This is a genomic window from Pseudomonas xantholysinigenes, from assembly GCF_014268885.2.
GTDB lineage: Bacteria > Pseudomonadota > Gammaproteobacteria > Pseudomonadales > Pseudomonadaceae > Aquipseudomonas > Aquipseudomonas xantholysinigenes.
Genome location: NZ_CP077095.1, coordinates 4,757,427 through 4,845,000 on the forward strand (window position 1 = coordinate 4,757,427; position 87,574 = coordinate 4,845,000).

General features: G+C 64.6%; 71 protein-coding genes, 2 rRNA genes and 2 pseudogenes (2 of these 75 only partly in view). 37 read left to right on the plus strand and 38 right to left on the minus strand.

The genetic code is table 11. From position 1 onward, the window contains the following. Positions 1 to 329, minus strand: partial view of a Lon protease family protein gene (locus HU772_RS21270; protein WP_186661737.1) — the 5' portion only. Its footprint begins 2,110 nt before the window's first position; only the first 329 of its 2,439 coding nucleotides appear in the window; it begins with the start codon at positions 327 to 329; its stop codon lies off the left edge, out of view. A 254-nt stretch (positions 330 to 583) separates the two neighbouring features. On the opposite strand from HU772_RS21270, the gene HU772_RS21275 reads away from it, so the two are divergent. The 4 genes from HU772_RS21275 to HU772_RS21290 all read left to right on the plus strand — a co-directional run bounded on the left by HU772_RS21275 (position 584) and on the right by HU772_RS21290 (position 4,245). Beyond that, the gene (locus HU772_RS21275; RefSeq protein WP_186661738.1) at positions 584 to 1,072 is read left to right on the plus strand and encodes a DUF3015 domain-containing protein; all 489 of its coding nucleotides are present in this window, start codon (positions 584 to 586) and stop codon (positions 1,070 to 1,072) included. Positions 1,073 to 1,148: 76 nt separating this feature from the next. Further along, entirely contained in the window at positions 1,149 to 3,002 is a 1,854-nt protein-coding gene (locus HU772_RS21280) for an Lnb N-terminal periplasmic domain-containing protein (RefSeq protein ID WP_186661739.1), read from the plus strand. A gap of 268 nt (positions 3,003 to 3,270) precedes the next feature. Beyond that, positions 3,271 to 3,627, plus strand: a complete 357-nt coding sequence (locus HU772_RS21285) for a hypothetical protein (protein ID WP_186661749.1) — start codon at positions 3,271 to 3,273, stop codon at positions 3,625 to 3,627. A gap of 69 nt (positions 3,628 to 3,696) precedes the next feature. Beyond that, complete coding sequence (locus tag HU772_RS21290; protein WP_186661740.1) at positions 3,697 to 4,245, plus strand: GreA/GreB family elongation factor; 549 nt, start codon at positions 3,697 to 3,699, stop codon at positions 4,243 to 4,245. Between the two features lie 45 nt (positions 4,246 to 4,290). Here the strand turns inward: HU772_RS21290 and gdhA are convergent, their stop codons facing one another. The 3 genes from gdhA to HU772_RS21305 form a co-directional block, all read right to left on the minus strand. Then, entirely contained in the window at positions 4,291 to 5,631 is a 1,341-nt protein-coding gene (gene gdhA / locus HU772_RS21295) for an NADP-specific glutamate dehydrogenase (protein ID WP_186661742.1), read from the minus strand. A 309-nt stretch (positions 5,632 to 5,940) separates the two neighbouring features. Then, entirely contained in the window at positions 5,941 to 7,608 is a 1,668-nt protein-coding gene (ettA, locus tag HU772_RS21300) for an energy-dependent translational throttle protein EttA (protein WP_028691353.1), read from the minus strand. A 266-nt stretch (positions 7,609 to 7,874) separates the two neighbouring features. Further along, positions 7,875 to 8,264 carry a hypothetical protein gene (locus tag HU772_RS21305; RefSeq protein ID WP_186661744.1) on the minus strand — a complete coding sequence of 130 codons (390 nt, stop codon included), beginning with the start codon at positions 8,262 to 8,264 and terminating at the stop codon, positions 7,875 to 7,877. 250 nt (positions 8,265 to 8,514) lie between these two features. On the opposite strand from HU772_RS21305, the gene HU772_RS21310 reads away from it, so the two are divergent. The 4 genes from HU772_RS21310 to HU772_RS21325 all read left to right on the plus strand — a co-directional run bounded on the left by HU772_RS21310 (position 8,515) and on the right by HU772_RS21325 (position 16,598). Continuing rightward, positions 8,515 to 12,345 carry a sensor domain-containing protein gene (locus tag HU772_RS21310; protein WP_186661745.1) on the plus strand — a complete coding sequence of 1,277 codons (3,831 nt, stop codon included), beginning with the start codon at positions 8,515 to 8,517 and terminating at the stop codon, positions 12,343 to 12,345. A 366-nt stretch (positions 12,346 to 12,711) separates the two neighbouring features. Continuing rightward, positions 12,712 to 13,683, plus strand: coding sequence for an IS110 family RNA-guided transposase (locus tag HU772_RS21315; protein ID WP_217858722.1), 972 nt, complete (start codon positions 12,712 to 12,714; stop codon positions 13,681 to 13,683). Between the two features lie 191 nt (positions 13,684 to 13,874). After that, positions 13,875 to 15,128, plus strand: coding sequence for a serine hydroxymethyltransferase (glyA, locus tag HU772_RS21320; protein WP_186661362.1), 1,254 nt, complete (start codon positions 13,875 to 13,877; stop codon positions 15,126 to 15,128). A gap of 312 nt (positions 15,129 to 15,440) precedes the next feature. Next, positions 15,441 to 16,598 carry an MFS transporter gene (locus HU772_RS21325; protein ID WP_186661360.1) on the plus strand — a complete coding sequence of 386 codons (1,158 nt, stop codon included), beginning with the start codon at positions 15,441 to 15,443 and terminating at the stop codon, positions 16,596 to 16,598. A 409-nt stretch (positions 16,599 to 17,007) separates the two neighbouring features. On the opposite strand, the gene yjiA is transcribed toward HU772_RS21325, so the two are convergent. The 3 genes from yjiA to HU772_RS21340 all read right to left on the minus strand — a co-directional run bounded on the left by yjiA (position 17,008) and on the right by HU772_RS21340 (position 20,473). Continuing rightward, positions 17,008 to 18,000 carry a GTPase gene (gene yjiA, locus HU772_RS21330; RefSeq protein ID WP_186661358.1) on the minus strand — a complete coding sequence of 331 codons (993 nt, stop codon included), beginning with the start codon at positions 17,998 to 18,000 and terminating at the stop codon, positions 17,008 to 17,010. A gap of 195 nt (positions 18,001 to 18,195) precedes the next feature. Then, on the minus strand, positions 18,196 to 18,393 hold the full coding sequence (locus tag HU772_RS21335) for a YbdD/YjiX family protein (RefSeq protein WP_145188604.1): 198 nt from the start codon (positions 18,391 to 18,393) through the stop codon (positions 18,196 to 18,198). A 13-nt stretch (positions 18,394 to 18,406) separates the two neighbouring features. Continuing rightward, the gene (locus HU772_RS21340) at positions 18,407 to 20,473 is read right to left on the minus strand and encodes a carbon starvation CstA family protein (RefSeq protein ID WP_186661356.1); all 2,067 of its coding nucleotides are present in this window, start codon (positions 20,471 to 20,473) and stop codon (positions 18,407 to 18,409) included. Between the two features lie 164 nt (positions 20,474 to 20,637). Between HU772_RS21340 and HU772_RS21345 the strand changes: the two genes are divergently transcribed. Both HU772_RS21345 and HU772_RS21350 read left to right on the plus strand, forming a co-directional pair. Further along, positions 20,638 to 21,006 (plus strand): PilZ domain-containing protein, encoded by a 369-nt coding sequence (locus HU772_RS21345; RefSeq protein ID WP_186661354.1) that lies wholly within the window; start codon positions 20,638 to 20,640, stop codon positions 21,004 to 21,006. Positions 21,007 to 21,266: 260 nt separating this feature from the next. Next, positions 21,267 to 22,784 carry a nucleobase:cation symporter-2 family protein gene (locus HU772_RS21350; RefSeq protein WP_186661352.1) on the plus strand — a complete coding sequence of 506 codons (1,518 nt, stop codon included), beginning with the start codon at positions 21,267 to 21,269 and terminating at the stop codon, positions 22,782 to 22,784. Positions 22,785 to 22,919: 135 nt separating this feature from the next. Here the strand turns inward: HU772_RS21350 and HU772_RS21355 are convergent, their stop codons facing one another. From HU772_RS21355 to HU772_RS25360, 8 genes are all read right to left on the minus strand, one after another. Beyond that, positions 22,920 to 24,248, minus strand: coding sequence for a TolC family outer membrane protein (locus HU772_RS21355; RefSeq protein ID WP_437182407.1), 1,329 nt, complete (start codon positions 24,246 to 24,248; stop codon positions 22,920 to 22,922). Positions 24,249 to 24,253: 5 nt separating this feature from the next. After that, a complete protein-coding gene (locus HU772_RS21360; protein WP_186661348.1) occupies positions 24,254 to 25,597 on the minus strand; it encodes an HlyD family type I secretion periplasmic adaptor subunit in 1,344 nt (447 codons plus the stop codon). Between the two features lies 1 nt (position 25,598). Beyond that, positions 25,599 to 27,341 carry a type I secretion system permease/ATPase gene (locus tag HU772_RS21365; RefSeq protein WP_186661346.1) on the minus strand — a complete coding sequence of 581 codons (1,743 nt, stop codon included), beginning with the start codon at positions 27,339 to 27,341 and terminating at the stop codon, positions 25,599 to 25,601. A gap of 162 nt (positions 27,342 to 27,503) precedes the next feature. Next, positions 27,504 to 28,121, minus strand: a complete 618-nt coding sequence (locus HU772_RS21370) for a heme acquisition protein HasA (RefSeq protein WP_186661345.1) — start codon at positions 28,119 to 28,121, stop codon at positions 27,504 to 27,506. A gap of 83 nt (positions 28,122 to 28,204) precedes the next feature. After that, positions 28,205 to 30,871, minus strand: a complete 2,667-nt coding sequence (locus tag HU772_RS21375) for a TonB-dependent receptor (protein ID WP_225923167.1) — start codon at positions 30,869 to 30,871, stop codon at positions 28,205 to 28,207. 204 nt (positions 30,872 to 31,075) lie between these two features. Further along, on the minus strand, positions 31,076 to 32,065 hold the full coding sequence (locus tag HU772_RS21380; protein ID WP_186661341.1) for a FecR family protein: 990 nt from the start codon (positions 32,063 to 32,065) through the stop codon (positions 31,076 to 31,078). 68 nt (positions 32,066 to 32,133) lie between these two features. Continuing rightward, complete coding sequence (locus tag HU772_RS21385; protein ID WP_186661339.1) at positions 32,134 to 32,637, minus strand: RNA polymerase sigma factor; 504 nt, start codon at positions 32,635 to 32,637, stop codon at positions 32,134 to 32,136. Between the two features lie 70 nt (positions 32,638 to 32,707). Beyond that, complete coding sequence (locus HU772_RS25360) at positions 32,708 to 33,625, minus strand: hypothetical protein (RefSeq protein WP_437182408.1); 918 nt, start codon at positions 33,623 to 33,625, stop codon at positions 32,708 to 32,710. Positions 33,626 to 33,893: 268 nt separating this feature from the next. On the opposite strand from HU772_RS25360, the gene HU772_RS25365 reads away from it, so the two are divergent. After that, on the plus strand, positions 33,894 to 34,040 hold the full coding sequence (locus HU772_RS25365; RefSeq protein ID WP_437182409.1) for a hypothetical protein: 147 nt from the start codon (positions 33,894 to 33,896) through the stop codon (positions 34,038 to 34,040). Positions 34,041 to 34,295: 255 nt separating this feature from the next. Here HU772_RS25365 and radA read toward each other — a convergent pair whose 3' ends face one another. Then, entirely contained in the window at positions 34,296 to 35,663 is a 1,368-nt protein-coding gene (radA, locus tag HU772_RS21395; protein ID WP_166891229.1) for a DNA repair protein RadA, read from the minus strand. Positions 35,664 to 35,840: 177 nt separating this feature from the next. Between radA and mscL the strand changes: the two genes are divergently transcribed. Beyond that, on the plus strand, positions 35,841 to 36,251 hold the full coding sequence (mscL, locus tag HU772_RS21400) for a large-conductance mechanosensitive channel protein MscL (RefSeq protein WP_186661335.1): 411 nt from the start codon (positions 35,841 to 35,843) through the stop codon (positions 36,249 to 36,251). Between the two features lie 87 nt (positions 36,252 to 36,338). Here the strand turns inward: mscL and HU772_RS21405 are convergent, their stop codons facing one another. Continuing rightward, positions 36,339 to 37,115, minus strand: coding sequence for a ferredoxin--NADP reductase (locus tag HU772_RS21405; protein ID WP_186661333.1), 777 nt, complete (start codon positions 37,113 to 37,115; stop codon positions 36,339 to 36,341). Between the two features lie 213 nt (positions 37,116 to 37,328). On the opposite strand from HU772_RS21405, the gene HU772_RS21410 reads away from it, so the two are divergent. Together HU772_RS21410 and HU772_RS21415 are read left to right on the plus strand one after the other, a co-directional pair. Then, complete coding sequence (locus HU772_RS21410; RefSeq protein WP_186661331.1) at positions 37,329 to 38,081, plus strand: autoinducer binding domain-containing protein; 753 nt, start codon at positions 37,329 to 37,331, stop codon at positions 38,079 to 38,081. A gap of 63 nt (positions 38,082 to 38,144) precedes the next feature. Then, a complete protein-coding gene (locus HU772_RS21415) occupies positions 38,145 to 39,269 on the plus strand; it encodes a methyltransferase (RefSeq protein ID WP_186661329.1) in 1,125 nt (374 codons plus the stop codon). A gap of 254 nt (positions 39,270 to 39,523) precedes the next feature. On the opposite strand, the gene HU772_RS21420 is transcribed toward HU772_RS21415, so the two are convergent. Genes HU772_RS21420 through HU772_RS21430 form a run of 3 tightly spaced genes read right to left on the minus strand, consistent with a single transcriptional unit; the run spans position 39,524 to position 42,122 of the window. Then, complete coding sequence (locus HU772_RS21420) at positions 39,524 to 39,664, minus strand: DUF2474 domain-containing protein (protein WP_134691593.1); 141 nt, start codon at positions 39,662 to 39,664, stop codon at positions 39,524 to 39,526. Positions 39,665 to 39,676: 12 nt separating this feature from the next. Next, positions 39,677 to 40,684 carry a cytochrome d ubiquinol oxidase subunit II gene (gene cydB, locus HU772_RS21425; protein ID WP_186661327.1) on the minus strand — a complete coding sequence of 336 codons (1,008 nt, stop codon included), beginning with the start codon at positions 40,682 to 40,684 and terminating at the stop codon, positions 39,677 to 39,679. Between the two features lies 1 nt (position 40,685). Next, on the minus strand, positions 40,686 to 42,122 hold the full coding sequence (locus HU772_RS21430) for a cytochrome ubiquinol oxidase subunit I (RefSeq protein ID WP_186661325.1): 1,437 nt from the start codon (positions 42,120 to 42,122) through the stop codon (positions 40,686 to 40,688). Positions 42,123 to 42,463: 341 nt separating this feature from the next. Between HU772_RS21430 and HU772_RS21435 the strand changes: the two genes are divergently transcribed. The 5 genes from HU772_RS21435 to HU772_RS21455 all read left to right on the plus strand — a co-directional run bounded on the left by HU772_RS21435 (position 42,464) and on the right by HU772_RS21455 (position 47,838). After that, complete coding sequence (locus tag HU772_RS21435; RefSeq protein WP_186661324.1) at positions 42,464 to 43,684, plus strand: MFS transporter; 1,221 nt, start codon at positions 42,464 to 42,466, stop codon at positions 43,682 to 43,684. A 274-nt stretch (positions 43,685 to 43,958) separates the two neighbouring features. Beyond that, positions 43,959 to 45,254, plus strand: coding sequence for an NCS2 family permease (locus HU772_RS21440; protein WP_186661322.1), 1,296 nt, complete (start codon positions 43,959 to 43,961; stop codon positions 45,252 to 45,254). Continuing rightward, positions 45,251 to 46,336: a tRNA (uridine(54)-C5)-methyltransferase TrmA gene (gene trmA / locus HU772_RS21445; RefSeq protein ID WP_186661320.1), complete on the plus strand. Its 1,086-nt coding sequence runs from the start codon at positions 45,251 to 45,253 to the stop codon at positions 46,334 to 46,336. The genes HU772_RS21440 and trmA overlap by 4 nt, the downstream gene beginning before the upstream one ends. A 55-nt stretch (positions 46,337 to 46,391) precedes the next feature. Further along, positions 46,392 to 47,294, plus strand: coding sequence for a LysR family transcriptional regulator (locus tag HU772_RS21450; protein ID WP_186661319.1), 903 nt, complete (start codon positions 46,392 to 46,394; stop codon positions 47,292 to 47,294). A 106-nt stretch (positions 47,295 to 47,400) separates the two neighbouring features. Then, positions 47,401 to 47,838: a cupin domain-containing protein gene (locus HU772_RS21455; protein ID WP_186661317.1), complete on the plus strand. Its 438-nt coding sequence runs from the start codon at positions 47,401 to 47,403 to the stop codon at positions 47,836 to 47,838. A 59-nt stretch (positions 47,839 to 47,897) separates the two neighbouring features. Here HU772_RS21455 and pcaG read toward each other — a convergent pair whose 3' ends face one another. Further along, on the minus strand, positions 47,898 to 48,503 hold the full coding sequence (gene pcaG / locus HU772_RS21460) for a protocatechuate 3,4-dioxygenase subunit alpha (RefSeq protein WP_186661315.1): 606 nt from the start codon (positions 48,501 to 48,503) through the stop codon (positions 47,898 to 47,900). 11 nt (positions 48,504 to 48,514) lie between these two features. Then, the gene (gene pcaH / locus HU772_RS21465) at positions 48,515 to 49,234 is read right to left on the minus strand and encodes a protocatechuate 3,4-dioxygenase subunit beta (protein ID WP_186661313.1); all 720 of its coding nucleotides are present in this window, start codon (positions 49,232 to 49,234) and stop codon (positions 48,515 to 48,517) included. A 199-nt stretch (positions 49,235 to 49,433) separates the two neighbouring features. Between pcaH and ypfJ the strand changes: the two genes are divergently transcribed. The 3 genes and pseudogenes from ypfJ to HU772_RS25375 form a co-directional block, all read left to right on the plus strand. After that, entirely contained in the window at positions 49,434 to 50,324 is an 891-nt protein-coding gene (ypfJ, locus tag HU772_RS21470) for a KPN_02809 family neutral zinc metallopeptidase (protein ID WP_186661311.1), read from the plus strand. Positions 50,325 to 50,712: 388 nt separating this feature from the next. Beyond that, a pseudogene (locus HU772_RS25370) lies at positions 50,713 to 51,594 on the plus strand (methyl-accepting chemotaxis protein); the annotation flags it as partial. Between the two features lie 198 nt (positions 51,595 to 51,792). Further along, positions 51,793 to 52,374 (plus strand): annotated as a pseudogene (locus tag HU772_RS25375) (methyl-accepting chemotaxis protein); the annotation flags it as partial. A gap of 316 nt (positions 52,375 to 52,690) precedes the next feature. Here the strand turns inward: HU772_RS25375 and ggt are convergent. From ggt to mdaB, 3 genes are all read right to left on the minus strand, one after another. Beyond that, a complete protein-coding gene (gene ggt, locus HU772_RS21480) occupies positions 52,691 to 54,358 on the minus strand; it encodes a gamma-glutamyltransferase (protein ID WP_186661307.1) in 1,668 nt (555 codons plus the stop codon). A gap of 118 nt (positions 54,359 to 54,476) precedes the next feature. Then, positions 54,477 to 55,373: a LysR family transcriptional regulator gene (locus tag HU772_RS21485; RefSeq protein ID WP_186661305.1), complete on the minus strand. Its 897-nt coding sequence runs from the start codon at positions 55,371 to 55,373 to the stop codon at positions 54,477 to 54,479. A gap of 100 nt (positions 55,374 to 55,473) precedes the next feature. Further along, positions 55,474 to 56,064 (minus strand): NADPH:quinone oxidoreductase MdaB, encoded by a 591-nt coding sequence (gene mdaB / locus HU772_RS21490; RefSeq protein ID WP_186661304.1) that lies wholly within the window; start codon positions 56,062 to 56,064, stop codon positions 55,474 to 55,476. A gap of 161 nt (positions 56,065 to 56,225) precedes the next feature. On the opposite strand from mdaB, the gene HU772_RS21495 reads away from it, so the two are divergent. Continuing rightward, complete coding sequence (locus HU772_RS21495; protein ID WP_186661302.1) at positions 56,226 to 56,540, plus strand: putative quinol monooxygenase; 315 nt, start codon at positions 56,226 to 56,228, stop codon at positions 56,538 to 56,540. On the opposite strand, the gene HU772_RS21500 is transcribed toward HU772_RS21495, so the two are convergent. Beyond that, positions 56,530 to 57,294, minus strand: a complete 765-nt coding sequence (locus tag HU772_RS21500; RefSeq protein ID WP_186661300.1) for a sulfite exporter TauE/SafE family protein — start codon at positions 57,292 to 57,294, stop codon at positions 56,530 to 56,532. The genes HU772_RS21495 and HU772_RS21500 overlap by 11 nt on opposite strands. Before the next feature lie 77 nt (positions 57,295 to 57,371). Between HU772_RS21500 and HU772_RS21505 the strand changes: the two genes are divergently transcribed. The 3 genes from HU772_RS21505 to HU772_RS21515 all read left to right on the plus strand — a co-directional run bounded on the left by HU772_RS21505 (position 57,372) and on the right by HU772_RS21515 (position 60,000). Beyond that, positions 57,372 to 58,256 carry a LysR family transcriptional regulator gene (locus tag HU772_RS21505; RefSeq protein WP_186661298.1) on the plus strand — a complete coding sequence of 295 codons (885 nt, stop codon included), beginning with the start codon at positions 57,372 to 57,374 and terminating at the stop codon, positions 58,254 to 58,256. 171 nt (positions 58,257 to 58,427) lie between these two features. Then, positions 58,428 to 59,003, plus strand: a complete 576-nt coding sequence (locus HU772_RS21510; RefSeq protein WP_186661365.1) for a LysE family translocator — start codon at positions 58,428 to 58,430, stop codon at positions 59,001 to 59,003. Between the two features lie 10 nt (positions 59,004 to 59,013). After that, a complete protein-coding gene (locus HU772_RS21515) occupies positions 59,014 to 60,000 on the plus strand; it encodes a quinone oxidoreductase family protein (RefSeq protein ID WP_186661296.1) in 987 nt (328 codons plus the stop codon). A 12-nt stretch (positions 60,001 to 60,012) separates the two neighbouring features. Here the strand turns inward: HU772_RS21515 and HU772_RS21520 are convergent, their stop codons facing one another. Next, entirely contained in the window at positions 60,013 to 60,894 is an 882-nt protein-coding gene (locus tag HU772_RS21520) for a LysR family transcriptional regulator (RefSeq protein WP_186661294.1), read from the minus strand. A gap of 216 nt (positions 60,895 to 61,110) precedes the next feature. Here HU772_RS21520 and HU772_RS21525 point away from each other — a divergent pair, with 216 nt between their 5' ends. The 3 genes from HU772_RS21525 (at position 61,111) to HU772_RS21535 (ending at position 63,987) form a co-directional block, all read left to right on the plus strand. Continuing rightward, positions 61,111 to 62,274, plus strand: coding sequence for a fatty acid desaturase family protein (locus HU772_RS21525; RefSeq protein WP_217858733.1), 1,164 nt, complete (start codon positions 61,111 to 61,113; stop codon positions 62,272 to 62,274). Positions 62,275 to 62,339: 65 nt separating this feature from the next. Beyond that, the gene (locus tag HU772_RS21530; protein ID WP_186661290.1) at positions 62,340 to 62,723 is read left to right on the plus strand and encodes a hypothetical protein; all 384 of its coding nucleotides are present in this window, start codon (positions 62,340 to 62,342) and stop codon (positions 62,721 to 62,723) included. A 58-nt stretch (positions 62,724 to 62,781) separates the two neighbouring features. Continuing rightward, on the plus strand, positions 62,782 to 63,987 hold the full coding sequence (locus HU772_RS21535) for a methylaspartate mutase (RefSeq protein WP_186661288.1): 1,206 nt from the start codon (positions 62,782 to 62,784) through the stop codon (positions 63,985 to 63,987). A gap of 26 nt (positions 63,988 to 64,013) precedes the next feature. Here HU772_RS21535 and HU772_RS21540 read toward each other — a convergent pair whose 3' ends face one another. After that, a complete protein-coding gene (locus HU772_RS21540) occupies positions 64,014 to 64,421 on the minus strand; it encodes a type II toxin-antitoxin system HicB family antitoxin (RefSeq protein WP_186661286.1) in 408 nt (135 codons plus the stop codon). Between the two features lie 269 nt (positions 64,422 to 64,690). On the opposite strand from HU772_RS21540, the gene HU772_RS21545 reads away from it, so the two are divergent. From HU772_RS21545 to HU772_RS21575, 7 genes are all read left to right on the plus strand, one after another. Then, the gene (locus HU772_RS21545) at positions 64,691 to 65,296 is read left to right on the plus strand and encodes a CDP-alcohol phosphatidyltransferase family protein (protein ID WP_186661364.1); all 606 of its coding nucleotides are present in this window, start codon (positions 64,691 to 64,693) and stop codon (positions 65,294 to 65,296) included. Positions 65,297 to 65,325: 29 nt separating this feature from the next. Beyond that, positions 65,326 to 67,080, plus strand: coding sequence for a bifunctional alpha/beta hydrolase/class I SAM-dependent methyltransferase (locus HU772_RS21550; RefSeq protein WP_186661284.1), 1,755 nt, complete (start codon positions 65,326 to 65,328; stop codon positions 67,078 to 67,080). After that, positions 67,080 to 68,384, plus strand: coding sequence for a phosphatase PAP2/dual specificity phosphatase family protein (locus HU772_RS21555; RefSeq protein WP_186661282.1), 1,305 nt, complete (start codon positions 67,080 to 67,082; stop codon positions 68,382 to 68,384). The genes HU772_RS21550 and HU772_RS21555 overlap by 1 nt, the downstream gene beginning before the upstream one ends. Beyond that, the gene (locus HU772_RS21560) at positions 68,381 to 68,800 is read left to right on the plus strand and encodes a hypothetical protein (protein WP_186661281.1); all 420 of its coding nucleotides are present in this window, start codon (positions 68,381 to 68,383) and stop codon (positions 68,798 to 68,800) included. The genes HU772_RS21555 and HU772_RS21560 overlap by 4 nt, the downstream gene beginning before the upstream one ends. 10 nt (positions 68,801 to 68,810) lie before the next feature. Then, complete coding sequence (locus HU772_RS21565) at positions 68,811 to 69,434, plus strand: lysophospholipid acyltransferase family protein (RefSeq protein ID WP_186661279.1); 624 nt, start codon at positions 68,811 to 68,813, stop codon at positions 69,432 to 69,434. A 1-nt stretch (position 69,435) separates the two neighbouring features. Beyond that, positions 69,436 to 70,368, plus strand: a complete 933-nt coding sequence (locus HU772_RS21570) for a phosphatidate cytidylyltransferase (protein ID WP_186661277.1) — start codon at positions 69,436 to 69,438, stop codon at positions 70,366 to 70,368. A gap of 96 nt (positions 70,369 to 70,464) precedes the next feature. Next, on the plus strand, positions 70,465 to 70,809 hold the full coding sequence (locus tag HU772_RS21575) for a cupin domain-containing protein (RefSeq protein ID WP_023631693.1): 345 nt from the start codon (positions 70,465 to 70,467) through the stop codon (positions 70,807 to 70,809). Between the two features lie 320 nt (positions 70,810 to 71,129). On the opposite strand, the gene mmsB is transcribed toward HU772_RS21575, so the two are convergent. Continuing rightward, on the minus strand, positions 71,130 to 72,020 hold the full coding sequence (gene mmsB / locus HU772_RS21580) for a 3-hydroxyisobutyrate dehydrogenase (RefSeq protein ID WP_186661275.1): 891 nt from the start codon (positions 72,018 to 72,020) through the stop codon (positions 71,130 to 71,132). A gap of 9 nt (positions 72,021 to 72,029) precedes the next feature. Next, complete coding sequence (locus tag HU772_RS21585; RefSeq protein WP_186661273.1) at positions 72,030 to 73,556, minus strand: CoA-acylating methylmalonate-semialdehyde dehydrogenase; 1,527 nt, start codon at positions 73,554 to 73,556, stop codon at positions 72,030 to 72,032. Between the two features lie 133 nt (positions 73,557 to 73,689). On the opposite strand from HU772_RS21585, the gene HU772_RS21590 reads away from it, so the two are divergent. Further along, entirely contained in the window at positions 73,690 to 74,640 is a 951-nt protein-coding gene (locus HU772_RS21590) for a LysR family transcriptional regulator (RefSeq protein ID WP_186661271.1), read from the plus strand. A gap of 375 nt (positions 74,641 to 75,015) precedes the next feature. Here HU772_RS21590 and yfiB read toward each other — a convergent pair whose 3' ends face one another. From yfiB to HU772_RS21630, 8 genes are all read right to left on the minus strand, one after another. Next, the gene (yfiB, locus tag HU772_RS21595) at positions 75,016 to 75,507 is read right to left on the minus strand and encodes an outer membrane lipoprotein YfiB (RefSeq protein ID WP_186661269.1); all 492 of its coding nucleotides are present in this window, start codon (positions 75,505 to 75,507) and stop codon (positions 75,016 to 75,018) included. Positions 75,508 to 75,510: 3 nt separating this feature from the next. Next, on the minus strand, positions 75,511 to 76,782 hold the full coding sequence (dgcN, locus tag HU772_RS21600; RefSeq protein WP_186661267.1) for a diguanylate cyclase DgcN/YfiN: 1,272 nt from the start codon (positions 76,780 to 76,782) through the stop codon (positions 75,511 to 75,513). Then, positions 76,779 to 77,354: a regulatory sequestration protein YfiR gene (gene yfiR / locus HU772_RS21605; RefSeq protein ID WP_186661265.1), complete on the minus strand. Its 576-nt coding sequence runs from the start codon at positions 77,352 to 77,354 to the stop codon at positions 76,779 to 76,781. Before yfiR ends, dgcN begins: the two co-directional genes overlap by 4 nt. Positions 77,355 to 77,423: 69 nt before the next feature. Next, on the minus strand, positions 77,424 to 79,499 hold the full coding sequence (recD, locus tag HU772_RS21610) for an exodeoxyribonuclease V subunit alpha (RefSeq protein WP_186661263.1): 2,076 nt from the start codon (positions 79,497 to 79,499) through the stop codon (positions 77,424 to 77,426). Beyond that, a complete protein-coding gene (gene recB / locus HU772_RS21615) occupies positions 79,496 to 83,167 on the minus strand; it encodes an exodeoxyribonuclease V subunit beta (protein WP_186661261.1) in 3,672 nt (1,223 codons plus the stop codon). Before recB ends, recD begins: the two co-directional genes overlap by 4 nt. Further along, entirely contained in the window at positions 83,164 to 86,646 is a 3,483-nt protein-coding gene (gene recC / locus HU772_RS21620; RefSeq protein WP_186661259.1) for an exodeoxyribonuclease V subunit gamma, read from the minus strand. The genes recB and recC overlap by 4 nt, the downstream gene beginning before the upstream one ends. 156 nt (positions 86,647 to 86,802) lie before the next feature. Continuing rightward, positions 86,803 to 86,918 (minus strand): 5S ribosomal RNA (gene rrf / locus HU772_RS21625). A gap of 133 nt (positions 86,919 to 87,051) precedes the next feature. Next, a 23S ribosomal RNA gene (locus HU772_RS21630) occupies positions 87,052 to 87,574 on the minus strand; it runs 2,370 nt beyond the window's last position.

Below are 87,574 nucleotides of genomic sequence, written 5' to 3' on the forward strand. Positions count from 1 at the left end.
AGCTCCAGGGCGCGGGGCTCGCGAGAGTCCTCGAAGTTGTTGACGTACAGCCAGTCGGCCGGGGTCTGCTGGCGCTTGCCTTCAGCCTTGAGGTAGCGCTTGACGAACGAGAAACGGCCCGTGCCGGGCTCGCCCATCACGTACACGTTGTAACCGGGGCGCGGCATGGCCACGCCGAACTGCAGGGCCTCGACGGCACGCTCCTGGCCCAGGACACCACGAAACGGCTCCAGATCGTCGGTAGTGGAGAAAGCGAACTGCTCGGGGGAGAAACGCCGGGTCAGGGCTTCGGGCGCGAGACGCAGGCGCGAGGCGACAGGATCGGGCATTGGGTTTCCTTACTTCGGCGGGGCGGATGAAAGGCATTCTGGCGCTGCCAGCGCGTAGCGGCAAGGCTGCGCGAGACTTTATGTCACAGCCCAAGCCTTGCATTCGCGCAAGCAATTTTTCGCAATAAACAACGCAACCTTTGGATCGTGCCTAAACTCCAAGCTGCGCGGGGGGATGCAAATCCTCCTGTCCTGGCAACCGCGTTGCCAGAACCCTGACCATTGGTACGTCACTTGAGAAAGAGAACAACGCTATGAAACGGATTCTTCTGGGTACTCTGTTCGCCGCTGTCTCGATCAACGCCATGGCCGAGTCGCCAGGCGGCCCGAACTGCGGCTGGGGCAACCTGCTGTTCGAGGGCCAGCGCGGCACCCCGGCGCACTTCCTGGCTTCCACCACCAACGGCACCTCCGGCAACGCAACCTTCGGCATGACCTCGGGCACCAACGGCTGCTCGACCAAGGCCGCGCTCACCTATGGCGGCAAATCCTGGTTCGCCATGAACGGCATGATGAACGAGCTCTCCGAAGACATGGCCCAGGGCCAGGGCGAAGCTCTGACCACCTATGCCGTGGTCCTCGGCGTGGCCCCTGAAGACCGCGCGCACTTCGCCGCCGTCACCCACGAGCATTTCCAGCAGATCTTCAGCAGCGCCGACGTGACTGCCGAGACTGTCCACAGCAACACCCTGGCCGTGCTCAAGGCCGACCCGCAACTGGCCAAGTACGCCACCGAGGCTTGAGTCGCACGCCTCCCGCCCCGGTTGCGGGGCGGGTTCGGCGCTTTCTTCCGGCATCATCAGGATGTAGTTGCCCGACATGCTCAAACGCCTTTCGCCCCTGGCGCTCCTGCTCAGCGCCTCGCTCCATGCCGCACCGCAGATCGACCCGGCCCGGGTCCAGCAATTGGCGGCCACGCCCTACTGGATCGCCCTCGGCCACTACGAGACCGCCAAGCTCGGAGGCTGGCGCAGCTATGTCGATGACCCGCGCTTCTTCCTGGCCGCGGACGGCGCCCATCATCCCGACCAGGAACTGCAAGCCACGGTCGCTGCCCTGTACGCCCCGGCCAGCCTGGGCGACAAGCATGCACAATGCGTATTCCCGGCGCGTACCCGCTGGCTGCGCGAGCAACTGGCGCTCACGGACCTGCCGCGCCCGGACTGCCAGGAATTCACCACCTGGTACCAGTCGATCGACCCGCACAGCGCCGCGCTGATATTCCCGGCCGCCTACCTCAACAGCCCATCGTCGATGTTCGGCCACACCCTGCTGCGCATCGACCAGTCCAGCACCCAGCGCAACGACACCACGCTGCTGAGCTACGCGATCAACTTCGGCGCCTACATCGAAGGCAGCGACAACAGCATCCTCTATGCCTGGAAAGGCCTGATGGGCGGCTATCCCGGGCTGTTCGCGATGATGCCCTACCAGGAAAAACTGTCCGAATACCGCAGCCTGGAAAACCGCGACCTGTGGGAGTACCAGCTTGACCTGACCCCGGAAGAGACCGGGCGCATGGTCGAGCACGTGTGGGAACTCAAGCAGATCAAGTTCGACTACTTCTTCTTCGACGAAAACTGCTCCTACCGCCTGTTGGAGCTGCTGCAGGTGGCGCGCCCGAGCCTGGACCTGACCTCGCAGTTTGCGCTGACCGCGATCCCCACCGACACGGTCAAGGCGGTGAAACAGTCCGGCCTGGTCGCCGATGTGCGCTACCGACCGTCCCGCGAACGCGAGCTCCTGGCCCGCGCCGAGCCGCTGGACCATGGGGAAAAACAGCAGGTGCTGGCCATCAGCAGCGATACCGCCTACCTGCAGGACCCAGCCTTCACCGCCCTGCCCCGCGAACGCCAGGCCCTGGTGCAGGACGCCGCCTACCGCCTGGAGCGCTACCGGGCCAACGGCCAGGAACGCGACCCGGCCCAAGCCGGGCGCAGCTATGAACTGCTCAGGGCGATCAACCGCAACCCGCCGCCGCCGTTGCAGATCGAGCGCCCCGGCCTGCCGGAGGACGGCCACCAGTCGCGCACCTGGCAACTGGGCGTGGGCACCCGCGAGGACCGCGCCTACGCCGAGTACGGCCTGCGCATGGCCTACCACGACCTCAATGACAACCTGTATGGATTCCCCCTTGGCGCGCAGATCGAGATCCTTCAGCTCAAGCTGCGCCAGTACGAAGGCAACGACTGGCAGGTGCAGCGCCTGGACCTGGCGACCATTCGCTCGCTGACCCCGCGCAACGCGTTGCTCAAGCCCTGGTCGTGGCAGGTGGCCGGCGGCCTGGAGCGGGTGCCGGGCAAGCACGACGACGAGGTGCTGGTCAGCCATGTCAACGGCGGTGCCGGCGGCACCTGGCAACTGGGCGACGACCTGCTGGGCTTTGCCCTCGGCACGGTGCGGGTCGAGCATCACAACGACTTCGCCGAGTTCATCTCGCCCGCGGCCGGGTTCAATGGCGGGCTGCTGTGGCGCAACCCGCTGGGCAACCTGACGTTGGAGGCCAAGGGCGACTACTTCACCAATGGCGAGGTGCGCCGCAGTGTCAGCCTGAACCAGCAATGGGAGATCAGCCGGGACCTGGGGCTGCGCTTGAGCGCATCGCGGCAGTTCAGTCATCTGGCCACGGCGCAGAACGAGGTGATGCTGGAGCTGAAGTGGTATCAGTATTGAGGCCCGTGGGTCGCGATGCGGCCCTGATTCGCGGGTAAACCCGCTCCCACAGGTATTGTGCATCTCTCAAGCACAGCGCTACCCCTGTGGGAGCGGCTTCAGCCGCGATCACCGGCGCAGCCGGTGCCAGGCACCGCGTCGCCCGGTTTGCCAGCAAGGCCGACTCCTACAACGCGAATTGCCTGCGCAATCCTTCAACAGCGTTTTGACATCGCGCCAACAATTGCCCACCTAGACTTCGCGGTATCACTCCGAGGGTCTTGTGGCTATGTGGCGGTATGGGTTGGGCTTGTGTGTCGCGTTGCTGCTGGGGGGGTGTGAGAGCACCCATGAACAGATGCTCAACCAGGGCTATCCCCCCGCCTACGCCGACGGTTTCCAGGACGGTTGCAGCAGCGGCCGCCAGGCCGCCGGTTTGATGGCCGGCGACTTTCGCAAGGACGTCCCGCGTTACCTGCACAACCGTCAGTACGAAAGTGGCTGGGACGACGGTTTTCGCCAGTGCCACGCCATGCAGTCCAACGAGGACCTGCGCGAATACCGCGAGCGCTACTGGGACGAGCGCGACCGCCAGTGGCAACAGGAAAAAGACCGCGACGCCGCCCGTGCCTACCGGCGCAATTGACGTCGCAAACGGACAACCATTGCAACCCCGTATCTGCCACCATGGTCTCCTGCACAAGGAGACCCCGCCATGAGCCGAGCATTCGTCAACGAAGACCAGGCCGCCGCCCAGGCCGACCAACCGGTGGAGCGACGGGTCAGCGACCAGCCCAACTATGTCACTGCCGCGGGCCTTGTCCAGCTACAGCAACGGCTGGCTGCGCTCAATGCGCTACGCAGCGAGTTGCAGAGCCAAGGTGAGCGCGCCGACCAGCAACGGCTGGCCGATACCGAACGCGATCTGCGCTACTTCAGCGCCCGGGTGCAGAGCGCGCAGTTGGTGCCTGCGGCCAGCTCCACGGAGAACGTGCAGATTGGCAGCCAGGTGCGGTTTGTCGATGAGGATGGCCGGGAGCATCAGGTGCAACTGGTGGGCGAGGACCAGGCCGACGCGCTGCAGGGTTTGATCAACTGGGGCTCGCCACTGGGGCGAGCGCTGCTGGGCGCCGGGCCTGGGGATGAAGTGCTGTGGCGAAGGCCGGCAGGGGATCAGATGATCGAGGTGATCGCAATCGAGGGTGAGCAGCAAGAAGTGGCTGCCCCCTTCGCGGGTAAACCCGCTCCCACAGGAGAGCGGTGATCCCTGTGGGAGCGGGTTTACCCGCGAAGAGGCAGGACCGGATGTTTAGACCACGCCCTGGGCCAGCATGGCATCGGCAACCTTGACGAAACCGGCAATATTGGCGCCCTTGACGTAATTGATACGGCCATCGGCCTCTTCGCCGTAATGCACACAGGCATGGTGAATCGACTGCATGATGTTGTGCAGCTTGCTGTCCACCTCGCCGGCGGTCCACAGCAGACGCATGGCGTTCTGCGACATCTCCAGCCCCGAAACCGCCACGCCACCGGCGTTGGACGCCTTGCCCGGCGCATAGAGAATGCCGGCCTCGATGAAGATATCCACAGCCTCCAGGGTGGTCGGCATGTTGGCGCCTTCGGCGACGCAGATGCAGCCGTTACGCAGCAAGGTCCGGGCATCCTCGGCATTCAATTCGTTCTGGGTGGCGCACGGCAGGGCGATGTCGCAAGGCAGCGACCACGGCGTCTGGCCCTGGCGGAACTCCAGGCCGAATTGCCCGGCCAGCTCGCTGATGCGGCCACGCTTGACGTTCTTCAATGCCATCAACGCTTCCCACTGGGTATCGTTGAGGCCAGCCTCACAGAACAGGGTGCCTTCGGAGTCGGACAGCGAAATCACCTTGCCGCCCAGGTCCATGACCTTGCGCGCGGCGTACTGGGCGACGTTGCCGGAGCCCGAGATGGCCACGCGACGGCCGTCGATACGCTGGTCCTGGCGCTTGAGCATCTCTTCGGCGAAATACACGCAACCGTAGCCGGTGGCCTCCGGGCGAATCAGGCTGCCGCCATAGGTCATGCCCTTGCCGGTCAGCACCGAGGTGAACTGGTTGGCCAGGCGCTTGTACTGGCCAAACAGGAAGCCAATCTCGCGGGCACCGACGCCGATGTCACCGGCCGGCACATCGAGGTCGGCGCCGATGTGGCGGTACAGCTCGCTCATGAACGCCTGGCAGAAACGCATCACCTCGGCGTCGCTCTTGCCCTTCGGGTCGAAGTCCGAGCCGCCCTTGCCGCCGCCCATGGGCAGCGAGGTCAGGGAGTTCTTGAACACCTGCTCGAAGGCCAGGAACTTGAGCACGCCCAGGTTCACCGACGGATGGAAACGCAGGCCGCCCTTGTATGGGCCGATGGCGCTGCTCATCTGGATGCGGTAGCCGCGGTTGACCTGGACCTTGCCCTGGTCATCGACCCACGACACGCGGAACAGCACCGCGCGCTCGGGTTCGACCATACGTTCGAGGATACCGGCTTGGAGGTAGTGAGGGTTTTGTTCGAGGAACGGCCACAGACTGCGCAGCACTTCTTCCACGGCCTGGTGGAATTCGGGCTGGGCCGGGTCGCGCTGTTGCAGGCGGGCCAGGAAGGCGTCGACAGATTCGATCATGGTAGACATCTCACCAAGAGGGGATTGTTTTTGGTTTTTTCAGGAATGTACCAAGAACCAATCGCACTGGAACAGGGCGAAATGTCGTTTTTATGAAATTAATTGGTGCGTTTTCTATAACTGTATACAAAATACGAATCATGCCGCCTGCTTCGCGGGCAAGCCCGCTCCCACAGGGATTCCAGTGATTTTCCAGTCTGTGAAGAGCCTGTGGGAGCGGGCTTACCCGCGAAAAAGCCACCACTCATTTATGCCCAGGCACAAAAATGGGGCCCCTGAGGGCCCCATCCTTGTGCAACCAAAACCAGCTTACTGGGCCAGCTTCTTGTGACGCACACGGTGCGGCTGGGCAGCGGCATCGCCCAGGCGCTTCTTGCGGTCGGCTTCGTACTCGGTGTAGTTGCCCTCGAAGAACACCACGCTCGAGTCGTCTTCGTACGCCAGGATGTGAGTGGCCACGCGGTCCAGGAACCAACGGTCGTGGGAAATCACGATGGCGGCGCCCGGGAAGTCCAGCAAGGCCTCTTCCAGGGAACGCAGGGTTTCGACGTCGAGGTCGTTGGACGGTTCGTCGAGCAGCAGGACGTTGCCGCCCTCTTTCAGGGTCAGGGCCAGGTGCAGACGACCACGCTCACCGCCGGAGAGGTCCTTGACGAACTTCTGCTGGTCGCCGCCCTTGAAGTTGAAGCGGCCGACGTAGGTGCGCGATGGGATCTCGTAGCTGCCGATGCGGATCTGGTCGGAACCGTCGGAGATCTGCTGGAACACGGTCTTGCTGCCGTCCAGGTCCTCGCGGCTCTGGTCGACGCAGGCCAGCTGCACGGTTTCGCCGATCTCAATGCTGCCCGAGTCCGGTTGCTCCTTGCCCATCAGCATGCGGAACAGGGTCGACTTACCGGCGCCGTTGCCGCCGATCACGCCGACGATGGCGCCTTTGGGCATGGCGAACGACAGGTTGTCGATCAGCACGCGGTCGCCGTAGCCCTTGGTGACGTTCTTGAACTCGATGACCTTGTCGCCCAGGCGCGGACCGGCCGGGATGTAGATCTCGTTGGTCTCGCTGCGCTTCTGGAACTCCTGCGACTGCATCTCTTCGAAACGCTGCAGACGGGCCTTGGATTTGGACTGGCGGGCTTTCGCGCCTTTGCGCACCCACTCCAGTTCCTCTTTCATGGCCTTCTCGTGGGCGCTCTGCTGCTTGGATTCCTGGGCCAGACGCTCCGACTTGGCTTCCAGCCAGCCCGAGTAGTTGCCTTCGTACGGAATGCCCGCGCCGCGGTCCAGTTCGAGGATCCAGCCGGCAACGTTGTCGAGGAAGTAACGGTCGTGGGTGATCGCCACCACGGTGCCCGGGAAGTCGTGGAGGAAGCGCTCCAGCCAGGCCACCGAGTCGGCGTCCAGGTGGTTGGTCGGTTCGTCCAGCAGCAGCATGTCGGGGGCCGACAGCAGCAGGCGGCACAGCGCCACACGGCGCTTCTCGCCACCGGACAGGTGCTCGATCTTCGCGTCCCAGGCCGGCAGGCGCAGGGCGTCGGCGGCGACGTCCAGCTGGCGCTCCAGGTTGTGACCGTCGGCAGCCTGCAGGATGGCCTCGAGCTTGGCCTGCTCGGCGGCCAGCTTGTCGAAGTCGGCGTCCGGGTCGGCGTAGGCGGCGTAGACCTCGTCCAGGCGGGCCTGGGCGTCCTTGATCACGCTGACCGCTTCCTCGACCACTTCACGCACGGTCTTGGTTGGGTCCAGCTGCGGCTCCTGGGGCAGGTAGCCGACATTGATGTCGGGCATCGGACGGGCTTCGCCGTCGAATTCCTTGTCGACGCCCGCCATGATCCGCAGCAGGGTCGATTTACCCGCGCCGTTCAGGCCCAGCACGCCGATCTTGGCGCCGGGGAAGAACGACAGGGAAATATTCTTGAGAATTTCCCGCTTCGGCGGCACGACCTTGCTCAGCCGATGCATGGTGTAGACGTATTGAGCCAAAACCAAGCCCTCTAAATTAGATAGGTAAAGACACGCGCCCCGGCATGGGCCAGGGGGATGTAGTTACGGGGTGTCGTTGAACAAAGTGGGCCATTCTACGCCAACCTGCGTTGTTGCACAGGGTGGCCGAGCGAGTGAGGCGCCTTGGCGCGTCCACCTGTCGCGGTCCCTTCGCGGGCAAGCCCGCTCCCACAGGGTCTGCGAACAGAACACTACCTGTGGGGGCGGGCTTGCCCGCTAAGGGCCCGACAACGGCCTTGCAGGAATCAGACGTGCGCTTGCTTGGCCTTGCCACGCGGCAGGCGGCAACGGTCAGATTGCTCGGCCAGGCGCGCGGCCCAGGCGGCCTTGACGCTGAAGCCGGCGCTGCGGGCGGGCTTGCCGGCCGGCTTGCTGACGGCCTTGGCAGGCGCGGTGGCAGGCTTGGCGGCGGGTTGCGCGGCAACCTGGGCAACCGGCGCGGCGGCGGCCTTGGCCGACTTGCGCAGCTCGGCCAGCGACGGCGCCTTGTTGGCGCTGGCGGCCGCGTCCGGCTTGGCCAGCGAACGCTGGCAGGTCTTGCAGGATACGTCCTCGGCCACGGCAGTGCTGACCAGGGTCTGACTGCTGCGCCCACAGGCGGAATCGAGGCCATTGGTGGAATAGTGGGTAACCAAAACCGTACATCTCCGTTGCGTTGACTATTGAAGCGGGCGGCATTCTCGCACAGCTGACAGGGACTTGCCGAACCGGCATGACCGGCTGCAGGTCGGCCAACGGACACGCGGACTGGCACTTTGCCATGTTTGAAGGCATGCTAGTCGGCTGGCATGTGCCACCTTATAGTGCGCCGGACCACGGCACGCCCCGTGCATGTGCCACGACCTTAGCCCCCTGCCATCGCCAGCCCTATCGCAGGACCAACGCTTGACCAATCTCACGCAATCGCCCCTTTCGCGTCCTGCCGCAACCTCGGCCGGCAGCCACCTGCGTGGCTCGCTCAAGGGGGCGTTGGCCCTGCTCGCCCTGGTTTTGCTGGGGTTGCTGCTGTGGCAACTGTTCGCGCAGTTCCGCCATACCCAGGCCGACCTGCGCGAACAGAGCCTGGCGACCAGCGCCGAACTGGCGGATCACCTGAACCTGAACATGGCGCTCAAGTCGCAACAGGCGCTGAACCTGGTCCAGCCATACGTCAAACCTCCGACGCCTGCCGCCCTGCCGTCGCTGCTCGCCACGCTACAGGCGCGCCTGCCGGCCCTGCGCGCCATGGCCTGGCTGGATGCCGACGGCGAGGTGCGCAACGACTCCCAGACCGGCACGCCGGACCGTCAGCAGATTGACGAGCTCTTGCAACTGAACCAGGGCCGCGCCTACTTCTACAGCAACGCGCCCGACAACCAGCAGGTCTACCTGCTGCTGCGCCAACCGGCCGAACAGGACCGCGGCTACTGGCTGCTGCGCCTGGCACCGGAGTACTACCGGGAACTGACCGTGCACCTGGACAGCCCGACTCATCCGCTGTGGCTGCTGGAAAACAGCCGCAGTGACCAGGTGATCGAACGCCATGGCCACAAGCACACCAGCGGCGAGCCGCTGCAAAGCGTGATGCTGGCGTTCCTCGACAACAGCACCTGGCAATTGCGCGGCCTGTTCGATGCGGGCCAGGCCCGCGACCGTTTGCTGCCGGCCTTGATCGGCAAGTGCGTGCTGGTGCTGTTCTGCGCCCTGCTGCCAGTGCTGGCGCTGATCAACATGCGCCGGCGCCAGCGCGCCCTGCAGGAAGACCGCCGACGCTACCAGGAAATCTTCGAAGGCACCGGCGTCGCCCTGTGCGTGCTCGACCTCTCCAGCCTGCCCGGGCAGCTCGACCGCTACCACCTGCGCAATCGCGCCGCGCTCAAGCAGAGCCTGGCGCTGGACGGCAACCTGCGCCGCACCTTGCTGCAAGAGCTGAAGATCACCGAGATCAACCAGGTGGCGCGCCAGTTGCTCAACGTCGAGTGCCACGAAGGCGCCTGGCAACGCCTGATCGACGGCAGCGGCGATGGCCGCGACAGCGTCGGCATGCAATTGATCGACGCGCTGATCGAACAGCGCCAGCAGCTCGAACTGGAAGTGCGCCTGCCAGCACCGCTGGGCGGCGAGCTGCACCTGTGGCTGATGGTGCGCCTGCCGCAGCAGCGCCGCGATTTCCAGGCGGTGATCCTGAGCATCAGCGACATCACCAGCCGCAAGCAGGTGGAGCTGTCGCTGCTCGAGCGCGAGGGCTTCTGGTCCGACGTGGTGCGGACCGTGCCCGACCAGCTCTACGTGCAGGACGTGAACAGCCAGCGGATGATCTTCAGTAACCGCCACCTGGGCCAGACCCTCGGCTACGACCGCGCCGAACTGGCCCAGATGGGCGAGCGCTTCTGGGAAATGCTCCTGCACCCCGACGATGCCGAGCACTACCGCGCCCTGCGCCAGCAGCAGCGCGAGACCAGCTACGGCGCATCGCTGCACTGTCAACTGCGCTTCCGCCACCGTGATGGCGGCTGGCGCTGCTACGAGATCCGCGAGCAGGTGCTGAGCCGCGGCGCCGACGACCAGGTCAGCCGCATCATCGGCGTGGGCAAGGACGTCACCGTGCAGATCGAGGCCAGCCAATCGCTGCGCGACAGCGAACAGCGTTACCGCATGCTCGCCGAAAGCATCAGCGACGTGATCTTCTCCACCGACAGCCAGCTGCAGCTCAACTATGTCAGCCCCTCGGTACATGCCGTGCTGGGCTACCAGGCCGACTGGATCTTCGCCAACGGCTGGCAGTCGATCATTGCCAACCCCGGCCAGCTGACCGGCGTCTACAGCCTGCTCGAACGGGTCAGCAAGGCCCTGGGCGACCCTGCCCAGCTGGCCCAGTTGCGCGATACCCTGCCCACCCAGCTGTTCCTGTTCGACTGCCTGCGCGCCGATGGCCGCAAGATCCCCATCGAACTGCGCCTGGTACTGGTATGGGACGAACACGCGCACTTCGAAGGCGTGCTCGGCGTCGGCCGCGACATCAGCCAGCAACGCCGCGCCGAAAAAGACCTGCGCATGGCGGCGACGGTGTTCGAGCACTCCACCTCGGCCATCCTCATCACCGACCCGGCCGGCTATATCGTCCAGGCCAACGAGGCCTTCAGCCGGGTCAGCGGCTACGCGGTGGCCGAAGTGCTCGACCAGCTGCCCGGCATGCTCACCGTCGAGCAGCAGCAGAACGCCCACCTGGGCTATGTGCTCAAGCAGCTCAACCAGCGCGGCAGCTGGGAGGGCGAGGTGTGGCTCAAGCGCCGCAACGGCGAGCACTATCCGGCCTGGGTCGGCATCACCGCCGTGCTCGACGACGAAGGCGACCTGGCCAGCTATGTGTGCTTCTTCACCGACATCAGCGAGCGCAAGGCCAGCGAACAGCGCATTCACCGCCTGGCCTACTACGACGCCCTGACCCACCTGCCCAACCGCACGCTGTTCCAGGACCGGCTGTACACCGCCCTGCAACAGGCCGAACGGCACAAGGCCTGGGTGGTGCTGATGTTCCTCGACCTTGACCGATTCAAGCCGATCAACGACTCCCTCGGCCACGCCGCGGGCGACCGCATGCTCAAGGACATGGCCGAACGCCTGCTGGCCTGCGTCGACGAAGACGACACCGTGGCACGCATGGGCGGCGACGAATTCACCCTGCTGCTGCAACCGCGGGCCACCCGTGAACAGGCGTTGAACCGCGCCATCCACGTGGCCGAGAGCATCCTCGGCGGGCTGGTGACCCCGTTCGTGCTGGAGAACCGCGAGTTCTTCGTCACCGCCAGTATCGGCATCGCCCTCAGCCCGCAGGATGGCAGCGAACTCAGCCAGCTGATGAAGAATGCCGACACGGCGATGTACCACGCCAAGGAGCGCGGCAAGAACAACTTCCAGTTCTACCAGGCGGACATGAACGCCAGCGCCCTGGAACGCCTGGAGCTGGAGAGCGACCTGCGCCATGCCCTGGAGCAGAACGAGTTCACCCTCTACTACCAGCCGCAGTTCAGCGGCGACGGCAAGCGCCTGACCGGCGCCGAGGCCCTGCTGCGCTGGCGCCACCCGACCCGCGGCCTGGTGCCGCCGGGCGACTTCATCCCGGTGATCGAGGAGCTCGGCCTGGTGGTGGATGTCGGCGACTGGGTGCTGCGCGAGGCCTGCCGCCAACTCAAGGCCTGGCACAAGGAGAAGGTGCGGGTGCCGAAGGTGTCGGTGAACATCTCCGCCCGGCAGTTCTCCGATGGCCAGCTGGGCACGCGCATCGCCACCATCCTGGAAGAGACCGGCCTGCCACCGGCGTGCCTGGAGCTGGAGCTGACCGAAAGCATCCTGATGCGCGAGGTCAACGAGGCCATGCAGATCCTCGACAGCCTGAAGAACCTGGGCTTGAGCATTGCGGTCGACGACTTCGGTACCGGCTACTCGTCGCTCAACTACCTCAAGCAGTTCCCCATCGACGTGCTCAAGATCGACCGCACCTTCGTCGACGGCCTGCCCGAGGGCGAGCAGGACGCGCAGATCGCCCGGGCGATCATCGCCATGGCCCACAGCCTCAACCTGGCGGTGATCGCCGAGGGCGTGGAAACCCACGAGCAGCTGGAGTTCCTGCGCGAGCATGGTTGCGACGAAGTGCAGGGTTACCTGTTCGGCCGGCCGATGCCGGCCAACCAGTTCGAGGCGCAGTTCAGCAACGAGACGTTGTTCATGTTTCAGTGAGCGTGCTGCCACACGGTCCTTGTAGGAGCCAGCCCTTTCAAGGTGTTGAGAATTGGCGTCCGACTTAGACTTGCCGGGGTCGCTTTGCGACCCATTCCGACCGGTCCGACGCCTCGGCAAGGCCGCTCCTTGTATCTCGACTTTCGCCTCCCTAGAGGCGAAAGTTCTCGACTGATCATCGAGGGAAGGCCTTGAAGCAGAGCCGCTCCAAGGGCATCAAGCCCGCACTGTAGATAACGCTCTGGTCTTCCAACCCCACTCGACGAGTTCGAACGGTATCTAGTGCCCGCCCCCGGCGTGAGCACGCATTAACAAGGTTGAACTGAGTGTAGGGTGATCGACTTTCGTAGTTTGAAGGAGGAGATCATGTCCGTCTTTGTTGGCGTTGATGTCGCCAAAAAATCTTTCGACATTGCCATCCCGCTCCCCAATGGCAAGATGCGCACCAAAGCCAAGCTGTCCAATGATCCTGGAGGGTTCAGGCAGTTTAGCGACTGGCTTGAGCGCCATGCTGAACCAGGCGCCTGGATTGTTATGGAGGCTACAGGCATCTATCACGAAGCGCTGGCCGAGCACTGTCACAACCAAGGTTATCGGGTGTGCATTCTGAACCCGGCGGTGATTGCGAAATTCGCTGACGTGGAGCTTCGGCGCGTCAAAACAGATAAGGCTGACGCCAAAGTCATTGCTGCCTATGGCCAACAAAAGGCTGTCTCGCTTCGCCAGTGGGAGCCTGAGCCCCCTGCGCAGCGCCGCTTGCGTGCTCTGGTGCGGCGACTGGACGACCTCAAGGAAATGCGCCAGATGGAGCAGAATCGTTTGGATGTCGCACTAGATGCGGTACAGCAGTCGATTCAAGACGTAATCGGGCACATCAACGAAGAGCTGGAAAAGACCAGGAAGGCCATCGAGCAGACGATCGATGATGATCCAGACCTGCGCAAGCGACGTGAGCTGATTACCTCGATTGATGGTTTGGGTGACACCACTGCTACGTTGCTGCTCGCCGAACTGGGCGATCCACTGAAATACCAAAGCCCTTCTGCGATTGTCGCGTTTTCAGGCTTAAACCCAGTGGTGCAGCAATCGGGAGAGTTCATAGGTAAGAGCACTATTTCGCGTACAGGCGCCTCAAGGCTGCGTGCAGGCTTGTGGATGTCAGGCACTGTCTCAATCAGACATAACCCTGTTGTGAAGGAACTGGCAGAGCGGTTGAGCAGCCGGCACAAAGCTTACAAACAGATCGTCTGCGCGGCGATGCGCAAGCTGCTGCACCTGGTTTACGGGGTGGTGAAGTCGGGGATACCGTTTGACCCCAAAATCCCTCTTGCGGGGTGAGGGTCAAGACGGTATCTACAGGGGCACGGCGCAGCGCTGGAAAACGGACCCCGGAGTCAACTCCAGCCCAGACACGGCGCGGGTTGCAACATGAGCCCCATTGGTCCGCGACTTGATGCCACTTCATATGCCAGCGGCGAATCAATCGGTTAGAATGCCCACCCAATTCAGCCCGATCCTTGAGGACCGCCATGTTCAGCCGTGATTTGACCATTGCCAAGTACGACGCCGAGCTCTTCGAAGCCATGCAGCAAGAAGCTCTGCGCCAGGAAGAGCATATCGAGCTGATCGCTTCGGAAAACTACACTAGCCCCGCTGTCATGGAAGCCCAGGGTTCGGTACTGACCAACAAGTACGCCGAAGGCTATCCAGGCAAGCGCTACTACGGTGGCTGCGAGTACGTCGACGTCGTCGAGCAACTGGCCATCGACCGCGCCAAGGAACTGTTCGGCGCCGACTACGCCAACGTCCAGCCGCACGCCGGCTCCCAGGCCAACGCCGCCGTCTACCTGGCCCTTCTGTCGGCCGGTGACACCATCCTGGGCATGAGCCTGGCCCACGGCGGTCACCTGACCCACGGCGCCAGCGTGTCGTCCTCGGGCAAGCTGTACAACGCCATCCAGTACGGCATCGACGCCAACGGCCTGATCGACTACGACGAAGTCGAAGCCCTGGCCCTGGAACACAAGCCGAAGATGATCGTCGCCGGCTTCTCCGCCTACTCGCAGGTGCTGGACTTCGCCCGCTTCCGCGCCATCGCCGACAAGGTCGGTGCCTACCTGTTCGTCGACATGGCCCACGTGGCTGGCCTGGTCGCCGCTGGCGTGTACCCGAACCCGGTGCCGTTCGCCGACGTGGTCACCACCACCACCCACAAGACCCTGCGTGGTCCACGTGGCGGCCTGATCCTGGCCCGTGCCAACGCCGACATCGAGAAGAAGCTCAACTCCGCGGTCTTCCCGGGCGCCCAGGGCGGCCCGCTGGAGCACGTCATCGCCGCCAAGGCGATTTGCTTCAAGGAAGCGCTGCAGCCTGAGTTCAAGGCCTACCAGCAACAAGTGGTGAAGAACGCCCAGGCCATGGCCGAAGTGTTCATCGAGCGTGGTTTCGACGTCGTTTCCGGCGGCACCCAGAACCACCTGTTCCTGCTGTCGCTGATCAAGCAGGAAATCTCCGGTAAGGACGCCGACGCCGCCCTGGGCAAGGCCTTCATCACCGTCAACAAGAACTCGGTCCCGAACGACCCACGTTCGCCGTTCGTCACCTCGGGCCTGCGTTTCGGCACCCCAGCCGTCACCACCCGAGGCTTCAAGGAAGCCGAGTGCCGCGAACTGGCTGGCTGGATCTGCGACATCCTGGCCGACCTGAACAACGAAGCGGTGATCGACGCCGTGCGTGAGAAGGTCAAGGCCATCTGCAAGAAGCTGCCGGTGTACGGCAACTGATTGGCAGACGCCTGATGTGAAAAAGCCCGGCCATGTGCCGGGCTTTTTTGTGCCTTGTGTTCTGGACGCATACAGGCGCTACAAAACCTTGAACGAGTGTGTTTAATCCTCCGCGATACTCCAAGGTATCCCTGACACTCCTCCCGGAAAATTACCTCGGCCAAAGTACCTGACTTCGGACATACCGAGGCTTTCCTGCAATGCACACTGTTCGCTCCAAACCATTGCAGGAAGTGTTTGACGTGGCAGTCACGCGAAATCGATACACCAATACAACAACCCTGCTAACGCCGACTTACTGAACACTCAGCCATGACCAGTCGGCGAATTCTCTACTTCAGTTGCTTAGCCGTACTGTTGTGCCAGTCGGGTATAACCTTCTATCTACCCATGCTCCCGGCCATTGCGGACGACCTGAATGCAACAGATGAGTTCGCCGCACTTAGTTTGAGCCTGTTTCTCGTAGGAATGGGGGCATGCGTAATGCTGTGGGGTCGGTTGGGAGCCACTCTCGGTTCAAGCCGAATACTGACCTGGACACTACTCCTCTACGGCTGCTGCACCTTTCTGCTAGCAGTATCACCCGTTGCCTGGGTATTTCTTGTTCTACGCCTGCTTCAGGGAGCCCTGGCGGGCGGTATATCAGTTGCGGCTCGTGCTTTGCTGGTCGAGCAGTATGATGGCAAGGATCTGACGCGAGCCTATAGCAGCCTTTCACTTTGCTTCGTACTTTCCCTCGGCGCCTCTCAGTTTATCGGGGCGATGATTGCTACACTGACAAACTGGCGAATAGCTATGCTGCTCGTCGCGATACCCTGTGTACTAATGGCAACACTGAAGGGCTGGAATATCGCAGCTCAGCACATAGTCGTTCCGCGCCGAACAGGTGAGCGCACCAGCCTCCATAAACTCATTGTGCAACCGCGTTTTATTCTACCCGTGCTTGTTGGAGGTTTTGGGTACTCCATCATCGTCGTATTTAGCAGTGCCGCGCCCTTGCTTCTCCAGCAGTCATTCAATTGGTCCATGTGGGAATATGGGCTGTTGGGATGGCCAATCAGCATTGCTTATCTAATCGGTACTCGCCTGGCAAGCACCTTTGCAACCGGTTACAACGAAGCAAGGATGCTTCGATTTTCTAGTGCTTCGCTGTTATTTAGCGCACTCATCATGCTTATTGCATCATCCCTGTTGAAAAATTCGGCTTATGCGATCTGGCTCCCCTATTGCCTGATGCTTGTAGCTCAGGGAGTGGCATACCCGGTGAGCCTGTCACTGGCAAGCAGGCAGTCAACAGGAGCTGCTTCTCCCGCCATGGCACTGATTGCGCTTGTTCACCAACTACTGGCTGCCCTGACGAACTTGATATCCAGCTCCGTGGGTATGAGCCCAACCATGTTGGTTATGATGTGCGCTGGATTGGCATCACTCGCCTGGTTGGCGACTCGCTCTAAAAAAATGCTGCCATAAGGCGCAGACCTTTCAAGGTATTCACCGCTAAGATTCCTGCGCCTATGAGATCGAGCGCCGCCCGCGCGGCGCATCGCGACGCAAGGCCGCTCCTACATTTGTTGCAACGTGCCGAACCTGTCAGGCCATGGTTGCCCGCCTTGGTACCTGTCTTGAGACAGGTGAGGCGCCAGTGGTTGCCCACACTGGAACCGCGTCGTACCAACAAGGCGGACCAAGGTAATGGCACAGGATTGACTGGCCCGAAACAGATGTAGGAGCGGCCTTGCGTCGCGATGCGCCGCGCGGGCGGCGCTCGATCTGATAGGCGCTGCAAGGGCTGTGGCGAACACTTGGCAGCCCTCACTCGGTCAATAGCCTCGCGCAACAAAGACCTTGAAAGGGCTGGCCATAATGCGGCATTAGCCAGTCAGATACTTCTGACTCCCTCGCAACTCAACGCCTCAAACCCTGTCCGAATCTCCTCCTCCGGCAGCTCATCAGCGATGAACACCATCACGCTTTCCCGCGTCTCGCCGTCCTGCCACTCGGCATCCCAGTCGAACCCGTACAGCTTCAGCACCCCCTGAAACACCAGCCGGCGCTCTTCACCGGCAATGTTCAATACCCCCTTGTAGCGCAGCAATTGCTTGCCGTGCTCTTCCAGCAGCTCGTTCATGAAGTCGCTGAGGCGATCGATATCCAACGGCGTTTCGGTGCGCAGCACCAGCGTCGAGATACGGTCGGGGGTCGCGGGCTTGAGCAGCGGGCGCAAGGCGGGCTTCAGGCTGATGCCAAGCTCCGGGTTGAGGTTGAAGCCGCGCACATCGAGCAGCTCGGCCAGATCGATGCGACCGTGCTCGACCACGCGGATCGCCGCACGGCCATTGATGCGTGCCAGGCGCTCACGCAGCGCTTCGACGACTTCAGGCTCGGCCAGGTCGGTCTTGCTCAACAGCAAGCGGTCGGCAAAGCCCACCTGGGCCTGGGCGATGGCCTGGGTCAGGTGCAGCTCGGCGTGCACGGCATCGACCAGGGTGATGATGCCGTCGAGGATATAGCGCTCGCGCAGCTCTTCGTCGATGAAAAAGGTCTGTGCCACCGGGGCTGGGTCGGCCAGGCCGGTGCATTCGATCACCAGGCGGTCGAAGGCGATTTCGCCGGCGTCGAGGCGTTCAAGCAACAAGTACAGCGCGCGGGTCAGGTCGCCATGGATGCTGCAGCACACGCAGCCGTTGGCCAGGGTCATGACCTGCACCGGCTCATCACCCAGCAGCTGGCTGTCGATGCCGGCTTCGCTGAACTCGTTCTCGATCACGGCGATTTTCAGGCCGTGCTCGGCCTTGAGCATGTGCTTGAGCAGGGTGGTCTTGCCGGCGCCAAGAAAGCCGGTCAGCACGGTAACGGGAATCGGCGTTTGCACGCGGAAATCTCCTGAATCCGGGAATGATTGCGGGGGCCACTGTGGGAACGGACTTGCCCGCGAATGGGGTATTGAATTCACCGACGCATTCGCGGGCAAGCCCGCTCCCACAGGGTCCTGGTAAATCGGAAGGTGATGTGGCAGTCAGGGGGAGACCATTCGCCTGGCTCCCCCCGATCTACACATGAAGCGGGATCAACAACACTTGGGCCCGGACTTGCCGCCGTATCGTGCTTCCTGACGCTCGCGGAAGAACTCCTCGTACGTCATCACCGGCTTGTCCGGGTGCTTGTTGCTCATGTGCTCGACATAGTTGTCGTAGTCGGGCATGCCGACCATCAGGCGGGCTGCCTGCCCCAGGTACTTACCCAGTCGACCCAGGTCGTTGAACATCACGGCATTCCTCTCAAGCGTCAGGCAGGGCCTGGAATGGGGTTTCCTTGTCGCTGCGCTCCTTGCGACCCAAGGCGGCGTAGCCGACCTTGATGGCGAAGAACAACACGCTGAACACCACCACCAGGAACAGGATGGTCAGCCCGGCGTTGGTATAGGCGTTGAAGATCACGTGCTGCATCTGGCCGATGTCCTTGGCCGGGGCCAGTACCTGGCCGGCGTCCAGCGCGGTGCTGTACTTCTTGGCCAGGGCCAGGAAGCCAACCGCCGGGTTCGGGTCGAACAGCTTGATCAGGCCGGCGGCCGTGGTGCAGATCAACAGCCACACGGCCGGCACCAGGGTGACCCAGATGTAGCGCTCGCGCTTCATCTTGATCAGCACCACGGTGCCGAGCATCAGGGCGATACCGGCCAGCATCTGGTTGGAGATGCCGAACAGCGGCCACAGGGTGTTGATGCCGCCCAGTGGGTCGATCACGCCTTGATACAGCAGATAGCCCCACAGCGCCACGCAACCGGCGGTGCCGACCAGGTTGGCAGTCCACGACTCGGTACGCTTGAGCGCCGGCACGAAGCTGCCCAGCAGGTCCTGGAGCATGAAGCGCCCGGCTCGGGTACCGGCGTCCACCGCCGTCAGGATGAACAGCGCCTCGAACAGAATGGCGAAGTGGTACCAGAACGCCATGGTGTTCTCGCCCGGCAGCACCTGGTGGAGGATCTGCGCGATCCCCACCGCCAGGGTCGGCGCGCCACCGGCGCGGGCCAGGATGGTGTGCTCGCCGATGTCACGGGCAGTGGCCTCGAGCTGCTCCGGGGTGATCATGAAGCCCCAGCTGCTGACCGTCTGCGCCACCGAAACGACGTCGGCACCGACCACCGCGGCCGGGCTGTTCATCGCGAAGTACACGCCCGGCTCGATCACCGAGGCGGCGACCATGGCCATGATGGCGACGAACGACTCCATCAGCATGCCGCCGTAGCCGATGTAGCGAGCGTTGGTTTCGTTGTCCAGCAGCTTGGGCGTGGTCCCCGAGGAGATCAGCGCGTGGAAGCCGGACACCGCGCCACAGGCGATGGTGATGAACAGGAACGGGAACAGGGTGCCCTTCCACACCGGACCGGTGCCGTCGGTGAACTGGGTCAGCGCCGGCATTTTCAGCTCGGGGGCGATGATCAGGATGCCGATGGCAAGGCCGACGATGGTGCCGATCTTGAGGAAGGTCGACAGGTAGTCACGCGGCGCCAGCACCAGCCACACCGGCAGCACCGCGGCGACGAAGCCGTAGCCCACCAGCATCCAGGTGATCTGCACGCCGGTGAAGGTGAACGCCGGGCCCCACACCGGATCCGCGGCGATCTGGCCCCCCAGCCAGATCGACAGCAGCAGCAGGACCACGCCGATGATCGAGATCTCACCGATGCGGCCCGGGCGGATGTAGCGCATGTACACGCCCATGAACATCGCGATCGGGATGGTCGCCATCACCGTGAACATGCCCCATGGGCTCTCGGCCAGGGCCTTGACCACGATCAGCGCCAGCACCGCGAGGATGATGATCATGATCAGGAAGCAGCCGAACAGGGCGATGGTGCCAGGGATGCGGCCCATTTCCTCGCGGACCATGTCGCCCAGCGAGCGGCCGTTGCGGCGGGTGGACAGGAACAGGACCATGAAGTCCTGCACCGCGCCGGCCAGCACCACGCCGGCGATCAGCCATAGCGTGCCGGGCAGGTAGCCCATTTGCGCGGCGAGCACCGGGCCCACGAGGGGACCTGCGCCGGCAATGGCGGCGAAGTGATGGCCGAAGAGGATGTGCTTGTTGGTCGGGACGTAGTCCAGGCCATCGTTGTTGAGTACCGCGGGCGTGGCCCGGCGGGGATCGAGCTGCATCACCTTGGTGGCGATGAACAGGCTGTAGTAACGGTAGGCAACCAGGTAGATGGCCACTGCCGCGACCACGATCCACAAGGCGTTGATCGCCTCGCCGCGACGCAGGGCAACCACACCCAGCGCGCAAGCCCCTATGACTGCCAGCGCCAGCCACGGAATGTGGCGTAGCAGGCTATTATTGTTGTTCATGGTTTACTTCCAGCTGGTGGATTGGAAAAGACCGCCCATCGAGTCTAGGGCGTGTCATCGCGCATTGCCACACTTGCTTTGGTCTAGAGCCTCTGCGGCCAGATTGCGGTACCTGATGCACCTACCCAACTAACTATAGTCAGGGTGTCACCCGGAGAACTGCCATGAGCGACCACGACGAACGCCGCCGTTTCCAGCGCATCGCCTTCGATGCTCCCACCGAACTACGCCAAGGGCAACGACGCTGGCCGGTCACCCTGCTCGACCTTTCACTCAAGGGGCTGCTGATCGAACGACCCGAACCGTGGGACGCCGACCTGACCCAGGATTTCGAGGCGATCATCCACCTCAACGACAGGACGACACGGGTCCAGATGCAGGTCGAACTGCGTCACGAAGAGCCGACCCGCCTGGGCTTCATCTGCCTGTACATCGATATCGATTCGATGTCGCACCTGCACCGTCTTGTGGAACTGAACCTGGCCGACAGCACCGAAATGATGCGCGAGCTGCGCGAACTCATCGAAGATTGATATCTCTTAGCCTGCTAACAATCTAGCCGCGATGGCTTTCCTGTCCGGCTAGACAGCTTTCCCCCGCTTTCAGGCCCTCTTGTACACATCCCTCTAGGACAGTCTCTACCACGTTGGAACGCAACGTGCATCCGGGTTACGTGCACCTTGGAGGCACCCTTGCCGACGCTACGATCAAAACTTTGTATACAATTCTTGTGGCAATGTTTTGTAGGACTTGTCTACAGTAGCGCCACAACAATAAACAGAGAGCCTGCTCCATGACCACGTCCCCCAGCACGTCTCCCGCCCCGCGCCCCGAGGACGAGAACCTCGGCCTTGGCGCCAACCTGGCCTACGGGCTGCAGCATGTCCTGACCATGTATGGAGGGATCGTCGCCGTACCGCTGATTCTCGGCCAGGCCGCCGGCCTGGCCCCGGCGGAAATCGGCCTGCTGATCGCCGCCTCGTTGTTCGCCGGTGGGCTGGCGACGTTGCTGCAGACCCTTGGGCTGCCGTTCTTCGGTTGCCAGCTGCCCTTGGTCCAGGGCGTATCCTTCGCGGGCGTGGCGACCATGGGTGCGATTCTCGGGAGCCAGGGTGGCGGTGGCCTGCCGGCGGTGCTGGGCGCGGTCATGGCGGCCTCGTTGATCGGCTTCCTGATTACCCCGGTGTTCTCGCGTATCACCAAGTTCTTCCCGCCCTTGGTGACGGGTATCGTCATCACCACCATCGGCCTCACCCTGATGCCCGTTGCCGCGCGCTGGGTGATGGGTGGCAACAGTGCATCGCCCGAGTTCGGCAGCATGGCCAACATCGGCCTGGCGGCGCTGACCTTCGCCATCGTCCTGCTGCTGAGCAAGCTGGGCAGCGCGAGCATTTCGCGCCTGTCGATCCTGCTGGCGATGGTTGCCGGCACGCTGATCGCCTGGGCGCTGGGCATGGCCGACTTCAGCAAGGTCACCGAAGGCCCGATCTTCGCCTTCCCCACCCCGTTCCACTTCGGCATGCCGACCTTCCACATCGCCGCCATCCTGTCGATGTGCATCGTGATCATGGTGACGCTGGTGGAGACCTCGGCGGACATCCTCGCGGTGGGTGAGATCATCGACACCAAGGTCGACTCCAAGCGCCTGGGCAATGGCCTGCGCGCCGACATGGCGTCGAGCATCCTGGCACCGATCTTCGGCTCATTCACCCAGAGCGCCTTCGCCCAGAACGTCGGCCTGGTGGCCGTGACCGGGGTGAAGAGCCGCTATGTCGTGGCCACCGGCGGCGTGATCCTGGTTGTGCTCGGCCTGTTGCCGATCATGGGCCGGGTGATCGCGGCAGTCCCGACCCCGGTGCTCGGGGGCGCCGGTATCGTGCTGTTTGGCACCGTGGCCGCCAGCGGCATCCGCACCCTGTCGAAAGTCAGCTACAAGAACAACGTCAACCTGATCATCGTCGCGGCCTCGCTGGGCTTCGGCATGATCCCGATCGCGGCGCCGAACTTCTACCACAGCTTCCCGAGCTGGTTCGAAACCATCTTCCACTCCGGCATCAGCTCCGCGGCGATCATGGCGATCGTGCTGAACCTGATGTTCAACCACTTCACCACCGGCAACTCGGAAAACCAGTCGGTGTTCGCCGCGGCCTACGAGCGCACCATCCAGTACTCGGACATCTCCGCCCTGCGCGATGGCGACTACTTCAAGGACGGCAAGCTGTTCGACGCCGAGGGCAACGAAGTACCGGTGCTCGAACTCGACGAGCATGGCAACGAGGCCCCCAGGCGCAAGGCCGTGGCCGAACACTGATCGCTGACCAGGACGGTCATCGAGGGGAGCCGACGCGCATCGTCGGCTCCCTTTTTTCATTTCCAGGCCCGCAGCCCGCTGGCTTGGCTTCCACAGGGCCAGTGGTGGTTGGTTCCCTGGCCACGGCTGAAGGCGCTACAAGTGCGCAACGAAGTACCGGTTCAACACATTCAGATCTCCCACCTCCAGCACCCCCGCCAGATACCGCAGTTGCAACCATGCCCGCAGGTATTCGTGCCGCGCCTGGGCCAGGTCGCGCCGGGCGCCGAACAACTGCTGCTCGGCATCCAGCACATCCAGGTTGACCCGCTCGCCGCCCTCGACGCTCTTGCGCGTGGCTTGCACCAACGCCGCCGCGGCCTTCACGGCCAGGTCGTAGGCGCGGATCTTGGCAGTGCCGCTTGCGCACAGGTTGAACTGCCGGCGCAACTGGTTGACCGTGTCGCGCAACTGCGCATCCAGCTCGAAACCCGCCGCATCGCGCTGCGCCCGGGCCTGGCGCACCGCCGCCGCAACGCCGCCGCCGGCAAACAGTGGCACGGTCAATTGCAGGCCGATGCTGTCGGTGTCATAGCGCTGGTTGTAGCTGCTTTCGGAGCTGGAACTGGATATTCCCTTGCTCGCATAGGCACTCAAGGATGGTAGGTGACCGGCCCGCTGGCGTTCGATGTTCTGTTCGGCGACCGTGAGCCCAAGACGTTGACTGGCCAGTTCGGCGTTGTGCGCGACGGCCAGGTCGCGCCAGGGCTCGAAACGGGCAGGCGCCAATGGCTGAATGTGGAAATCACTGACCATGGGCGCAAGGTCCTCGACCGTCACCGCCTCGCCGATGATCGCCTGCAACGCGCGCAGCGCCGCGTCGAGGTTGTCGCCGGCCTCGATCTCCTGGGCCTGGGCCAGCTCGTAGCGGGCACGGGTTTCCAGCACATCGGTGCGGGTGCCCTCGCCACCTTTGAGCCGCCGCGCGTTGAGGGTCAGCTGTTCGGCATAGGTTCGTCGCTGGGCCTGGGCCAGGGCGATCTGCTCGTTGGCGAACAGCGCTGCGCTGTAGGCACCGAACAGCCGCACCATCAGTTCCTGGCCGCGCCCGCGAAAGCGCTCGTCGGCCAGGGCTGCCTGGGCCAGGCCACTGCGGTACTGGCTCCAGGCGGCATAGTCGAACAGGGGCTGCTGCAGGGTCAGGGTCGAGGTGTAGCTGCGGTAGTCACGCTGGGTGGTGACATCGCCGAACTGGCTGCGCTGAGTGACCTCGGAATCGTTGCGCGCACGGTTGTAGCGGTACGACAGGTTCGGCAGCAGCCCAGCCCGGCCGATCGCCAGGTGCTCGACCCCAGCCAGGCGCTCGGCTGCCGCCGCCTTGAACGTCGGGTCGTTGCGCAAGGCCAGGGCATAGGCATCGCCAAGGTCCAGGGCCATGACCGGCCCACTCAAGCCCAGCAACAGGGCAACGACAGGCAAACGCATCGACATCATTCCTCCGCCAGGGCCACATGCATGCGGTCGACCAACGGCTTGAACAGGTAGTTGAGCAGCGAGCGCTCGCCGGTACGTACAAAGGCCTCGACCGGCATGCCAGGGCGGATATCAAGCCCGGCGAGCTGGCGCTGGCCGGCTTCGCTGACCTTGATCCGCACCTGGTAATAAGCCTGCTGGGTCTTCTCGTCGAGCAGTCGGTCAGCCGACACCAGCGTCACCTCCCCTGGCACCCGTGGCGTGGTGCTCTGGTTGAAGGCGACGAACAGCAGCTCGACCGGCAGCCCGGGCCTGAGCCGGTCCACCAGCTCCACCGGCGCGCGGGCGTCGACCAGCAACGGCGCCTCGGCCGGGACGATCTCCATCAGTTGCTGGCCACGACCGATCACGCCACCGTTGGTGAACACGCTCAGGCCCACCACCGTGCCGGCCACCGGCGCGCGGACCTGGGTATGGGCCAGTTCGAAATCGGCGCTGCGCAGGCGGTTGTCCAGATCTTCGGCGCTGGCCTGCAACTCGCTCAACTGCTGACGCACATCGTTCTGGAATTCCTGGCGACGTTGGCTGGCCCGCAGTTTCAGTTCCTGGATCTGGCGCCGGGTGCGGCCGATCGCGCCCAGGTCCTCGGCGATCGCACCATTGACCTGGGCCAGCAGGCGCTCGCTGTCGAGCAGACGGTTACGCGGGATGTAGCCGTCCCGGGCCAACTCACGCAGCCCGCCGAGCTGTTCGTCAAGGGCCTCGCGCTGGGCCTGCTTGCTGGCCAACGTACCCTGCAGGCCCTGCAGCGAAGCCGCGGCTCCGGCCATGCTCTCGTCGAGGCCGGCCAGTTCCATCTGCAACGCCTGCCGACGGCTGGACAGCAACTGCCGCTGGGCCTCGAGGGCCGTGGCCACCCAAGGCGTGGCGGCTTGCTCACGCAGTGCCGGCGGAAAGTCGATCTGCGCCTGGCCGTCCCGCTCGGCCAGCAAGCGCGCCTCCCCCGCCCTGGCATTGACGTACTGCACGCGCAACGAGCCTTGCTGGGCCTGGGCCTGGGTAGCATCCAGGCGCAGCAGCACCTGGCCGGCGTCGACCCGGTCGCCGTCACGCACCAACAACTGCTCGATTACCCCGCCGGCAGGATGCTGCACCGCTTGGCGGCTACCGGCCACCACCACGTTGCCACTGACCGGCACGCCTTTGTCCAACGGCGCCAGGGCGCCCCACAGCAAAAAGCCGCCAAAGCCGGCGAGTACCAGCCAGCGCCCGGCCCGTGCCGGGCCCCGGGCATCGTCACGCAGGGGATGGACGTTCCGCGCCGTGGCCGGTGCAGGTGAAAACAACGGATGCACGCTCATGTCAGGATCTCTGGCTACCTTGGTTGAAGCTGTAACTGACGCTGCCGCGCGCTGGCGCGACGGCCGGGCGTGCGGCAGCTTGCAGCACCCGGGCGGTCGGCCCGAAGTTGTGCATCTGCCCGCCCTGCAGTACCAGCAGCTTGTCCAGCCCCACCAGCAGGCTCGACTTGTGGCTGATCATCACCACCGTGCGCGCCTGCGCCTTCAACGCCGCCAGCGCCGCGAGCAAGGCGCGCTCGCCGGCCTCGTCGAGGTTCGAGTTGGGCTCATCCAGCACTATCAGGGCCGGCAGCCCATACAGTGCGCGGGCCAGGCCGATGCGCTGGCGCTGCCCGCCCGACAGGCCGGCACCACCCTCGCCCAGCACCGTCTCGTAGCCTTGGGGCAACTGCACAATCAGCTCGTGCACCCCGGCCAGTTGCGCCGCCGCCACCACCTGGTCAGGGTCCAGCGGGCCCAGGCGGGCGATGTTCTCGGCAATGCTGCCGGCGAACAGCTGGACATCCTGGGGCAGGTAGCCGATATGCCGGCCCAACTGTTGCCGGTCCCACTGGGCCAGCGCCGCGCCGTCCAGGCAGACCTTGCCCGCCGCCGGGCTGGCGGCGCCCACCAGCAGGCGCGCGAGGGTGCTCTTGCCAGAGCCGGAAGCACCGATCAAGCCCAGCGACTCGCCGGCCGCCAGGTCAAAACCGATACCACTCAGGCACAGTCGCTCACCTCCGGGCACCCGCCCTGCCAATTGCTCGACCCGTACCTGCCCGCGCGGCGTCGGCAACGGCATGCCAGCGGCCTGCGGCGGGTAGGCCCGCAACAACGCATCCACCCGCGCATAGGCTTGGCGCGCGGCGCCCCACTGGCGCCACACCGCGATCAGCTGGTCGATCGGTGCCAGCACGCGGGCCATGAGGATCGAACCGGCAATCATCATGCCCGGGGTGATCAGGTGCTCCAGCGCCAGCCAGGCGCCAAGCCCCAGCACCAGTGACTGCAAGGCCAGGCGTACCGCCTTGGACAGCGCCGTGACAGCGGCCATGCGTTCGCTGCCCAGGTTCTGCAAGGCCAGAAAGCCCTGCTGCAAAACGCTCCAGCGCTGCCGCACCACCCCGAGCATGCCCATGGCGGCGATCGCCTCGGCGTTGCGCAGGTTGCCCGCTGCCTGCTGCATGGCCTGTTGCGACAACTGCCCGGCCTCGGCGAACGGGCCCTGGGTCAGGCGTTCGTTGAGCCATGCCAGGCCGGCCAGCAACACCGCGCCCACCAGCGCCAGCAAGCCCAGCCAGGGGCTGAACAGGGAAATCACCAACAGATAGAGCGGAAACCACGGCGCATCGAAGAAGGCAAATAGCACCTGCCCGGTGGCGAACTGGCGCAAGCTGGTGAGGTCGGCCAACACCTGTTGCGCGCCGTCCCGGTGCCCGGCCAGGCTCGCCTGGCTGGCGGCCTCGAACACCCGCGGCGCCAGGCGCAGGTCCAGGCGAGTGCCCAGGCGGATCAGCACTTGGCTGCGCAGCCACTCCAGCGCGCCCATGAAGGCGAACAGGCCCAGCACCATCAGGCTGAGCATCAGCAGGGTCATCTCGTTGCCCGATGACAGTACCCGGTCGTAGACCTGCAGCATGTACAGCGCCGGCGCCAGCATCAACAGGTTGATCACGGCGGTGAACAGGGCGACGTTGCCCAGCCCGCCACGGCAATCGAGCAGGGCCTGGCGCAATTCGCCGGTGGCTTTGCGGGGTGTTTTCATCGATGGCCTCGACAAGCGGGGCGAGCGCGCCATTGACCCGACGGCGCTCGCCTCGCAGAATTCGCTGGCACCACGGCCTGGGCCCGGCAAGACACGGGCCGTGATGCGAACACAGCGGCCAATGGCGGAGCGATCTGCCATTGGCCTTTTTCATGCCTGGCTTCAGGCGGCCAGGGCCAGGTCCTCGGGCAGCGCCTGCACGCCTACAGCCTCGGCCGAGGCGACGCTGGCGGCAGCACCACTCAAGGCGGCGGCGACCACATCGAAGGTGTCGTTGGTCGACACGCCATAGCTGGCCAGCAGGTTGTCCAGCACGCCCTCCAGGGCCGACGTGTTGCCTTGCATCAGACCGTAGATCACGCCCTGCACTTCGTTGCCGGCACGGCCTGCGCCCTGCGCGGCATCCAGGTCCAGGCCATTGAAGCTGACCACATAGTTGCCCAGGGTGAAATCACTGCCGCTGCCGCCGCCCAGCACTTCGCCCAGCGAGACGTTGTCCAGCGAGCCCCACAGGTAGTGGTTGAGGTTGTCGCCTGGCGCCTTGGACGGGTCGAACACATAGTGCAGGCCGTTGGCGCTGTCGCTGTCGGCGATGAAGGCGTAGTCCGAGCTGTTGCGGCCGTGGGTGGCGTACTGGTCGCCGTCGAAGGTGCCGTTGCTGAAGCCGCCGGTGTTGCTGTAGCCGTGGCCGGCGGTGACGAAGCCGGCGCTCCAGAAGGCCAGGTAGTCGTCGATGGTCGAGCTGGCGAAGGCGGCATCGTAGTTGACGGAAAGGGTCATGACAGTTCCTCGTTGTTGCACAGTGATGACGAAGGCGTGTTCAGGTGCCTTCGCGTCGCCCGGAATGGGCAAACCCGGTTGGATCAGAAGCGGTACTCGAGCATGCCGCTCAAGGTGCGGCCACGGGCCAGCGACAGGTTGTTGCCGTCGCCCATGGCCACGAAATAGGCCTCGTCGGTGGCGTTCTCCAGCGACAGGGCCAGGTTCAGGCTGGGGGTCATCCAGTAGCTGGCATAGAGGTCGTAGACCGTGTATTGCGGCCACTGGGCCTGGTCGATCTGGTTGTAGGTGTGGCTCTTGAGGTTTTCGCCGTTGCCTTCGCTGTAGCGCACGCGCATGCCCACATCCAGGGTGCGCTCGAGCAGGCGCATGCCCAGGGTCAGGGCGCCACGGTCGGCGGGCATGTACGAGGCGTTGCCCATGATGTCGCCGCAGCTGACGATGTTGTTGGTGTCGCTAGCGCCCTCGGCGCGTGAGACCCGCACCGGCAGCATGATGATGCGGCTGCCCACCCGCACCGGGCGCATCACCGTACCGGCGCTGACCAGGCGCTGGGCGCCACCCATGTAGAACTGGTTGGAGCAGAATTCATTGCTGCCGATCATGTGGGTGTAGCTGAGCTGGCCGTAGTAGGCGCCGGCGTCGTAGTCCAGGCTGTACTCCACCCCACGAAAGCGCGTGGTTTCCAGGTTGTTCTGGTAGGCCGAACGCCCCAGGGCAATACCCGCCACGCTGCTGCCGGGCAGCGAGACGTTGGTGTCGAGGAACGAGAAGTTGTCGATGCGTGTGTCGAAGTAGGCGACCTTGGCGCCGAAGCGGTCGCCGTCGCGCAGCAGCGACTCCTTGAAGATGTTCAACCCCAGCTCCCAGTTGTGCGACTCCTCGGCCTTGAGGAACGGATTGGGGTAGACCATCTCGGCACTGCCGCCGGCATGCGGGCGGCCGCTCATGAACACTTCGGTCACCGCCGGCGGACGCCAGCCACGGCCCCAGCGGGTGTACAGCTGCAGCCACTCAGGCCCGGGCTTGACGGCGATACCGAAGGTCGGCGAGAAACGCCCCTCCTCGGTGTCTTCGTCGAAAATCATGTGGGTCTGCTGGCGAGTGAGGCCAACTTCGGTGACCCCTTCGGGGTACATCCAGGTGGTGACACCGGTCTTGCCACTCAAGCGGTAACGGTCATAGCGCAGGCCGGCATCCAGGGTCAGCCAGTCGGCATGCTCGTAGGTGAGGTTGCCGAACAGGCTGGCCATCACCCGCTTGCCCTTGGGGTTGGCGCCCTGCACATACGGCAGCGACTCCACTTCGTTGGCCGCGGCGATACGCTCGGTGCTGGGGCGAAAGCTGTCCTGGAACAGCTCGGTGCCATAGTTGAAGCTCAGCGTATCGGCCTGGCCCAGGTGCCAGCGCGAGGTGTTCTGCACCTGCAGGCCCCAGGTGTCGGTCTGGAAGCGGTCGCTGTAGGCCTCGACGCGGTTGCCGGTGCCGGCGCTGGCCAGGTTGTCGGCGTTCCAACGGTCCTGGCGGGTGGTGACGAAGTACAGCTTGGCCTTGAAGTCGACCAGGTCGTTGTCCGGGGTGAAGCTGTAGTCGAGCGCGGCATTCCTGGCGTTGATGTCGTTGGTGCCGGTGACCCGGTAGTAGTAGCGGTTGCTGCTGCTGTCGTTGTAGGTCCAGGCGTCCTTGCTGTCGGTGTCGGTCTCGAAATAGCTGAACTGCAGGCGCTGGTCGTCGGCCAGGTTCAGGCCAAGCTTGAACAGCTGCGAGCGGGTCACGCTGTCCATCGCGCCCACTTCGCCATGCAGCCAGCTTTTCCAGGCCTCGCGGTTCTCCAGCTTGCCGCGGATCTGCGTGCCGAGGTTGTCGGCGTTCTGCGTGCCGCTGCGGTAGTTGCCGAAATGCCGTTCGCTGTGGCCGATCAGGATGTCACCAGCCTGGTTGCCGACGGCGAACAGCGCGCTGCCATTGAAGTAGGTGCCATTACCCAGCTCGCCGATGCCGTGGCCGGCACGCAGGCGGCCACCGATTTCTTTGCCCGGGCCGAGCAGGTCACGGGCCTCGACCGTGTTGAAACTGGCGATGCCGCCGATCACCCCGGCGCCGCCCATGCCGGCCGAGGTGCCTTTGTCGATCTCGACGCCCTGGATGAACTCCGGGTCGATGAACATCACGCCGTTGCGCTGCTGGTGGCCATTGACGTTGAAGTTCTGGCGCATGCCATCGATGTTCATGTTGACCCGACCATAGTCCTGCACGCCGCGGATGTTCACCGACAGCCCGGGGTCACGCTGGTTGACGGCGGTGTACACGCCCGCCGTCTGCTCCAACAGGTCGGCGGCGTGCCGTGGGGCGCGCTGCTCGATCTGTTCGCGGGTGATCACGCTGACCGCACGCGGCGCCTGGTAGACCCAGTCACCCTCGCGCTGCGAGTCGACATGGGTGGTGTCCAGTTCCAGCGCCTGGTCCGCCTCGCCGACGCGCTCCAGGCCCACCTGGTCGGCGGCGCTGAAGCGGTAGCGTACCGGCGTGCCACGCAACAGCTGGCGCAGCCCCTCCTCGACCGCATGGCTGCCCCGCAGCCCGTCACTGCGCAGCCCCGCCAGCTTGCGGCTGTCGAAGAACACCTGCACCCCGGATTGCTCGGCATAGGCCAGCACGGCACTGTCGAGCGCCTGGGCCGGGATATCGAAGCGGATCAGTTGGCGGTTGCTGCCCTGTGGCTCGGCAGCCTGGGCCATGCCGATCGCCATTGGCAGGGCACAACTGCCCAGGGCCAGGCCACCGACCAGGGCAAGGTGCCGAAGGGGACGCAAAGGTTGTTGTCGTGGCGTGCTCACTGCGATTGCTCGTCCGTTGTTGGCGTTTTCTAGTAATGAAAATCAATCTCAACAATCAGACGAGCAACACGGAAAAAGTCAGTAAGCAAAAGCGAAAGTTTTTTTACCCCGGCGTTTTCAGTAGATCAGTGCCAGCCCCGGCAGCTCGACCAGGCGAGCCTTGAGCTCATTGCCGAGGACCGCCGGCACGCTGTCGAGGTTGTCCAGACGGAACACGCCGCTGACCTGGCGCTGCGCCAGCTGCCCGCTGGCGACCACGATACGCCCTGGGCGGTACTGGTTGAGCCGCGCGACCACCTCGCCCAGCGGCTGGCGCTCGAACACCAGCACACCGCGCTGCCAGTCGGTGGCACGCCGCAGGTCATGCTGCGGCCAGGGGCGCAGCCCCGTGCGCTGGTCGTAGCGCAGGCTGTCGCCTTCTTCGAGCTCCTGGCTGGCCTGGCCTTGTCGCGGGGGTGTTTGCAGCTCGACCGCCACGCGGTGCTCGAGCATGCCGACCCAACCGCCCTCGCCCGCCGCCCCGACCACGAAACGAGTACCCAGCGCGCGGCTGGTGGCGCCGGCGTACTCGACCACGAACGGGCGTGCCTCCGCAGCCGTGACTGGCGCGGCGGTGAAGATCGCCTCGCCGGACAGCAAACGCACACGCCGCTCCTGGGCGTCGAAAGCCAGCTGGATCGCGCTGCCGCTGTCCAGATCGACTCGGCTGCCATCGGGCAAGGTCACCTGGCGGACCTCGCCGGCGACGGTACGGTAGTCCGCCTGCCAACCCAACCATGCCTGGGGTCCCCACTGCACCGCCAATACCGCCAGCAGCAGCGCGGCGGCACTGGCCAGGCCGCGCCGAAAGCGCGGACGACGGTGCCTGGGCGTGGCCAGGGCACGGGGTGCCAGCGCCCGGGAGGGCGCGGCGGCGGGCAAATCCGCCAACTGCCCAAGGTCGGCCCAGGTCGCCTGGGCCAAGGCATAGGCCCGGGCATGCCGCGGATCACGGTCGCACCACTGCGCCAACGCTTGCTGCTGCGCCGGGCTCAAGGGGCCGGCGCACTCCCGCACCACCCACTCGGCGGCCTGCTCGCGGATGGCTTGCTCGTTCTGGCTGCTCACAGGGTTCTCTCGCGATCTGGTTATGTCTGGGCTGACGTCTGAAGCGGCATTTGTCAGTAAACCGTCGGTCATTCCGTTTCCTGCAGGCACTGCATCACATAGGCCAGGGCCTTGGCCAGGTGCTTCTGCACAGAGCTGTCGGAGATTCCCAGGTGACGGGCGACCTCGGCGTGGGTCATGCCTTCCAGGCGGTTGAGCCGGAACACCTGGCGGGTGCGCTCGGGCAACTCGCCAAGGATCGCCTGCAAGCGCCGCAGGTGCTGCTCGCGGGCGGCGTGCTCGTCAACCCCGGGACAGTCCTCGACAATGCCCTCCAGGGCTTCATGGGGGACCAGGTCGGTCTTGCGCCGCTGCTGCTGGCGCAGGTGATCCACCATCAGGTTGTGCGCGGTGCGGTACAGATAAGCCTGGGCGTTGTCGATCGGTTCGGCACGCTGCTGCTCGGCCAGGCGCACGAAGCTGTCCTGCACCAGGTCGGCGGCCAGCTGCGGGTCGCGCACCTTGCGCGAGAGCAGGCCCTGAAGGTTTTTCGCGTGCTTGAGAAACAGCCGCTTGAGGTCTAACTCCGCCACACGCACTCCATGGGGTGGTCGCAAGGTGGCGGTATGCTACTTGTTGTTGAGAATCACTTGCAAGAAGACACTAAGGGGCAGGTACCGCCTGGTCGCTCGCCCGGTAGGCAAAGACCTCTGGTCCCGACAAGGTCACGCGTACCACCGGCGCAAAGCGTCCGGTGGATCTGTAGAAGTCCCTCTGGATATTCCTCGCCGGTTCAAGGCCAGGAGCGCTGGTGTAGAAAAATGCCTCCAGCGGCAGGTTGTATGCGTTTTGCGTCCAGGTCTTGATCACCACCTCGTTCTGCTGCCAACGGACATTTTCCTGCTCGGGGTTTTCCCGCGCCTGCAAACTCAAGCCGAAGCCCGCCTTGTCAGGGCCGAAACTGCACTGATGGTCATAACGCGCCTCGACCGGAGGGTACTGCGTGAAGCTGCTGCGCCATTGCGCCACGCTGGTGATGTCCCGCAGCGCGCAATGGCCGCTGCCGGCGTAGCCCTTGTTTTCTCCGCAGCCGTTGCCGGTCCGCGTCGCGGTACCGCCGTCATAGGGGTAGGCGCACAGCACTTCGAGCGGGAGCAACGGTGCGGTCCAGCGCTTGCCTTCGGTAAGAATCAGGCCGTGGCTCCGGTTTTCCTGAAGTTTCACGGTCTTCAGGTCGCGGCGGATATAGCTGAACGAAACACCACCGAGCTTTTGCGCACCAGGGCTCGGGTTCCAGGCACGAAATGCCGGCGAATAATCGACCACGCGAATGAACACCCCGTTGCATTGGTAGTCCGCCTGGTCGCCCGGACAGGGCGCGGTGTCCTGAAAGCGCGCATTCAGGCCCTGGACCACCTGAGGCCCTGCCATCTGGACGCGGGTCAAGGCGGAGGTCACGCTGACATTCAATGGCCTGGATACGACCAGCGCCCCGGCACCGCCGATCTTGTAGCTGTAGGTCAGCGTGATCGAGCGCCCGATGTTCTCCAGCACCCAGGCGCGGGGCACGATGAAGGTCAATGGCCCTGCGCCGGTCACGGTCTGGATCGAGGTGTCACGCGTGCTGGCACCAGCCAGGCGCACGCCAACCGTGTCACCCGCCGCCATGTCCGCGAACAGCACCTTCACCGTGACGCTGTCGCCAAAGGACTCGGCCTCCAGCGTGCCATCGACCGCCTCCACGACCGCGAATTGCTCAGGTTGTGTGCTGCCGATGCGCACCGGCAATGCAGTAGAGGTGAGCAACGCGCCAGCCCCCTTGACCTTGTGGCTATAGGTGAAGGTGACCGTGCGCCCCAGGTTTTCGCGTAGCCATGCACGGGGCACGTTGAAGCTCAGCACGCCCGGCGTGGCCACGGTCTGGATGACCGTGTCGCGCGTGGCCACCCCGGCCAGCCTGACCCCCACCGTGTCCCGCGTGCCCATGCCGGTGTAGAACACCTTCAGCGTCGCATCGCCGGTGAACTGCTGCAGATCCAGCTCGCTGCCAGCGGCCTGTTGCAAGGCAAACACCGGCTGCCCGGGCAATGGATTGGCGACTGCCACAACCGACAGCAGCATCAGTGCCAGTACGACAAACGCAGACGCGCGCATGCCTGCATCCTCTTGGACATCAGCGAAGGTGCCCAGCGTCGCAGAGCAAGCAAAAAAGCAAAACTGACAGAAATACCAGGGGTGCTGATGCCCGGCGTTATTCGAACAAGGCGTCCAATGCCTGCTCCAGGCGGGTCACGGCAATCACCTGCAAGCCAGCCGGGGCCTCCTTCGGCGCATTGCCCTTGGGCACGATGGCGCGCTTGAAGCCATGCTTGGCAGCCTCCTTCAGCCGCTCCTGGCCGCTGGGCACCGGGCGCACCTCGCCCGACAGGCCGATCTCGCCGAACACCAGCAGGCCATGGGCCAGCGGGCGGTTGCGCAGGCTCGACATCACCGCCGCCAGCAAGGCCAGGTCCGAGGCGGTCTCGAGTACCTTGACCCCACCGACGACATTGAGGAACACGTCCTGGTCATGGGTGGGAATGCCACCGTGGCGGTGCAACACCGCCAGCAACATGGCCAGGCGGTTCTGGTCCAGGCCCAGGGTGACCCGCCGCGGGTTGGCCAGGTGGCTGTCATCGACCAGCGCCTGGACCTCCACCAGCATCGGCCGGGTGCCTTCCCAAGTGGCCATGACCACGCTGCCGGGCACCTCTTCCTGGGTGCGGTTGAGGAAGATCGCCGACGGGTTGGAGACTTCCTTCAAGCCGCGGTCGGTCATGCCGAACACCCCCAGTTCGTTGACCGCGCCAAAGCGGTTCTTCACCGCTCGCAACAGGCGCAGGCGGCCATCGGACTCGCCCTCGAAATACAGCACGGTGTCGACCATGTGCTCGAGCACGCGCGGGCCGGCCAGCGAGCCTTCCTTGGTGACATGGCCAACCAGGAAGATCGCCGTGCCGCTCTGCTTGGCATAGCGCACCAGCAACGCGGTGCTCTCGCGCACCTGGGCCACGCCGCCCGGTGCCGATTGCAGTTGCTCGGTGAAGATGGTCTGGATCGAGTCGATCACCATGACCCGTGGCTTTTCCTGGCGGGCGGTGGCGATGATGGTCTCGATGCAGGTTTCGGTCATGACCTTGAGCTGGTCCTGCGGCAGGCCCAGGCGTCGTGAGCGCATGGCCACCTGCTGCTGCGACTCCTCGCCGGTGACGTACAACGCGGGCATGTGCACGGCGATGTTGCACAGTGTCTGCAGCAGGATGGTCGACTTGCCGATGCCCGGGTCGCCGCCAATCAGCACCACCGAGCCATCCACCAGGCCACCCCCGAGCACCCGGTCGAGCTCGGTGCTGCTGGTGGTGAAGCGCGGGATTTCCTCGACGCTGACCTCGGCCAGGGTCTTGATCTGCGCCTGCTGCCCGGTCCAGCCGGTACGCCCGCTGGGCGCCGCGGCGCCGCCGCTTTCGATCATGGTCTCGACCAGGGTGTTCCAGGCCCCGCACTCGCCGCACTGGCCGGCCCACTTGGGGAAGGTCGCGCCGCACTCGGTGCAGCCATACAAACGCTTGGCCTTGGCCATGGGCGGGTCTCCTGGAAAAAACCGCCATGATAGCCGAACGCGGACGTGTCCCGGAGCCGTTGCGAAGCGACAAAACTATTCGTTCTAACTGCAGTCTGTAGCTGCGAACGTCACGCATGAAGCGTTTTAGTGGCTTACACTGCGTTTACCTCTCCATTCGTAACAAAGGAATACAGCATGGGCATGCTCAGTGAATTCAAGGCCTTCGCGGTCAAGGGAAATGTCGTCGACATGGCGGTGGGTATCATCATTGGCGCGGCGTTCGGCAAGATCGTCTCGTCGTTCGTCGGCGACGTGATCATGCCCCCCATCGGCCTGCTGATCGGCGGCGTCGATTTCAGTGACCTGGCGATCACGCTCAAGGCGGCCGAAGGCGATGTGCCTGCCGTGGTCATGGCCTATGGCAAGTTCATCCAGACCATCCTTGACTTCATCATCGTCGCCTTCGCCATCTTCATGGGCGTCAAGGTGATCAACCGCCTCAAGCGCGAAGAGGCCGTGGCACCGACCGCGCCGCCAGTGCCAAGCGCTGAAGAAACCCTGCTGACCGAGATCCGCGACCTGCTCAAGGCGCAGAATCAGAAGTGAAGCTGCAAGCTGCAAGCTGCAAGCTGCAAGCTGCAAGTAGAGCAGGCTACCTCTGAACTGCTTCAACTTGCAGCTTGAGGCTTGCAGCTACCAGTAGTTTTCCACCGCGACCTGCCCCGGGCGCTTGCTCAGGCTCAACTGCAGGTCGCGCGCCTTGAGCACCTTGCGGGTCTCGTCGATCATGTCCGGGTTGCCGCACAGCATGATCCGCGAATGCTCCGGCGACAGCGCAAGCCCTGCCGTTCGCTCCAGTTCGCCGTTCTCGATCAGCGTGGTAATTCGCGCGTTCAGCGCCCCGGGGTGTTGCTCGCGGGTCACCACCGGGATGAACTGCAACTTGCCAGCGAACTCTGCCAGGTAATCACGTTGCTCTAACCCGGCGATCTCCTCGACGTACGCCAACTCCTTGGCCTCGCGCACCGAGTACACCAGCTTGATAGTGTCGAAACGCTCCCAGGCTTCGAAGTCCTGGAGGATCGACATAAATGGCGCAATGCCAGTGCCGGTGGCCAGCAGCCACAGGTCACGCCCACCGACAAAGCGATCAAGGGTCAGGTAGCCGAAGGCCTGGCGGTCGATCAGCAGGCTGTCGCCCGCGCCAAGTCGGCTCAACTCACTGGTGAATTCACCGCCTGGGACTACGATGGAGAAGAAATCCAGGTACTCGTCATGGGGCGCGCTGACCATAGAGTACGCGCGCCAGGCCACGCTGCCGTCGGCCTTGGTCACTCCCAGCCGGGCAAACTGCCCGGCCCGGAACCGAAACCCCGCATCGCGCGTTACCCGCAGGGAAAACAGATTGGCGGTCAGCGGCTGGACATCGAGCAGAGTCTGGCGGGTGAATTTGTCGGCGCTGGCGGTCATGTCGGGCTCCAGAAATCAGATGGGCCCAGTGTCGCGCAAAGCGCCCTGGATAAACACCATCGGATTGTAGGGCCTCAGCAAGGACGGACAAAAAGTCACGATGACGGCACAGCAGCTATAGCGAAAAAACCAGCACAGGATGAGGAGATTTCCTACACTTCGTCCCGTAGATTGGGACATTGGATCCAGGACGGGTTAAAGGGAGCTTCATCGATGCCGATGCCAAGGTGGGAGCCTGAACAGATCGAACAGTTGCTGGCCCAGAGCGAGCCCCAACAGCTGATGCTGCATGCCCAGCCGTTGGTCGGCGCACTCGGCATGGACGCGCTCTGCGTCACCGTGCGCCTGCACGTGGCCGCCCATGAACCCCTGGTCCATCACCACAGCAGTGTTTCAGCCGCCTGGGACAAACGCTACGTCGCCGAACATTTCATCAACATAGATCCAACAGTCGCAAAATGCCATCAAAGTTGCATGCCTCAGCCCTGGGATGACGACCTGTTCAATGAAGCCACGCACCTGCGTGAAGTCGCAGCTGAACACGGCATCGACTTCGCCCATGGCTGGAGCCAGTCGGTGCATGACCATCGGCACAACTCGACGGTGCTGAACGTGTTTCGCCGCCAACGCCGGGTGGACATCAGTGAGCTCTACGAGAATGGCGCAAGGGTGATGTGGCTGTGCCATACCCTGCACAATGCACTGTGCAAGCACCACCTGGCCAAACTCTCCTCGACGCCTGCGCCCAACCTGAGCCTGCGTGAACTGCAGGTGATCCAGAAGTACGACGAACTCACAAGCGCCAAACTGGTGGCCAAGGCGCTGTCGATGTCGCTCAGCACGGTCAACTTCCACATGGGCAATGTCAGGAGAAAGACCGGCGCCAAAACCACCATGAGCGCGCTCAATTACCTGCGCTACCACGGTCTGCTGGAGCAACCCCCACGATCCGGCAAAGGCCTGTAGAATTCTCGCCCCTCAAGCCCGTCGCGCACCGCGCCGGGGAGATTCGCAGCTGAGCCCCATGTCATGCCCCTGTTCAACAGCCCTTTCGCCGACCTAGACCTGATCCGCCAGCCGGAACAGGCCAACGATCCGTTGCTGGCCTTCGATGCCGCCGACCAGTACCTGCTCGAACACCTGGCAACCCAGAAGCCCGAGACCCACTGTCGCGTGCTGGTGCTCAACGACAGTTTCGGCGCCCTGGCCGCCAGCCTGGCCGGTCAACTGGAAGTCATCAGCAGCGGCGATTCGCACCTGGCGCGCATGGCCCTGGAAAAAAACCTGGCAGGTAACGGCAAGCCGTTCGACGCCGTGCCGTTCGTGCCCGCCCATGAAACCTGGCAAGGTCCGTTCGACCGGGTGCTGGTACGCGTGCCCAAGACCCTGGCTTTGCTCGAGGAACAACTGATCCGCCTGCAAGGTCACCTGGCACCCGGCGCCCAGGTAATTGCCGGGGCGATGATCAAGCACCTGCCGCGTGCCGCGGGCGATTTGCTGGAGAAATACATCGGCCCGGTGCAGGCCTCGCTGGCGCAGAAAAAAGCCCGCCTACTGACCGCCACCGTCGGTGATCGCCCACTGGCCCGCTCGCCCTACCCCAGCCACTACCGCCTGGACTCGCCGGCCCTGGAGCTGATCAACCACGCCAATGTGTTTTGCCGTGAAGGCCTGGACATCGGTACCCGCGCCTTCCTGCCGCATTTGCCGCGCGACCTGGCAGGCGCCCGGGTGGCCGACCTGGGCTGCGGCAACGGCGTGCTGGCGATCGCCAGCGCACTGGCCAACCCGGATGCCCACTACACCCTGGTGGACGAGTCGTACATGGCGGTGCAGTCGGCACGGGAAAACTGGCAGGCGGCACTGGGCGCGCGCGCGGTCGAGATTCGCGCGGCCGATGGCCTGGCCGGGCAGGCGAAGCAATCACTGGATGTGGTGCTGTGCAATCCGCCGTTCCACCAGCAGCAGGTGGTCGGCGATTTTTTGGCCTGGCGCATGTTCCAGCAGGCCCGGGAGGCACTGGAAGTAGGTGGGGCGCTGTATATCGTCGGCAACCGCCACCTGGGCTACCACAGCAAGCTGGCGCGGTTGTTCCGCGGTGTCGAGCAGGTCGCGGCGACACCGAAGTTCGTGGTGTTGAAAGCCCGCAAATAATCGAGGCCGCCGTGGGAGCAACTACCGTGCTCCAATTTCAGAAGCTTGCGCGATCCCTGTGGGAGCGGGTTTACCCGCGAACACGGGCGAAGCCCGTGCCAGCCACCGCGTCGCCTGCTTCGCGGCGGTGCGGTGGTCCGACAAACCCACTCCCACAGGTGCCAAGCTAGATTGCACCATGCAGGCAAGCCAGTTGCTCCCACAGGAGGCGTGCCAGATTGAGGCGATGGGCTGCGCAAGCAGCCCCCGGCATCTCAATGGGTGCTCAGCCCTGCCGCGCTCATGAACATGCGCATCCCATAGGCGACAATGCCCAGCGCCACGACACTCAGCCCCCAGATCAGCACCAGCCAGCCCAGGCGCTGCCACAACGGCTTCTTCTGTTCCACAGTCATCGCACGGCGCTCCTAGTGGTAGCCATCTTCATGGGTCACCTTGCCACGGAACACGTAGTAGCTCCAGAAGGTGTAGCCCAGGATGAAGGGCAGGATGAACAGCGTGCCCACCAGCATGAAGCCCTGGCTCTGCGGCGGCGCCGCGGCGTCCCAGATGCTGATCGACGGCGGGATGATATTCGGCCACAGGCTGATGCCCAACCCGCTGTAGCCGAGGAAGATCAGCACCAGGGTCAGCAGGAACGGCGTGTAATGGGCGTTGCGCTGCACCGCCCGGAGCAAGCCGTAGAAGGTCACCAGCACCAGGACCGGCACCGGCATGAACCAGACTAGGTTGGGCATGCTGAACCAACGCTCGGCGATCTGCGGGTAGGCGATCGGTGTCCACAGGCTGACGATACCGATCACGGCCAGCAGCACCAGTGCCAAAGGTCGCGCCACATCGTGCATCTTCTGCTGTAGCGGCCCTTCAGTCTTCATGATCAGCCAGGTGCAGCCCAGCAAGGTGTAGGCTACGATCAGGCCCAAGCCGGAGAACACCGTGAACGGCGTCAGCCAGTCCAGAGTGCCACCAGCATACTTGCGGTCCACCACCTTGAAGCCCTCGATGAACGCGCCCAGCGCCACGCCCTGGAAGAACGTCGCCACCAACGAGCCCCAGATGAAGGCTTTGTCCCAGATATGCCGTTTGTGCGGTCGGGCCTTGAAGCGGAACTCGAAGGCCACGCCGCGGAAGATCAACCCCACCAGCATCAGGATCAGCGGCAGGTACAGCGCCTCCAGCACCACCGAATAGGCCAGCGGGAAAGCGCCGAACAAAGCCGCGCCACCCAGCACCAGCCAGGTTTCGTTGCCGTCCCATACCGGGGCGACGGTGTTCATCATCACATCACGGTCACGCTCATCCTTGACGAAGGGGAAAAGCATGCCGATGCCCAGGTCGAAACCATCCATCACCACGTACATCATGACGCCGAAGATGATGATCACGGCCCAGATCAGCGGAAGATCGATACCCATCTCAGTTCCCCTTGTTCAGGCTGGCGGAGTCGGCCTCATGGCCGTCATCGGCGGCGGACAACGGCCGCGCCGGCGTGCGTTGCTGGCCAGGGCCACCTGGATTGTGCTCATCGCCCTCGCCGGTCTTCGGCCCCTTGCGCACCAGGCGCATCATGTAGCCGATGCCGGTACCGAACAGGGCGAAGTAGACCACCACGAACATCACCAGGGTGAAGCCGAGCTGGGTGTAGCTGTGATTGGACACGCCATCGGCGGTGCGCATCAGCCCGTAGACCACCCACGGCTGGCGCCCGACTTCGGTGGTGAACCAGCCGGCAAGGATGGCGATCAGGCCTGATGGCCCCATCCACAGGGTCAGGTAGAGGAATGGCCGCGAGCTGTAGAGGGTGCCGCGCTTGCGCAGCCACAGGCTCCACAGGCCAACGAGGATCATCAGCATGCCTAGCCCGACCATGATCCGGAACGACCAGAACACGATGGTCGAGTTGGGACGGTCTTCAGGCGGGAACTCCTTCATCGCCGGGACCTGCTTGTCCAGGCTGTGGGTGAGGATCAAGCTGCCCAGAGCCGGGATCTCGACCTTGAAACGGGTGGTCTCGGCCTGCATGTCGGGGAGGCCGAACAGGATCAGCGGGGTCGGCTCGCCGGGCTTGTTTTCCCAGTGGCCTTCGATGGCAGCGATCTTCACCGGCTGGTGCTTCAAGGTGTTGAGGCCGTGGAAGTCACCGATCACTGCCTGGATCGGCGCCACCACCAAGGCCATCCACATGGCCATCGACAGCATCTTGCGCACGGCCGGGTTGTCACGTCCGCGCAGCAGGTGCCAGGCCGCGGAAGCACCAACGAAGAACGCCGTGGCGACGAACGCCGCGGTGGCCATGTGCATCAGGCGGTAGGGGAACGAGGGGTTGAAGATCACCGCCAGCCAGTCCACCGGGATCACCCGGCCATCGACGATCTCGTAGCCCTGAGGCGTCTGCATCCAGCTGTTGGAGGCGAGGATCCAGAAGGTCGAGACCAAGGTGCCGAGCGCCACCATGCAGGTGGCGAAGAAGTGCAGGCCACGGCCGACCCGGTTCCAGCCGAACAGCATCACGCCGAGGAAACCGGCCTCCAGGAAGAATGCGGTCAGGACCTCATAGGTCAGCAGGGGGCCGGTAATCGAGCCGGCAAAGTCGGAGAACTGGCTCCAGTTGGTACCGAACTGGTAGGCCATCACCAGGCCGGAAACCACGCCCATGCCGAAATTGACGGCGAAGATCTTCGACCAGAAGTGGTAGAGGTCACGGTAGGTGCTGTCGTGGGTCTTCAGCCAAAGGCCTTCGAGGACCGCCAGGTAGCTCGCCAGGCCAATGGTGATGGCCGGGAACAGGATGTGAAAGGACACGGTAAAGGCAAACTGGATTCGGGCGAGCTCCAGGGCTTCCAATCCGAACATGGTGCTTCCTCTTCAGGTAATCCGGCGACCGGGCACATGACCATGTCGCCCACTGCCCCCACGGGTATCGAGTGCGCCGCGTTGGAATTGTTCTGTTCGATCGCAGGGATTCCGGCCCGAGGGCCGATCGTTGCATCTGGAAGCATTGACCCAGATCAACGACTGTTTGGAAGCATAGTCCTGAATGACCCATCCAGATGTGTGGTTGATTGCCGCGTGACCGGTTGCCTCACCCTCTTTACCTGGGGCTGGAACGCTGACCAACGGCGCTTTCAGCAACCAATTGTTACAAACAGATGATAAGCTGCTGCCCCCTCTAGCTCCGAGGTTGCAGGCCCACGATGTCCGATCCAGCCCCGCAATTGCTGCGTCATCACCGCCCCTTCGTCGCGTTCTGGATGGCCCGGGTGTTCACCGCCAGCGGCTTCCAGATGCTCACCGTGGCCATTGGCTGGCACCTCTACCAGTTGACCGGCAATGTCCTCGATCTGGGCCTGGTCGGCCTGGTCGAGTTCGCCCCCCGCGTACTGTTCATGCTGCACACCGGCCACGTCGCCGACCGCTACGACCGGCGCAAGGTCGCGGCCCTCTGCCAGACCCTGCAAGCATTGATCGCCCTGGCGCTGGCCCTGGGCAGCGCCAGCGGCCATGTCACCCGCGAACTGATCTTCGTCCTGGCCTTCCTGCTCGGTAGCGCCCGTTCGTTCGAGATGCCGGCCACCCAGGCCCTGTTACCCAACGTGGTGCCACCAGGGCTGTTTCCACGGGCCGTGGCGGCATCCGCCTCGGCGTCACAGGCGGCGACCATCGTTGCCCCGGCCATTGGCGGCTTCCTCTATGCCTTTGGCAGCACCTGGGTGTATGGGCCGACCGTGGTCCTGTACGTGATTGCCTGCGTGCTCACCTTGGGCCTGGACGCCCGCCAGCAGCTCCCGCAGCGTGGCCGCGCCAGCCTCGATTCGCTGCTGGCCGGGATCCGCTTCATTCGCAGCCGCCCGGATATCCTCGGCGCCATCTCGTTGGACCTGTTCGCCGTGCTGCTGGGCGGCGCCACCGCCCTGTTGCCGGTATTCGCCAAGGACATCCTGCTCACCGGCGCCTGGGGGCTCGGCCTGCTGCGTTCGGCGCCCGCCGTCGGGGCACTGCTGATGTCGCTGTGGCTGGCGCGTTTCCCGGTGGAACGCAAGGTGGGGCTGACCATGTTCACCGCGGTCGGGGTATTCGGCGTGGCGACCATCGCGTTCGGCCTCTCGACCTCGTTCTGGTTCTCCCTGGCGGTGCTGGTGGTGCTGGGCGCGGCGGACATGATCAGCATGGTCATCCGCAGCGCCTTCGTGCAGTTGGAAACGCCGGACGAGATGCGCGGCCGGGTGAGTGCGGTGAACGGGCTGTTCATCGGCGCCTCCAACCAGCTCGGCGAGTTCGAGTCGGGCGTCACCGCGCACTGGTTTGGCACAGTGCCAGCGGTGGTGCTCGGCGGCGTGGGCACGCTGGTGGTGACTGGGGTGTGGATGAAACTGTTCCCGACGCTGGCCCATCGAGACCGAATGCACAACGGCTGAAACCTTCCTACGACGCTTCGCGGGTAAACCCGCTCCCACAGGGATCGCGCCGCCCCAGGGCCCGGTGCAATACCTGTGGGAGCGGGTTTACCGGCGAAGAAGCCGGTACAGGCAAAAGCAGACCTGCTCCCCAACGGCCATAGGCCCCCGCCATCCATGCTGGTATGATGCGCGGCTTTTTTCCGCCCCACGCAAAACCACGGCATCCGGTACGGTCTGTGCTTTGCTGATGGGGTCGATACATTCACGGCGCGAGGGCGCCCTGGGAGCAGGCATGCTGGAAAGGCTGTTTCAACTAAAAGCACACAACACCAACGTGCGCACCGAGATTCTCGCGGGCGTCACCACCTTCCTGGCCATGGCCTACATCCTGTTCGTCAACCCGAGCATTCTCGGCGAGACCGGCATGGACAAGGGCGCGATCTTCGTCGCCACCTGCCTGGCCGCGGCCATCGGCTCGGTGACCATGGGCATCATCGCCAACTACCCGATCGCCCTGGCGCCGGGCATGGGCCTGAACGCCTTCTTCACCTACACCGTGGTCCTGCACATGGGCCACACCTGGCAGGTGGCGCTGGGCGCGGTGTTCCTCTCCGCGGTGCTGTTCTTCCTGCTGTCGATCTTCCGCATCCGCGAATGGATCGTGAACAGCATCCCGCTGCCGCTACGCTCGGCCATTGCCGCCGGCATCGGCCTGTTCCTGGCGTTGATCGCCCTGCACAACGCGGGGATCGTCGTCGATAACCCGGCTACCCTGGTGGGCCTGGGCGACCTCAGCAAACCGGCGCCGATCCTCGCCACCCTGGGCTTCTTCCTGATCGTCGCCCTCGAGTCGCTGAAAGTTCGTGGCGCCGTGCTGATCGGTATCCTGGCGGTGACCGTGGCGGCGATCGCACTGGGTGTCACGCCCTTCGCCGGCGTGGTCTCGATGCCGCCTTCGCTGGCACCGACCTTCCTGCAGCTGGATATCGCCGGCGCCCTGGACGTCGGCCTGATCAGCGTGATCTTCGCCTTCCTGTTCGTCGACCTGTTCGACAACTCCGGCACCCTGATCGGCGTGGCCAAGCGCGCCGGCCTGATGGGCAAGGACGGCCACATGCCGAAGATGGGCCGCGCCCTGATCGCCGACAGCACCGCGGCCATGGCCGGTTCGCTGCTGGGCACCTCGACCACCACCAGCTACATCGAGTCGGCGGCCGGCGTCAGTGCCGGGGGCCGTACCGGCCTCACCGCCATCGTGGTCGCCATCCTGTTCCTGCTGGCGCTGTTCTTCGCCCCGCTGGCCGGCAGCGTGCCGGCCTTCGCCACCGCTCCGGCGCTGCTGTTCGTCGCCGTGCTGATGGCCTCGGGCCTGGCCGAGATCAACTGGGACGACGTCACCGAAGCCGCGCCGGTGGTGGTCACCGCCCTGGCCATGCCGCTGACCTATTCGATTGCCAACGGCATCGCCTTCGGCTTCATCGCCTGGACCGCCATCAAGCTGATTTCCGGTCGTCGCCATGACCTGAACCCGGCGCTGGTGATCCTGTCCATCCTGTTCGTCATCAAACTCGGCTGGTTCCCCGCATGAGTGCTGTCTTCGATCCCTCGCAATACGACGCGCAACTGGCGGCCAAGGCCGCCCGCCTGCGCGAGCTGCTGGCGCCGTTCGGCGCCCCAGAGCCGTCGGTGTTCGACTCGCCGCGCGAACACTACCGTCTGCGCGCGGAGTTTCGCCTGTGGCGCGAGGACGGCCAGCGCCACTACGCGATGTTCGCCCCGGGCGAGAAGCACAAGGCGATCCTGATCGACGACTTTCCCATTGCCAGCCAGCGCATCAATGAACTGATGCCACGCCTGAAGGCCGCCTGGCAGGGCAACGAGGCGCTGAACAACCGCCTGTTCCAGGTCGAGTTCCTCACCACCCTGGCCGGCGATGCGATGATCACCCTGTGCTACCACCGTCCCCTGGACGAGGCCTGGGAGGCCGCCGCGCAGCAGTTGGCTCGCGAGCTGAAGGTCAGCGTGATTGGCCGCTCGAAGGGCAAGCGCGTGGTGATCGGTCGCGACTACGCGGTGGAAAAACTCGACATTGCCGGCCGCACCTTCAGCTATCGCCAACCCGAAGGTGCCTTCACCCAGCCCAACGGCGCGGTGAACCAGAAGATGCTCGGCTGGGCCGTCGAGGCCATGGGCGAGCGAACCGACGACCTGCTGGAGCTGTACTGCGGCAACGGCAACTTCACCTTGCCGCTGGCCACCCGCGCGCGCCAGGTGCTGGCCACCGAGATCAGCAAGACCTCGGTCAACGCCGCGCTGCACAACCTGGACGAAAACGGTATCGACAATGTGCGCCTGGTGCGCCTGTCGGCCGAGGAACTGACCCAGGCGCTGAACGAGGTACGCCCGTTCCGCCGCCTGGAAGGCATCGACCTCAAGGCCTACGACTTCGGCACCGTGTTCGTCGACCCGCCGCGCGCCGGCATGGACCCGGACACCTGCGAGCTGACCCGGCGTTTCGAGCGCATCCTGTACATCTCGTGCAACCCCGAGACCCTGGCGCAGAACATCGCCCAGTTGCAGGACTCCCACCGCATCGAGCGGTGCGCGCTGTTCGACCAGTTCCCGTATACCCATCACATGGAAAGCGGCGTCCTGCTGGTTCGGCGCTGACCGTGATCCGGCGGGGCCAACCGGCCCCGCCGTCCGTTGCAAGGAGCGATGCCCGATGGATCAGCTGAGCGCCATGCAGACCTTCCGCCGGGTTGTCGACCTCGGCAGTTTCAGCGCCGCCGCCGAGCAGGCGGGCATGTCCCACACCGTGCTGTCGCGCCAGGTCAAGAACCTCGAGCGCCACCTGGGCACGCAACTGCTCAACCGCACCACCCGCCGCCTGCAACCAACCGAAGCCGGGGCGCTGTTCTACCGCCACTGCGTACAGATCCTCGAACAGATGCAGGCGATGACCCTGGAACTGTCCGAACACCAACAGCAGCCTACCGGCACCTTGCGCCTGGGCGTGGCCACCGCCTTTGGCGAGCTGGAACTGGGCCGTTGGCTGGCGGATTTTGTCGAGCGCCACCCACGCCTGCGCATCGAGCTCAACTGCACCGACCGCTTCGTCGACCTGCTCGAGGAAGACGTCGATGTCTGCCTGCGGGTGACCGATCACCTGCCTGATTCCAGCCTGGTCGCTCGCCGCCTGGCCTCCAGCGAAGTGGTACTGGTGGCATCACCCGCCTACCTCGAACGGCATGGACTGCCCGACACGCCCGAAGCACTGGCCCAACACCCTTTGCTGGGCTACAACCGCCTGCCACATCCACAGCGCCTGCGCCTGAGCAGTGCTACCGCGCACCAGGAGATACAGCTGCCGCAGCGCTTGAGCGCCAACTCACCGATGGCCTTGCGCGCGGCAGCCATCGGCGGGCTGGGCATCGCCAGTTTCGACCGTTTCATCGTGGATGACGCACTGGGCGACGGCAGGCTGCTCCGCATACTGGTTGATTGGCAATTGCCAGCGCGCAACCTCTACGCCGTCTACCCGCAGAGCCGCTACCTGGCGCCGAAAGTGCGGGCCTTCCTCGATTACGTGCAGCGCTACTACGCGACGCCACGCTGGCTTAACTGATCTGTGCATTTAATGCACCAGTCATGGCTAGCTGGCGCTATTTCTGTGCGACAACGCTTTATCTAACCTTCGCCCACTCACATTGATTGGCGAAGGAGCCATTTCCATGAAAGCACTGCACAGCGTCATTGCCGGCATCACCTTGGGCACGCTTGCCCTCACCGCCCCTGCTCACGCCGACTCGCTGATCTCGGTGCCCGACAGCGCCGCGCTGAAGTGGCAAGACGTCGCCGGCACCCAAGGCAAGGTCAGCTATGCCAATGTCGAAGGCGATATTTTCGGCCAAGGGCCCTACTCGGCCTATGTGAAATTCAAGAAGGGCACCGACAACGGGCTGCACCAGCACACCGAGACGCTGCCGACCTTGGTCGTCAAAGGGACCTTCTATGCGGTGATCGATGGCAAGCGCACCGAGTTCCCGGCTGGTGCCTACTACAAGCTGCCGGCAAACCTGGTCCACGAGAGTGGCTGCACGGCGGCGGCCGATTGCCTGTTGTTCCAGTACCAGGCCGATGCCTTCGACCTGAAACCGGTCAAAGGCTGAGCCGGTACTTGATCCGGGTAGGCGCCGGCTTGCTGGCGCCTACCCGGATCCGCGCAACATCAGAAATCGAAGAACACCGTCTCCCCTTCCCCCTGAATACGGATATCGAAGCGATACGCCGTCTTCCCCTGCACTTCGCAGCGCCTGGCAATCAAGGTTTCACGCCGTTGCGGCTGCTCGATCAGGTTGAGCACCGGGCAGGCGGCATTGGCCAGGGCTTCGTCGTCGAAGTACAGCCGGGTGTGCAGGTGAATGTTGATGCCCCGGGCGAACAGGCTGAGGTTGATGTGCGGCGCCATCGCTACACCGGCGGCGTTGCGCACCACGCCCGGCTTGACCGTGTGCAGGGTCCACTCGCCGGCATCAAAGGTGGTGGCGGTGCGGCCAAAGCTGTTGAAGGGGTTCTCGAGCTTGTACTCATCCTGGTAGAGACCATTGGCATCGGCTTGCCAGACTTCCAGGAACGAGTCGCGGACCAGATGGCCATTGCCATCGTACACCTGGCCAATCAGCAGGATGTGCTCGCCTGGCGCCTCGGGGGTGGCCAGGCGATTGCCGATTTCCTGGTCGCGGGTCGGGTTGCCGGCCGCTTCCAGGGCCAGGCCGATGTGTACATAGGGGCCGGCCGTCTGCGAAGGCGTTTCCGGCAGCAATTCGATAGGCATGACGAACCTCCTCAACGGTTCTCGAAGTGGGTCTGGCGCTGACCGCGCAGCACGATGTCGAAGCGATACGCCAGGCAATCCATCGGATTGGCATGGCTCATGTCGAGCTTGGCGATCAGCCGCTCGACCGCCTCGGGATTGGCGATCGACTTGACGATCGGGCACATCGGGATCAGCGGATCGCCTTCGAAATACAGCTGGGTAATCAACTTGGTGGCGATCGACGGGCCGCTGACGCTGACGTGGATATGCGCCGGACGCCAGTCGTTGGGGCCGTTGCGCCAGGGGTACGGGCCGGGCTTGATGGTGCGGAAGCTGTAATAACCGTCGCGGTCGGTCAGGCAGCGGCCGACGCCACCGAAGTTCGGGTCCAGCGGCGCCAGGTAGCGGTCGTTCTTGTGCCGGTAGCGGCCACCGGCGTTGGCCTGCCAGATCTCCACCAGGGTATGGGGCACCGGCGTGCCGTACTGGTCGAGCACGCGACCGGCGACGATGATTCGCTCACCGATCGGCAAACCGCCCTGGTTGAAGTTCAGCAGCAGGTCATGGTCATGCTCGCCGAAGCGCAGGTGGGAAAAGTCGGGGCCAGTGGTTTCGCTGATCGACTGCGGGATGCTGACCAGCGCTTGGCGCGGCGAGCGCGCCACCGAGGTCTTGTAGTCAGGGGTCAAGGCCTTGGGGTGCCAGTTGCGATCACGGATCACGAAGCGGCGGGTGTCCTGGGCGGGCATGCCGGTTTCCTCTCTTGGAATTATGAAATCGCCCGGGCGTGGCAGGCGGACATGCAGTTTCTGGTAGCCACACCGGGATGAATATTGAATTCCACGGTCACAGGCATAACCATTTGGTTATGCAAGTAACCTGAGCTGACGCCAACGTCGGCCCTGAACTAATCTTTGACCTCATGTTTCACACAGTGGAGAACACCCGATGGAATGGCGAAAAGGCCGGCGCAGCGACAATGTGGTCGATGCCCGTGGCGAGGGCGGCGGCGGTGGCGGCATGCGCTTCGGTGGCGGCAAGGGCCTGGGGCTCGGCGCCATCTTGCTGATCGTCGGCATCGGCTGGTTGACCGGGCAGGACCCGTTGCAGATCCTCGGCCAGCTCGCCGGGCAGATGGAGCAGCAGCAACAGACAGCGCCGGCCAATGTCGGCGGCAAGGCGCCACCGGCCAACGACGAGCAGGCCGAGTTCGTCGCCTCGATCCTCGGCGACACCGAGGACACCTGGAAGGCCCTGTTCGCCCAGGCCGGCAAGCAGTACCGCGATCCCAAGCTGGTGCTATTCAGCGGCCAGGTCAATTCCGCCTGCGGCTTCGCCTCCTCGGCGGTCGGGCCGTTCTATTGCCCGGGCGACCAGCGTGTGTACCTGGACATGACCTTCTTCCGCGAGATGGAAACCCGCTTCAAGGCCGCCGGCGATTTCGCCCAGGCCTACGTGATCGCTCACGAGATCGGCCACCATGTGCAGACCTTGCTGGGTGTCTCGGCCAAGGTCGATGCCGCGCGGCGCAATGGCCAGCGCATGGAAGGCGACAACGGCCTGCTGGTACGCCAGGAGCTGCAGGCCGACTGCTTGGCCGGGGTCTGGGCCTACCAGGCGCAGAAGCGCCTGAACTGGCTGGAGCCTGGGGATGTGGAAGAGGCGCTGAACGCCGCCAACGCCATTGGTGACGACCGCTTGCAACAGCAGGGCCAGGGCCGGGTAGTGCCCGACTCGTTCACCCACGGCACCTCGCAACAGCGGGTGCGCTGGTTCAAGGCAGGCTTCAGCAGTGGTGACGTGAACAGCTGCGACACCTTCGCGGCACGCAGTCTCTGACATCGCAGGCGCCAGCCTTGCTGGCGAACCAGGCGCCGCAGTGCATGGCAGCGGCTTTGCCGGTGTTCGCCGGCAAGCCGCCGCCTACGGCTAAAACTCCAGGCATTTCAGCCAGTTACAAATTTGCTGAAAAAGCGTTTCAGCTTCCCCCGTTCTTGCCGATAAGTCCTACACAAATCTGCGGGCTATCTGACAAAAACAACGCCCAGCTATTGAGATCAAGTGAGCGAAATCATTTTCTGGGAGAGCGTGCATGAACAGCTGGTTCGCCAATATCAGCGTCAACCTTAAACTCGGCCTGGGCTTCGGCCTGGTCCTGGTCCTGACCGGCCTGCTGGCCCTGACCGGCTGGAACAGCCTGGGCAGCCTGATCAACCGCAGCAACTGGATGAGCGATATCACCCAGCTCAACAGTGACCTGACCAACCTGCGCGTGGCGCGCTTGCAATGGATGCTGACCAACGGTGACGACGCCTCGGCGGCCAATGTCCAGGCCAAGCTCGACGCCTTCGGCAACCAGCAGCAGCACCTGGTCAACACCTTCACCAGCCCCGAGAACCTCAAGCTGCTGCGCGAGCAGGGCCAGAGCATCAGTGAATACCGGGTCTCGCTGGAAAAGATGCGCCAGGGCTACAAGACCACCCTCGCCGCCCGTGACGCGATGAACCAGGCCGCCGCCCGCGCCAACGACGCCATCGAGGCGATCAGCAGCGCCGTGCTGTCCAGCCCGGAGAGCGATGCCGCCCACCTGGCCCAGTACCTGTTGATCAGCAAGGCCAAGCAGCAACTGGTGCAGGTACGCCTGGATGTACGCAGCTACATCGCCGACCTGACGCCCGAGGCCGAACAGGCTGCCGTGCGCCAGCTGGAAAGCGCCCTGACCGAGATCGACAGCCTCAAGCGCCAACTGCCGGCCGAAGCCTCGCGCATCCAGCAGTTCGAAAGCGCCGTGCTGGCCTACCGCGACGCCGTGCGCCAGTTCCGCGATGCCACCGCTGCCATCGGCGTGGCCCGTGCCGAAATGACCGTGCAGGGCGCCGATATCGTCAAGCGCAGCGACGCGCTGTACCAGATCCAGATCGAACGCCGCGATGCCGAAAGCATCCAGGCCCGCAGCCTGCAGACCACCGCCACCCTGCTGGCGCTGCTGGTCGGCGTGCTCGCCGCGTTCATCATCACCCGCCAGATCACCCGCCCGCTGCGCGAGACCATGGACGCCGTGGAGAAAATCGCCAGCGGCGACCTGACCCAGACCCTGCGCGTCACCCGCCGCGACGAACTGGGCGCGCTGCAGCAAGGCATCGCGCGCATGGGCAATACCCTGCGCGACTTGATCACCGGCATCCGCGACGGTGTCACCCAGATCGCCAGCGCCGCCGAAGAACTGTCGGCAGTGACCGAGCAGACCAGCGCCGGCGCCAACAGCCAGAAGGTCGAGACCGACCAGGTGGCCACCGCCATGCACGAGATGGCCGCCACCGTGCAGGAAGTCGCGCGCAACGCCGAGCAGGCCTCCCACGCCGCCACCAATGCCGATGACGAAGCCCGTGTCGGTGACAAGGTGGTCGGCGAGGCGATCAGCCAGATCGAGCGCCTGGCCCAGGAAGTGCACCGATCCACCGAGGCCATGACCCTGCTGCAGCAGGAAAGCCAGAAGATCGGCAGCGTCATGGACGTGATCAAGTCGGTGGCCGAGCAGACCAACCTGCTGGCGCTCAACGCCGCCATCGAAGCGGCCCGTGCCGGTGAAGCCGGCCGTGGCTTCGCCGTGGTCGCCGACGAGGTGCGGGGCCTGGCCCAGCGCACCCAGCAGTCCACCGAAGAGATCGAAGGGCTGATCGCCAGCCTGCAGAACGGCACCCAGCAGGTCGCCGAAGTGATGAACGGTAGCCGCAGCCTGACCGACAGCAGTGTCGAGCTGGCGCGCAAGGCCGGCGACTCGCTGGACAGCATCACCCGCACGGTGTCGAACATCCAGTCGATGAACCAGCAGATCGCCGCCGCCGCCGAGCAGCAGAGCGCGGTCGCCGAGGAAATCAGCCGCAGCATCCTCAACGTGCGCGACGTGTCGGAACAGACCGCCGCGGCCAGCGACGAGACCGCCGCCTCCAGCGTCGAGCTGGCGCGCCTGGGCGGGCACCTGCAGACGCTGGTCAGCCAGTTCCGCGTCTGATTTCAGGCTTTAGGGCTGCTGCGCAGCCCTTTCGCGACACAAGGCCGCTCCCACAGGGACATCGCGGCATTCAAGGGCAGCATCTGTCCTGTGGGGGCAACTGACTTGCTCAACTGCTAAAGCTAGCGCGATCCCTGTGGCAGCGGCCTTGTGTCGCGATGGGAGGGCAACACCCTCCCAAGGCTGCAACAACTTACTTGACGATCATCCCCACCCCGCGCCCACGCGGATCGGAAGCGGTCTCCAGCTTCTCCCCGGTCACCCGGATCGCCTGGATGTCGCCCATCTCCCAGCCCTGATCCTCCAGCACATAACCCATTTTCTTCAGGTCATCGGCCACCACGCCCTTGAGCGGCGCATAGCTGTCGAAGTAGATCGTGTCCTTGGGCAGCAACTGATGATGCACGCGCTGCGCCGCCACGGCCTTCTCCAGCGGCATGCCGAAGTCGTACAGATTGTTCATCACCTGGAAGATCGAGGTGAAGATCCGCGAACCACCCGGCGTGCCCACCACCAGCACCACCTTGCCATCACGGGTCACCAGGCTCGGGCTCATCGACGACAGCATGCGCTTGCCGGGGGCAATGGCATTGGCGTCACCGCCGACCACGCCGAAGGCGTTGGCCGCGCCCGGCTTGGCGCTGAAGTCGTCCATCTCATCGTTGAGCAGGAAGCCCGCGCCCTTGACCACCACGCCGCTGCCGTAGTCGAGGTTGAGGGTGTAGGTGTTGCTCACTGCGTTGCCTTGCTTGTCGACGATCGAGAAGTGCGTGGTCTGGTGCGGTTCCAGCCCCGGCTTGACCTGGTCGGTTGCGGAAATCGCAGTCGGGTTGACCTGGGCGGCGCGCTTGGCCAGGTAGTCCTTGGCGATCAACTGGTCGACCGGCACTTGGGTGAAAGCCGGGTCGCCCAGGTAGTCGGCGCGGTCGGCGAACACGCGTTTCTCGATCTCGGCCAGCAGGTGGATGTACTTGGCCGAGTTGTGCTCGACGCCCTTGAAGTCCGCCGCGCGGTCTTCCTTGATGCCCAGCAGCTGGGCCAGGGCGACGCCGCCGGAGCTTGGCGGCGGCGCGGTGTAGACCACATTGCCGCGCCAGTCGATGGCGATCGGGTCACGCCATACGGCCTTGTAGTCCTTGAGGTCGTCCTTGCTGATCAGGCCCTTGTCGGCCTGCATCTGCGCCACCAGCAAGTCGGCGGTCTTGCCCTGGTAGAACTCGCTGACACCCTTGTCGGCAATGCGCTCCAGGGTCTGCGCCAACTCCGGCTGCTTGAACAGCTCGCCAACCTTCATGCTGCCGAAATAGTCGTTGAAATTGGTGGCGGTCTTGAACATGCCCTGGGCGTCGTCGCGGTACTGGTACTGCTTCTGGGCGATCTTGAAGCCGTTGCGCGCGTAGCCGATGGCCGGGGTCAACAGCTCGCTCCACTTGAGCTTGCCGAACTTCTGGTGCGCCTCCCACAGGCCCATCACCGTGCCCGGCACGCCGGCGGCGCGGGCACCGACCAGGCTGAGGTTCTCGATCACTTCGCCCTTGTCGTCCAGGTACATGGTCTTGGTCGCGGCCTTGGGCGCCACTTCGCGGTAATCGAGGAAGTACGGCTTGCCATCGACGAACAGGGTCATGAAGCCGCCGCCGCCAATGTTGCCAGCCTCGGGGTAGGTCACGGCGAGGGTGAAAGCAGTGGCGACCGCGGCGTCCACCGCATTGCCGCCCTTCTTGAGAATGTCGGCGGCCACCTGTGCGCCATATTGATCAGGCGCGGCCACCGCGCCGCCTTCGAGGGTCACGGCAAAGGCCGAGGAACAGCTCAGGATTGCCGCCCCGAGGGCCAGCGGCTGGAACATGACGATACGCATGCGCACTTCCTTGGTGTTGTTTTTGTTGATCAGTCATTAAGGCCGAAGCGTTTCGACTAAGCAAACACCGTAGGAAACTTCCGCCGCCGACGGACAGAACCTGTCGCGTTCAGGACACTCAGCAGGCGTAGATCGCCAGTTTTTTCTGGATGAAGTCGAGGAAGCACTGGATGCGCAGCGCCAGCTGGGTGTTGCGGTAGTACACCGCATGGATCGGCTGGCGGTAGCCGTTGTTGTGCTCGCCGAGCAGCACCTGCAGGCGGCCGGCACGGATGTCCTCGTGGGTCATGAAATGCGACAGGCTGACAATGCCCTCGCCAGCGATGGCCAGCTGGCGCAAGGTCTCGCCGCTGGAGGCGATCAACTGCGGGCGAATCGGCCAACGGTCGCCCTGGGCGTGGCGCAGCGGCCATTGATTGAGCGATTCGGGCGAACTGAAACCCAGCAGGTTGTGCCCGCTGAGGTCCTCGACCTGTTCCGGCGTGCCGTGGCGCGCCAGGTACTCGGGGCTGGCCAGGACCTGCACCGGGCTGCAGCCCAGCGAGCGGGCGTGCAGGCTGGAGTCGGCCAGCTCACCGATGCGGATGGCCACATCGGTGCTCTGCTCCAGCAGGTCGATGATCAGGTCGTCGGTATTGAGCTCCAGCTCGATGGCGGGGTATTGCTGGCGGAACTCACCGATCCACGGCAGGATCGCGTGCAGCATGAACGGCGCGGCGGCGTTGATGCGCAGGCGCCCGGACGGGGTCTGGCGATTCATCGACAGGCGCTCTTCCATGTCGTCCATCTGCTCGAGGATCACCCGGGCGCGCTCGAGGAAAAATCGACCCTCCTCGGTCAGGTCCATGCGTCGGGTGGTGCGGTTGACCAGGGTGGTGCCCAGCTTGCCCTCCAACCGCGACAAGGTGCGGCTGACCGCCGATGGGGTCTGGCCCATCTGCTCGGCGGCGGCGGAGATCGAGCCGCAATCGATGACGGCGACGAATACCAGGAGCTCTTCGGATCGGGTTTTCACACGGTTGGCCTTGGCAAGAGATTGCCGTGATTGATAGCGGTTGATCTGAATCCGTGCAAGGGCACAGTTCGCCAGCAAGGCTGGCGCCTCGCGTGAACGGTTAGCGGCCCTTGCCCAACACCTCGGTCAAATGTTGCTCATAAGCCGCCAACGCCGCCGGTACATCCGGGCGCTTCATCACATCCACGGCCAGGTAGGTCGGCAAGGCCGTCATGCCGAGGAACTGGTTGGCCTTGTGGAAGGCAAAGTACAGCGCATCCACGCCTTTGCCCTCGAAGAAATCCTCCGGGTCGTCGAAGGCCTGCTGCGGGGCGTTCCAGGTCAGCGACAGCATGTACTGCTTGCCGTGCACCAGGCCGCCGCTGCCGTATTTCTGCGAGTTGTCCGCGCGGGTGCGGCCATCGTTGGCGTAAAGGCGGCCGTGGCCAGCGGTGAACACCTCGTCAATGTACTGCTTCACGGTCCATGGCGCCCCCATCCACCAACCTGGCATCTGGTAGATCACCACATCGGCCCAGAGGAACTTCTCCACCTCCACCTGCGCGTCGTAGCCACCGTCGATGAAGGTCTCCCGCAGGTCGTGACCGGCTCGGTCCAGATGGACCAGCGCCGCATCGTGCAAGGTCTGGTTGAGGCGGCCATCGGAGTGGGCGAAACGCTTGCCGCCGTTGAGCAGGAGGATCTTTTTCATGACGATTCACGGGCTCGAATAGGTATTTGCCGGCAGGGTAGGCGCTCGCGGGCGTGGTAAACAGCTATCGCCGGGCAAAACACATTTGCCAGGCAATCACGAATGCTGAACATATTGTTGATTTAGAATCGGCATCCCCAGCCGCTACCGAGCACAGTTCCATGCCCCAGCCACACGCCTTCATCCTCAAAGCCAAGACCCGTCCGGAACAGGCCGAAGCCTTCGAGCAATTGTTCCGCCCCTGTGTCGAGCCCAGCCGCCAGGAACCGGGCTGCCTCGAGTACCACATGCTGCGCGACCAGCAAGACCCGAGCCTGTTCGTATTCTTCGAAGTCTGGGCGAGCCAGGCCGACCTGGACGTGCATCTGGCCCTGCCGCACATGCGTGCGTTCTTCGAAAAGCGCATGGACTACCTGGAGCGTGATTTCGAGATCCAGGCGCTCGACATGCTCAGTGCCTCGTCGGCTAACCGTTGATCAGCAGGTGACTGCCCAGCAGCGCCATGCCGATGAAGAAGCAGCGCTTGAACAACACCGCGCTGATCCGGCCCCGCAACCATTGTCCGATGAACATGCCGAGCAAGGCCGGCGCCAGCATCAGCAGTGACGCCCCCAACGCCTGGCCGCCCAGCGCATCCTGGCCAGCCAGGCCGATGGCCAGTGCCAGGGTCGAGACACTGAACGACAAGCCCAGCGCCTGGACCAGCGCCTCGCGGTCGAGCCCCAGCCCCTGCAGGTAAGGCACCGCGGGCATCACGAACACGCCGGTGGCCGCGGTCACCATGCCTGTCAGCAGCCCGCACAACGGCCCCAGCCAGCGCTCATGGGCGGGGGCGATCCGCCAACCGCGACCGCTCAGCCCATGCAGGGCATAGAGCAGCAACGCGCCACCCAATGCATGGGCGGCCCACGGGCCACTGTCGAGCCCCTGCCAGGCACTGCCGAACAAGGTCCCGAGGAAAGTCGCCAGCAACATCCAGCTCAGCCGCCGCCACAAGGCCGCCAGCTGGCCACCGCTGGCCAACTGCCAAAGGTTGGTCAGCGTCGAAGGCACGATCAACAGCGCCGCTGCCTGCACCGTAGGCATAGTCAAACCAAGCAGCCCCATGGCGACAGTCGGCAGGCCAAGGCCGATCACGCCCTTGACCACGCCGGCCAGCAAGAACGTCAGTATCGCCAGCAGCGTCTGGCCTGGCCCCATATCCTGGTAGAACGAGAAGACGGTATTCATGGCGCCATCCTCGCCTGGCGACGGCCGCCTGAAAATCTGTCATACCTGCAGCCAGACTCTTGCCAGGACAGAGACAGATGCATTTCGACCTGATCGACCTCAAGCTGTTCCAGCACACCCTGGAGTGCGGCAACATCACAGCTGGCGCCCAGCGCAGCCACTTGTCCCTGCCAGCGGCCAGCGCGCGTATCCGCGCAATGGAGGCGTCACTCGGCATCCCCCTGCTCGAGCGCAACCGCCGCGGTGTCCAGGCCACGCCCGCCGGGCAGGCCCTGCTGCTGCATGCCCGGCTGATCGCCCAGCAGATTGAGCGCCTGCAGTACGACCTCTGGCAATACGCCCAGGGCCAGCAGGGCCAGATACGTCTGCTATGCAACACCGCGGCCTTGACCGAGTACCTGCCGGAGCTGCTGGCCAGCCACCTGGCGCGCCACCCGGGGATCAGCATCGATGTCCAGGAGTTGCCCAGCCTGCGGATCGTCCAGTCAGTCACCCAAGGCATGGCCGACCTGGGGATAGTGTCCGACGCCGCCCCCTGTGATCACCTACAGACCCTGGACTTTCGCGACGATCCACTGGTATTGCTGACGCCGCCCGGGCATCCCCTGGCCAGTCGCCCGGCCCCAAGGTTTGCCGATTGTCTTGATCACGGGCACGTTTGCCTGGGCGCCGGCAGCGCCTTGGCCCTGCATCTGGAAGAGCAGGCCCTGCACCTGGGCCGGCGCTTGCAGGTGCGAGTCCGCGCCGAAGGCTTCGACGGGGTGATCCGCATGGTCGCCGGCGGCGCCGGGGTGGGTGTCGTGCCACGGGCGGCGGTGCTGCGCTGGCACGGCCGGCTGGCCTTGCACTGGGTCGCCCTGCAGGATGCCTGGGCCAATCGCCGTCTGCGCCTGTGCGCGCGCGACTTCAGCGCCCTGCCCGGCTTCACCCGGGAACTGGTCGCGCATTTGCGAGCTCGCTGAGCAGCGCCCAGGGCCTGGGCGCATACCCCATTTATGGCTGGCGGTTTTCCATTTTTGGCGATAACCAATCACCGGCACCGGACTTAGACTGGCGCGCAACGTCCTGATTATCTTGCGAAAGGTAAAGTCCCTGTGTCTGTAGAAATCAACTGGGCGCTCTGGCTGACCACCATGGTGCCCCTGGCCCTGAGCGCCGGCCCCGGCAACCTCATGGTGGCGACCTCCGGCGCGCAAAGCGGCGTGCGCCGCTCGGTCAAGTTCATCGTCGGCCTCGATGCCACCTACTTCCTGATCGCCGTGCTGGTGGGCCTGGGGCTCTATCACACGATCATGGCCAGCCCCAACCTGATGTGGGTGCTACGGGTGGCCGGCAGCCTGTACATCCTCTGGCTGGGGATCAAGCTGATCATCCGGCCGATGCGCAAGGCCGGCGACCGGCAACTGGACCTGCAGTTTCGCGACGGCATCATCGTCCAGCTGGGCAACGTCCAGGGGTTGGTGATGCTGCTGGTGATGTTCTCCACCTTCATCCCCGCCGGCACCAGCAACAGCGGTGCGGTGCTGGCCCTGAGCCTGGCACTGATCCTGGTGAACTTCACCGCCCATATCATCTGGGTCTCCATGGGCGCGACCATCCAGCGCCTGCTGGCGGTCCGCCCTGGCCTGCTCAAGGCGCAGAACGTGGTGTTCGGCCTGATGCTGATCGCCGTGGCCGCCTGGATCTTCGTGCGTACCAGCAACCTGTGAGGACTGCCTGATGACCCGCGCCACAGCCGTAATGTTCGATGCGCCTGGCAACCCGGAGGTCCTGTACCTGCACGAGCAGGCTCTCCCTGCTTTGAGCGACGGGCAGGTGCTCGTCGCCATCCAGGCCGCAGGCGTCAATTTCATCGACACCTACCGCCGCTCGGGGGCGCTGGATGATGGTTCAGCCTACCCACGCGGCCTCGGCACCGAGGGCGCCGGCGAAGTCATCGCGCGTGCCCCGGACGTCACCGAACTGAAGGTCGGCGACCGTGTCGCCTTCATCGATGGTTCTTCGGGCAGCTACGCCAGCCACGCCATCGTGCCAGCGGCACGAGTGATCCGCCTGGACCCCGAGATCAGCTTCGAAACGGCGGCGGCCGTCATGTTCAAGGGCATCACCGCCGAATACCTGACCCACCGCTGCGTGCCGCTGATGACCGGTGACTGGGTGCTGTGGCACGCCGCCGCCGGTGGCGTCGGCAGCATCGCCACCAGTTGGCTGGCCGCGCGCGGCATGAAGGTCATCGGCCTGGCCTCGACCCCGGCCAAGCGCCAGGCGGCCCTGAATGCCGGCTGCATCGCCGCGCTGGACAACCGCGACACCAGCACCCTCCAGGCCATTCGCGAGCTGACCGACGGACGCGGCGTCGACGTGGCCTTCGACTCCATCGGCAAGGACACCGTGGAATTTTCCCTCGCCAGCCTGCGCCGTCGCGGCCAATTGGTGCTGTTTGGCAATGCCTCGGGGGACGTGACCGGTTTCAATCTGTCGCGCCTGGGCGCGCTAGGCTCGCTGCATGTCACCCGCCCGACCCTCAAGCACTATGTCGCCGAGCGCGATGAGTTGCGCATGGCCGCTCGCCGGGTGATGGACGCGCTGAAGACCGAGCAGATCAAGGTGCCACGCATCACCTCCCACGACATGGCGGACGCCGGCCAGGTGCACCAGTTGCTCCATGACCGGCAGACCCTGGGAGCACTGATCCTGCGCCCCTGAAACGCGTCCGCCTCACGGCAGGTCGGTGTCGGTCTGAGCGAAGAAGCCGATCAGGTGTTCGGTGACCACGCTGACCCGCTTGAGGTCCTGGCTCGCCAGGTTGCGCAACAGCCAGATATCCGCGCCATGCGCAGGTCCATTGGGCAGCACGCGGGTAAAGCCGTTGCGCATGCCCACATAGATCGGCAGCGCGGCAATGCCCAAGCCAGCAGCCACGGCATTGATCTGCGCGTTGAGGTTCTGCAGGCGCAACCAGGGCTTGTGACCATTGCCCAGTTCGTGCAACCAGCGCGCGAGCGGCATGTGGGTCATTTCCTCGGTCCAGCCGATCAACTGGTGGCGCCGTAGCTCCGCCGCCTGCTGCGGCAGGCCATGCCGCGCGGCATAGCTGTCGGAACAGAACAGTCCCTGGGTCAGGCGCCCCAGGCAGCGCATGGTGAAGTTGCCGTTTTCCGGGCGATGCAGGCGAATGATGATATCGCTGTGACTGTGCGTCAGCTTCGACGACAGCGCCGAATTGACCAGGTCGAAATGAATATCGGGGTATTGCTCGTGCAATTGCTCCAGCGCCGGAATGATCAAGTGCGTGCCCATGACCTCGGGGCAATCGATGCGCACGCAGCCACCCGCATGCTCGTTGGGGTGGGCGATCTGCCGCTCGATCAACTTGAAACGCTCTTCGGCCTCCAGCGCCAAGGGTAGCAACGCCTTGCCGGCCTCGGTCAGGAAGTAGCCGTTGGTTCTCTTCAGAAAAAGCGCCGACCCCAACGCCTCTTCAAGCGCCACGATCTTGCGTGACACCGTGGACGCCGAAACCCGCAGGGCGGCGCCGGCGTCGGTGACGTTGCAGGTCTTGGCGACCGATATGAAGGTCTTCAGGTCATCCCAGTTCATCTGTTGCTTTCTTTCCGTCCACAAAACGCGCGGGCAGCGTAACACAGCGTCTGGCCAGCGGCGTTGAAGCCTGCATCGAGGTGATGTGGAGAGTGCTTGAAGACGCGCCAATGCAATGCCTAAAAATGCAAAATCGATCTCCATAATTTGGAATTCAAATAGCCATTACAGGCGGTTATGGTCCACCCCCAATACAAGTTTTCGGGAGTGGAAAGTGTGGAAACCCCAGATGAAATAACGCCACGAGAAACAATGCGGCCGTTACCCGATTTTCTTCAGCCATTCTTGAGCTGGCTGAGTGCCAAGCCGTTGGCCGAGGAACTTTCCAAAGCGGGCAAGCGCACCCCTATGTTTCATGTTGCCGTGGCCGCCAGCTTTATAACCATCGGCGTATTACTGACCGCGACGGGTTATATCCATGACAGCCTGTTGCTGTGGTTGCTGGGTTTTATCTTTGCCGCCGGCGGCATCAAACAGATGCAAGTGATGATCTGCCACAACTGCGCCCACGACATGGCATTCGCCAGCCGCCGCACCAATACCGTAGTCGGCCATGTCATCTCCGCGGTCTTCATGCTCAAGCCCTACACGATCTACAAACAGGAGCACATGCTCCACCACAGCTCCAGGACCCTGCTGACCGATCAGGACGACACGCTCACCTACCTGCAAGGCGTGGTGGGCCTCAAGCCCAGCGACAGCATCGCCATGATGTGGACCAAGCTGGTATTCGCGGCCTTCTCGCCACTGGCCATCCTGCGCACCTCGTTCAACCGCATCAAGGCCAACGCCAGCGCCCCTGACCGCATGGTCGCCGCGCTCACCATCGGCGGATGGGCCGGCCTGCTGCTAGCGGCCTGGGCCGTTGGTCACCTCGACGTGTTCGTCGCGGCCTGGGTGCTGCCGGTGTTCATGGGCTACCACATCAGCACCACGTTCCGCCTGGCGGCCGAGCACACCTGGCCCAGCGTCGAGGTCCTCGAGAAGCGCGGTGTCGACTTCATCTGCGACAGCACCACCTCGGTATTCATCGGCGAGGCATTGCGCATTCCGGCCAATGCCGGGCCACTGCTGCGCCTGGCCTGTATAACCGTATGGCTGTCGAAGACATTCACTTACCACCTGTTCGTGCGCATCTTCATCATGGTCGGCGATACGCCTTGCCATGACTTCCATCACCGCCGGCCACGCTCCAATGATTGGCCAAACTATGTAACGGCGCGCGAACGCGACAAACGCGAAGGTGCCAAGCCATTCCCCAGAAACTACATCGACAAGTGGGGCTACATCTCCACCGTCACGGAGAACTTCTGCAACTTCCAAAACGCCCTTCCTTATTACCAAAGCTCAACTTTTAACGCATTGGCGGAGGACCTATGAGACACGAAAAAACTGCACTTCTGCTGACGATTCCTTCTGACTCTCACAGTTGGAACATGGTCTTCATGGAGTTCCTCCTGAGCGAGGCCAATTATCAGGTCCACAACATGGGACCGAATACGCCGATGCGCGATGTCGTCGACTGGCTCAAGCAGCACCCTTGCGACCTGATCGTGGTCAGCACGGTCAACGGCCACGGCTACCTGGAGGGCGTCGAACTGGCGCAGCGGATCCGTGATGAAGGCCGTTTCAGGGGCAGCCTGTGCATCGGCGGCAAGATCTGCACCGAGAATGACGCGCCGACCCTCGAGCGCTACAGCCATACCCTGCTGCAAGCGGGCTTCGACGCGGTCTTCGACGACAGCGACAAGAACAACTTCGACCGTTTCCAGGCGCTGCTCGACAACGCCAGCGCCCACCAGGACACCTTGGCCCGCAGCGGCTCGTGACCCTCGCCCGGCCGGTGCGCCAGGCACCGGCCCGTCTTCGCCTCAAGAGACCCCTTCCATGCAGGATTTCAACGCCTATGTACTCGGGCACTTCGCCGAGCGCGGCCCGGTGCTGCAGCCACGCCTGGGCTTCAGCTCGCTGGAGCGCATGAAGCACGGCCTGGAGGCCACCGCCGCCAGCCGCGCCCATACCGTCTGCACCATCACCCTCGACGCCTTCACCCGCGTCAACGACCTCAAGTCGGCGCAAAAGGCCATCGATACCGGCTCGATGCTCAATGGTTACCCCATCGTCAATCATGCCGTCGCCGACACCAAGGCCATGCTCGATACCATCGAACATCGCTATGCGACGCCGGTGCAGGTGCGCCACGGCTCGCCCGACCCTGTGCATATCTTCCAGCGCATGACCGAAGTCGGCCTTTCGGCCACCGAGGGGGGGCCGGTGTCCTATTGCCTGCCCTACAGCCGCACACCGTTGCGCGCGGCGTTCGGCCACTGGCAGAAGGCTTGCCGGGTGCTCTCCGAGGGCGTGCCCGATAGCCATATCGAGAGTTTTGCCGGCTGCATGATGGGCCAGATGTGCGACCCGGCGATCCTGGTCGCGCTGAATGTGCTCGAGGGCCTGTTCCTGCGCCAGCATGGCATCGCCACCCTGGCATTCTCCTATGCCCAGGGCACCTCGCCCTTGCAGGACCTGGCCGCGCTGAGCGCCTTGAAGACCCTGGTGGGCGAGCACTTCGCCCCGGGCAGCTACCACTTCGTGGCCTACGTCTTCATGGGCTTTTTCCCGCGCACCCTTGGCGGGTTCTGCCGCATCACCCAGGACGCGCTGTCGGTGGTGCGCGCCGCCGGCGTGCAGCGGGTGATCGTCAAGACCCCGGTGGAATCCCGGCGCATTCCACGGGTCGAGGAAAACATCGCGGCGCTGGAGTACGCCGACTACTGCCTGCGCTCGGATCATACGCTCAGGTCGATCCCATTCGACCAGCAGGAATACCGACGCATCCTCGACAAGGCCGGGGCGCTGATCAACGGGACCCTGGCCCTGGACAGCGACATTTCCGAAGCCATCCTCGCCGCGTTCGACAGCGGCCTGCTGGCCATTCCCTACTGCCTGCACCCGGACAACAAGCGCGGCGCCGGGACCGTGCTGGACGCCAACAACTACTACATGGGCTTCGAAGGCGCACGGGTGGAAAACGCGTTTTCGTTCCTCTCGGCCTTACGCCAGAACATCATGACCTACGACGCGTTCCACTGAGAATTCGCCACCGCGCGGGCCGTTGCTCATTGGCCAACGGCCAGTTCGCGCAAGGCAGCAGAAGCCAGGAAACCGGAGCGCGAGGCATAGCGGTGGTCGCGCTTGACCTTCTCGTCGATACGCTGCAGCAGGTTCTCCGGCAACGTTGCATTGAAACGCACGGCCTTGCCCAGGTAGGGCGTCACATCGAATTCCACCACCGCCCAAACCCCGCCGGCGAAGTCCGGGTTGTCCAGGTGCGCATCCACTTCCCGCGCCTGTGGCAGTGGCTCGCCATCGGCCACCAGCCCTTCGAAATGTAGCGCCAATGCTTCCTGCACATTGTCGAGCGCCTGCGACACTGTACGCCCGGCAGAGAAGCAACCCAGTACGTCGGGCACGCTCACGCCGTAGTCCGAAGCGTCGTCCTTGTGCAGCACAACTGGATATTTCATCGATTGCCTCCATTGAGATTCAAGCCCGGCAAACATCTTGCGCCTCACCGCTCACGCATCCATCCTTTGGCAGGCGATGTGTATGCTACACATCATGCTTGAGCAAAATAAAACCTAATACACACCATGCACACTTATTCCGATACACGGCGCATGGCCCGCTAAAAGCACGTTTCGGCTACTTCACAAGTCAGGCAAATGCCCCTTGCCCGGCAGCCGCACAATTCCCCACAATCCGGCGCATGCCGCGTTACGACAGGGAATTCGCCGTGCCATCGATCTACCAGCTCAAACCCCGTTTCCAGGCGCTGCTGCGCCCCACCGTCCAGCGCCTGCACCAGCGCGGCGTCAGCGCCAACCAGGTCACCCTGAGCGCTGCCATAGTGTCCCTGCTGCTTGGCCTGTTGCTGGCCTGGCTGGCGCAGGTCACCTGGCTGTTCATCCTGATCCCACTGTGGATGCTGCTGCGCATGGCGCTCAATGCCGTGGACGGCATGCTCGCCCGTGAGTTCGGCCAGCAATCCACGCTTGGCGCCTACCTCAACGAACTCTGCGACCTGGTCGCGGACGCGGCGTTGTACCTGCCGTTCGCCCTGCTGCCGGGCGTGGCGCCGGCGCTGGTGGTGCTGGTAGTGCTGGCCGCGGTAATCAGCGAGTACGCCGGGGTCATGGGCCCGCTGACCGGCGCCTCGCGCCGCTACGACGGGCCGATGGGCAAGAGCGACCGGGCGTTCGCCTTCGGCGTGCTGGGTACCGGGGTGGCACTGGACCTGCTGCCCGCGAGCTGGATCAACGGCCTGTTGCTGGTCATCCTGCTGCTCTCGCTCTATACCCTGTACAACCGGGTTCGCCACGGCCTGGCCGAAACCCGCTGAGCCTCCGCCGTCGGACAAGGATATTCGCCATGCGCCAAGCGCAATCGCTGCATTTCTCCACCCATGACGGGGTCGAGCTGCATTACCGTCACTGGCCCGCCACCAGCAACGCATACTCGCCGCGTCGCGCGCTGGTGATGTTCCACCGTGGCCACGAGCACGGCGGACGCCTGGCGCACCTGGCCGACGAGCTGGACCTGCCCGGCTACGACATCTTCGCCTGGGACGCCCGTGGCCACGGCCAGTCGCCTGGCGCTCGCGGCGACAGCCCGGGCTTTGCCACCAGCGTGCGCGATGTGCAGACCTTCATCGAGCACATCCAGGCCCGGCACGGCATCGCCGAGGCGGATATCGCCGTGCTGGCGCAAAGTGTCGGCGCGGTACTGGTCGCCACCTGGGCCCACGACTACGCGCCCAAGGTGCGCTGCCTGGTACTGGCCTCGCCGGCGTTCAAGGTCAAGCTCTACGTGCCCTTCGCCCGGCCAGGGCTGAAACTGCTGAAGGCCTGGCGCGGCAACTTCTTCGTCAACAGCTACGTCAAGCCGCGGCTGTTGACCCATGACCCCGAACGGGTCATGTCGTACCTGGCCGACCCGCTGATCAGCCGGCCGATCTCGGTGACCATGCTGCTGGGCCTGTATGAGGCCGCCGATCGCGTGGTGGCCGACGCCCAGGCGATCCAGGTGCCGACACAACTGCTGATTTCCGGCGCCGACTTCGTGGTCAAGCGCAAGCCACAGGAGCAGTTCTTCGAACGCCTGGGCAGCGCCCGCAAGGAAAAACACATCCTCCCGGGCTTTTTCCACGACACCCTCGGCGAACGCAACCGCAGCCACGCCCTGGCGCGAATCAAGCGTTTCATCGAGCACTGTTTCGACGCGCCCATGCCGCTGCCCTCGCTACTGGACGCCGACAAGACCGGCGCCAGCTGCGCCGAGGCCGAAAGCCTGGCCGCGCCATTGCCACGCCACTCGCCGCGCGATCTCTACTGGCGCGCCACCCGCGCCAGCCTGCGCCTGGGCCAGGGGTTGTCCGCCGGGGTCAAGCTGGGCTTCGACACCGGCTTCGATTCCGGTTCGACCCTCGATTATGTCTACCGCAATACCCCCACGGGCAAAGGCCGGCTTGGCGAGCTGATCGACCAGAACTACCTCAACGCCATCGGCTGGCGCGGCATCCGCCAGCGCAAGCTGCACGTCGAGGAGCTGCTGCGCCTGGCCATCGCCGAGCTGCGCGAGCAACAGCGCCCGGTGCATATCGTCGATATCGCCGCCGGCCACGGCCGCTACATCCTCGAGGCCCTGCAGGGCCTCGAGCAACTGCCCGATTCGATCCTGCTGCGCGACTACAGCGAGCTGAACGTCGAGCAAGGCCGCGCGTTGATCGAGGCCAAGGGCCTGGGCCAGGTCGCCCGCTTTGTCCAGGGTGATGCGTTCGACCGCCAGAGCCTGGCCAGCCTCGATCCCCGCCCGAGCCTGGCCGTGGTCAGCGGCTTGTACGAACTGTTCGCCAGCAATGCGCTGGTAGGTAATTCGCTAGCCGGCCTGGCCGACGCGATAGAGGACGGCGGTTACCTGGTCTACACCGGACAGCCCTGGCACCCGCAACTGGAAATGATCGCCCGCGCCCTGACCAGCCACCGCGGTGGTCAAGCCTGGGTGATGCGCCGGCGCAGCCAGGCGGAGATGGACCAACTGGTCGAGGCCGCTGGTTTTCGCAAACTGGCCCAGCGCATCGACGAATGGGGCATCTTCAGCGTCAGCCTGGCGCAGCGGGTAGGTTGATGGCCCGTGAAGCCGGACTGATTCGCCGGGGCATCCTGTGGCTGTTGCTGCTGGGGCCGTTCTTCTTCCTCAGTTATGGCCTGGCCAATACCTATACCGCCGGACGCGACGATATCGGCAGCCTGGTGTTCGCCTGGGAACGGCACATGCCGCTATGGCCGTGGACGATCATCCCGTACTGGTCGATCGACCTGCTCTACGGCTTGTCGTTCCTGTTGCCGCGCACACGCCAGGAGATGGACCGCCATGCCCTGGCGTTGCTCTACGCACAACTGATCTGTGTCGCCTGCTTCCTACTGTGGCCGCTGCGCTTCACCTTCGAGCGGCCCGAGCTGTCCGGGCTGTTCGGCTGGTTGTTCGATGTGCTGATGGGTTTCGACAAGCCCTACAACCAGGCGCCGTCGTTGCATATCGCGCTGTTGGTGATCATCTGGACGATGTTCGCCCGGCATGTGCGCCAGCCGCTGTGGCGAGGATTGACGCACCTGTGGATGGGCCTGATTGGCTTGTCGGTGCTAACCACCTGGCAGCACCACTTCATCGACCTGCCGACCGGGGCACTGGCCGGTTTCGTCTGCCTGTGGTTGTGGCCACGGCAGGGGGCGCTGCCTTGGCAGGCAGCGCGGATCGCTCGCGACCCAAAGCGCTGGCGGCTGACACTACGTTACGGGCTGGGGGCCATGCTGCTCGCGTTGATCGCGTGCAAACTCGGGCATGCGGCCTTGTGGTTGCTGTGGCCCGCCCTCTCGCTGCTGCTGGTAGGGATGAACTACGCCGTATTCGGGGCAGCGGGCTTTCAGAAGGACGCAGATGGCCGGCTGTCCATTGCCGCGACTTGCTTGCTGGCGCCCTATCTGCTGGCCGCCTGGGTAAACTCGCGGCTGTGGACCTGGCGACATCCCCAGCCGGATGAAGTGTGTGACGGCGTGCACCTCGGGCGCCTGCCCGGGCGCAGCGAAGCCTCGTCGTTCGTCAGCATCGTCGACTTGTGCGCCGAACTGCCGGCGCCCCCGTTGCCACGCCATTACCACAACCTGCCAACACTCGACCTGATCGCCCCCGACAGCCAATTGCTGGCACAAGCCGCCAGGGCCATCGAAGACATGCGCCAACATGGCCCACTGCTGGTCTGCTGCGCCCTGGGCTACTCCCGCAGTGCCAGCGCGGTGGCCGCCTGGCTGCTGCTCAGTGGCCGCTGCAACAATGTTGAACAGGCCGAAGCGCTGATTCGTAACGCCCGCCCCGGCGTGGTCCTGCACCCGGCCCATCGCCTCGCTCTGCAACAACTGGAAGCCCACCCATGAACCTGCATGTCGTCGCCAGCCTGCTCGCGCGCGGTCGCCAGCTGGAACGCCTGTCAGATGGCATCACCCTACTGGCCTTGGCTTGCAGCCTCGCACCGCTGCTGGGCCTCCCCCTGCATCCGCTCGCCCATTTGCTCTGCGCGGCTTTGCTGCTGATCGGCCTGGCGCACAAGTACTGGGCCATCCGTGTCGCCCTGGATGCCGAGCTGTTCGCGCGCCTCGGCGCCAGCAGCGACCTGCCCGCCGACACCCAGGCCCTGGACCATGCGTTGGTCGAGCTGCGCCTGAAACCCAGCGCCAGCGATGCCCGCGACTGGCCGACGCGCAGCCAGGGTGCCTTGGCCCTGCTGCGGCGCCAGGCGCTGTGCCTCACGGTACAAGTCGTGCTCGCACTCATTCTTCCTTTCACCGGATAAGACCGCCGCCATGCTCGCCAGCCTGACCGCCTTCGTCATCACTTCCGCCGCCCGCCTGATCACCGGCGCCCGCGCCCTGTGGCTGGGCTGCACGCCACAACCGGTGCAACGGTTGTACTTCGCCAACCACAGCAGCCATGGCGACTTCGTGCTGCTCTGGGCCTCGCTGCCCGAGGGCCTGCGCCGCCGCACCCGCCCGGTGGCCGGGGCCGACTACTGGTGCAAGCCGGGGATCCGCGACTTCCTGATCCGCCAGGTGTTCAACGGCGTGCTGATCGACCGCCAGCACAGCGCCGGCGAGGGCAACCCACTGCAACCGGTACTCGATGCATTTGCCCAGGGCGACTCGTTGATCTTCTTCCCGGAGGGCACCCGCAACCTGACCGACGAGGCGCTGCTGCCGTTCAAGAGCGGCCTGTTCCACCTGGCCTCGGCCAACCCGCAGGTCGAACTGGTACCGGTGTGGATCGCCAACCTCAACCGGGTCATGCCCAAGGGCCGCGCCCTGCCGCTGCCGCTGCTGTGCACCCTGAGCTTCGGCGAGCCGCTGCACCTGGAGCCCGACGAAAGCAAGCACGCGTTTCTCGAGCGGGCCCGCCAGGCCCTGCTGAACCTGGCCCCGAAGGAAGCCTGAAATGGATCACAACACCCTGTCCCTGTTCGCCGGCATCGGCGCCCTGCTGCTGCTCGCCAGCCTGATCGGCCGCCTGCTCAAGTGGCGCGCCGGCCCTGCGCCGCACGCGGTGATCGACAACCTCAACGCGCGTATAAATGCCTGGTGGGTGATGGTGCTGGTGATCGGCATCGCCTTCCTGTTCGGCAAGTACGGCGTGATCGTGCTGTTCTACGGCGTGTCTTTCTATGCCCTGCGCGAGTTCATGACCCTCACCCCGACCCGACGCAGCGACTACCCGGCGCTGGTGGCGGCGTTCTATGTGGCGCTGCCGGTGCAGTACCTGTTGATCGCCATGGATTGGTACGGGATGTTCAGCATCTTCATCCCGGTGTACCTGTTCCTGCTGCTGCCGATCCTGGCCAGCTTCGGCGGCGACACCACGCGTTTCCTGGAGCGTGCCTCGAAGGTGCAATGGGGCTTGATGATCGCGGTGTACTGCGTGTCGTCGGTGCCGGCGTTGATGACCCTGGACATCCCCGGCTACGAAGGGCGCAACCTGCTGCTGATTGCCTGGCTGATCCTCGTGGTGCAGATCAGCGACGTGCTGCAGTACGTGTGCGGCAAGCTGTTCGGCAAGCGCAAGGTGGCGCCGAACCTGTCGCCGTCGAAGACCGTCGAAGGCCTGGCCGGCGGCGTGGCGCTGGCCACCCTGGTGGGCGCATCGCTGTGCTGGATCACCCCGTTCAGCTTTTGGCAGGCGGCGCTGATGGCCCTGACCGTCAATGCCATGGGCTTCTTCGGCGGGCTGGTGATGTCGGCGATCAAGCGCGATCGCGGGGTGAAGGACTGGGGGCACATGATCGAAGGCCACGGCGGCATGCTCGACCGCATGGACTCGGTGTGCTTCGCCGCGCCGGTGTTCTTCCACTTCGTGCGTTACTGGTGGGCATAGCGCAACCAGGCAGCTGGGCGTCGACCCCAGGCAACCGCGGCGCTCGGCTTGCCTCTAAGGTGACCTGTCACTCAGCCAGTCACCAGGAGTTGTGCCATGTCCGATTTCATCACCGTCCTGCGCGAAACCTGTCCGACCCCGGTGGTCGACGCGACCAAATGGAAACGCATCGGCGGCGATCCGCACACCGTCAACCTCAACGCCTACCTGTCCGCCGATGGCAGCAAGATCATGGGCACCTGGATCTGCACACCGGGCAAGTTCGAGGTCAACTATGAAAAGTGGGAGTACTGCCACTTCCTCGACGGCTACTGCATCGTCACCCCGGAGGGCGAGGAGCCGAAACACCTGAAAGCAGGCGATGTGTTCGTGATCGAACCGGGTATGAAAGGGACCTGGGAAGTGGTCGAGACGGTGCGCAAGTATTTCGTGTTTGCCTGATCCGGAGTTGGCCACACGGCCTGTAGCAGTGCAGGCCTTGAGGTTGGCGCGGTCGCTGTGGGAGCGGCTTCAGCCGCGGTGTGGTGCATGCCCTGAGGTCGGCGCGGTCACTGTGGGAGCGGCTTCAGCCGCGAACACCGGCATAGCCGGTGCCAGGCACCGCGTCGCCTGCTTCGCGGCGGTCCGACAAGCCCGCTCCACAGGTTCAGGCAGCGCCTGATGAATCGAGCAAAAAAAATCGCGGAACGCATGCCCCTCCCCCAAGGTGCGCAGTTACAAGGGGGAGGACCATACGGTCCACGATCAAGTCCACTCGCTCGTCAATCCTTCTTGCGGTACCCCTCGACGATCGCCGAGAAATCCTTGCCGCCTTCACCACGCAGGCTCATCGCCTGGTACAGCTGCTGGGCCACGGCGCCGAGAATCACCGGCTGGTGCGCCAGGCGCGCGGCCTCGGTGGCCAGCCCCAGGTCCTTGAGCATCAGCTCGGCGCCAAAGCCGCCGGTGTAACCGCGCGAGGCCGGGGCGGTCTCGATGATGCCCGGCCACGGGTTGTAGGTGTCCGAACTCCAGCAGCGCCCGGTGGAGCTGTTGATGATCCCGGCCAGCACCTTGGTGTCGATACCCAGCGCATCGCCCAGGGCCATGGCCTCGGACACGCCGATCATCGAGATGCCCAGCAGCAGGTTGTTGCAGATCTTGGCAATCTGCCCGGTACCGACCTCGCCGCAGTGCACGATATTGCGGCCCATCTGCTCCAGCACCGGCTTGAGCGTGGCGAACAACTCGGCGCTGGCGCCGACCATGAAGGTCAGGGTGCCGGCCGCCGCGCCACCGGTGCCGCCGGAGACCGGCGCGTCGCCCATGTCGATGCCCTTGGCCGCCGCGGCCTTGGAGACGTCGCGGGCGGTCTGCGGGTCGATGGTGCTGCAATCCACGGTCGGGGTGCCGGGGCGGATGCCCGCCAGCACGCCGGTGGTTTCATCCAGGTACACGCCGCGCACATGGGCCGCGGCCGGCAGCATGGTGATCACCAGCTCGCTGTTGGCGGCGGCGTCCTTCGGTGAAGTGCTGACCTGGCCGCCCAGCTCGGCGAGTTCCGCCAGTACGGTCTTGTTCAGGTCGAACAGGTTGAGCTGGTGCCCGGCCTTGATCAGGTTGCGGGCCATGGGCGCGCCCATGTTGCCCAGACCAATGAATGCGATACGCATAGCTTCTCCTTAGCGCAGGCTGATGGTGGTGTTCACACCGTCGCCCGCGCTGTCGTCATCGAACCAACGGGCAGTGACGGTCTTGGTCTGAGTGTAGAACTGCACCACCTGCTTGCCGTACGGGCCGAGGTCGCCGAGCTTGGAGCCACGCGAGCCGGTGAAGCTGAAGAACGGCACAGGCACCGGAATCGGAATGTTGATGCCGACCTGGCCAATGTCGATCTCGCTCTGGAACTTGCGCGCCGCCGCGCCGCTCTGGGTGAACAGGCCGGTGCCGTTGCCGAACGGGTTGGCATTGACCAGGGCGATGGCCTCGTCGAGGGTATCGACCTCGAGGGTCACCAGCACCGGCCCGAAGATTTCCTGGGTGTAGATCTGCATGTCGGTCTTCACCCCGGAGAACAGGGTCGGGCCGACGAAGTTGCCCTGCTCGTAGCCCGGCACCTTCACATCGCGGCCGTCCAGTTCGAGCGTGGCGCCTTCCTTGATACCGCTTTCGATCAGGCCCAGCACACGCTCCTTGGCGCGCTTGGAGACCACCGGGCCAACATCGGTGCCCGGCTCGTTGCCAGCATTGACCTTGAGCTTGCTCGCCGCCTCCTTGATGTCCGGCAGCCATTCGCGGGCCTTGCCCACCAGCACCGCCACCGAGGTGGCCATGCAGCGCTGGCCGGCCGCGCCGAACGCGGCGCCGACCAGGGCATTGATGGTCTGGGTGCGGTTGGCGTCGGCCAGCACAACAGCGTGGTTCTTGGCGCCCATCATCGACTGCACGCGTTTGCCGTGCTGGCTGCCCAGGTTGTAGACATGGGTGCCGACCTCGGTCGAGCCGACAAAGGAGATCGCCTTGATATCCGGGTGGGTGCAGATGCCGTCGACCACCTGCTTGCCGCCATGCACCACGTTGAGCACACCGGCTGGAATGCCGGCTTCCAGCGCCAGCTCGACCAGCATCATGGTCGACAGCGGGTCCTGCTCGGAGGGCTTGAGCACGAAGGTATTGCCGCAGACGATGGCCATCGGGAACATCCACAGCGGGATCATCGCCGGGAAGTTGAACGGGGTGATGCCCGCGCACACGCCGATCGGCTGGCGCAGGGTGTAGGTGTCGACACCGCCAGCGACGTTTTCGGCGAACTCGCCCATCTGCAAGGTGCCGATGGAGGCGGCGTGCTCGACCACTTCCAGGCCACGGAAGATATCGCCTTCGGCATCGGCAGTGGTCTTGCCCTGTTCGGCGCTGAGGGTCACGGCGATGCGCTTGCTGTGCTCGCGGATCAGCGCCTGCAGCTTGAGCATGATGCGCATGCGCGCGCCGATCGGGGTGTCGCGCCAGGTCTTGAAGGCGCGCTCGGCGGCGGCCACGGCGGCGTTCACCTCATCCGCGGTGGCGAACGGCACCCGCGCCAGCACTTGCTGGGTAGCCGGGTTGACGATGTCGCGCCACTCGGTGGTCTTCGACTCGACCCACTGGCCGTCGATCAACAGCTTGACCTGTTCGACCTTGGTCTGGTCGGGGGTTTGCGGTGCGTTCATCTGCGCTCTCCTTGGAATTATTGTCGGAACGAGATCGCCTACGCCGGCGTGAACACGGGGTGGCGTCTAGGGGCTGAGATCGAGTATAGATGTGCAAACATCCAACAAGAATGCACAAAAAAACCGGATCATCATGCAAAAAGACCTCACCTCCCTGAGCGCGCTCAACTGGGATGACCTCAAGTTCTTTCTTGAGGTAGCGCGCACCCGCAAGGCCAGCAGTGCGGCCAAGCGCCTGAGCGTGGACTACACCACGGTGTCGCGGCGCATCGGTTCACTGGAAGGGGCGCTGGGCACCTTGCTGTTCGAGAAGTCGCGGACCAACGGCTTCGTCCTCACCGCCGAAGGCCAGCGCCTGCTGGGCTACGCCGAGTCGATCGAAAGCACCTTGCACATGGCCTGCGAGCAGGTGTCGGGCTCGGGCGTGGCGCTGTCGGGGCATGTGCGCATGGGCTGCACCGAAGGCTTCGGCAGCTTCTTCGTCACCCCGCAACTGAGCCACTTCGTCGATGCCTGGCCGGCGATCTCGGTGGATATCCTGCCACTGCCGCACTTCATCAGCCTGTCCAAGCGCGAGGCCGACATCGTCATCGCCCTGGAGCGGCCCGAGCATGGGCCCTATGTGTGCTGCAAGCTGTGCGACTACCGCCTGCGCCTGTATGCCACCCAGGACTATCTGGAGCGTCACGCGCCAATCCGCACGGTCACCGACCTGGCGGGCCACCCCTTCATCAGCTATGTCGACGACCTGGCGTTCAGTTCGGAGCTGCTGTACCTGGCCAACCTGATCCCCAATGCCCAAGCCCATCTGCGCAGCACCAGCGTGATCGCCCAGTACACCGCGGCGTTGCAAGGGCGCGGGCTGGCGATCCTGCCGTGCTTCCTGGCGGCGCAGGACCCAAGGCTGGTGACGGTATTGCCGGAACAGGTCGAGGTGACGCGGCAGTTCTGGATGTATTGCCGGGAGGACTTGCGCAAGCTCAAGCGGATCACCCTGTTGTGGGATTACATCCGCGAGGTGACCGAGGCCAATGCGCCGCTGTTGATGGGGGAATCCCAAGAGATGAAGTTCGCCCTGGACTGACGGGGGCGTAGATTTTCAAACCTGTGGGAGCAACTGTCTTGCTCAACTGCTAAAACTAGCGCGCCGACCTCAGGGCATGCACCACACCTGTGGGAGCGGGCTTGTCGGACCGCCGCACCGCCGCGAAGCAAGCGACGCGGTGCCTGGCACCGGCTGTGCCGGTGTTCGCGGCTGAAGCCGCTCCCACAGGGACCGCGCTGACCCCAGGTTATGCGTCTCTCATGTGGGAGCGGGTTTACCCGCGCAGCAAGCAACACGGTGCCTGGCACCGGCTGCGCCGGTGTTCGCGGCTGAAGCCGCTCCCACAGCGACCGCGCTAGCTTTAGCAGTTGAGCAAGACAGTTGCTCCCACAGAAATCGGGGGAAGCGATCGACTCAGTCAGAGGCCACCACGATCGACACCCGGCGGTTCTCCATGCGTCCTGCCGCCGTGCGGTTGTCGGCCACCGGCTGGCTGCTGCCCAGGCCGCGGGTCTGGATATTCTGCGGCTGCATGCCGATGCCGATCAGCGCCTTGGCCACGCTCTGCGCGCGGCGCTCGGACAGCAGCTGGTTGTAGGCGGCCTTGCCCGAGGCGTCGGCATGGCCGTCGATGCGCACCCGCTGGATATCCACCGACAACAAGGCCTTGCCGATCCGCTCGACAATCGACTCGCTCTGCCCGTTGAGGCTATCCAGGTCGCTGCCGAACAGCACTTTGCCCGACAGGTCGAACGCCCAGCCTTCGTCGGTCGGAGCAAAGCCCTCGCGCTTGAGCACCGCCACCTGCTCGGGGGTCAGGCCCTTGGGCGGTACGCTCTGGCAGCCACCGAGGGCGAAAAACGCCAGCAGCAGGGCGAAAAACGGAAAACGCAAACGATCGATCACGGTTCAGCTCCTGTTCTTTACGTCAGAGGCACGGCGGTCCGGCTGTGCCACTTGCCAATGGCCACGGCGCTTGCGCTTGGCCTGGTACATCGCCGCATCGGCGGCGTTAAGCAGACTGGCCGGGTCGCGGCCGTCGTCGGGGTAGTAGGCGATGCCGACACTCAGCGAGGTGGTGATGCTGTTGCCATCCTCCAGCTGCACCGGCAGTTTCATGCTGGCGACGATCTTCTCGGCGATCCGCTCGGCGTCCTCGCGCGAATGCAGCGGCGTGAGCAGCACGGCGAACTCGTCACCGCCCAGGCGCGCCACCAGGTCGTGTTCGCGCAACTGCGCGCGCACCCGGCTGGCCACGCTGATCAACACTTCATCACCCACCGCGTGGCCGAGGCTGTCGTTGATCTGTTTGAAGTGGTCACTGTCGAGGAACAGCAGCGCCAGGTGATCCTCATTGCGCGCGGCAGTGCGCATGCTGCGGCTCAAGCGGCCCTCGAAAAATGCCCGGTTGGGCAGGCCGGTCAGGCTGTCGTGACTGGCCTGGTGGGCGAGGCTTTCATTCTCGCTCTGCAGGTGGCTGTGCCAGGCCTCCAGTTCATCGAGCAGGGCATTGAAGTCGTTACCCAGCTCATTGAGCTCGGCGATCTGGGTCTCGGGCACGCGGCGGTCGAAGCTGCGCTCACGCCGCGCGGCGTGGGCAACGCTGGCCAGGTGGCGCAGGGGCCGGATGATATCGCCGAACACCCGGCGCGACAGGTACAGCGCCAGCACGGCACTGAGCACCGTGCACACCAGAATGCCCACCAGGCCACTGAGCAGGAAGCGCACCAGGCTGCCACCCTGCCCCGTCAGCTCGATATGGCCGACCTGCTGCCCCATGTGCTGCACCGGCATGTTGATCGGTTCCTCCAGCAGGCTGCGCGCCACCTGGGTCTGCAATTGCGCCATCACGCCCTGTTCATCGCGCTGCCAATGGGCCAGCAGGTCGCCGTCGTTGTCATACACCTTGGCATCGGCCACCTCTTCGGTGGCCGCGATCAGCGCCAGGGCTTCGTTGGCCGCGGCGCTGTCGTCGAAGACCACGGCGGCCTCGACGGTGTAGTTGATGGAACGGGCGATCAAGTGCAGGTTGTGGTTGGCGTATACCCGCAGGGCCGCGACCCCGAGCAGGGTCACCAGCACACCGGCCAGGCCGGCTGCAAGCAAGGCCACACCAAGATGCCCGCGCCCCAGCACCGCGCGCAGCGTCGGCCGGCTGAAGCGCTTGGTTGCACGCTTCATGGCTGCCCTGCCCGCCGTCGCGACAGTTGCAGCACGCTGGGGTGGATGCGCACGCCGCTGCGGGCCACGGAATCGAGGTTGACGTCGAAGGCCACCTGCGGGTCGCCGATGCGCAAACAGAACAGGCTGCCGACCGTGCACGGATCGCCGGCCTCGCTGATGCTCAGCACCGGGTGGCCGTTGAGCGCCTGGAACAAACGTTCGCGATGGGCCTGGTCGAGTTTGCCGATGTACACCGCGTCGCAGGCACTGGCCACGCTCGGGTCGTTGGCCAGCAGGCGGCGCACCTGCAGCGGCTGCCCGGAGTGCTGCACATCGCCCTTGATCAGGTCATCGGCATACTCGGTGGGGCCGACCAGGCACAGGCGCAAAGGGTTGGGCTCGGCGGGCCAGCGCGCGTAGCTGAGGATGCCCAGCACCACCTGGGTCACGGCCCGGGCCCGTTGCTGGGCCTGGGCATCCGGCACGGCGCCGGCCGCCCAGGCAGAAGCGCCGTTCGACAACAGCAAAGCCAGCAGCAGCGAGAACGCACAGCCCGACACTCGTCTCAGGGCCGAGACAGCCACTGTCATGGAGGGAAATCTCACAAAAGGTTTCCAAATAATGCCGCAACGATAGCATATCGGCGGCGAACTCCAGAGTCAGACTTGCTCCAGCATCAACCCCGACACTCGCCTGACCTTGCGCCCGACGGCCTCCTCGAACACCCCGGCGCGCGGTTCCACCAGGCTGAAGCACTGCTTGGCGCGGGTGATGCCGGTGTACACCAGCTCCTTGGTCAGCACCGGGTTCAGCGCATCAGGCAAGACCAGCGCGGTATGGCTGAACTCAGAGCCCTGGGACTTGTGCACGGTCATGGCGAACACGGTTTCCACGTCGCTGAGCCGGCTGGGCAGGACGAAACGCACGCCGCCACTGCCGTCGTTGCGCGGGAAGGCCACCCGCAGCAGCGCCTCGCCCTGCTCGTCCGGCAGGCGCAGGGCGATGCCAATGTCACCGTTCATCAGGCCGAGGCCGTAGTCGTTGCGGGTCACCAGCACCGGGCGCCCCTCGTACCAGGGTTGCTGGGTGTCGATCAGACCGGCGTTGTGCAGCACCCGGGCCACCCGTTCGTTCAGCCCCTCCACGCCCCAGGCGCCCTTGCGCACCGCGCACAGCAACTGGAAAGCTTCGAAGCCGCGCAGCACTTCGCTGGCCCACTGCTCCCAGCGCGGGTCGTCGGCGGGGGTGCCCGGCGCCGGACGCAGGCGACCAATGGTACGCAGATAGCTGCGGTAGCCTTGCGGGCCCTCCGTGCCCTGGTTGAGGCCATCGAGCAGCAGGCGGTCGAGGCGCTTGTCGTGCTCGCCACCGAGCGTCAGGCAGAACACATCGTCGAGCCGTTTCGCCAGCAGCGCGCGTGCCTCAAGCGCCTGCTGCCGGTTGACCAGCCGCGCCAGCTGGCCGATGCCGCTGCCCTCACCGAAGCGCCGGGAATGGCGCAGCATGACAATCTGCTGGGCCAGCGGCTTGCGCAGGCCATCGCCCGCTTGCAAACCGACACCGGCCAGCGACTGCCCCCCCATCTGCTCCAGCCAGGCCAGGGTTTGCGGCCAGTAGCAACCGTCCTCGGCATCCCGGCACAGATCGCCGAGCACCGCACCGGCCTCCACCGACGCCAACTGGTCCTTGTCGCCCAACAGCACCAGCCGCGCATTGGCCGGCAAGGCGTCGAGCAGGTTGGCCATCATCTCCAGGTCGATCATCGACGCCTCGTCGACCACCAGCACATCCAGCGGCAGGGGATTGCCCGCGTGGTGGCGGAAGTGCCGCGACCCGGGACGGCTGCCCAGCAGGCGGTGCACGGTACTGACCTCGGTGGGGATCTGCTCGCGAACCTCGGACGCCACTTGCAAGCGCGCCACCTGCTGGCCGATGGATTCGGTCAGGCGTGCCGCGGCCTTGCCGGTCGGCGCCGCCAGGCGGATGCGCAGGGGCCGGCCCTGCTCGACCGCGGGCCCCTGCAACAACGCCAGCAGGCGCACCACGGTGGTGGTCTTGCCGGTGCCCGGCCCCCCGGTGATCACGCTGAAACCTGCCCGGGTAGCCAGGGCACAGGCGAGCTTTTGCCAATCCACCTCGCCCATCGGCGCCCCTTCGTCGAACAACTGGGCCAGGCGCTGCGGCAGGTCGGCTTGCACCGGGAACTGGCGCGCCAGGCGCTCGTGCAGCGTGGTATCGATGCGCCGCTCGTAGGTCCAGTAGCGGCGCAGGTACAGACGTTCGCCACTGAGCACCAAGGGGCGGGGACGTTGCGCCAGGCTATCGCCAGCGGCCACCAGCGTGCTCTGCCCGATGCGCTGCAACCACAACGCCAGGTCGAGACTGCCTAGCAGCTGTGATGGCAACAGCAGAGGGCCTGTCAGGGCATCGCCTTCCGGCGGCAGCGACAGGGCGAAATCCGGCTCGGCGAGGGTCTGGCGCAGGTCGAGGCAGACATGCCCATGACCCAGTTGGTGACTGGCCAACGCCGCCGCCAGCAGCACCAGAGGGTCGCTGCCTGGGGCGCGCTCTTCGAGGAAACCGACGAACGCCCGGTCGAGGGCACGCAGCCAGCCGCGTTCGACCCAGCGATCGAGCAATGCCAGCAGATCATGGCTGTCGCGCAGGGGCGCCAGGGCGCTGAGGTGCTCGGCCTGCAACGGTGTCGGCAGCAGATCGTCGAGATTTCGGCTCATGGCGCGGCTCCGGCAAACAGGTCCTGTTGAGCGGACGTGGGCTCGCCGCGGAACAGCGCGTCGAGCTGCTCGATCAGCGCCCGTGGTGGCCGGGCGTGGTACAGCCCGTGCCCCGCCGTGGTGACGCCACGCAGGAAGATGAACAAGGCACCGCCGACATGGCGGTCGTAGTCGTAGTCGGGCAGGCGCGCGCGCAACTGGCGATGCAAGGCCAGCAGATAGAGCACGTACTGCAGGTCGTAGCGGTGCTCGAGGATCGCCTGCTCCATGGCCTGGGCCTCGTAGGCGCCAGCGTCGGGGCCGAGCCAGTTGGACTTGTAGTCGGCCACGTAGTAACGCCCGTCGAGTTCGAAGGCCAGGTCGATGAAGCCCTTGAACATGCCGTTGAGCACGGTCGGCAAAGCCGCCGGGCGCGCGGCGCCGGCATGGGTGTGGCGCACCACCAACTGGTCGAGCTGTTGCGCATCGACCCGATGGCTGGCGAACCAGAACTCCATCTCAATCTGGTACTGGCGCAGCTCGGCCAGGCTCACGCGGGTGCCCTGCAACGGCAAAGGCTGCACCAGCACCTGTTGCAGCCACTGCGTGAGCGTCGGAATCCAGTCCGTCCAGTCGCGCCGGTTGCAGCGCCGGCCAACCGTGCGTTCGAGCTCGACGGGCTGGGCACTGACCTCGGCAAAGCCTTCGCGCCCGGCCCATTCGAGCAGGCCGTGGAGGAAGGTGCCGGGGTTCGGGCCACGGGGGAAGCGATGGATGTCGCCCGCCTGCGCCGGCACCTCGCGCAGCTGCTGGCTGTCCAGGGCGTCATCATCCAGCAGTTGCTGGGCCTGGGAGCTGTCAGCGACGAGGGTCTGGTCGCCCAGGCGCAACGCGCTGTACGAGGCGATCCACCAATGCTCGGCGGCGGCGCGCCGTGGCTTGCGCGGCGGTAGCAGTTCGCGCTGGCTGTCCGGCATGCGGTAGCGCTGCTCATTGGCCTCGGGCAGCGCCAGTCTGGCAATACTCGGGCTGCTGGCCGCCAGAGTATCGAGCCAGTCACCCAGCTGGCTGCTGGCCGCCAGGGGCAGGCCACCACCGAGCAGGTAGCCCAGCGCCGAGCGGTGCAACTGCGAGCTGCGCTGGGTGCCGCGCTTGAGGTCGGCCACGCCCAGCCAGCAGGCATGCTGGGCCCTGGTCAGGGCAACGTAGAGCAGGCGCAGGTCCTCGGCCAGGCGCTCGTCGTCGGCGCGTTCGATCTGCCGCGCATCAGGGGTTAGCGTGAGGTGCGCGACGCCCTCGTCGTCATGCCAGCCCAGCGGCAGGCGCTGGCCGTCCACCGGCTTGCTGGTGCAGATGAACGGCAGGTAGACCAAGGGGTATTCCAAGCCCTTGGATTTGTGGATGGTCACCACCTTGACCAGCTGTTCGTCGCTCTCCAGGCGCAGGATCTGCTCTTCGCCGGCCTGCCCGGACGTAGCCAGGTGTTCCGTGAGGTGGCGGATCAGCGCCTGTTCGCCGTCCAACTCACCCGCCGCCTGTTGCAGCAATTCGGCCAGGTGCAGCAGGTTGGTCAGCACCCGCTCGCCATCGCTGCGCCCCATGAGCGTGCGCGGCAGGTGGAAGTCGTGCAGCAAGCGCCGCAGCATCGGCAGCACGCCCTGGCGTTGCCAGGTGTCGCGGTATCCGCGAAAACGCATGACCCAGTCTTCCCAGACCCGCTCATCCTGGTTCAAGCGCTCCAGCTCGAGCAGTGGCAGGTCGAGGGTCAGGCTGGCCAGCGCGGCCTTGAGCAGGCGTTCGGAATCCGGCTCGGCGCAGGCCTTGAGCCAGGCCAGCAGGTCGTGGGCTTCCTGGGCGGCGAACACCGAGTCCTTGTCCGACAGGTACACGCTGCGCACATCGCGGGCGGCCAGCTCGGCGCGGACCATCTGCGCCTCACGGCCATCACGTACCAGGATGGCGATATCCGATGGCAGGCACGGGCGCAGCTTGCCGGTCGCATCGGCGAAGCCGGTTACCCCCTGCTGGCCAGCAACGAGCAAGGCGACAATGTGGCTGGCGCAACTGGCCGCCAGGCGCTGGCGATACAGGGTGCCGGAAACCGGCTCGTCGCTCTCCAGTTGCCAGCACTGCAGCGCGGCGGTGGCCTGGCCGTCGATCAGCAACTGCTCGCTGCGGCCCTTGGCCTGGACCTCGACGAATGGCAACGGGTTGTCGCCGTCGCGGCGAAACAGGAACGCGCCGCGCCCTTCACGACGCGCCTCGGCTTCGAGGAACACCCGGTTGACCGCCGCGACCATGGCCTGGCTGGAGCGGTAGTTGGTGTCCAGGCTGTGCAGGCGCCCGGCGGTGGCACGCCGGGCGGCCAGGTAGGTGAAGATGTCGGCGCCACGGAAGGCGTAGATCGCCTGCTTGGGGTCACCGATCATGAACAGGCCGGTGTCCGGATTGTTCTCGGTAATACGGTAGATACGCTCGAAGATGCCGTACTGCACCGGGTCGGTGTCCTGGAACTCGTCGATCAGCGCCACCGGGAACTGCTCGCGGATCAACCCGGCCAGGCGCTCGCCGGCATCGCTGCCCAGGGCATGCTGCAAGCGCAGGAGCATGTCGTCGAAGCCCATCTCGGCACGTCGGCGCTTCTCCACCTCGAAACGCGCCGAGACCCAGGCCGCGGCATGCTCCAGCAGGCGCGCATCGGGGCTGGCCAGCCCCTGCAACTGTTCGCGCAGAGTTTCCATGGCGCGCAGCGCAGGGTGCTCGGGCGGCTCGCCGGCCTTCCAGGCCTCAGCCATGCCGGCCGGCGTCAGACGCGTGAAACCGGTGCCCAGGTCCAGCTCCATGGCCTGCTCGTCGCCGACCCAGGCACGCAGCTTGTCGAACCAGGGCTCGAAAAAACGAGCCTGCAGCTTGCGCCCGTCCGCCTGCTTGGCGGCCACGGCGTCGCGACAGATCTGCTGCAGCTCATCGGCCCAGGCGCCCCATGGCGCCTTGAGCTGGCCCAACTGCTCGCCGCGCTGGCGCAGGGTCGTCTCGATCAGCGCCTGCGGGTCTTGGTCATCCGTGTGGCCACGCACCTGCCCGAACAGCGGCCGGATCCTCGGCAGCAAGGCATCCGGGCTGCCCCAGTTGCCACGCACCCAGGCCAGCGCCTCACCGCGCATGCCATAGCAGAAGCGCCGCCAGTAATCGCGCATGACCTGCCCGAGCAATTCGCTGTGGTCGGTTTCCAGGCTCTGGGTGAACAGGCTGCCGCTGTCGAAGGCGTGCTCGCGCAACATGCGCTGGCACCAGCCGTGAATGGTCGAGACCGCGGCCTCGTCCATCCACTGCACGGCGATTTCCAGGCGGTTGGCGCAACGTGGCCAGTGCTCCTGTGGATAATCACCCCGCAGCAGGTGCAGCAGCGGGTCGGCGTCTTCCAGCTCGCCACGGAAGAACCGCGCAGCTTCGGCCAGGCGCGTGCGGATACGCTCGCGCAACTCCTTGGTGGCGGCGTCGGTGAAGGTCACCACGAGGATTTGTGGTGGCAACAGTTCGCGGGGGAAGGCCTGTGCGCCGCCATGCCCGAGGATCAGGCGCAGGTACAGGGCGGAGATGGTGAAGGTCTTGCCGGTACCGGCGCTGGCCTCGATCAGTTGGCTGCCATGCAACGGGAAACTCAAGGCCAGGGGGCGGGCTTGGCTCATTGGGCACTCTCCGGGTTACCCAGGGTTTGCCAGGGCGCGGCGAACAGGGGGCGGTACAGGGTTTCGCACCAGCCTTCGAACGTCTCGTCCAGGGCCAGCGCGGCGAAGTCGCGAAATTGCCGGAGCAGGGCCAGGCTCTCGCTACGCTCGCCGAAGCTGTTCTGGCCATCGCCTTCATAGGCGCGGGTCGCGGCGGCCAGGGCCTTGTTCGGGTCTTCCTGGGCGAGCCAGGCAAAGGCGGTCTTGATCGCCACCGGCAGCGGCGTGTTCATCCCCGCCTGGCGCGCCAACAACAGCTCGCCCAGGCGCTCGGCGGCCTCGTGCTGGGGCAGTGGGCCCAGCAATAGCGTCACGTCGCTGGCCACCAGCGCGCTGTGCAGCGGATAACCGCAGGCGCAAGCCGCCAGGTGCATGACCCAGGTCGGCACCAGGCGATGCCATTTCAGGTTGTTGCGCCCGGCACTGATGCTGTTGGGCACCGTAGCGATGCTCAGCAGGCTCTGGTCCTCGGCCTGGTATACACGGCCGAGCCAGCCCTCCAGGCGCTGCGGCCCCTGCTCAAAGTGGATGGGCAAGGCCCCCTCGACCAGCGTCGGCCAACGCTGCAACAGCTGCCGGTGGCGTTGCAGCAGGTCTGGCAGCGGCTGGATCAGCTCCACTTGCAAGGCCTCACCAAAACCGGCCAAGGGCAACAAGCCGCACGCCTGGAGGCGGCGCGCCTGGGTGTGCAAGGCTTGCTCGGCGTTGTCCGGGTCGGCCAGCGCGGCGCCGAGCAGGCTTTCGCTGAGGCCATAGCGTTGCAGTGCATCGAGGGTGAACGGCTCTTCGTCCGGGGTCGGCGCCTCCAGGGCTTCGAAAAACACTTTCAGTCGCTGGCTGAAGAAGTGGCGTACCGGGTGGCGCAGAAAGTCCTGCAATTGCGTCAGGCTCAGCGGCTCGTCGCTGCTGTACGGCGACAGCGTGGCCTGCTCGGCCCGGGTGTCGGTACTGGCCTGATGCAGTACCAGCCATTCATTGGCGAAGCTGAACAGCGAGCTGCCCTTCTGGAAATAGCGCTGGCTGAAGGGCTGCAATGGGTGCTCCTGGGTCAAGGCGTGAAGCAATTGCTGCCCCGGATCATCCCGTTGCCCGGCCTTGGCGCCGGCCAGTTGCCACCCAGCGGCCAGATGGTCGCGCAACTGACCGACCAGCACCGATGCCGGGCGCTCACTGTTGTCGCGAATGCTACGGCCCACCCAGCTGACATATAGCTGATCGCGGGCCGAGAGCAGGGCCTCGAGCAACAGGTAGCGGTCGTCCTCGCGCCGCGAACGATCGCCGGGCCGGTAGTCGCTGGCCATCAGGTCGAAGTCCAATGGTGGCTGTGCGCGAGGGTAATCGCCATCGTTCATGCCCAGCAGGCAGACCACGCGGAAGGGAATCGCGCGCATCGGCATCAGCGTGCAGAAGTTCACCGAACCTGCCAGGAAGCGCTGGGACAGCTTGCCCTGGTCCAGGCCCGACAACCAGGCCTCACGTACCACGGTGAGCGGCAGCAAATCCTGCAGGCCGACGGCCTCGCAGGTTTCCAGCCAGGTATCGCGCAGGTCCTGGAGCTGGACCAGCAGCAGTTCGTCGTGCTCGTCCTCGGCCAGGAAGAACACCTGCAACAGTGCATGCAGTCGCTCGCCCCACTGAGTGGCGCTGGCCGGCTGCGACAGCACCTGGCAAGCCACCTCCAGCGCATCGAGCAAGGCGACCAGCGGGCCGATCAAGGCCGCGTCGAGGCCACCGATCTCGTCGTAGGGTTCGATGCCATCGCAACCCTCGCCCACTCCCACGGCATACCCAAGCAACATGCGGCGTAAACCGAAACGCCAGCTGTTCTGCTCCAATCCTTCGGGCAGGCCAAGGATGGCACGCTGCTGGGCACTGAGGCCCCAGCGGATGCCGGCGCCTTCGATCCAGCGGTGCAGGGTGGCAAGGTCGCTCTCCTGGATGGCGAAGCGCGCGCGCACGGCAGGCACATCCAGCAGATCGAGCACTTCGCTCACGGCGAAACGGCTGTCAGGCAGCTTAAGCAGGTGCTCCAACGCAATCAGCAACGGGTCTCGGCCGCGCTGGCCCTGGTCGGTCAGGGTGAAGGGGATGTAGCGCGGGTCATTGCGCTCGAGCTGGCCAAACACGGCGCGGATATGGGGTGCATAGGTATCGATCGCCGGGAGCATGACGATGATGTCCCGCGGGCGCAGCGTGGGATCGGCACTGAAACGGGCCAGTAGCTGGTCGTGGAGGATCTCCACTTCGCGCTGCGGGCTATGGGCGATATGGAAGCGTACGGAGCGGTCCTTGGCAGGCTCCACCGCCGGCCACTGTTCACGGGTTTCCGCCAGGGGACGGAGTTCGAGGATGTCGTCCTGCAACTGGTTGAGCAGGGTCTTCGGCGTATGCTCGCTGAACAGGTCGATACGCCCGTCGCTGAACACGCTCTGGTAGCTCCCTGGATCGTCGTAGCTGTCGAGCAGGTTGATATAGTCGCGGCCCTGCTTGCCCCAGGCGGCCAGGAGCGGGTGGGCGTGCTGGTGCAGCAGCTCGTCATCCAGGTGCAGCGGCATGCCTTGCTTGCGTTGCTGACGCTTGTACTGGTGGCGCAGCAGGTCCTTGTCGGCGACGATATCGCCCCAGTGGTGGCGGCATGGGTTATGGACGCACAGCAGCACCTGGCTGAATCGGGCAAGACCGGCCAGCGCCTCGAGGATCTGCGCGGGCAGGGACGATATGCCAAATACGATCAGCCGGGCAGGCAGCCCCGCTGGGGCATGTTCCAGGCTGTTGATGCGCTCGATGAAGCGTTGATGCACCCCCGCCCGGCTTTGCGCCATGCCGGCTTCACCCACGTCCTCGAGCAGGATCCGCCACAGTTCGGCCTGCCAGCGATTGCCCGGGGCCAGGGGCTTGCGCTCACCGCGCGCGGTATTGAGCACATGGGCACCATTGGCCCAGTCCTTGAGCCAGTCGGCCCGGTAGACTTGGTACTGGTCGAACAGATCGGCCAGGCGCTCGGCCAGCTGGTAACGCTTACGCAAGTCACTATCGTCGGTCAGGAAGCGGCGCAAGGGCTCGAAGTGTGGCCGCTCGATCACCTCCGGCAGCAGGCGCATCAGGCGCCAGGTCAGCGGGGCCTTGTCGAGCAACGACACCTCAGGGATTTCGTCGCGCCCCAACACCTTGCGATAGAGCTGCCACATAAAGCTGCCCGGCAATTGCACATCGATCGCGGCAGCAATGCCACAGCCGCCTTGGTCATCGTCCTGCGGATCCTCGGCCAGGGCCAGCTTCAGCCATTGGGCGATGCCATTGCTCTGTACCAAGGCGATTTCGTTTTCCAGAGGCGCCAAGGGGTAGCGACGCATCACACTCACGACCAGGTTGCGCAAGTCATCCAGGCGGTTGCCTTGAACGATCATGAAGCCTGGATGCAGTGAGGTGGTCTGGGGCATTGGGTGTTCTCAGAGGGCGGCCGGTTGCAAATAGGAACCTTATCACGGATGCAGGAGCCAGCCTTGCTGGCGAACCAGGCGACGCGCTGTCGTTATGGAACGCAGAAAAGACAAAACCCCTACCTGCTCGCGCAGATAGGGGTTTTGCGAAATGAATCTTGACGATGACCTACTCTCACATGGGGAAGCCCCACACTACCATCGGCGATGCATCGTTTCACTACTGAGTTCGGGATGGGATCAGGTGGTTCCAATGCTCTATGGTCGTCAAGAAATTCTGTTGCCGTGAATGCCTTGCAGCACCCTCAGCCAATTCGGATATGTGATTTGTGAAGTTGCGAACTTTCGGGTCTTTCGTCTTCACCACCACAATCTGCTTTCGTGTGCAGATTGCTTGGGTGTTATATGGTCAAGCCTCACGGGCAATTAGTATTGGTTAGCTCAACGCCTCACAGCGCTTACACACCCAACCTATCAACGTCGTAGTCTTCGACGGCCCTTCAGGGGATTCAAGATCCCAGTGAGATCTCATCTTGAGGCAAGTTTCCCGCTTAGATGCTTTCAGCGGTTATCTCTTCCGAACATAGCTACCCGGCAATGCCACTGGCGTGACAACCGGAACACCAGAGGTTCGTCCACTCCGGTCCTCTCGTACTAGGAGCAGCCCCTCTCAAATCTCAAACGTCCACGGCAGATAGGGACCGAACTGTCTCACGACGTTCTAAACCCAGCTCGCGTACCACTTTAAATGGCGAACAGCCATACCCTTGGGACCGGCTTCAGCCCCAGGATGTGATGAGCCGACATCGAGGTGCCAAACACCGCCGTCGATATGAACTCTTGGGCGGTATCAGCCTGTTATCCCCGGAGTACCTTTTATCCGTTGAGCGATGGCCCTTCCATACAGAACCACCGGATCACTAAGACC

Bases quoted from the DNA above. Each gene is read 5' to 3' on its own strand.
- glyA (WP_186661362.1), top strand. From the start codon at position 13,875: ATGTTCAGCCGTGATTTGACCATTGCCAAGTACGACGCCGAGCTCTTC.
- yfiR (WP_186661265.1), bottom strand. From the start codon at position 77,354: ATGACAGTGGCTGTCTCGGCCCTGAGACGAGTGTCGGGCTGTGCGTTC.
- trmA (WP_186661320.1), top strand. From the start codon at position 45,251: ATGAGTGCTGTCTTCGATCCCTCGCAATACGACGCGCAACTGGCGGCC.
- dgcN (WP_186661267.1), bottom strand. From the start codon at position 76,782: ATGAAGCGTGCAACCAAGCGCTTCAGCCGGCCGACGCTGCGCGCGGTG.
- HU772_RS21410 (WP_186661331.1), top strand. From the start codon at position 37,329: ATGCCGATGCCAAGGTGGGAGCCTGAACAGATCGAACAGTTGCTGGCC.
- HU772_RS21590 (WP_186661271.1), top strand. From the start codon at position 73,690: ATGCAAAAAGACCTCACCTCCCTGAGCGCGCTCAACTGGGATGACCTC.
- HU772_RS21275 (WP_186661738.1), top strand. From the start codon at position 584: ATGAAACGGATTCTTCTGGGTACTCTGTTCGCCGCTGTCTCGATCAAC.
- HU772_RS21575 (WP_023631693.1), top strand. From the start codon at position 70,465: ATGTCCGATTTCATCACCGTCCTGCGCGAAACCTGTCCGACCCCGGTG.
- HU772_RS21565 (WP_186661279.1), top strand. From the start codon at position 68,811: ATGCTCGCCAGCCTGACCGCCTTCGTCATCACTTCCGCCGCCCGCCTG.
- radA (WP_166891229.1), bottom strand. From the start codon at position 35,663: ATGGCCAAGGCCAAGCGTTTGTATGGCTGCACCGAGTGCGGCGCGACC.
- HU772_RS21290 (WP_186661740.1), top strand. From the start codon at position 3,697: ATGAGCCGAGCATTCGTCAACGAAGACCAGGCCGCCGCCCAGGCCGAC.
- HU772_RS21340 (WP_186661356.1), bottom strand. From the start codon at position 20,473: ATGAACAACAATAATAGCCTGCTACGCCACATTCCGTGGCTGGCGCTG.
- gdhA (WP_186661742.1), bottom strand. From the start codon at position 5,631: ATGATCGAATCTGTCGACGCCTTCCTGGCCCGCCTGCAACAGCGCGAC.
- HU772_RS21360 (WP_186661348.1), bottom strand. From the start codon at position 25,597: ATGAGCGTGCATCCGTTGTTTTCACCTGCACCGGCCACGGCGCGGAAC.
- HU772_RS21355 (WP_437182407.1), bottom strand. From the start codon at position 24,248: ATGCGTTTGCCTGTCGTTGCCCTGTTGCTGGGCTTGAGTGGGCCGGTC.
- HU772_RS21450 (WP_186661319.1), top strand. From the start codon at position 46,392: ATGGATCAGCTGAGCGCCATGCAGACCTTCCGCCGGGTTGTCGACCTC.
- HU772_RS21315 (WP_217858722.1), top strand. From the start codon at position 12,712: ATGTCCGTCTTTGTTGGCGTTGATGTCGCCAAAAAATCTTTCGACATT.
- HU772_RS21505 (WP_186661298.1), top strand. From the start codon at position 57,372: ATGCATTTCGACCTGATCGACCTCAAGCTGTTCCAGCACACCCTGGAG.
- HU772_RS21455 (WP_186661317.1), top strand. From the start codon at position 47,401: ATGAAAGCACTGCACAGCGTCATTGCCGGCATCACCTTGGGCACGCTT.
- HU772_RS21440 (WP_186661322.1), top strand. From the start codon at position 43,959: ATGCTGGAAAGGCTGTTTCAACTAAAAGCACACAACACCAACGTGCGC.
- HU772_RS21370 (WP_186661345.1), bottom strand. From the start codon at position 28,121: ATGACCCTTTCCGTCAACTACGATGCCGCCTTCGCCAGCTCGACCATC.
- HU772_RS21365 (WP_186661346.1), bottom strand. From the start codon at position 27,341: ATGAAAACACCCCGCAAAGCCACCGGCGAATTGCGCCAGGCCCTGCTC.
- mdaB (WP_186661304.1), bottom strand. From the start codon at position 56,064: ATGAAAAAGATCCTCCTGCTCAACGGCGGCAAGCGTTTCGCCCACTCC.
- HU772_RS21430 (WP_186661325.1), bottom strand. From the start codon at position 42,122: ATGTTCGGATTGGAAGCCCTGGAGCTCGCCCGAATCCAGTTTGCCTTT.
- HU772_RS21495 (WP_186661302.1), top strand. From the start codon at position 56,226: ATGCCCCAGCCACACGCCTTCATCCTCAAAGCCAAGACCCGTCCGGAA.
- HU772_RS21325 (WP_186661360.1), top strand. From the start codon at position 15,441: ATGACCAGTCGGCGAATTCTCTACTTCAGTTGCTTAGCCGTACTGTTG.
- HU772_RS21585 (WP_186661273.1), bottom strand. From the start codon at position 73,556: ATGAACGCACCGCAAACCCCCGACCAGACCAAGGTCGAACAGGTCAAG.
- HU772_RS21500 (WP_186661300.1), bottom strand. From the start codon at position 57,294: ATGAATACCGTCTTCTCGTTCTACCAGGATATGGGGCCAGGCCAGACG.
- HU772_RS21510 (WP_186661365.1), top strand. From the start codon at position 58,428: ATGGTGCCCCTGGCCCTGAGCGCCGGCCCCGGCAACCTCATGGTGGCG.
- ggt (WP_186661307.1), bottom strand. From the start codon at position 54,358: ATGCGTATCGTCATGTTCCAGCCGCTGGCCCTCGGGGCGGCAATCCTG.
- HU772_RS21350 (WP_186661352.1), top strand. From the start codon at position 21,267: ATGACCACGTCCCCCAGCACGTCTCCCGCCCCGCGCCCCGAGGACGAG.
- HU772_RS21420 (WP_134691593.1), bottom strand. From the start codon at position 39,664: ATGACTGTGGAACAGAAGAAGCCGTTGTGGCAGCGCCTGGGCTGGCTG.
- HU772_RS21570 (WP_186661277.1), top strand. From the start codon at position 69,436: ATGGATCACAACACCCTGTCCCTGTTCGCCGGCATCGGCGCCCTGCTG.
- mscL (WP_186661335.1), top strand. From the start codon at position 35,841: ATGGGCATGCTCAGTGAATTCAAGGCCTTCGCGGTCAAGGGAAATGTC.
- HU772_RS21405 (WP_186661333.1), bottom strand. From the start codon at position 37,115: ATGACCGCCAGCGCCGACAAATTCACCCGCCAGACTCTGCTCGATGTC.
- pcaG (WP_186661315.1), bottom strand. From the start codon at position 48,503: ATGCCTATCGAATTGCTGCCGGAAACGCCTTCGCAGACGGCCGGCCCC.
- HU772_RS21345 (WP_186661354.1), top strand. From the start codon at position 20,638: ATGAGCGACCACGACGAACGCCGCCGTTTCCAGCGCATCGCCTTCGAT.
- HU772_RS21530 (WP_186661290.1), top strand. From the start codon at position 62,340: ATGGAGTTCCTCCTGAGCGAGGCCAATTATCAGGTCCACAACATGGGA.
- HU772_RS21555 (WP_186661282.1), top strand. From the start codon at position 67,080: ATGGCCCGTGAAGCCGGACTGATTCGCCGGGGCATCCTGTGGCTGTTG.
- HU772_RS21415 (WP_186661329.1), top strand. From the start codon at position 38,145: ATGCCCCTGTTCAACAGCCCTTTCGCCGACCTAGACCTGATCCGCCAG.
- HU772_RS21435 (WP_186661324.1), top strand. From the start codon at position 42,464: ATGTCCGATCCAGCCCCGCAATTGCTGCGTCATCACCGCCCCTTCGTC.
- HU772_RS21375 (WP_225923167.1), bottom strand. From the start codon at position 30,871: ATGGCGATCGGCATGGCCCAGGCTGCCGAGCCACAGGGCAGCAACCGC.
- ypfJ (WP_186661311.1), top strand. From the start codon at position 49,434: ATGGAATGGCGAAAAGGCCGGCGCAGCGACAATGTGGTCGATGCCCGT.
- pcaH (WP_186661313.1), bottom strand. From the start codon at position 49,234: ATGCCCGCCCAGGACACCCGCCGCTTCGTGATCCGTGATCGCAACTGG.
- HU772_RS21535 (WP_186661288.1), top strand. From the start codon at position 62,782: ATGCAGGATTTCAACGCCTATGTACTCGGGCACTTCGCCGAGCGCGGC.
- cydB (WP_186661327.1), bottom strand. From the start codon at position 40,684: ATGGGTATCGATCTTCCGCTGATCTGGGCCGTGATCATCATCTTCGGC.
- recD (WP_186661263.1), bottom strand. From the start codon at position 79,499: ATGAGCCGAAATCTCGACGATCTGCTGCCGACACCGTTGCAGGCCGAG.
- HU772_RS21285 (WP_186661749.1), top strand. From the start codon at position 3,271: ATGTGGCGGTATGGGTTGGGCTTGTGTGTCGCGTTGCTGCTGGGGGGG.
- HU772_RS21280 (WP_186661739.1), top strand. From the start codon at position 1,149: ATGCTCAAACGCCTTTCGCCCCTGGCGCTCCTGCTCAGCGCCTCGCTC.
- HU772_RS21540 (WP_186661286.1), bottom strand. From the start codon at position 64,421: ATGAAATATCCAGTTGTGCTGCACAAGGACGACGCTTCGGACTACGGC.
- recB (WP_186661261.1), bottom strand. From the start codon at position 83,167: ATGAGCCAAGCCCGCCCCCTGGCCTTGAGTTTCCCGTTGCATGGCAGC.
- HU772_RS21520 (WP_186661294.1), bottom strand. From the start codon at position 60,894: ATGAACTGGGATGACCTGAAGACCTTCATATCGGTCGCCAAGACCTGC.
- HU772_RS21560 (WP_186661281.1), top strand. From the start codon at position 68,381: ATGAACCTGCATGTCGTCGCCAGCCTGCTCGCGCGCGGTCGCCAGCTG.
- HU772_RS21515 (WP_186661296.1), top strand. From the start codon at position 59,014: ATGACCCGCGCCACAGCCGTAATGTTCGATGCGCCTGGCAACCCGGAG.
- HU772_RS21550 (WP_186661284.1), top strand. From the start codon at position 65,326: ATGCGCCAAGCGCAATCGCTGCATTTCTCCACCCATGACGGGGTCGAG.
- HU772_RS21335 (WP_145188604.1), bottom strand. From the start codon at position 18,393: ATGTTCAACGACCTGGGTCGACTGGGTAAGTACCTGGGGCAGGCAGCC.
- recC (WP_186661259.1), bottom strand. From the start codon at position 86,646: ATGCCCCAGACCACCTCACTGCATCCAGGCTTCATGATCGTTCAAGGC.
- mmsB (WP_186661275.1), bottom strand. From the start codon at position 72,020: ATGCGTATCGCATTCATTGGTCTGGGCAACATGGGCGCGCCCATGGCC.